We start from the raw sequence: 113587 nt of genomic DNA, 5'->3' as shown, positions 1-113587 counted from the left end.
GCCGCCGCCGCCGTTTCCCCCACCCCCTCGACGCGCTGCAGCGCGACCGGGTCGGCGGTCAGGACGCCGCTTATGTCATGAAATTCGCGCAGCAGCGCCTTGGCGATCGGCTTGGTATCGCGACGGGGAATGGCGGTCGTCAGCAGATATTCGAGCAGTTCATGGTCGAGCAATCCGCCACCGCCCAACAAACGATCGCGCAGCCTTGCGCGGTGGCCGCTATGGTCGTTGCCACGATCCTGCCCCGTATCGCTCATGTCCATTCCCCCTGTCGGGACAGCATAGGAGCGGCGGCGGGAACTGTCGCCGGGCTTCGTGCGATTGCGTGCGGCGCGACCGTGCGGCTATGACGCAAGTCAGGAAAAGGGAGTGGCATCGGGGTGGAGGGCGCGAACGAGGAGGTCGGAACGCCCCTAAGCCCCACACGGCGTTTCCGCCGCCTGCAACATATCCTGATCGCCATCGCGCTTGTGTTGCTCATCGCGCTGATCGCCGGGTGGATCGCGCGCAAGTCGCTCGCCGGGGATGCGATCGACCGCGCGCTGGCCAGGCGCGGCGTGCCCGCCCGCTACGAGATTTCCGATCTGGGTCTGGGTCGGCAAAGGCTGACCAATGTGGTCATCGGCGATCCGGCGCGACCCGATCTGGTGGCCGACTGGCTGGAAACGCGGACCCGCATCGGCCTGTCGGGACCGGTGGTGACCGGGGTGCGCGCCGGTCGGGTACGGCTTCGCGGCCGGCTGGTGAACGGACAGGTCCGGCTGGGTACGCTGGACCGGTTGATGCCGCCATCCTCGGGTAAGCCCTTTGCGCTGCCCGCCCTCGACGTGTCGGTCGAGGATGGCGGAATCCGGCTGGAGACGCCGCAGGGCGTGATCGGGCTCAGCCTGTCGGGCAAGGGCGTGCTGAGCGACGGCTTTACCGGTCGATTGGGGGCCGTCGCGCCGAGCCTGACGCTCGGCAACTGCGTCGCCAGCGGCCTGGCCGCCCCGCTTCGGATTCGGATCGTGCGGGAACGCCCGACGCTGACCGGCCCGGTGACGCTCGGCGGGATGGAGTGCGGCGACGTGTCCGCGCGGTCGCTGGCGGCGCGGATCGATGTCACCCTCACCCCCGCGCTCGACCGATGGCAGGGGCGTGTGACGCTGCGCAGCGGGGCGGTCCGCCATCCCGATCTGGCCGCGAGCGCGATCGACGGGACGATCGACTTTGCCGGCAATGCGGCGGCGACCGGCGGGCATCTGGCGCTGACCGCGCGTGGACTGGCCGCGCGCGCCGGGCGAGCCGAGCGCGGGGTTGTCCAGGGGCAATATCTGGTCGGGCGGGCGACCCGCTTCGACGGGCGGCTGCAATTGGGGGGTGCGCGGCTCGCGCCCGGCGTGCTGGCTCGCGCCCAGGGATGGAGCGCTTCGGCTGCCGCCACGCCGGTCGGGCCGGTGGTCCGCGCGGTGGTAAACGCGGCGGTGCGGAGCGGACGTCGCTTCGCCGCCGATATGCGGTTGGCGCTCGACCAGCAGAGCGGGCCCCGCGCGACGGGGCTGTCGGTGCGTGTGCCGAGCCTTTCGCTCGCGTCGGACAGCGGGGCGCGCATCGCGTTTCGCGGCGCGACGGGCCTGGTCTATGATGCGACCGGGGTCCGGATCGATACCAGCCTGGCGACCGGCGGCGGCGGGCTGCCGGCCATTCGCGCGACCCTGCGGCAGGCGGCACCCGGCGCGCCGATTCGCGGCACCGCGCAGATGGCCCGTTATCAGGCGGATGGGGCGGCCCTGGCGTTCGACCGGATGCAGTTCCGCGCGGCGGCCAATGGGGAGACGGTCGTGACGACGCGGCTGGCGCTGTCCGGACCGATCAGCGGCGGCCGGATCGACGGCCTGACCCTGCCGATCTCCGCGCGATGGGATGGCGGCCGATCGCTTCGCATCAATCCCGACTGCCAGCCTTTGTCCATCGACCGGCTCGCTCTGTCCGGGCTGCGGCTGGAGCGGGTGGCGACGCGCCTCTGCCCGCTGGACGGCGCGCTGGTGCGGATCGACGGCGCTCGGCTGGGCGGCGGGGTACAACTTGGTTCGACGCGGGTGGCGGGGCGGATCGGCGGCAGCCCCCTGGCGGTCTCGGCGGCGACCACCCGTTTCGCGCTGGCCGATCGCAGCTTTGCGCTGACCGGCGTGGAGAGCCGGATCGGCCGCCCGGAATCGCCGACCCGGATCGACGCGAACGACCTGACCGGACGGATCACGCCCGAGGGGATTGTCGGCCGGTTCGAGGGGGGCTCGGGTCAGATCGGACAAATCCCCCTTCTTCTCGGCCAGGCGGCGGGCGATTGGCGGCTGACGGGTGGCAGGCTGTCGCTGAACGGCGATCTGCAAGTCCGCGATGCGCGGACCGACTCGCCTCGCTTCCTGCCCATGGCGGCACGCGGCGTCGCGCTGACGCTGGCGGGCAACCAGATCGACGCCATCGGCCAGTTGTTCGAGCCGACGCGGTCGGTGAAGGTGGCCGACGTCACCATCCGTCACGCGCTGGACCGTGCGGTCGGTTTCGCCGAGTTGAACGTCCCCGGCATCACCTTCACCAAGGAGTTCCAGCCCGACTTGCTGACCCCGGTGACCAAGGGCGTGATCGAGGAGGTTCGCGGCATGATCGCGGGCAAGGGTCGGATCGACTGGGACGGCGCCGGCGTGCGTTCCACCGGGCAGTTCGGAACGGAGGGCGTCGACCTCGCCGCGGCGCTGGGCCCGGTCAGCGGGATCGCGGGCACCATCCGCTTCACCGACCTGCTCGCGCTGGAAAGCGCGCCCGGACAGGTGGCGACGGTCAAGACGATCAATCCGGGCATCCCGGTGACCAACGGCACCATCCGTTACCAGACCCTGTCGGGCGCGCGGGTGAAGGTGGAAAGCGGGCGCTGGCCCTTCGCGGGCGGCACGCTGACCCTCGACCCGACCTTGCTCGACTTTTCGCAGCCGGTGGAGCGGCGCATGACCTTCCATGTCGAGGGGGCCGCCGCCGACCAGTTCCTGCTTCAGTTCGACTTTCAGAATCTGAACGCCACCGGCGTCTTCGACGGGACGTTGCCGATGATCTTCGACGAGCGCGGCGGCCGGATCGAGGGCGGACGACTGGTCGTGCGGCCGGGCGGTGGCAGCATCGCCTATCTGGGGGAGATCAGTCAGAAGAATCTTGGGTTCTGGGGCAACCTGGCCTTCGGGGCGCTGCGCTCGCTCAATTATCGATCGCTTCGGATCGATATGAACGGGCCTCTGGCGGGCGAGATGGTCACCGATGTGCGCTTTGCGGGGATCAGTCAGGGCAAGGGGGCGAAGACCAATTTCCTGATCCGGCGGCTTCAGCGGCTGCCCTTCGTGTTCAACGTGTGGATCAAGGCGCCCTTTCGCGGGCTGCTCGATTCGGCGCAGTCCTTCTACGACCCGCGCCGCCTGATCCAGCGGAACCTGCCCGCCTTGCTCGAAGAGCAGAACAAGCGCGCCGCACCGCCCGCTAGTCGCCCTATTCAGCCTTCCGCAAGCGAGACCGTGCCATGACCGTAACAGGATTGAAAATGCTGGACAGGATGCCGATCTTGGATGGAGCACGATGGATGCCGGTCGCGCTTTTGGCGATGAGCGGGGGATGTGTGAACATCTCCGCGCCCGAAAAGCCGATCGAAATCAATCTGAACATCAATGTGACGCAGGAAGTGGTATATCGCCTGGATGGCGAGGCCAAATCGCTGATCCAGCAGAATCCGGGGATATTCTGAGATGAAGACGAAGACGATGATCCTGGCCCTCGGCGTGGTCTCGCTGATAGGCCTGTCGGGCATGGCGATGGCGCAGCGCGATCCGGCCTATGCCGCCGCGCGCGCGGCGGGGCAGGTCGGCGAGCAGCCCGACGGCTATCTCGGCATCGTCGGCACCGCGACGGCCGAACTGCGCACCCTGGTCAACAGCATCAACATCCAGCGCAAGGCGGCCTATACCCAAAAGGCGCAGGCCAGCGGCGCGACCGTCGAGCAGATGGCGTTCACCAGCGGCTGCAACCTGATCGCGCAGACGGTTTCGGGCGAGAAGTACAAGACGCCCGAGGGTGTGTGGAAGACCCGGACCGGCGCCGCGCCGGAGCGGGCGCCCGCCTGCGTGTAAGGCCGCGTCCTTCTTCTTCTCGAAAGAATCGATGCGGGCTGTTCCCGATCGGCAACAATCCTTAACACATCTGTCACAAGCCCTCCCCCAAGCGGTTGACTTGGGGGGAGGGCCTTTCTAAACGGGCCTCGCCTTGGCGGGGTCGCTCGCCGTTCGCGCGCATTCTCCCCTTCGGTGACGAAAACAGGTGAGGGTGGCTGCGTGGCGGAGATGGAGCCCGGACGGGACTTTGACGATGCGGGCGATCCGCGTCTGGCGGCGCTGGATCAGCGCCTGGCCAAGGCGCGAGCGGACGAGGCATCGCGGCAAGGGGTGAAGGTGGACGCCGACAGGGGGTATTCCCAAGGCAGCCGCGTCATCTCCGCGCTGATCGGAAGTCTTGTCGGCAGTGCGTTGATCGGCTGGCTCTTCGACCGCTGGTTCGGCACCGCACCCTGGGCCCTGATCGTGATGCTGTTCCTGGGGATCGGCGTAGCGTTCAGGCAGATTATTCGGATTTCTGGCGAACGCCCGGAGTAACCGGGCGTTCGTCATATGTGGGAACGAAGCAGCGTGGCGGCAGAATCGGGCGGCAAGATTGATCCGATGCACCAGTTCCTGATCGAGCCGGTGCTCGGTCAGCACTGGGTGGTCGGCGGCTACGACCTTTCCTTCACCAATTCCGCTCTGTGGATGGTGGCGACTTTGGTCGCGTTGTGGGTGTTCATGATCGGCGGCATGAAGCGCGATCTGGTGCCCGGACGCTGGCAGGCGGCGGTCGAGGGCTTCACCGGCTTCGTCAATTCGATGCTGACGTCGAATATCGGGCCGGAGGGCAAGCGCTTCCTTCCTTACGTCTTCTCGCTGTTCATGTTCATCCTGTTCGCGAACGTGCTGGGCCTGCTGCCCTTCGGCGTGGTGCCGGGTGTCCATCCCTTCACCGTGACCAGCCATGTGACCGTGACCGGCGTGCTTGCGCTGATCTCGTTCGCGATCGTGCTGATCGTCGGTTTCGGCCGTCACGGCTTCCACTTCTTCGCGCTGTTCGTGCCGCACGGCACGCCGCCGCTCATGATCCCGCTGATCTTCGTGGTCGAGCTGATGAGCTTCCTGGTGCGCCCCTTCTCGCTGGGTCTGCGACTGTTCGTCGCAATGACCGCGGGGCACATCCTGCTGAAGGTTCTTGCCGCCTTCGTCATCAACGGCATCAACATGGGCCCCGGCTATGCCGCGCTCATCACGCTGCCGAGCTTCCTGCTGATGATCGGCATCACCCTTCTCGAACTGCTGGTCGCCGCGATTCAGGCCTATGTCTTCGCGCTGCTGACCTCGGTCTATCTGAACGACGCGGTCAACCTGCACTGATCCGGGGAGCCGGACCGGGCGGGCGGCCTCGCCGCACGACTTGAATACCCAAACGACCCTTTTTGAACTGGAGTGATTGAAATGGACGCAGAAGCCGCGAAGCTGATCGGTGCCGGTCTGGCCGCTATCGGCATGGGCATCGCCTCGCTCGGCGTGGGCAACGTGTTCGCCAAGTTCCTCGAAGGCGCGCTGCGCAATCCGGGTGCGGCGGACAGCCAGCAGGGCCGCCTCTTCATCGGTTTCGCCGGTGCCGAGCTTCTGGGCCTGCTCGCCTTCGTGACGATGATCATCCTGGTGTTCGTCGCCTAATCATTCGGATCGGCCGGGCGTGTCGGTGACGATGCGCCCGGTTGATATGGCAACGAGGACTCCATGCCCCAGATAGCACAGATCAGTGCGACCTATGCGTCGCAGATCTTCTGGCTCCTGATCACCTTCGGCCTGCTCTATTTCGTGGTCGGTCGTGGGATGGTGCCCAAGATTCAGGCGACCGTCGACGCTCGCGAAGCCCGTATCGCCGGAGATCTGGCGGCGGCGGAGGCCGCGCGTGCCGAGGCCGACCGGGTCGAGGCGGCATGGCGGGCCGAGATGGACGCCGCGCGCACCGCCGCGATGGCGGAAACCAACGCCGCCAAGGCGCGGGCCACCCATGCTTTCGAGGCGCAGGTCAAGGCGGCCGATGCCGACCTGGCCGAGCGGCTGGGTCATCACGACCTGGCGATCGCCAATGCCAAGGCCGAGGCGATGGCCAATCTTCAGTCCGTGGCGGCCGAGGCCGCGCGCGATCTAGTCGCCAAGCTGTCCGGCGTCCATGTGGGCGAGGATGCGGCGGCCGACGCGGTGCGAAAGGTGAGCGCGCATGGCTAATCATTCCGCGAACGGCGCGCTGACCAACGCCGACGCGCTGGTCGCGCAGAACCTGGCCGATGCGGCCTCGGCCGAGGGCATGGCCCCCCAGCCGATCCGCGAGGGCGATGGCCTGACCGCGAACACGGTCGCGCCCGCCGAGACCGAGCATCACGCCGCCAGCCCGACCGCGCTGGGTTTCGATTCGACCGGCTGGGTGGCGCTTGCCGCTCTGGTCGTGTTGATCGGGATGCTGGTCAAGAAGGTGCCCGCGATGATCGGTCGTTCGCTCGACCAGAAGATCGCCGCGATCCGCGCCCAGCTCGACGAAGCGACCAAGCTGCGTCAGGAAGCCGAAGCGCTGAAGGCCGAATATGAGGCCAAGGCCAAGGCGGCGCATGCCGATGCCGAGGCGATGCGCGTCCAGGCGCAGCACGAGGCGGGGCAGCTGCTCAGCAAGGCCAAGGCCGATGCCGAGGCGCTGATGGAGCGTCGCGCCAAGATGGCCGAGGACAAGATCGCGGCCGCCGAGCGCACCGCGCTGGCCGAGGTCCGCGCCCGCGCCGCCGAGGCCGCGGCCAAGGCCGCCGGTCTGCTGATCGCCGAGCATCACTCGGTCGACGCCGACCGGGCGATGATCGACCGCTCGATTGCAGGGCTCGGCCGCCCGAACTGATCGGCGCCAGTGCCAGTGACAGGACCGCGCTTCGGGCGACCGAGGCGCGGTTCGGTCGTTTTTGGCGGTCGAACGACCACCAACTTCGTTCAGGCTGAGCGAAGTCGAAGCCTCAGGGAATCCCTCTCCCCGCATGTGTGCGGAGGGCGGGGGGTGGGAAAGCCCATTTCTCCCCAAGCTCGACTTGGGGAGGGGGACCGCCGGGCCAAGCCCGGTGGTGGAGGGGCCAAGCTCCACATGACATAGTCCCGCACGCACGGGGCCGCATCGCCGTCTCTTCCGGGTTTCCGGCGCCGATGCCCATAGTGCTGAGCCCGTTACCAAGGAGACGCTCCGATGGCATGGGTCATTCTGGGCATTGCCGTGATTACCGAGATTTGCTGGGCGCTCAGCCTGAAATGGGCGGCGACCGTCGCCACTTGGCAGGCGTCGAGCGTGCCGATCCTACTCAGCTTCGTGAACATGGGCCTGCTGGCGCTGGCCATGCGCGGGCTTGCGGCCGGGACCGCCTATGCGGTGTGGACTGGGCTGGGCGCGGTGGGCGTCGTGATCGGTGGCGCGATCGTCTTCGGCGACAGGATTGCGCCGGTCCAGGCGGGCTTCATGGTGCTGACCGTAATTGGCGTGATGGGGACCAAGCTGTTTGCGGAGGGCTGAATTTTGGTTCGCGCGAAGCCGCGAAGACACGAAGAAGATGGTTCGCGCGGAGGCGCAGAGAGCGCGGAGAAAGAAGAAGGTCTTCCGACCGGCACGTTTGGAACGCCTCTGCGTCCTCCGCGCCTCCGCGCGAACAAAAAACCGTCGCGTCTTCGCGTCTTCGCGTGAACCAAAGCCACCTCACAGGGTAGCGATCCGCCCCCCGCGCTCCTAAATCGGCCGTAATGTCCGAGCCTCCCGTCGACCGCTTCAACGAAGAGAAATCCACCTTCACCCTGCGCGGGGCCGATGCGCCCGATCTGAACGCGGGGGTGGCGGCGATCCGCAACGTGCTGGCGACGCTGCCGCTGCGGCCGGGCGTGTACCGGATGCAGGATGCGCGCGGCGACGTGCTGTATATCGGCAAGGCGCGCGCGCTGAAGAACCGCGTTGCCAATTATACCCAGGTCGACCGCCTGCCCAAGCGCCTGCAACGCATGGTAGCGCAGACGCGGTCGATGACGATCGTCACGACGAATAACGAGGCCGAGGCGCTGCTGCTCGAGGCGCAGCTCATCAAGCGTTACCGCCCCGCCTTCAACGTCCTGCTGCGCGACGACAAGAGCTTTCCCTTCATCCTGCTGCGCAACGATCACGACTTTCCGCGCATCCAGAAGCATCGCGGTGCGCGGCGCGCGGTCGGCAATTACTACGGCCCCTTCGCCAGCGCGGGCAGCGTCAACAACACGCTGAACGCGCTGCAAAAGCTGTTCCTGCTCCGCTCCTGCACCGACAGCTTCTTCAAGGGGCGCGACCGGCCGTGCCTGCTCTACCAGATCAAGCGATGCTCGGCGCCGTGCGTCGGCCGGATCGACGAGGCCGCCTATGCCGAGCTGGTCGCGGATGCCAAGAACTTCCTTGGCGGCAAGTCCACCCAGGTCCAGGCCAAGCTCGGCACCCAGATGCAGGCGGCGGCCGAGGCGATGGACTTTGAACTCGCCGCGATCCTGCGCGACCGGCTGAAGGCGCTGACCTTCATCCAGGGGACTCAGGCGATCAATGCCGAGGGCGTGGGCGACGCCGACATCTTCGCGCTGGCGTGTCGCGAGGGGGTGATGGGCATCCAGGCCTTCTTCATCCGCGGCGGCCAGAATTGGGGGCATCGCAGCTTTTTCCCCGCGCACACCACCGACGTGCCCGAAGAGGAGGTGCTGACCAGCTTCCTCAGCCAATTCTATGAGGAGGTACCGCCCGCCAAGACGATCCTGCTCGACCGCGACCTGCCCGAAGGTGAATTGCTGACCGAGGCGCTGGGTGAGCGCGCCGGGTATAAGGTGCAACTCACCGTGCCGCAGCGCGGCGACCGCCGCCGCCTGCTCGACCAGGCGAAGCGCAACGCGGTCGAGGCGCTCGACCGGCGGCTGGCCGAGTCGACCACCCAGGCCAAATTGCTGCGCGAGGTGGCGGACTTCTTCGACCTGGCCGAGCCGCCGCAGCGGATCGAGGTGTACGACAACAGCCATATCCAGGGCACCAATGCGCTGGGCGCGATGGTCGTGGCGGGGCCGGAGGGGTTCCAGAAGGGCCAGTATCGCAAGTTCAACATCAAGGGGAACGAAGCGGCCACCAACGACGATTTCGGCATGATGCGCGAAGTCTTCCGCCGTCGCTTCGCGCGCCAGCTTGAGGAAAATCCCGACCGCGACGACGCGACCTGGCCTGATCTGGTGCTGATCGACGGTGGGCGCGGCCAGCTCAACGCGGCCAAGGCGGTGCTGGAGGATCTGGGCATCGAGGATGTCTGCCTGGTCGGCGTCGCCAAGGGCCCGCATCACGGCCGCGAGGGGCGCGAGGTCTTTCACATGATGGACGGCAGCGAACGGATGCTGCCGGTCAACGCACCGTTGTTGTTCTACCTTCAGCGGCTACGCGACGAGGTCCACCGCTTCGTGATCGGCGCGCACCGCGACAAACGCGCCAAGGCGATGGGCGCGAGCCCGCTGGACGAAGTGCCCGGCATCGGCCCGGCGCGGAAGAAGGCGCTGCTGATGCACTTCGGCACCGGCCGCGCGGTGCGGAATGCGAGCCTGGAGGATCTGCGCAAGGCACCGGGGGTCAGCCAGGCGGTGGCGCAGCAGGTGTATGACTTTTACCATAGCCGGTGAGGGGAGATAGCCTTCGAACTCCTGGTTGAGCGTCGCGGGCCTTTCACTTTCCTCGTTTAGCGGGGCGGTTATGGGAGCGGACCGCGAGGTGCCCGTTGCCTTACACTCGCGCGTGCGCAATCCTTCAACATGGCCTCTCCTGTGATCCGCCCCTTTCAACCAACGGACGTATCCGGCGTCTTCGAACTCATATTGCCGATCCAGCAACAGGAGTTTGGCATTGCGATAGAGCGGGAAGACCAGCCTGATCTGTCCGACATACCATCGTTCTATCAAAAGGGTGCCGGTGGCTTTTGGGTCGCGGAAGACATGGGGCGGATCGTCGGCACGATTGCCCTCAAGGAACTTGGAAGCCGTCGAGCCGCTCTGCGAAAGATGTTCGTCGCCTCGCCATACAGGGGAAGTGCGCATGGCCTAGGCGCCAAGCTTCTCGATACACTTGCCCAGCACGCAAGAAGACAAGGCGTTGGCGATATTTATCTCGGTACGACGGAAGCGTTTTTAGCGGCGCACAGATTCTACGAGAAGAACGGTTTTAAGGAGGTCGCTCGATCCACGCTTCCGACTGATTTCCCCGTGATGGAAGTCGATCGAAAGTTCTACAGGATGGCACTGCCATGAGTTGATTACGGCCTATCGCTATGCACAAATGCGATGCCCTTGTTGGCGCCTGCTCCTAATTCGCCACCGCTTCCAAAAGGAGCAACGTCCAGCTCGTTGGCCATGATGGTAGCCGACACGTCTGGGCACTTCCCCGGACATAGCATCCCATCCCATTCCCCCCTACATCCCTCTCCATGCACCGCGTCGCCCCCGCCATCATCCTGTCGGTCCGGCCGCATGGCGAGCATGGGGCGATCGTGCGGGCCTTGACCCGCGAGGACGGGGTGCAGCCGGGTTATGTCCGGGGCGGGCGGTCGCGAGCGCTCAGGCCGGTGCTGCAACCGGGCAACGGGATCATCGGCGAGTGGCGGGCGCGGACCGTCGAGCAACTCGCCGCGCTGACCATCGAGCCGGGGCATAGCCGCGCGGGGCTTCATGGCGAGCCGCTGGCCGCCGCCGGGATCGAGTGGCTGTGTGCGCTGACCGCCGCCGCGCTGCCCGAGGAACAGCCTTATCCGGTCCTGTACGATGCGCTCGACGCGGTGTTGACCGCGATCGAATCGGCCCCGTCGGCGCGGGGCTGGGCGGGGGCGCTGGTGCGGTATGAATTGCTGTTGCTGGGGCAGTTGGGGTTCGGGCTCGATCTGGAGCGCTGTACCGTGACAGGGAATGCCGAGGATCTCGCCTATGTCAGCCCGAAGAGCGGGGCGGCGGTGTCGGTGGGGGCCGCCTTCGGCTATGAGGCGCGGCTGTTCCCATTGCCGCCCTTTTTGCGCGATGGCGGGGCGGCCGACTGGGCCGAGATTTTCGCAGGTGCACGGATCACCGCACATTTCCTGTCCCGCGACATATTGGCCGGATTGCGCAACGATCCCATGCCCGCCCGCACGCGACTGTTCGACCGTTTCAAAAGGGCGGTTGCGTGATGCCCGCCCGCTAAGGCAAAGGGCGCTCCGAACATAGGTAAGAAGGGGCCAGCCATGGCATTGATCGCGATCCTCGCCGGTGACGGCATCGGGCCGGAAGTGACGACGGAAGCGCGGCGCGTGCTGGAGGGGCTGGACCTGGGTCTGACCTTCGAAGAGGCCAAGGTCGGTGGCGCGGCGTATGAAGCGGCGGGGCATCCGCTGCCGCCCGAGACGCTGGCGGTGGCGGAGCGCGCCGATGCGCTGCTGTTCGGGGCGGTCGGCGATCCGCGCTTCGACACGCTGGAGCGTGCGCATCGGCCCGAACAGGCGATCCTGGGGCTGCGCAAGGCGTTCGGCCTATTCGCCAATCTGCGCCCCGCCCGGCTGTTCGAGGGGCTGGAGGATGCCAGCTCGCTGCGTCCTGACATCGCGCGGCGCATCGACATGGTGATCGTGCGCGAGCTGACCGGCGACGTCTATTTCGGCGCCAAGGGCCGCGGCACCACCGAGGCGGGGCTGCGCGAGGGGCATGACCTGATGCGCTATGACGAGGAAGAGGTCGCGCGGATCGCGCGCGTCGGCTTCGAGACCGCGATGCGCCGCCGCCGTCGCCTGTTGTCGGTGGACAAGGCCAATGTGCTGGAAACCTCGCAGCTTTGGCGCGACGTGGTGGTCGAGGTGGCGAAGGATTACCCGGAGGTCGCGCTAGAGCATATGTATGTCGACAATTGCGCGATGCAGCTGGTGCGCGATCCGGGCCAGTTCGACGTGATCCTGACCGGCAATCTGTTCGGCGACATTCTCTCGGACCAGGCGTCGATGTGTGCGGGCTCGATCGGGATGCTGCCCTCCGCCGCGCTGGGCGCGACGGGCAAGGGGCTGTACGAGCCGATCCATGGCTCGGCGCCCGACATTGCTGGGCAGGGCAAGGCCAATCCGTGCGCGGCGATCCTGTCCTCGGCGATGATGCTGCGCCACTCGCTGGGCTTGGGCGAAGCCGCCGACCGGATCGATGCGGCGGTGGCGGGCGCGATCCGCGATGGTGCGCGGACTGGCGATCTGGGCGGCAGCCTGTCGACCCACGCCATGGCCGACGCGATCCTCGAGCGCCTCTGATACCGGTGAGCGCGCTCCTCGAACTCGCGGTCGTCATCCCGACCTTCAACGAGCGCGCCAATGTGCCCGTGCTCATCGCCAAGCTCGACCAGGCGCTGGCCGGGCGGCGGTGGGAAGCGATCTTCGTCGACGACAACAGCCCCGACGGCACTGCCGATGCCGCCCGCGAACTGGCGCGGGTGGACAGCCGCGTGCGGGTGATCCAGCGGATCGGGCGGCGCGGGCTGTCCTCGGCCTGTATCGAGGGGATGTGCGCCACCGCCGCGCCGATGGTGGCGGTGATCGACGGCGATTTGCAGCATGACGAGACGCTTCTTCCGAAGATGCTCGACCGGTTGCGGGCGGAGCCGGACCTCGACCTCGTGGTCGGGTCGCGCTTCGTCGATGGCGGCGGCACGGGCGACTGGGACCGCGACCGTGTGGCCAAGTCCGCCTTCGCGACCAAGCTGTCGCAGCGGGTGCTGAACGTGAACCTGTCCGACCCGATGAGCGGCTTCTTCATGGTCCGTACGGCCGTGGCGCGCGAGACGGTGCCGCATCTGTCGGGGATCGGCTTCAAGATCCTGCTCGACATCATGAGCGCCTCGCCGCGCCCCTTGCGCGCCGCCGAGATGCCCTATGTCTTCCGCGTTCGGACGGAGGGCGAGTCGAAGCTCGATCACGTCGTCGCGATGGAATATCTGATTGCGCTCTACGACCGTCGTTTCGGCAAGGTCGTGCCCGTACGCTTCGCCATGTTCTCCGCGATCGGGGTGCTCGGCGTGGGCGTCCATATGGCGGTGCTCAGCCTGTTCTTCGTGCTGCTCGGCGTGACCTTCCTGGCCAGCCAGATCGCCGCGGTGGCGGCGGCGATGACGTTCAACTTCTTCCTCAACAACGCGCTGACCTATCGCGATCGGCGGTTGCGGGGATTTCGGCCGCTGCTCGACGGCTGGGTGTCTTTCTGCCTGGTCTGCGCGGTCGGGGCGATCGCCAATGTCGGCGTCGCGGCCTTCCTGCACGATGCACGGGCGAACGAATGGGCGGTGTCGGCGCTCATCGGCGTGCTGGTCGGCGCGGTGTGGAATTATGCGCTGTCGTCGCGGTTCGTCTGGGGGCGGTACTGACTCTGCGGTGAGGGCGGGGCATGGGCTTCGACTTCGCTCACCCTGAACGGAGCTTGGTACGAAACGCCGTTCGCACTGAGCGAAGTCGAAGTGCACGTCCCGCCCTTCACCGCCAATCGGTAAACCACGTCCACCGAAGGAAGGATCGTGGCCCCGCCAAGGCCCCCGCGGTCAGGATCGGATAGAAATAGACGAACAGACACACGGCCGCGACCAGATAGGCCTCGTCCCAGTCGCGCAGCGCCGCCCGCCACCGATCGATCGCCACCGCCAGCGCGACCGACAGCCAGATCGCTGGCAGGAAGTAATAATAATAGAAACCCAGCGACTTGGGGATGATCGCCCACACCGCGAAGCCACCGATCCAAAGCGCCGCCGCGACGCCCAGCCGCATCTCGCGGGTGCGCAGCCAGCCCAGCGCACAGGCCGCCACCGCGACCAGCCCGCCCCACATCACCGCCGGATTGCCGAGCAGGAAGATGCCCCGCTGCGCGCCGTCCGCGACCTCATAGAAATACCAGATCGGCCGCCCGATCACCGGCCAGCTCCACCAGGCCGACTGGTAATGATGCGGCGGCAGGACCTGGGTCTGGCGGGCATACATCTCCCACTGAAAGGGCAGGAGGTGCGCCAGCGTCATCGGCTCGCGCGCATAGAAGAAGGCAGGGGCAAAGGTCGCCAGATAGGCAAGCATCGCCGCCAGCCCCAGCAGCCCCCAGGCCGACCACCAGGACAGGCCGGGCCAGCGCGTCGGATCGCCGCGCTTCATCAGGACGAACCCGATCGCGGCATAGCCCAGATAGGGCACCGCCGCCCATTTGACCCCGACCGCCAGCCCGAGCAGCACCGCGCCCAGCGTCCACCGCCAGCGGCTCTGCGACACCGATCCCCGCATCGCCCAGCCCATGGCCGCCACCGCCAGCACGACGAAGGCCGCCATGAACCCGTCGAGCATCGCGATCCGCGCCTGGATCAGCACCATGAAGTTGACGAGGGTCAGCCCCGCCCCGATCGCCGCCGCGCGGGTTCGACGGGTCATCAGCCAGACGATGGCGAACACGCCCCCGACGATCGCGGTCCCCGCCAGTGTCGACAGTGCCCGCCAGCCGAGGGGATCATCGCCGAAGATCAGGATACCGAGCGCGATCAGCGCCTTGCCGAGCAGCGGATGCTCGATATTCACCGGTCCCTCCAGCGCCAGCAACGTGCGCGCGGCGGGGACGTAATGCACCTCGTCGAAGACAAGCATGTGCGGTGTGGTCAGTCGCCAGCAGAACAGTGCCTGTGCGGCGATGAGAATGGCAAGCAGCGCCGGGACCGGGCGGCTGAAAGGGGCGAGCAGGCGGCGCATGGCAAAGGTCATGACGCTGGAGTGGGGACGGGGCAATGGGGTTGGCGCGGCTGGCCGCGCATCCAATGTCCCTGTTGATATGGAATGGGGGAGCAGAGAGGTGTCTGCCGATCGCGGCGCTGATCGGAAGGTCGGACAGCCTGCCGCCGACGTTATGCGCATCTGCGCCACCGGCGCCAATTCCTCCCCAGCAAGTTGCCCTATGCGCCGCGCGACGCATTCCGAATAATGCGTGTTTAACATTTGCACGCCGTCGCGGTGATCGAGGGCATCGACTTGCAAAGGTCAATGGTCAGACAATTTGACGAACGTGCTTCCGCATGGCACCCATGGCGAAAGGGCAGGGATGGGGCCTATCGTCCGACACATCCCGTCCGGTCCGAATGGCGGGAGAGTGACGTGACGCGAGCGGTTCGATCGATGGTGTTCGGAATTTTGGCGGCGACGGCGCTGTCCCCCCTGTCGGCCCAAATCCCCACCGCCAATGACGGTCCCGCCCGCAGTTTCGAGGTGAAGGGCAAAGGCTTCCTCCGTAACGGCCAGCCGCATCAGGTCATTTCCGGCGAGATGCATTATGTCCGCATCCCGCGTGCCTATTGGCGCGACCGGCTGCGCAAGGCCAAGGCGATGGGGCTGAACACCATCACCACCTATGCCTTCTGGAACGCGCACGAACCGCGCCCCGGAGTCTATGACTTTAGCGGGCAGAACGACATCGTCGCCTTTATCCGCGATGCCCAGGCCGAAGGGCTGGACGTGATCCTGCGTCCCGGTCCCTATGTCTGTGCCGAGTGGGAGTTGGGCGGCTATCCCTCCTGGCTGCTCAAGGATCGCAGCCTCGTTCTGCGTTCGACCGATCCCCAATATACCGCCGCCGTCGATCGCTGGCTGATGCGGTTGGGGCAGGAGGTGAAGCCGCTGTTGATGAAGAATGGCGGGCCGATCGTCGCGCTTCAGCTTGAGAATGAATATGGCGCGTTCGGCGACGATCAGGCCTATTTGCGCGGTCTGGAGGCGACGTACAAGCGCGCCGGGTTCGCGGACGGCGTGCTGTTCACCTCCAACCAGGGCGGCGATCTGGCCAAGGGCTCGTTGCCCAACCTGCCCTCGGTCGTCAATTTCGGGTCGGGCGGGGCGCAGAACGCGATCGCCAAGCTGGAGGCGTTCCGCCCTGACGGCCTGCGCATGGTCGGCGAATATTGGGCGGGCTGGTTCGACAAATGGGGTGAGGAGCATCACGAGACCGACGGCAAGAAAGAGGCCGAGGAAATGGCCTATATGCTCAAGCGGGGCTATTCGATCTCGCTCTACATGGTGCATGGCGGCACCACCTTCGGCTGGATGAACGGGGCGGATTCGCACACCGGCAAGGATTATCACCCCGACACCACCAGCTATGATTATGACGCGCCGATCGATGAGGCGGGCAATCCGCGTTACAAATATGGCTTGATCGCCGCCGCCATCGCCGAGGTCACCGGCAAGCCCGCCGCGCCGACGCCCGCGCCGACGCCCGCGCCGACCGTGGCGCAGAGCTTCCCCGTCTCCGCCATCCGGCGCAGCGCGTCGCTATGGGACAATCTTCCCCAGCCGGTGCGCGCGGCCGAGCCCAAGACGTTCGAGGAGCTCGACCAGAATTATGGTTACGTCCTCTACCGCGTTACCGTGCCAAAGGGCCCGGCGGGGACGCTGATGCTCAAGGGCATGCACAGCTATGCGCAGGTCTATCTCGGTCGCAAGCTGGTCGGCACGCTCGACCGGCGGCTCGATCAGGAAACGGTAGAACTGCCCGCCCGCACCGCGCCCGCCACGCTGGACATCCTGGTCGAGAATACCGGGCGGGTGAATTACAGCCATGCGATCCGGACCGAACAGACCGGGCTTACCGGGGCGGTGACGCTGGCCGGGCAGGCCTTGCGCGACTGGCAGATGTTCCGCCTGCCGATGGACGATGTGTCGGGGTTGAAGCTGTCAGCCAAGCCCTGCTCCGGTCCCTGCTTCTATGAGGCTGAGATGAGGGTGGCGAAACCCGCCGACACCTATCTCGACATGCGCGGCGCGCATAAGGAGCAGTTGTGGTTCAACGGCCATAATCTGGGCCGCTACTGGGGGATCGGGCCAGTCCATACGCTGTTTACGCCCGCGCCGTGGATGAAGCCGGGGGCGAACCGCATCCTGTTCCTCGACCTGACCGGCGATGCCGGCGATCGCCTGACCACGGTCACCAAGCCGATCTATGGCAAGGTGACCAACCATCGCGAGGCGCAATAGTCGCATTCCCTTCCTGTAACGGAGGGAATGCGGCACTGGTGAACGGGGTGTCCGCGCCGATGGTGACACCCCTCGGTCAGTCCTGCGGACTGCCACCGCCCCTTAACAGGGGGGACTTGGCGTCGTTACCGAACCGCCGCGGCCTGGTTTGCGACGATCGCTTCGCGCTGTTCCGGGCTCATCGCGCTGGCGTTGACGTCTGCCGCCTTGATCGCGTCGGCGCGGTCCTCGGCATAGTCGCGGGTCTTTTCGGCCTTCTGGTCGAGCGCCTTGGCCTCGTTGCGCAGCGCGTCGGCCTGGGTCTCCATGGTGTCGGCCCGGTTGTCGGCGGCCTTTTCGACATTCTCCGCCAGCTTGTCGGTGCCCTTGCTGTTGCAGGCCGACAGCGACACTAGGCTTGCGGCCATCAGCAGGCCGATGCGGATCTTCATTTTTCATTCTCCCTGTTGGATCGGATGCGCATAACCGGGACGCGCGCAACTTCGTTCCGCTCGGGTAACGGCGACACTTGCGCGCCTGGCGTCCGAATATCCTTGAACCCCGCCCCCCGGAACGGCAAATGGACGGGCATGAAGCGCAAGACTGGCCAGGACCGTTCGATCACCAACCACTGGCGCCCCGCGACGCAGGCCGTTCGGGGCGGCACCGCGCGGTCCGAATATGGCGAAACCTCCGAGGCGATCTTCCTCACCTCGGGCTATTGCTATGACCGGGCGGGCGATGCCGCGGCGCGGTTCGCGGGCGAGCAGGAGGGGATGACCTATTCCCGCCTCCAGAACCCGACCGTCGAGATGCTCGAACAGCGCATCGCTTTGCTGGAGGGCGCCGAGGCGTGCCGGACCATGGCGTCGGGCATGGCGGCGATGACCGCGGTTCTGCTGTGTCAGTTGCAGGCGGGCGACCATCTGGTCGGCGGCCGCGCGGCGTTCGGGTCGTGCCGCTGGCTGACCGACACGCTGCTCCCCAAGTTCGGTATCGCGACCACCGTCGTCGATGCCCGCGATCCGCAGGCATTCCTCGACGCGGTCCGCCCCGAGACGAAGGTCTTCTTCTTCGAAACGCCCGCCAATCCGACGATGGACGTGGCGGACCTGGAGGCGATCTGCGCCATCGCGCGCGAGCGGGGGATCACCACGGTCGTCGACAATGCGTTTGCGACGCCCGCCCTCCAGCGGCCGATGGATTTCGGCGCGGACGTGACCGCCTATTCCGCCACGAAGATGATGGACGGGCAGGGCCGCGTGCTGGCAGGCGCGGTGTGCGGGACCGAGGATTTCATCACCAACACGCTGCTGCCCTTCACCCGCAACACCGGCCCGACCCTGTCGGCGTTCAACGCCTGGGTGGTGCTCAAGGGGCTGGAGACGCTGGACCTGCGCATCCATCGCCAGTCGGAATCGGCGCTGAAGGTCGCGCGGTTCCTGGAGGGACGCGTGCCGCGCGTCCTGTGCCCGGCGCTGCCCAGCCATCCGCAGCATGAGCTTGCCATGCGCCAGATGAAGGCGGGCGGCAGCATCTTCGCCATCGAACTCGATGGCGGTCGCGAACAGGCGCACGGCCTGCTCGACGCGCTGGAGTTGATCGACATCTCCAACAATATCGGCGACTCGCGCTCGCTGATGACCCATCCCGCTTCGACCACCCATGCGGGCGTCGCCGAGGACAAGCGGGTCGAGATGGGGATCGGCGAGGGGATGCTGCGCCTCAATATCGGGCTGGAGGATGCGGACGACCTGATCGACGATCTCGACCAGGCGCTGCGCGCCGTGGGTCTGTGAAGGCGCTCTTCCCCCACGCACTGACCAGCGGGCCGGTGACGGTCCGCGTGTCGGTCAGCTATCTGCCCGAACAGTCCGAGCCGCAGCGTGGGCGCTGGTTCTGGGCCTATCATGTCCGCATCGAGAATGGCGGGGACCAGCCCGTGCAGTTGCTGACCCGCCGCTGGATCATCACCGACGGACGCGGCGCGCGGCATTCGGTCGAGGGCGAAGGCGTGGTCGGCGAACAGCCGGTGATCCAGCCGGGCGCGTCTTACGACTATGTCTCGGGCTGTCCGCTGGCCACGACCAGTGGCGCGATGCAGGGCAGTTATCGGATGGTCGGCGCGGATGGCGTGACCTTCGACGCGGCCATCCCCCAGTTCGCGCTGGTCGCGCCGGCGGTGGAATCGTGAAGCGGACGCATCTGCCGCTCAACGGCCTGCGCGTGCTCGACGCGGCGGCCCGGCATCTGAGCTTCACGCGCGCTGCCGACGAACTGGCGGTGACCCCGGCGGCGGTGGGACAGCAGATCCGCGCGCTGGAGGACACGCTGGGCGTCGTGCTGTTCCGGCGGACCACGCGCGGGCTGGAACTGACGCCTGAGGCGGAAGCGGGGCTTGCACCGCTTCGCGCGGGCTTCCTGCAATTCGAGGATGCCGTGCGCGCCATGCAGGCGGGCCAGTCGTCCAAGTCGCTGACCATCGCCGCCCCGCGCGACGTGACTGAAAAATGGCTGATGCCGCGCCTGGCCGCCATCGCGGCGGCGGATCCGGACCTTCGCTTCTCGCTGATCGCGTCGGACGAGGGTCTGGACTTTACCGAGGCCAATCTCGATCTCGCCATTCGCTGGGGCGATGGCCCTGGCGGGCTGGAGGGCGAGGCGATCGAGTCGGACGGGATGATTCCCATTGGCCCGGCCGAGGCACCGCTGATCGCCTGGCCGGGCGCGCCCGAAGAGGGGGCGCCGCTGGTCCGCGTGACGGATGCAGGGCTGGCGATCGACGCGGTGGCGGCGGGGCTGGGACGCGCCATCGTCCCGCATCTGCTCGCCGAACGCGATCTGGCCGAGGGACGAGTCGTGGCGACCGGCGAGGCGGTGCCGTCGCGCATGGGCTATTGGCTGGTCGCGCCGTTGCCCCAATGGCGTCAGCAGAAGGTCAAGGCGCTGATCGAGGCGCTGGGCGGTTGAGACTCGCTACATCCATGCCACTACCCCGACGAAGGCCGGGGTTTAGCCGCGACGTAGGTAATGACGCACCAAGGCGTCGGGTTTGAAGCGAAGGCGGGCAATTGGCTTGCCTCTCATGCGTCGTCAGCCTGTAATTGCGAAGTCACCGCAAGCGGACCCCGGCCTTTGCCGAGGATTGCGCCATGGATAGCCCACACCCCATTTGTCTTGACTGTCGAATTGCGCTTTAATCGCGGCATCACGGGGGAAGGAAACAATGTCCGACTTGAATCGCGCCGAAATCGCTCGGTCGCAACTCATGTACGATGCCAGCCGCAAATCGGTGGGAGTCGCCTATCTCCTGCTCATTTTTCTAGGCGGCTTTGGGGCACACCGTTTTTACCTGGGCCGCACGGGGTCTGCGTTCGGCATGTTGTTGCTCAACTTCGTCGGTTGGCTGACGTTGCTGGCAGGTGTCGGTCTGGTCCTGCTCGGCTTTGCCTGGCTTTGGCTGTTCGTAGACCTGTTCCTGGTGCCCGGTATCGCGCGGCGTCATAACATGCGGCTCGCCAACGAACTGACCGGCGGTTACCCCGCAATGATATGAGACGCGTCATCCTCTCCATCACGGATGGGGAGGGGGAACGGCTCGGCGCCAGCCGAATAGTGGGGGCGGGTTCCCGCGCGGACGGTGACACCGCTCTGTCGGGGCTGCACCCTGCCACCTCCCCTTTTCAGGGGAGGAAAGCATGTCACGCTACCGGATCGGCGTCGAATGGCACCGGGAACTTCGTCGCGCAGAAGGCGCAGTCGACATAGATCAGGCCATCGGCATCCGCCATTTCACGCCGTTCCTCGACCGAGAATTTGGTGATGACGCTGGCGATATAGTCCGCCGAGCAACGGCACCCGCGCACGATGGCGGGGGCTTCCTGCACCCGGACATTCTGCTCCTCGTGGAATAGTCGCCAGACCAGAGTCTCCAGCGGCAGACCCGCGTCCGCCAGTTCCTCGACCTGCATCGTCTGGCCCAGAGCCTGGACATGCTCCCATTCGGGATGGTCGAGCTTGACGTGCAGCCGCTCGCGGCCCTCCTCGCCCTCGGGCAGATGCTGGAGGAACAGGCCGCCCGCGATGGTGCGACCGTCCGGCCCCTTGCTGATCCCGACGCGCAGCAGGCTGGGAATCTGCTCCGACTGGGTGAAATAGCTTTCCGCCGCCGCCGACAGCGTCTCGCCATCGATCGGCACGATGCCCTGATAGCGTTCGCCCGTGATCGCCAGGTCGAAGGTAATGGCCAGATAGCCCTGTCCGAACAGCGCGAAGAGCGTCGGTTCGGCGGGCAGCTCGGCCAGCTTGTCGGCGTCGAACTGGATATAGCCGCGCAACTCGCCGCCCCGATAGTCGCAGACCAGCAACTGGATCACGCCGCTGTCGCTGCGCGTCTGGATGGTCAGCTGCCCGCCGGTATCCTTCAACGTGGTGCCGATCAGCGCGGTCAGCGTCAGCGCCTCGGCCAGCAGCCGCTCGATCGCGGGGGGATAGGCATGGGCGGCGAGAATCTCGTCCAGCACCGGGCCGAGCCGTACCAGCCGGCCGCGCGCATGCTGCTCGGGGATGGTGAAACCGATCGCGCGGTCGAGTTCGGGCAGGGTGATGTCGGTCATGCTCGTGCCTTTACGCCCGAAACAGGATTCGAGCGATATGGTGCCGGTGGGGCGGGGGAAAGGAAAAGGCCGACGAAGCCGCCGGCCTTTCCATAAATAGGGTGTGGTGGGCGACGATCAACCGATCTGGCCGAAGCACCAGCGCAGCACCGATTTCTGCGCATGGAGCCGGTTTTCCGCCTCCGGCCAGATCAGCGACTGCGGACCGTCGATCACGTCCGACGTGACTTCCTCCTCGCGGTGGGCGGGGAGGCAGTGGAGGAACTTGGCGTCCGGCTTGGCCAACGTCATCAGCCCGGCATTGACCTGGAACGGCATCATCGCCGCCAGCTTTTCCTCGGCATGGGCCTGGCCCATCGAGATCCAGGTGTCGGTGACGACGATGTCCGCGCCCTCGACCGCCGCACGGGGATCGGTGGTGCAGGTGGCGCGACCCCGACCCAGTTCCAGCGTGCCGGGCTCCGGGTGATAGCCATCGGGGCAAGCCGCCACGACGTCGAAGCCGAGCAGCCCGCCCGCCTCGACGATCGAGTGCAGCACATTGTTGCCGTCGCCCAGCCACGCGACCTTCAGGCCGGACAGGGTCTTGCCCGCCTCAATCACGGTCAGCAGGTCGGCCATGATCTGGCACGGGTGCGACAGGTCGGTCAGCCCGTTGATGACCGGCACGCTGGCATAATGCGCCATTTCCTCGACCTTGGCATGGTCGTCGGTGCGGATCATGATCGCGTCGGTATAGCCCGACAGGATGCGCGCGGTGTCGGCGATCGTCTCGCCGCGACCCAGCTGCATCGTGCCGGCGTCGAGCACGATCGAGGTGCCGCCGAGCTGGCGGATCGCCATGTCGAAGCTGACGCGGGTGCGGGTCGAGTTCTTTTCGAACACCATGGCCAAGGTTTGGCCGGCGAGCGGGGCGTCGGCATCGACGCGGCCCTTGGTGAAACCGGCGCGGGCGGCCTTGCGGGCCTGGGCATCGGTCAGAATGGCGGTCACACCCTCGGGACCGGCGTCGGCGAGGTTCAGGAAGTGGCGGATCGTCATGGTCGGTACTCCGTCCCCCGGCGGTTTCCCGCCGCCGGGGTGGCAGGGATTAATCGTCGGCGGCGGGGACGTAGACGCGCGCGGCGTCCGACAGCTTCGTCGCAAACTCGGTGATATGGCTCTCGTCGATGGTGAGCGGCGGCAGGATGCGGATCACATTCTCGCCCGCCGCGACCAGCAGCAGCCCGTGATGGTCGCGGCAGTGCGCCACGAAGCGGCGGCTGTCGCTCTTCATCTTCAAGCCCTGCATCAGGCCGTGGCCGCGAACCTCTTCGAACAGATGATCGAAATTCGGGATCATCTGCTCCAGCGTCGAGCGCAGCCGCTGGCCCATCGCCTCGACATGGTCGAGGAAGCCCGGCTCCTGGATCACGTCCAGCACCGCTTCGCCCGCCGCCATGGACAGCGGGTTGCCGCCATAGGTCGAACCGTGGGTGCCAATCACCATGCCCTTGGCCGCTTCCTCGGTCGCCAGGCACGCGCCGAGCGGGAAGCCGCCGCCGATGCCCTTGGCCACCGCCATGATGTCCGGCGTCACGCCGTACAGTTCATGCGCGAAGAACTTGCCGGTGCGCCCATAACCGCACTGCACCTCGTCCAGCACCAACAGCAGGCCATGCTCGTCGCATGCCTTGCGCAGGCCCTGGAGGAACTCCATGCTGGCGGGGCGCAGGCCGCCTTCGCCCTGGATCGGCTCGACCAGGAAACCGGCGGTGTTGTCGTCGATCAGCGCCAGCGCCGCTTCCAGATCGTCGAACGGCGCATAGGCGAAGCCCGGCAGCAGCGGTTCGAACCCGTCGCGCATCTTGGGCTGGTTGGTCGCCGAGATCGCGCCCAGCGTCCGGCCATGGAACGCGTTGTTGAACGTGATCAGCGTATGACGCTGCGGATTGCCGTTGGCGAAGTGATAGCGGCGCGCGGTCTTGATCGCGCACTCGACCGCCTCGGCGCCCGAATTGGTGAAGAACACCGTGTCGGCAAAGGTCGAATCGACCAGCCGCTGCGCGAAATGCTCGCCCTGCGGGCTGCCGTACAGGTTCGACACATGCATCAGGGTGGCGGCCTGTTTGGCGATCGCGTCGACGAGTTTGGGATGGCCATGGCCCAGGGCATTCACCGCGATTCCGGCGGCAAAGTCCAGATACTGCTCGCCATTTTCGCCGTACAGATAGACGCCCTCGCCTCGGACCGGACGCACCCCGCACCGTGGGTAAACGGGCATCAGGGCGGTGATGGTCACGGGACGTCTCCTTCAAATAGCAAAGGGCGGCACAGGTGGCCGCCCTTTTCCTTCATACGAGTCATTGGCCGGTCCCGTCAACGCGCCGGCGTGCGCATCGTCCGGGCCGTCATTGCCGCGCGCCGACCGGTGTCACGGCGGCGGTCAGGTCCAATCTGCTGATCTGGCGCGCGGTGGACCGGACCATCATGCGCGACCCGGTGTCGTCGCCCAGCCTGGAGATGAAGGTATAACGCTCCAGCCGCAGCATGCCGTCCGAATTGGTCGGGTGGGGCAGCCGGGTATAACGACGCTCCGCGAGCGCCTTGGTCACCACGTCGATCCAGGCGGGGCGGGTCGAGGTAGTCAGGTTGACCGGCTCGATATCCTTCACATGGCCGTCCGGCATGACCCGGAAGCTGATGTCGACAAAGGCAGGGCCGGCGTCGACCGCCGTCGCGCCTTCCGACAGGTCGCGTGGCAGGATCGAAGGGGAATAGACGGCGACCTGCTGGTCGCCATCGGGCTCCATTTCGGCCAGCACCTTGTCGATCACCGCCGGGCGGTCGCTGTCCGACGCCAGCTGGATGGCGATGGTCCGCACGACGTTGCGATAGGGGCGCATGCCGGGTTCGGTGCGGTTCAGGACCTGATCGATCGATGCCTTGGCGCGTGGCCGCCATTCGGCATGATCGGCGGCGAGCGCGCTGGTGACGAGCGCGGTGCGGACCAGCGCCTGGCCGAGCACGTCGCTCAGCCCAGCCTTCTCGGCCGAGTGCGCGACCCATCCATAATGTTGAAGCGCGCCATAGGCCCGGCCTTCACGCGCCATGGCGTCGCCGACCTCCAGTCGCTGTTGATAGATGGCGGGTGTCCCGGCCGGGAGTCCGGCGCGCAGGGCATAGACCGCGTCGGATGCGTTGGTGATAGGGCTGGAGGGCAGTCCGTTCAGCCGGGTCAGGCGCCCGAGCGCCCGGTGCAGACCCGAAACCTCATGGGGTAGTTCGGCGGCGTATCGGGCATTGCGATAGCGTGATGCGGCTAGGGTCCCGTGGCTGCCGCGATAGTCGCCCGCGATGAACTGCAACTCGGCATAGGTCAGCGAGCGCTTTATGTCCTCCTTGGGCGGGCAATGATCGCGAAGGCAACTGTCCAGATCGGCCTGCGCCGCCTTTAGATTGTCGCCCGTGACGGTGATGGTCGAGCCCGTCTCGGTCGGCAGCGTGACGACATTCTCCACGGCGGGGCGCGAGAGATTCTGGGGCGGCGAAACCGGGGTTTGCGCTTGTATCAGCAATGGTAGCAGGATCATGAAGCCAGTCCCTTCCTTCCAAAAGCGCCGAGCGGTCCCGGCACTTGCCTAAACGCCGAATGGGAGGGCAATATTCTTCATGATCCTGTCATAAAGACAAGTAATCTATTATTTCCAAGGCGTTGAATCAGGCGTCGATCACCTCTTCGTCCAGCCTTGCCGCATTTTCCTGGATGAAGGCGAAGCGGTGCGCGGGGTTGTTGCCCATCAGCCGGTCGACCAGATCCTTCACGCCCGCCCGCTCTTCATATTCCTGGGGCAGGGTGATGCGGATCAGGCTGCGGGTCGCCGGATCCATGGTGGTTTCGCGCAACTGACCGGGATTCATCTCGCCCAGCCCCTTGAAGCGCGCGACATCGACCTTCTTGCCCTTGAACGCGGTGCGCTCCAGTTCGGCGCGGTGGGTGTCGTCACGGGCGTAGAGGGACTTGGCGCCGACCGTCAGGCGGTAGAGCGGCGGCTGCGCGAGATAGAGATGCCCGCGCCGGACGAGATCGGGCATTTCCTGGAAGAAGAAGGTCATCAGCAGCGTGGCGATATGCGCGCCGTCCACGTCTGCGTCGGTCATGATGACGATCTTTTCGTAGCGCAGCTGGGTCGGGTCGCAATCCTTGCGCGTGCCGCAGCCCATCGCCAGCGTAAGGTCAGCAATCTCCTGATTTTGCAGGATCTTGGCCGAGGTGGCGCTGGCGACGTTCAGGATCTTGCCGCGGATCGGCAGGATCGCCTGGGTCTTGCGATCGCGCGCCTGTTTCGCCGAGCCGCCCGCCGAGTCGCCCTCGACGATGAACAGCTCGGTTCCCTCCGGGCTGTCGGCGGCGCAATCGGTCAGCTTGCCGGGCAGGCGCAGCTTGCGCGCGCTGGTCGCGGTCTTGCGCTTGACCTCGCGCTCCGCCTTGCGGCGCAGACGCTCGTCCATCCTGTCGAGCACATAGCCGAGCAGCGCCTTGCCCCGGTCCATATTGGCCGAGAGATAATGGTCGAAATGATCGCGGATCGCCTTTTCCACCAGGCTCGCCGCCTCCGGGCTGGTGAGACGGTCCTTGGTCTGGCTCTGGAACTGCGGTTCGCGGATGAAGACAGACAGCATCAACTCGGAGCCGACCATGACGTCGTCGGCGGTGATGTCCTTGGCCTTTTTCTGGTTCACCAACTCGCCGAACGCCCGAAGGCCCCGGACCAGCGCCTGGCGAAGCCCCTGTTCATGCGTGCCGCCATCGGGGGTCGGGATGGTGTTGCAATACCAGCTATAGCTGCCGTCGCTCCATAGCGGCCAGGCGACCGCCCATTCGACACGGCCCTGCTCGGCCGGGAAATCCTGATTGCCCGAGAAGAAATCGGCGGTGGCGCATTCGCGGCCGCCAATCTGTTCCTTCAGATGGTCGGCCAGGCCGCCGGGGAATTGGAACACCGCATCGGCGGGCGTGTCGTCCGAGATCAATTCGGACGCGCAGTGCCAGCGGATTTCGACGCCCGCGAACAGATAGGCCTTGGACCGCACCAGCTTGTGCAGTCGCGCGGGCTTGAAGGCGAGTTCGGGCCCGAAAATCTCGGTATCCGGGGTGAAGGCGACGCTGGTCCCGCGCCGGTTGGGGGCTGCGCCGACCGTTTCCAGCGGGCCGAGGGTCTGCCCACGGGCAAAACGCTGGCGGTAGAGCACACGGTCGCGCGCGACCTCGACCACCGTGTCCGACGACAGCGCGTTGACCACCGACACGCCGACGCCGTGCAGACCGCCGCTGGTCGCATAGGCCTTGCCCGTGAACTTGCCGCCCGAGTGCAGCGTCGAGAGGATGACCTCCAGCGCCGATTTGTCGGGGAATTTGGGGTGCGGATCGACCGGGATGCCGCGCCCATTGTCGACGATGGTAAGGCGGTTGCCCGGCTCCAGCTTCACCTCGATTCGGGTGGCGTGACCGGCGACGGCCTCGTCCATCGCATTGTCGAGCACCTCGGCGGCCAGGTGATGCAGCGCGCGTTCGTCGGTGCCGCCGATATACATGCCCGGGCGGCGACGAACCGGCTCCAGCCCCTCCAGCACCTCGATCGAGGAGGCATCATAGGCAGGCTGGGGACGGGCTCCGCCCGCGAACAGATCATTGGACATAACGGGAACTATAGGCATTGCGGGGGCGTCGCGCCAGCTTTGGCGTAGGTCCCTTCAATTGCGACAAAAGTTTGCCGGGCGGCTAACATGGGATATTCCGGCCCGCCTGCCCGTTCCGCGAGCACCTATAAGCCAAGGGTACGGGAGTGATCATGACGAAATTCTGGATGGCGGGGGCGATGGCCTCGGTGCTTTTCGCCGCACCGGCGATGGCGCAGGACGGCAGCTATGCGGGCGGGGACGACGCGCCCTTTTCGGGCGTCTATGTCGGCGGCAGCTTCGGCTATGACGTGCAGGGCAACGACATCGGCTCGCGGATGCTGTTCGACCGCAATCTGGATGGCCGGTTCGGCGACGTCGTGACGACCGCGACGGGTGCCAATGCCTTTTCGCCGGGCTTCTGCAACGGCCGCGCGCGCAGCGTGCTGTCGCCCCAGAATGCCGCGACCGGTTGTGACAATGACAAGGACGGCATCGCCTATTATGGGCGCGTCGGTATCGACCATCAGGTCGGCAACATCGTCTATGGCGCGGTCGGCGAGTTCGGCAAGTCGGAGATCACCGACAGCGTGTCGGGCTTCTCGACCACGCCTGCCTGGTACACCTTCACCCGCAGCATCGACTGGGAAGCCTCGGTGCGGGGCCGTGCGGGCTATGCGGCGAACAATACGCTGTTCTACGGTACCTTCGGCGGTGGCTATGCGCGGATCAACCGCAGCTTCACCACCTCGAACGCGGCCAATGCCTTTGCGCTTAGCGGCGACCGCAACCAGTTCGGCTTTCTCGGCGGTGGCGGCATCGAGCAGAAGATCGGGCGCAACTTCTCGATCGGCATGGAATATATGTACCACCAGTATCGCGACGACGACACGCGGGTGCGCGTGACGCAAGGGTCGGCTCCCGCCACCAACCCGTTCGTGCTGGCGCCTAACACGACCGGCACCGACATCCGGCGCTCGGACGACAAGTTTCGTTGGCATTCGCTGCGCGCAACGGCGGCGTTCCGCTTCTAAACGATGGGCGTGCGCCCCGACTTCGTCCAGCGTGAACGGCGTGTTTGGCGTGATGCCAAGCTCCGTTCGGCCTGAGCGAAGTCGAGGGGCAGGGGCATCCGCCAACGAAAAAGCCCGCTGGTCATGACACCGGCGGGCTTTTTTCTATCGACCCCGAATCAGCGGACGCGCGGGCCGCCAAAGGGCAGCGGCGGCGGCGGGCGGCGGTCGCGACGGGGCAGCTGCGCCTGATAGGCATGGCCGCAATGCTCGACGCAATAGGGGAAGCCCGGATTCACCTTCTCGCCGCAAAAGTGGAAGTCCGGCTCGCCCGGATGACCCAGCGGCCATTTGCAGATACGGTCGTTCAGATCGAGCAGCGAGGTCTTGCCCGCCATTTCGGGGCTGGGCTTGGCCGGGACGAGTCGACGCGGCGGCGCGGGCGAGGGCGGGGGCTGCTGCTCGCCGGGGGACTGGCGCACGAAACCGCCCGGGCCGACCGAGCGCAGGATCGGTTGCTGCTCGCGTACCGGTTCGGGCGCGGGCTCGGCGGATACCTCCACCTCCGGCTCGGCGCGCACGGGTTCGGGCTCCGGTTCCGGCGCGGGAGGTGGCGGGGGCGGCGGCGCGGCCACAGGCGACTCGACCACGGGCGCGGCGGCCTCATTGGCCTTTACCGGCGACGGACGCGCCTGAAGCCCCAGGCGGTGCGCCTTGCCGATCACCGCGTTGCGGCTGACCCCGCCCAGTGCTTCGGCGATCTGGCTGGCGGTCTGACCCGCTTCCCACATCGTCCTGAGCGTATCGATCCGCTCATCGGTCCACGACATTCGAAACCTTTCCTCACTTCATCATCGCACCGACCAGTCATCGTACCGGCTTGCGGGCGGCCACGGCAACGGTTACGCGCTATGGCGATGAGCAGCCAGCCCCCAATCGGAGAAATTCCCTCGGCGGTGCGCGCCGCCCCCGGTGAGCCCGTAATCCGGAACATCAACTGGGGCGGCCTCAGAACCCTCTATATCAAGGAGGTGCGCCGGTTCTTCAAGGTGCAGCTCCAGACGATCTGGGCGCCATCGGTCACCACGCTCCTGTATCTCATCATTTTCACCACCGCGTTGGGTGGTCGGCACGCCGTGCCGGTGGCGGGCGCGCAGGTGCCGTTCGCCGATTTCATCGCGCCGGGCCTGATCGTGATGGGCATGATGAACAATGCCTTCGCCAATGCCAGCTTCTCGCTGCTGGTCGGTAAGATTCAGGGGACGATCGTCGATTATCTCATGCCGCCGCTCTCCACCGCCGAGTTGTTGGCGGCGCTGGTCGGCGGCGCGGTGACGCGCGCGGTGCTGGTCGGGCTGACCGTCTGGCTCGCGATGGCGATCTGGCCGGGCGTCCATGTGACGCCGCACGCCTTTTTCGCGGTGTTGTGGTTCGGGTTGCTGGGATCGATCTTCCTCGCGCTGCTGGGCGTGCTGACCTCGATCTGGGCGGAAAAGTTCGACCATGCCGCCGCCGTCACCAATTTCGTCGTCGTGCCGCTGTCGCTGCTGTCGGGCACCTTCTATTCGGTCGATGGCCTGGCCCCCGCCTTTCGCGCGATCAGCCACGCCAACCCGTTTTTCTACGTCATTTCGGGCTTCCGCTATGGCTTCCTCGGGCTGGCCGACTCGCCGGTGACGCTCGGCGGATTCATCGTGCTGGCGATCGATGCCGCGATGGCGGTGCTCTGCTACGTCCTGCTGCGTAAGGGCTGGAAGCTGAAGAATTAAGCCGGGGCCGCTTAACCCGATTTTCACCGACCTGGGTCTATGAAGGGGGCTCTGCAGTAGCGGAGACTCCCTCGTCCGGGTTTCAGCATGCCCGGTTCAAGCCCTTTTCGGGACCGCGACCCTGGGGCCGCCCATCGGGCTGGCTGGCCGTGGTCCCGACCTTTCTCCGAAGCGGTCGCCGTGCGTCGGGTTGCAAGACCGCGACAATCGGCGTAGCGATCCCACCCATCATGACATCTTCTGCTCCCATGGCGGTCGTGCTCGTTTCGGGCGGGCTGGACTCGATGATTTCCGCTGCTTCGGCCAAGGCCGCAGGCTATCGCATCCTCGCTTTGTCGGTGGACTATAACCAGCGCCATAAGGTCGAGCTTGCCGCCGCCGCGCGTGTCGCCGAGTCGTTGGGGGCCGAACGGCATATCGTCCTGCCGCTCGATCTGTCGGCATTCGGCGGATCGGCGCTGACCGCCGATATCGACGTGCCCAAGGACGGGGTGCAGCCGGGCATTCCGGTCACCTATGTCCCCGCGCGCAACACCATCTTCCTCAGCCTGGCGCTGGGCTGGGCCGAGGCGGCGGGCGCGCGCGACCTGTTCATCGGGGTCAATGCGCTCGACTATTCGGGCTATCCCGACTGCCGCCCCGAATTCATCGCCGGCTTCGAAGGGCTGGCGGAGATCGCGACCAAGGCCGGTGTCGAGGGCCAGCCGTTCAAGATCCATGCCCCGCTTCAGCATATGACCAAGGCGGACATCGTGCGCGAAGGCACGAGGCTGGGCGTCGATATGGGGCTGAGCTGGTCCTGCTACGACCCGACGCCCGAGGGACTGCATTGCGGCGAATGCGACAGCTGCCGCCTGCGCTCGCGCGGATTCGAGGAAGCGGGCATTCCCGATCCCACCGCTTACGCGGTCAAGCCGCAGGGCTGACGCCATGAGCTATGCCGTCAAGGAGATGTTCCTGACGCTCCAGGGTGAGGGCGTGCAGGCCGGGCGGCGCGCGGTGTTCGTGCGCTTTGCCGGGTGCAATCTCTGGTCGGGCCGCGAGCAGGACCGGGCCAGCGCCATCTGCCGGTTCTGCGACACCGATTTCGTCGGGGTCGATGGTCTGGGCGGCGGACGCTTTGCCGATGCCGCGGCACTGGTCGCGGCGGTCGAGGGCTTTTGGGGCGCGGAACGGGCCGAACGCTTCGTCGTGCTGACCGGTGGCGAGCCGATGTTGCAGGTCGATGACGCATTGGTCGATGCGCTGCACGACGCCGAATTCTTCATCGCGATCGAGAGCAACGGGACGATTGCGGCGCATCCGCGCCTCGACTGGGTGTGCATCAGCCCCAAGGCGGGGTCCGAGGTCGTCCAGCGTTCGGGGCAGGAATTAAAGCTGGTCTGGCCCCAGGCTGGCATCGACCCTGCGGAGGTCGAGCGCTGGGACTTCACAAGCCATCTGCTCCAGCCGCTCGACGATCCGCGTGCGGAGGCGAATCGCGAGGCGTGCATCGCCATGGTGATGGAACGGCCGCGCTGGCGATTGACGCTTCAGACGCACAAGATGTTGGGGTTGCGTTAGGCTAAAGTCCTCCCCTGCAAGGGGGGGACCTGCGAAGCTGGCGGAGGGGTGACCCCCTTTCGATAGCGCGACACCCCTCCGTCAGGCCTTCGGCCTGCGACCTCCCCTTTGTAGGGGAGGACATATTCCTTAATGAACGAACCGAGCCACCACGTCGCGGTAGCTGCGTGAGACCTTCACCTGCGCGCCCGATTCGAGCAGCAGGAAGCACTCGCCATTGGTGTGCGGCTTGACCTGCTTGACCAGGTCCAGGTTGACGATGGTCGAACGGTGCACCCGCTGGAAACGCCGCGGGTCGAGCCGCTTTTCCAAGTCCTTCATCGTTTCACGCAGGACCAGCGAATTGTCGCCGGTGTTGATGACCATATAATCGCCCGCCGCCTCGATCATTTCGATCGTGTCGACATCGACGCGGAAGATCTGGCCGCGATCCTTGATGTTGATGAGCTTCTCGAAACGGCTGGACGCCACTTCGCCGCCTTCGCTGAGGTCGGTGACCGCGTCCGGCGCATGCTCGGCGAGCACTTCCTTCAGCTTCTCGACCTCGCCCGCGCCGCGCTTCTCGTTCAGCCGCTGGCGCACGCGGTCGAGCGTGTCGGCCAGGCGGGCTTCCTCGACGGGCTTCATCAGATAATCGACCGCCTGCGCCTCGAAGGCGCGCAGGGCGTGGTCGGAATAGGCGGTGACGAAGACGAACAGCGGCGGCTCGACCTCCATCAGGCCCTGGATTACCGAAAAGCCGTCGAAACCCGGCATCTGGATGTCGAGAAAGACGAGGTCGGGCTTGTGCGTCTTGATCGCGCGGATCGCTTCGCGCCCGTTCGAGCAACGCTCGATGATCTCGACGTCGTCGTGCGCCTGGAGCCGAAGCTCCATGCCCTGGATCGCCAGGGGCTCGTCGTCGACGAGGATGGTACGGATGGTCATGCGGCCTCTCTGTTCACATTCTCAAGCTGGAAGGGGATCTCGATCTCGACCGAGAATCCGCCAGCCGGCGCGGAGCGGGATTCGAAACGGTGGTCCGGGCCGTAAGCCTGGGCCAACCGTTCGCGGATATTGGACAGTCCAACGCCTGTCGAAACGCTTGAGGAATGACGCACCTCGTGCAAGCCGGGGCCGGTGTCCGATACGGCGATCCGCACCCGTTGCCCGACCAGTCGCACATCGACACGGATTTCCGCGCCTTCCTCCTGCGGCGTGACGGCGTATTTGATAGCGTTCTCGACCAGCGGTTGCAGCAGCAGCGAGGGCAGGCGTGCGCGTTCAGCCCGGGGGTCGATCTCGAAACTGGGACGCAGGCGATCCTCAAAGCGCATTTTCTCGATTTCGAGATAGAGTTTCAGCGTTTCAACCTCTTGCGCCACGGTCACATGCGCCGTGGGCTCGTTCGCCAGGGTGTAGCGGAGGAAGGCTGACAGCCGGCTTAACATCGCATTGGCCCGCTCGGTCTGTTTCAGCAGCACCAGCGTCGAGATGGAATTCAGCGTGTTGAACAGGAAATGCGGGTTCAACTGATAGCGCAACATCGCCAGCTGCGCGGTCGACGCCTGAAGTTCCAGCGCGCGCATCTCGTCGATCTGGCTCTCGACGATCAGATAATAGTTGATCGCGAAATACAGTGCCGACCAGCCCGCCAGCACGTTGAAGGTGATGAACAAATTGCCGATCAGCAGGCTGACCGTCACCCCCGGCTGGGTCGTGGTGATGAACGAAAAGGAAAAGGCGTTGAGCGCGGCATAGAGAAAGGTCGCCGCCGCCAGCGTCGCCAGCGTCAGGAACACCCCCATGATGCGCGGCAGGCGGCGATAATAGCCGTAAAGCGTCGAGAGCAGCAGGGTGATGCAATAGCCCAGGATCGCCTCGATGATCACCGGGATGATCTTCTCCAGCGAAAAGCCGTTGGAGATGCCGACCACCGAACGCTGGACCAGATAGCCCGACCAGCCGACCGCCTGGAGAATCCAAAAGGCGCGTGCCTTGTTCTCGAAAAACGGCCGCACCGAAAGCTGCCCGGACGCGGCAGGGGAGGCGAGGTAAGGCGGAACGGGCGAATGGGTGGCCATGGCCGGGCGACATCTACACCGCCTGCGACCGAAGGGCAAAACCCGAGGGATAGGGGCAAAAATAAGGGCCGCCCTTCCCGAAGGAGGGGCGGCCCCGATGTCCGACAGCCGGACGCCTCAGCTTAGAAGCTGAAGCGCGCGCCGATGCGGATCTGGTAGAGCGATTCCTGCGACGAGATCGTGTCGGTCGGCGTCGAGTTCGGCGCCAGGTAACGATACTGGGCGCAAGCCTGGCTCGAGGTGGTGGCGACTGCCGAACCGCCCGCCGTGCCGGTCGCGACCGGTGCGGTCAGGCACTGCACCCGCACCGCTGCCTGCGTGTAGGGGAAGCTGTACTGACGCAGCTGGCCCCAATTCTTGTTCAACAGGTTCGCAAAGTTCTCGATGTCCATGAAGACCTGGATGCGCGACGCGCCCAGACCCGTCGGAATCTCCTGCGCCAAGTGCAGGTCGATCTTGGTGAACCACTTCGAGTTGAAGGCATTGCGCGGCGCGATCTGACCCCGATACTTGTCGAGACCGGTCGACTTGATCAGCGCATCGAGCGTCTGCGCCGTCTGGGGGCTGTCATACGACACGCGGGCATCGTCCAGACCCGTCGGTACGTACAGCAGATAACGGCTGGACGAACCGATCGTCCCGAAGACCGGGCTGCGCTGGTTCGAGGCGTCCTGCATCGTCCAGCTATACGGACGGCCGATGCGGGTCTCACCGAACAGCGCGAAGGTGGTCTTGTAATCGCCGAAGAAGGCGCGCTCGAAGGTCAGGTTGTACTTAATGTTGTACTTCACCTGCTCGTTCGAGATGCCATAGGCCGCACCGTTGGGATCGAGGAACGCGCCGTTGCCATAGTTGGAGCTGGCGGTCGACGAGGTGGCCGGGGCCTGGTCCTTGATGTCCTGATAGGTGAAGCTGGCGCCCAGGTTCAGGCCCAGATCGAACGTCTTGTCGACCCGCGCGACCGCGATATAGCTGCGGCCACGGGTCGTGTTGGTCAGGATCAGGTCCGAGTTCGTGTCGCCGAACGAGGTCAGCGCCGCATAGCGCACGCGGCCGTCGGGAGTCCGCAGCGCGGTGGGCACGACCCGCGCGTCGGTGAAGAACACCTGGTTGCGAACCTTCGAGTAGAAGAAGTCGGCACCGAAGTTGAAGCCCGACAACGCCGTCGGCGCATAGTCGAACGACAGGGTCGAGCGCCATTGCGACGGCAGCTTGAACTTGGGGTCCAGCGCATTGGTCGGGGCAGTCGAGGAGATCGTGCCCGCATTCAGATAGTTGTTCACCGCGCCGGGGATCGTCGTGCCGGAAACGCCGGTCAGCGCCGCGGCGCCGACACCTGCGGGCAGGTTGGTGGCCGCGTAGCTGCCATCGTTGTTCTGGCGGATGTCGATCGTGTTCGACAGGAAGCCCGTGTTCGAGAAGCTGTTCGAGACGTAGACGTCCGGCGAGCCGCCCGAGAAGATGCCGACGCCGCCGCGAACCGACAATTCCTTCGACGGACGCAGTTCAAAGCCGATACGCGGCTGAGCGATGCCGCGGCCGCTGATATAGGCGGTGTTGGCGTAGCCCAGGCGGTTGAAGAACGACTGGTTGAATGCCGGACGGCTGTGGCCGCCATACATGTCGTAACGGATGCCGTAATCCAGGCTGAACCAGTCGGTGATCCGCCAATTGTCCTGGATGCCAAAGGCATAGGATTGATAGCGGAAGCGAGCCGCCGCATCGATCGGGTTCAGGCTGGGAACCGCATTGCCGTAACGCAGGCGCTGGGCGTTGCCCGCCTGGAAGTCCGCGATCGAGTCGAAATAATAGTTGCCCGCCGTGCTCTGCACGAACAGGTTCTCGATCTTGGTGTCCTGGAAATCGGCGAAGATGCGCAGGTCATGGTTTTCGCGGTTCAGGCGACCCTGGATCAGGCCGCCATAGGTGCGGCTGGTCAGGGCATTCGACTGACGCGAAACGTCCGGGCCCAGATAGATCGAGGCATAGCCCGGTGCGCAGGTGGTCGATGCATTGGCACCGGCCGAACCGGGGTTGGAGCGGTCCGACGTCGGCGCCGCGCAAACCTGGAACTGTGCGAAGCCGCGACCCAGGACGGGATCCTGGCCGCGCTTGTAATCCTTGTAGAAAGCGCGGACTTCGGTCGAGAATTCGTCCGACCAGTCGCTGTTCAGCTGGAACACGCCGGTGTGGAGGCGGTTGCTGCTGATATAGCCGTTCGATTCCAGGCCCAGGCTGGGCGCGGTGACCGACGCGTTCTGGTTAAGCCGGATCGAGTCCTTGGTGTACAGATAGGTCAACGACGCGCGCTGCGTGTCGGACAGGTTGGCGTCGAGGCGCGCGGTCAGGCGGTCGTCGCTGTCCTGCGAATTGTTCAGGATGCCGCCCGCATTGTAATTGTAACGGGACTTGGCGATCGACGTGATCTGGTTGACGGTCGCGTCGGTCAGCAGGCCACCGGCGTCGCCGGCGTTCGGGATGACCGTGCCGGCATTGTTCTCGACAGTGCCGTCGACGATCGGGGTGCCTGCGCGGATGCGCTCGCCCGCGACCATGAAGAACAGCTTGTCCTTGATGATCGGGCCCGAAAGCTCGGCGCCGAAATTCTGGATCTTGAACGGGGGCAGGGTCACGCGGCCGGTCGGCACGCCCGGACCCGCCTTGGTTTCGTTGCCGGTCAGCTTGTTCGACGAATAGGAATAGAAGCCAGTCCCGTGGAACTGATTGGTGCCCGACTTAAGGATGGCGTTGATCGCGCCGCCCTGGAAATTGCCTTCGCGCACGTCATAAGGCGCGACCTTGGTCTGGAACTGGCCGATGGCGTCCAGCGGCACCGGGCTGCGGCGGGTTGGCAGGCCATCGGGGTTCAGACCGAAATTGTCGGTGATCGGCACGCCGTCGACCGAGAAGCGGTTGAAGCGCGCATTCTGACCGGCGAACGACACGGCGCGGCCCGAGCCGGAGGCATAGTCGAGGCGGGCGAAGGGATCGCGGCGCATCAGGTCGCGCACGTCGCGGTTGACGCTGGCGATATTGGCGATGTCGGCGGCGGTCAGCACGGTGACCGGACCCAGGCTCTTGGTGCCGGCGCCCGCGATGGACGAAGCGGTCACGACGATCTCGCCGCTGCCCTGGCCCTCGGCCGCCAGCTCGACCGGCAGTTCATAGGGAAGGCTGGTGACGGTGAAGATGTCCGTGACACGGGTTTCCTGATAGCCCGGAGCCGAGACGGTGACGGTGAAAGGACCACCGACGCGAAGGCCGGTCGAGGAGAACGAGCCGTCCGCACCCGAGACCGTGGAGGTCGTCGTGCCCGACGGTACGTTGACGATCGTAACAGTCGCGCCTGCGACCGGCGCGCCATTGGCGGAGACGTTGCCGCGGATCGACGAGGTCGTTTCCTGCGCGGCAGCCGCCGCCGGAATGGCGAGCGCGACAATGGCCGCACCCAGGAAAAGCGAATTACGCATAGATAAAAAGTCCCCTTTTCGCGCGCGAAGCGGCACGGTCCGGCCGTGTTTTCCGGCTCGGTTGGGCGTGCCCCTGCGCTTCGAACATTGCCATTATGTTACAAAGCTCGCGCTTGTGACAGGGGGGCTGTCACTCGGTGCGCGGGCGTTGCAGTTTGGCAACGGTATCGCGGGTGGCGACAGTGATAGCGCGCTCTAATTGCTTGGAAATGTCTGGGCTGATTCGGTGGAGCGGCGCAGGCTGGGCCAGCGGTGCGGGCGCAACGATGCCCGATCGGGTGACGCGGGCGTCATGGCCGCGTCACCCTTTGTCGGTGCAGAATCAGCTCCCTGCGACCAGGGCGTTCCAGGCGGCTTCGTCGATCACCGAGATGCCCAGATCCTGCGCCTTTTTCAGCTTCGATCCAGCCCCCGGCCCCGCGATGACCAGATCGGTCTTGGCGGAGACCGATCCCGATACGCGCGCGCCCAGCGCTTCGGCCTGCGCCTTGGCCTCGTCGCGCGACAGGGTTTCGAGCGTGCCGGTGAAGACCAGGGTCTTGCCCGTCACCTCCGAGTCGCGGGTCTGGTGCACGACGTCGAGCGGGGTGACTTCGCTCAGCAGGTCGTCGACCACGGCGCGATTATGGTCCTCCGCGAAGAAATCGAGCAGCGCGTCGGTGACTTCGGGGCCGATTTGTGGCGTATCGATCGCGGCGACGATGGCGCGCTGGCGACGCAGCTCGAACTTGCGCTCCGGCTCGCCCAAGGCGGCGACGGTTTCGGCCCGCACGGTGAGCGCGGCGTCGATCATCGCGCGAAAGCCCCCCATCGAGACGAAGCGACGCGCCAGATCGCGCGCGGTGATCTCCCCGACATGGCGAATACCCAGCGCGAAGAGGAAGCGGTCGAGCGCGATCTCCCGCCGCGAATCGATCGCGGCGAGCAGCTTGTCCACCACCAGTTCGGACATGCGCTCGCGCTGGATCAGCGCGTCACGGTGCCGGTGCAGGCGAAAGATGTCGGCGGGTGAGGCGATCAGGCCGTCGCGGAAGAACTCCTCGATCCGCACCAGCCCCAGGCCCGTAATGTCGAAGGCATGGCGGGAGACGAAGTGGATCAATCGCTCGACCCGCTGCGCCGGACAGATCAGGCCGCCGGTGCAGCGGATGACGACCTCGCCCTCCTCGCGCGTCGCGAGACTCCCGCATTCGGGGCAGTGGTCGGGGAAGACGAAGGGTTCGCGGGCGACGTCGCGGGTCAGGTTCTCGACGATCTGCGGGATGACGTCGCCCGCACGCTGGAGCACCACGCGGTCGCCGGGGCGAACCCCCAGCCGTTCGATCTCATCGGCATTGTGCAGCGTCGCATTGGTCACGACGACACCGCCGACGGTCACCGCCTCCAGCCGGGCGACGGGGGTCAGCGCGCCGGTGCGACCGACCTGAATGTCGATCTTTTCCAGCGTGGTCTGGGCACGTTCGGCGGGAAATTTGTGCGCGATCGCCCAGCGCGGTACCCGCCCGACAATCCCCAGCCGCGCCTGCCAGTCGAGCCGGTCGACCTTGTAGACGACCCCATCGATGTCGAAGGGCAGGTCCGCCCGCTGCGCCTCGATGCTGCGGTAGATCGCCAGGGCGGCGGCGGCATCCGGCACGCGGGCAAAGGCGTCCGCGATGGGAAAGCCCCAGCGGCGCCAGGTCTCGACCATGTCGAACTGGGTTTCGACCGGCACCTCGCTCGCCTCGCCCCAGCCATGGGCCAGGAAGCGGAGCGGGCGGGCGGCGGTGATGGCGGGATTCTTCTGGCGCAGCGAACCGGCGGCGGCATTGCGCGGATTGGCGAACTGGCGCGCCTCCTTGCCCGTTTCCGCGGCGTCCTGTGCCAGCCGGGCGTTGAGCGCGGCGAAGTCCCGCTTGCTCATATAGACCTCGCCCCGCACCTCGAACACGGCGGGGGCGGGATCGGACAGCGTCTTGGGCACATCGGCGATGGTGCGCACATTCTCCGTCACATCCTCGCCGATCGTACCGTCTCCCCGGGTCAGCGCCTGGACGAGCTGGCCGTCGACATAACGAAGCGAACAGGACAGCCCGTCGATCTTGGGCTCGGCGGTCAGGGTGACGGGCTCGCCGTCCGGCAGCTTCAGATAGCGGCGGACGCGGCCGATAAATTCCTCCACCTCTTCATCGGTAAAGGCATTGTCCAGGCTGGTCATCGGCCGGGCATGAGCGACCTTGGCCAGATGGGCGGCGGGCGCGGCGCCGACCTGCTTGCTGGGCGAATCGGCGCGGATTAGATGGGGGAAGGCGGCCTCGATCGCCTTGTTGCGGCGAACCAGCGCGTCATAGTCGGCGTCCGAAATCTCGGGCGCGTCCTCGCTATGATAGAGGCGGTTGTGATGGGCGATCTCGCGGGCGAGCGTGTTCAGCTCGGCGGCGGCTTCGAGATCGGTTTGCGGCAAGGAGGTCTGTGGCGTCACGCCGTCCGTGCTAGTCCAGCCCTTGCGCCAGGATCAAGATGCCGGACCCTCAACAAGATCAAGCGAGCAATGCGCGATCCCGCCGGTTCAGGGTTGCTGGTCGTGATGGGGTTCGCTCGACGGTTTCGATCCCGCCGGGCATTCCAGGCCATGATCGACCAGCCAGGCCCGCGCCTGCTCGACATGAATCGCGACCATGTCCAGATGCAGCTTGTCCGCCAGCGCCAGACAGGACTGAAGACCGGCGGTCAATTGGGCCATATCATGGGCATCATGGGGCGGGGTCGCCGACGGGAATTTCGCGAGCATCCGGTACGTCCGAAGAAGATCGCCTTGGGAATAAGGACTTCCCAATCCTATCAGCTTCATATCGGATATAAAATCGTTTTCGGCTGTGCGTTATTGGGACTCGAGCAACCTGTCGGCCTGCGCACGGGCCTCGTCGGTGATGGTTGCGCCGGACAGCATGCGGGCAATCTCCTCGCGCCGTTCGGCATCGCCCAGCGCGCGGACGCCGGTGCGGGTAACGGTGCCGTCATGGCTCTTGGCGATCAACAGATGCGCGGCCCCGCGCGCCGCCACCTGGGGGCTGTGGGTTACGACCAGCAACTGGGTCCGGCCCGCCAGCCGGTGCAGACGGTCGCCGATCGTGGAGGCGACGGCGCCGCCGACGCCGCGATCGATCTCGTCGAAGATCATCGTCGTCGCGCCGCCTTCCTCGGCCAGCGCGACCTTCAGCGCCAGGATGAAACGCGACAATTCGCCGCCGCTGGCGATCTTCATCAGCGGGGCGAAGGGCGCGCCGGGGTTGGTGGAAATTTCGAACTCCACCCGGTCCTTGCCCGCTGCCGACCAGCCCGACGGCTCGACCGGGGCGACGGTGGTGCGGAAGCGTGCGGCATCTAGCTTGAGCGGTGCCAGCTCGCTCTTAACCGATTTATCGAGCCGCTCGGCGGCGGCGGCGCGCGCCTTCGACACCTGCGCGGCGGCCTTGTCATAGGCGGCGCGCGCGGTCGCGACGGCGGCCTCCAGCCGGCCGATGCCTTCCTCGCCCGCGTCCAGCCGTTCCAGCCGTCCGCGAAGCTGCTCGGTCAGGTCGGCCAGGTCATCGGGCTGAACGCGGTGCTTGCGCGCCATGCCGCGCAGTTCGAACAGCCGTGCTTCGTCCTCTTCCAGCGCGCGGGGGTCATAGGCGAGTTCACGCTGCGCTTCGACCAGCCGTTCCTCGGCCAGCGACGCCTCGATCACCGCGCGGTCGATCGCGGCCAGTGCGTCGGCCAGCGCGGGGTGATCCTCGCCGATCCGCTCCAGCACCCGGGCGGCCTGTCGCAATCCGGCGAGCGCGCCGTCCGATCCCTGCAGATGCTCCTCGATCGCGCCGAGTTCGCCCGCGATCTTCTCCGAGCGCTGCATGGTGCGGCGGCGATCGGCCAGCGCTTCTTCCTCGCCGGGTTCGGGGGCGAGCTTGGTCAGTTCGGCCACCGCATGTTCCAGCCATTCGCGATCCCGCGCCGCCGTCTCGATCTCTTCGCGCGCGCTGGTCAGCGCGGTCTCCGCCTCGCGCAACCGGGTCCAGGCGGCGGCCACCGCCTGGGTGTCGATCCGACCGAAGCTGTCGAGCATCATCCGGTGCCCGCGTGGGTTCAGCAGGCCGCGATCGTCATGCTGGCCGTGGATTTCGACCAGGAAAGGCGCCATTTCACGCAACAACGCGGCGGAGGCGGGCTGGCTGTTGACGAAGCCCCGGCTGCCGCCGTCGGCCTTGACCTGTCGGCGGACGATCAGCGGTTCGCCCGGTTCGATTTCGATGCCCGCTTCGTCCAATATAGCGGACAGGCGGCCGTCGGGGGCGGGGGGCTCGAAGCTGGCGGTGACGATCGCCTGGCCCGCGCCGTGCCGCACCAGTCCGCTGTCGCCGCGTCCACCCAGCGCCAATCCTAGGGCATCGAGCAGGATCGATTTGCCCGCGCCGGTCTCGCCGGTCAGAACGCCCAGGCCTTGGCCGAAATCGAGGTCCAGGGCCTCGATCAGCACGACATCACGAATGGACAGCGCGGTCAGCATGGCGGGCGATATAGAGCGAAACGCCGCGCGATGTTATCCCCCTCACACGAAAATGATCCCGATTTGTTCGGGGCGGGGAGGAGGGGGCACGCGAAGCCTGATCGCGCGCCCTTTCCCGGTTCAGCCGGTCGGCGCGCTGTTGTTGCCGGTCGGGGTCGGTCGGCCGGGGGCGGCCGCGCTGGGGGTCGCGGTGCCCGTGCTGCCCGGCAGGCCGACATTCACCGAACCCGGCGTGCCGCTGGGAACCACGGGCTGGCCCGGCTGGATCGCGGGAATCTGGACGACCGGATATTCGCGCATCAGCTTATAGGCGCGGTCATACCAGTCGCTGCCCGGATAATTGGCGCCGAGCACGGCGGCGGCGCGTTCCGCCTCGGGACGGACGCCCAAGGCGAGATAGGTCTCGGTCAGCCGCAGCAGCGCCTCGGGCGTGTGGCTGGTCGTCTGGTACTTGTCGACCACGGTGCGGAAGCGCATCGACGCGGCCAGCCACTGATGGCGATCCTCGTAGAAGCGGCCAATCTCCATTTCCTTGCCCGCCAAGTGATCGTTGACCAGATCGACCTTCAACCGCGCATCGGCGGCATAGCGGGTGTTGGGATAGCGGCGCATCAATTCCCCCAGCGCGTCGAGCGCCTGGCGGGTGATCTTCTGGTCGCGGGTCACGTCCTGGATCTGCTCATAATAGCCGAGCGCGATCAGATAATAAGCGTAAGGCGCGTCGCGATTGCCGGGGTGGACCGAGATGAAACGCTGAGCCGACTGGATCGACTGGGTATAGTCGCGGCCCAGATAATAGCTGAACGCGCTCATCAACTGCGCACGGCGAGCCCAGATCGAATAGGGGTGCTGGCGCTCCACCTCGTCGAACAGCAAGGCCGCCTCCTTATAGCGGTGCTGGTCCAGCCGGTTCTTGGCGGCCGTGTACAGCGTGCCGACGTCGCGCGCGACATAGGGCAGGTCGGTGCGGGTACGGTTGCGGGCGCAACCCGCGATCGGAAGGGCCAGAGCGGCGATCAGCGCCAGCGACAGCGCACGGGAACGGGGGTTACGCATCGCGCACGTCCTTAGCGCAGCCGAGCGGCGGGGAACAGTCCCTCCGCATACCCGCTTTGCGACAGATGGCTTGCCATCCATGCGATGCGCGCGGCATGGGGCGCATTACGGCCCGGGCGGCGGAACGGCGCGCCCGTCCAGGCGGTTGAACCGCCGTCCGATCGGAAGGAATTACTGACCCATGCCCGCCACGCTTCTCCAAACCCATCGCGTCGAAAAGCCCTGGGGCCGTCACACGCTGTATCCCGGGTTCGAGGATGTCGCGCCCGGCGGCGCACCCATTGGCGAAGTGTGGTTCCAGGAACCCGGCGACACCTCGCCCGACCTGCTGATCAAATATCTGTTCACCAGCGAGAAGCTGTCGGTGCAGGTCCATCCCGATGACGAACAGGCCCATGCGCGTGGCCTGCCGCGCGGCAAGGACGAATGCTGGACCATCCTGACCGCCGAGCCCGATTCGACCATCGCCTTGGGCCCCAAGGCGCCGATGACCAAGGAGCAGCTTCGCGCCGATGCGCGCGACGGTTCGGTCGAGGAGGATCTGGACTGGGTCAGCGTCAGGCAGGGCGACTTTTATTACGCGCCATCGGGCACCATCCATGCGATCGGCGCGGGCCTGACGGTGATCGAGGTTCAGCAGAACAGCGAAACCACCTATCGCCTCTATGATTATGGCAGCGACCGTGAACTGCATCTGGAGGATGGCGTCGATGTCGCGCATCTGACGCCGTACCAGCCGATCGTCTCGCCGGGGCCGGCGGGGGAGGGGCGCGACATTCTGGTCGAAGGGCCGAAATTCGTGCTGGAGCGCTGGGCGGCGGGGGACCATGCCGTCGCGCTGCCCGAGGGGCGCACCGCCTGGTTGATCCCGATCACCGGCACCGGCGAGGTGGCGGGTATCGCATTCAAGGCGGGGCAGTGCCTGACCGTAACGGGTTCGGAAACCGTCAGCCTGTCGGCGGATGGCGATGCCTTGTTCGCCTATGCGGGCACGCAGCGGCTGTAATCCCGTTCCCCCCTGGTAAGGGAGGTGGCGGGCCGCAGCCCGGACGAAAGGGTGTCCTGCTCTCCCTAGCGCGGCACCCCTCCACCATGATGCGCATGGCCCCGCTGCCCCCGCAGGGGGAATCCGGCCACGCGACGGCCCTTAGAACAGGCCCGGCACGTCGCGCTGGGCAGCCGAGGGGCGCTGGGGCTGGACCAGCTTGCGCGGACCGTCACCCAGTGCCTGCGCCGACGCGCTGGCGCTGATCGGTGTGCAGCTCTTGCCTTGCAGGAAGTCGAGCGCGGCGCGGGTCGAGGCTTCCTGCGGATCGCCCATCTTGCGGGTCAGGTCGTCACCGGCGCGGCAGCTGGCGGGCACGACGCCGGCCAGGCCATTATAATAATCGCCCTGCCTGTTGGCGTTCTGGATCGCCAGCGCGATGACGCGCAGCCGGTCGTCGCATTGCGCATTGTCGCGTGCGATCTGGCCCACCGGCTTGCCATAAGTGTTGGCGCCGATCAGCCCTGTATTGCTGCCCATATAGGGCAGGGTGCGGTTGAGGACCAACTCGCTGGCCGATGCCGTTCCACCGGTGCCGATAAAGGCGAGCCGGGTCGGCATGATCGATTCGGCCTGTGGCGCGAAATAGGTCGTCTCGTTGTTCGACGCCTTGCTCGGGCGGAAGGCGACATAGCCCATCACGTCAGAGGTCTGGCGTGCCCCGCCCAGCAGGTTGTTGAACAGATCGGCGATGGCGATGCTGCCGCCACCATTATAGCGCAGGTCGACCACGACCTGGGTGATGCCCTGCTGCTTGAAGGTCGAGAAGGCGGCGCGCAACTGCGGGTCGGCCGTGCTGATGAAGGTGCGCAGGTTGATATAGCCATAGCGCTGGCCATTGTCGGTGATGACCTGCGTACCGTAATTGGGCGAAACCGGCTGCAGCGTATAGGCCGACTTGGTCAGCGTGACGGTGCGCACCGTGCCCGAGGTATCGGCGACGGTAAAGTAACGGATGGTCCCCGCCGTATCCGGCCCCAGCGCGTTGGAGAGGCCGTTATTGGGATCGGCGCGGACGATGTCCTGGATCGATTGAATGTTGGAGGCGGTCGAGCCGATCCCCCGAATCTCGGTCCCGCGATCGACCCCAGCGGCGAACGCCGCGCTGCTCTCGAAGGATTCGGCGACGAGCAGTTTGCTCTGGGTCGAATCGGTGGTCAGGCGAAAGCCGAAGCCCGCATCCGAGCCCGAATTATAATAGGCATCCTCCTCCTTGATGGAGGTGATGTAGGTGAAATACCGATCCTTGCGTTGCGCCCGCGCGGTCGCGGTCAGCGCGTCGATATAATCGCTGACGGTTGTATAGGGCGACGGATCGAGCGAGGCGGGCAGGGTATCGGGGAAAAGATACCATTCGTTCATCTGGGCCGCGACCCAGTTCTGGCGGTTGCGAAGCGAACAGGCGGATTCCACGCTGCCCCCCGACGAGGTTCCGCCGCCGCCGGTCGATACCGACCCGGATGTGCTGCCGCCCCCGTCGCCACAGCCGGCGAGCGTCGCCGTCAGCGCCAGCACCGCACCCCATCGTCCGAATCGACCCATCGAAATCCTCCCCCGAAAGCTATTCACGGGAATAGCCCATGTCCCCAAATCTGTCAGGGACGATCTGTCGCAAACATGAATGGCATTCGTCTTTGTCGTCAGTTTTGCTAAGCTTTCGATCAAACAACAATGCCGCCCTCTTCTGGTGCGGACATCTTTACGTATCGCGTCCGAAAATGGTGTCGATCGATCCGGGCTGTGTCGGCTGGCTGAAGATATGAGGTACCATGTTGAACGTGCTGACCCTGTCGAGTCTGTTCCCCGACGCGACGCGGCCCAATTTCGGCATCTTCGTTCAACGGCAGACCGCGGGACTGGCGATGCGTCCGGGCGTGAGGGTGCGGGTGGTGGCGCCGGTCGGGCTGCCCGTCTGGCCGCTGGCGCGGGCCGAGCGGTTCCGGGCCCAGGCGGCGCTGCCGCTGCGTGAGACATGGGGTGGCCTGGACGTCAGCCGGCCGCGCTTCACCACATGGCCGGGGACGGGGGGACGATTCCATGTTTCGGCGCTGATCCGTGCGCTGATCCCGGTGCTGGATCGGCTATGGGCGGAGCGGCCCTTCGACGTGATCGACGCGTCCTTCTTCTTTCCCGATGGTCCGGCGGCGGTGGCGTTGGGGCGGCGATACGGGGTCCCGATGTCGATCAAGGCGCGGGGGGCGGACATCCATCATTGGGGGCATATGCCCGCGACCCGAAGCCAGGTCGCGCGGGCGGCGGCCGCCGCCGATGGACTGCTGGCCGTCAGCGATGCGATGGCGCGGGACGTGGCGGCGCTCGGCGTTCCGCGCGGGTCTATCCGGGTCCATCATACCGGGGTGGATCAGGCACGGTTCCAGCCGGTCGACCGGGCCGAGGCGAAGGCGAAGCTGGGCATTGCCGGGCCACTGGTCCTGTCGCTGGGCGCGCTGATCCCGCGCAAAGGGCATGGCGTGGTGATCGACGCCGTGGCCCGGCTGCCCGGCGTCACGCTGATGATCGTGGGGGAGGGTGGCGAGCGCGCCGCCTTGCAGGTACGGGCCGAGCGGTTGGGGATCGCGGAGCGGGTGCGTCTGATCGGCGCCGTTCCGCATGACGAATTGCCCGCGCTGCTCGGCGCAGCGGATGTCATGGCGCTGGCTTCCGCATCCGAGGGGCTGGCCAATGCCTGGGTCGAGTCGCTCGCCTGCGGCACGCCGATCGTCATCACTTCGGCGGGCGGGGCGGAGGATGTCGTGACCAGCCGGACCGTCGGACGGATCACCCAGGCCGAGCCGGAGGCCTTTGCCGTGGCGATCCGCGATGTGCTGGATCAGGCGCCGGATCCATGGGCGGTGCGCGCGGCGGTGCGCGACTTTACCTGGCCCGCCAACGCCGCCGCGCTGCATTCGCATCTGTCGGAACTGGTGTCCCGAGCGGGGGCTGCCGCGAAAGCGTGACCGGCTCACCGGCGAACCGGGCGCGGATCGTCGTCGCCAGGTAAAGCGTGCCGCGCGAGACGGATCGGTCCGCCGTTCCATCCCCTCCCCTTGCGGGAAGGGAGGTTTCGGGAAAGGCCTCCGGCCTATGCGGAGGCGATCCGGTCAGGCGTCGAGCGGGTAGAGCGCCGCGCAGATCTTGCGGCCCTCGCTGCGCAACACGCCCCAAGCGCGGGCGGCGGCGCGGCTGTCCATCACCTCGATACCCAGCCCGCGTGCTTCCAACGCGGCGGCGAAGGGAGCGGGCGCGCGACGAAGGTTCGCACCCGTGCCCAGCAACAGAAACTCGGGCGCTTCATCGATGAGCGCCGCCACCGCATCCGCCGTCAGCGACTCGAACGGCGGCGGGTTCCACGGCTCATGCCAGTCGGGTGACAGCAGCAGTGCGGGATAGGCGATCTCGCCGACCCGAAAGCCCGTGGCGGCAAAGCCCCGGACGATCGGGCCGGGCGCGGTGGGATCGCGCGTGATGCGGATCGAGTCGCTCATCCTTCGCGCGGCGTGATCCGCTCGGCGTCGGCGACGCTACGCTTGTCAGTGGTGCCCGGCTTCTCGCGGTTCGGCTCGGCGCGCAGGCCCAGCGTGATGAGCAGCGAGGACGAGACATAGATGGACGAATAGGTGCCGACCACGATGCCCAGGATCATCGCCGCGGTGAAGCCGCGCAGCACATGGCCGCCGAGCAGCAGCAGCGCGATCAGCGCCAGCAGGATCGTGACCGAGGTCATCACCGTGCGCGGCAGCGTCTCGTTCACCGACAGGTTGATGATCTCGCGCATGTCCATCTTGCGATAGCGGCGCATATTCTCGCGGATACGGTCGTCGATGACGATCTTGTCGTTGATCGAATAGCCGATGATCGTCAGGAACGCCGCGATGATCGTCAGGTCCAGCTCGAACTCGGTGATCGCAAAGAAGCCTAGCGTGACGAGAAGGTCGTGGACGATCGCGACGATGGTCGACACGCCGAACTGCCATTCGAAGCGGAAGATGGCGAACAGGCCGATGCCCAGGATCGCCAGGACGACCGCGAGCACGCCGTGCTTGATCAACTCGCCCGAGACCTTGCCCGACACCGTGTCGTAACGGCTGAAGGTCGCGCCGGGGAATTGCTGGCCCAGCGCCGCTTCGACCTTGCGGACGACGGCGTTGGTCGCGCCTTCGTCCTTGGACGCGGGCACGGGCAGGCGGATGCTGATCGTCCGGCCGTCACCGACCGTCTGGATATTGGCTTCGCCCACGCCCAGCCCGTCAACGACCGAGCGGACCCGGTCGGCCGAAGGCGGGGTGGGGAATTTCTCTTCGATCATCAGGCCGCCGACAAAGTCGACGCCCAGATTGAGGCCCTTGGCGAAGGTGACGCCGACCGCGAGCAGGGTGAGCGCGAGCGTCAGCCCGAACGCCCAGCCGCGCAGGCGGACAAAGTCGATGTTCGTATTGTCGGGGACGAGTTTCAGGAGGCGCATGATCTGTTCTCCTGCCTCAAATATTGATGGTCTTGGGCTTTTCGCGGCGCAACCACAGCGCCACGAGCATCCGCGTGAAGGTAACGGCGGTGAACACGCTGGTCACGATGCCGATCAGCAGCACGACCGCGAAGCCCTTGACTGGGCCCGAGCCGAGTACGAGCATGATGATGCCGGAAATGGCGTGGGTCACGTTCGCCTCGAAGATGGTGCGGCTGGCTTCCTTGTAACCCAGCTCGACCGCCTGGACGACGTTTCGCCCGCGCCGCCGTTCCTCGCGGATACGCTCATTGATCAGCACGTTGGCGTCGACCGCGGTACCGATGGTCAGGATGAAGCCCGCGATACCCGGCAGGGTCAGCGTCGCGTTCAGCATCGCCATCACCGCCAGGATGACCAGCACGTTGATGACGACCGCGATGTTCGCATAGATACCGAACCGGCCATAGGTGACGGCCATGAACACGATCACCGCGACCGCTGCGATCGCCGAGGCGAGAATGCCCTTGCGGATCGAGTCGGCGCCCAGATCGGGGCCGACGGTGCGCTCTTCGACGACCTTCAGATCGACCGGCAGCTTGCCCGAGCGCAGCGAAATCGCGAGCTGGTTGGCGGTGTCGACGGTGAAGTTGCCGCTGATCGAGGCGCGACCGCCCAGGATCGGTTCGTTGATATTGGGGGCCGACAGCACTTGGCCATCGAGGATGATGGCGAATGGCTTGCCGGTATTTTCCTGCGTGATCCGCGCGAACTTGCGACCGCCCTGCGCGTCGAAGGTGATCGCCACCTGCGGCGCGTTGGTCTGCTGGTCGAAGGTCTGCTGCGCGTCGATCAACTGGTCGCCGGAGATGATGACCGGCCGCTTGACCGCGATCACCGGCGCGCCCAGCGGATTGCCGGGATAGGGCAGGACCTGGCTGCCGGCGGGCGCATTGCCCTTGGCCACTTCCACCGGATTGGCGGTCGTGTCGACCAGCTTGAATTCCAGCTTGGCGGTCTTGCCGATCAGGTCCTTGAGCTGCTGCGGGTCCTGAAGCCCCGGCACCTGCACGACGATACGGCTGGAACCCTGTTGGAGAATCGTCGGCTCCTTGGTGCCCAGCGCGTCGATACGGCGACGTACGACCTCGGTCGCGGTCTTCATCGCGGTGTCGATCGCCTGGGTGAGACCCGCCTGGGTCGGCTTCAGGACGAAGCGCGACGTATCGACGACCTGGATGTCCCATTCGCGCTGGCCGGTCATGCCCGCCCCGCCGCCGGTGATCGACAGCAGCCGCTCACGCGCCGCATCGACCTGGGTCGGATCGCGCAGCATGAAGCTGAGCTGGCCGCCCCGGACCGAGATGTCACCGATGTCGATACGCGGATTGCCGCGCCGCATTTCGGCCGCGACCTGGTCGCGCATCGTCTCCAGCCGCGTATTGGCGAGGTCGGCGGTGTCCGCCTCCAGCAGCAGATAGCTGCCGCCCGCCAGATCGAGGCCCTTGTTCACACGCGGGTGCGGAATGCTCCCCCATGTGTTGGTGACGCTCTCCGGCAGGAAGCTCGGGATCGCCAGCAGGCACAGGGCCGCCAGCAACGCGACGATGGAAGCGACCTTCCAGCGGGGGAAATCCAGCATCGAAGGCTCAGTCGTTCGCGGGCTTGGCGGTAGGATCGACCACGTCGGTCAGCGTCGCCTTGACCACGCGGACGCGAACGTTCGGGGCGATCTCGACCTCGACCAGCGCGTCCTCGACGCGGGTCACCTTGCCGACGATGCCGCCCGCCGTGGTGACCTGATCGTTCTTCTTGACCCCCTCGACCGCGGCCTGCAGCGTCTTCATGCGGCGCTGTTGCGGACGGATCATCAGGAAATAGAAGACGACGAAGACGAGGAGCAGCGGCGCGAGGCTGAGGAACGAGGCGGCTCCGCTCGATGCGGCGGTGCCGGTTGCGGCAGCCATCACGGCGACTGGGGCGGTGAAGGGAATGAACATTCGGACCCGTCTATGCTGAATGGGCACGGGCACCCGCCGACCGCGAACGATCGACCAGCCCCCATGTCGGATAGCCTGCCCGCTACCATCGCAGGCGGACAGGCGCAATGGAGAGCCCGATGTGGGGTGGCGGCCATTGCAACATCAAGGCTTGCATCCCACGGAAAACCCGCCTAGAGGCCGCCGCTCGGTCGGGGCGTAGCGCAGCCTGGTAGCGCATCACACTGGGGGTGTGGGGGTCGCAGGTTCGAATCCTGTCGCCCCGACCAATCTTCTTCCAAAATTGGCAGATGACGGCGGAGCGGGTGAGAACCTGCTCTTTCGTTATGGGCCATATGCCGATCGCCGCCCCGGCTAAGGCCAGGGGCCGTTGGCGCCCCTTGTCCTGTCGGACGCATAGATCCCAGCCTTCGCCGGGATGACGACATCTACCGCACCGTCATGCCCGCCGCCGCGATCTGCGACAGCAGATTCGCTCGCACCGCATCCGATACCGGCGGCAACGGCCGCGCCGCCTTGCCGTGGCGCAGGCGTTCGCGGTCCTTCTCGTCCGGCTCCACCCGCCGCACCCGTACCGCCGCCTTGCCCACCGCGCGCAGGCCGAGCTGTTCGGCGGCGCCGCGCGACAGGTCGATGATCCGCGACGATCCGGCGAACGGCCCGCGATCATTGACGCGCACGATGATCCGCCGTCCCGTGCCCAGCGCCGTCACCTCAACATAGCTGGGCAGCGGCAGGGTGGTGTGCGCCGCGGTCGCCCAGCCGGGGCGGAAGCGCTCGCCATTCGCGGTGCGCTTGCCCGATTCGCTGCCATACCAACTGGCATAGCCGAGCATGTCATAGGTCGCGTCCTCGGCGGGGACATAGGTGACGCCGCGTACCGAATAGGGTTTGCCGATCCGCACCGGATAATCGCTGACCGGCCGGTAATTGCCGCCCGAGCAGGCCGCGACCAGGCTCGCCGCCGCGGGTGCCCAGCGGCGCCATCTTCTCACATCCACCATGTGATCCGGATTAAGCCGAGCGTCCGGCCCGATAAAGCGGTTTGCGCCTCCATCCGCCGCAGACTATCCCCATGCCGACCGGCAAGGGCTTTCAGCCCGCCGCCGGTCAATCGCGCCGGTGCCCCTAGGGGCTTGAAACGGGAATGGGGTGAAAATCCCTAGCTGTCCCTGCAACTGTAAGCGGTGAGCGAGCGATGCCGGTCCCTGCAATAGGGGACAGCCACTGGAGCCATCCGGGAAGGCCGTGTCGCGTTTGCTTCGACCCGCAAGCCAGGAGACCTGCCGGTGCGAGTCGCTCTTGCTGCGATCCAGGGGATGGTCATGGCTGGGATATATTGTATCATGCGAGCGACGCCCATCGGCCGAGACGAATCGGCCATCTTGCCCGGCGTGCGTCCGTGGGGTGGGATGGTGACCGCGCCAGCGGAGTTCGGCCCTTGTCGCAATGACGCCGGGGGTATCACCCATGTCCTACCATCATGCCGGAGCGCCGCGCGCCCGGTTGCCGCTGAAGAAGCGGGTCGCGCTGCTGATGGCCGCGCTGGTTTTCGTCAATATCGCCGTCTGGGGCTGGGCGCTGAGCGTGTTCGCGGGCAACAGCCTGATGCTCGGCACCGCTTTGCTCGCCTATAGCCTGGGGCTCCGTCACGCGGTCGATGCCGATCACATCGCCGCCATCGACAATGTCACTCGCAAGCTGATGCAGGACGGGCAGCGACCCATTGCGGTCGGCCTGTGGTTCGCGATCGGCCATTCCGCCATCGTGCTGATCGCGGCGACGACGGTCGCGCTCGCCGCCACGACGCTCGCCGATTTCGAGGCCTTTGGGCAGAGCGGCGGGACCATCGCCACGATCGTCTCGGCCAGCTTCCTGTTCGCGATCGCGATCATGAACCTGATCATCCTGCGCGACGTGTGGACCCGGTTCCGCCGGGTCGCGCGCGGCGAGCCGATGGCGGAGGCGGACGCCGCCATGATGTTTTCGGGGCAGGGGCCGCTGTCGCGCCTCTTTCGTCCGCTCTTCCGGCTGATCCGGCGGAGCTGGCACATGGCGCCGCTCGGCTTCCTGTTCGGACTGGGTTTCGACACCGCGACCGAAGTCGCGATTTTGGGCCTTTCGGGCGCGCACGCCGCCGACGGCATATCGCTCGGTACGATCCTGGTCTTCCCCATATTATTCGCGGTGGGCATGGCGCTGATCGACACGGCCGACGGGCTGGTGATGCTGGGCGCGTATGAATGGGCGTTCGTCCATCCGCTTCGCAAGCTCTACTATAATATGACGATCACCCTGGTCTCGGCGCTGGTCGCGCTGGTGATCGGCGGCATCCAGGCGACCGCGCTGCTCGCCGAGCGGTTCGGCTGGACGGCGGGGCCGTTCCGCTATGCCGGGGCGCTGTCGGAGCATTTCAATGTGCTGGGCTTCGCCATCGTCGGGCTGTTCGTCCTCTGCTGGGGTGCCAGCTTCCTCCTCTATCGCTGGCGCGGGTTCGCCGCGATGGAGGCGCGAATTGCAAAGCCCGGCGCGGCGGGATAAATGCCGCTCATCGGGGCCGAAAGGCCCCGAAGATCGCGCCGGTGCCCCTTGGGGCTTTGAAACGGGAATGGGGTGCAAATCCCCGGCTGTCCCTGCAACTGTAAGCGGTGAGCGAGCGATGCTGGTGCCCCATCGGAGGCACGGCCACTGGAGTGATCCGGGAAGGCGCATCCCCTCGCTTTGACCCGCGAGCCAGGAGACCTGCCGGCGTCATGGTCGCTCTTGCCTGGACCCAGGGGGTGGTCGGGGCACGGTTCTCCGTCGGGGAGCGACGAAGCCATGCGGCCGGGGCCGCATCGGTCGCCGACACGCGGGGCGGACGCATTAGACTGCGCCCGTCCGTCACCGCGCCGGCGATCGGTCCCGTGTCCGCGCTCGCTCGTCCGGCGCGTCGGAGAAATAGCATGCGTGACCTTAGCAAGGTCCCCGTCACCATCGTCACCGGCTTTCTGGGCGCCGGGAAAACCACGCTCATCAGCCACCTGATCCGCCATGCGGGCGGTCGCCGCCTGGCGGTGGTCGTCAACGAATTCGGCACGCTGGGCGTCGATGGCGACATCCTGCAATCCTGCGCCATCCCCGATTGCCCGGCGGAGAATATCGTCGAGCTGGCCAATGGCTGCATCTGCTGCACCGTCGCGGACGACTTCATCCCGACGGTCGAAAAGCTGCTGGCGATGGAGCCGCGCCCCGATCACATCCTGATCGAGACCTCAGGGCTCGCGCTGCCCAAGCCGCTGCTGAAGGCGTTCGACTGGCCCGCCATCCGCTCGCGCATCACCGTCGACGGCGTGGTGGCACTGGCCGATGCGGAGGCCGTTGCGGCGGGCCGCTTCGCCCCCGATCTCGACGCGGTGGAGGCGCAGCGCGCCGCCGACCCCAGCCTGGACCATGAAACCCCGCTGTCCGAGGTGTTCGAGGATCAGCTGGCGTGCGCCGACCTCGTCCTTCTGACCAAGGCCGATCTGGCCGGGCCGGAGGGCATCGCCAAGGCACGCGCGATCATCGCCGCCGAGGCCCCGCGCCCGCTGCCCATGGTCGAGGCGGTCGACGGCATCGTCTCCGCCGAGATCGTGCTGGGCCTAGAAGCCGCCGCCGAGGACGACATCGCCGCGCGCCCCTCGCATCATGACGGTGCGGACGATCACGAGCATGACGATTTCGACAGCATCTCGGTGATGCTGGGCGAGGTGGAGAGCCCCGAGGCAATCGCCGCGCGCATCGTGACGCTCGCCGAGCAGCAGGATATCCTGCGGGTAAAGGGTTATGCGGCGGTCGCGGGCAAGCCGATGCGGCTGCTGGTCCAGGCGGTCGGTCGCCGGGTGCGCACCAGCTACGACCGTCCCTGGGGTGCGGGCGAGCCGCGCGGCACCCGTCTGGTCGTCATCGCCGAGCATGATCGGATCGACCGCGCCGCGATCGAGGGTGTGCTGAAGGGCTAACGCGCGTGCATCTCGTCTTTCGCGAGAGCCATGGGCTGGAGGAACAGGCGGTTCCGCAGGATCTGGGGCAACGCCCCGGTGATGTGGTGGTGCTGTCCTTTTCCGACAGCGACCTGAGCGCCTTTGCGGCGGGCTGGCGGGCGGGGGGATTCCCCTGGTCGCTGCGGCTCGCCAATCTGGCGGCGCTGGTCCATCCGCTGTCGGTCGACACCTATGTCGAACAGACGCTGGCGCATGCGAAGGCGATCCTGATCCGGTTGATCGGCGGGGCGGCCTATTGGGAATATGGCCTGCGCGAAGTCGAGCGGCTGGCGCGCGAGCGCGGCATCGCGCTGGCGGTGCTGGCGGCGGACGGGCGCGAGGATCGACGGCTGGCGGCAGCCTCGACGGTGGACGACGCGATGGTGCGAAGGCTGACCGCGCTGTGCGATGCGGGCGGGGCGCAGGCCGCCGCCCTGGCGCTGGCCGAATTGTCCTCGACCCTGATGGTCCGCGGAGGCGGCTTCGCGGTGGCGCCGGTCGGTGGCTGGTCGCCGGAAGGCGTCACCTGTCCGGCCGCGTCCCTGTTGACGATCTGCCGCCCCCGCGTTCTGATCATCTTCTACCGCGCTTATCTGGTCGCCGCCGATCTGGAGCCGATCGCCTCCCTTCACGCCGCCTTGGCGACACGCGGTTTCGATCCCGTCGCGCTGTTCGTCCCTTCGCTGAAAGCCGAGGGGGCGGGGCCTTGGGTTGCGCGCTGGGTGGAGGCGCTGGCTCCGGCGGCGATCGTCAACGCGACCGCCTTCTCGGCCAAGGGCGAGGACGACGCCACGCCATTGGATGGCGCGGGCGTGCCGGTGTTTCAGGTCGCGCTCGCGACCAGCGACCGCGAGGGCTGGGCGGGTTCGACGCGGGGCCTGTCACCCGCCGACCTCGCCATGCATGTCGTCCTGCCCGAAATCGACGGACGGTTGTTCGCGGGGGTCGTCAGCTTCAAGCAACCGGGCGAGCGCGACCCCGATTTCGACGTGGCGTTGCGCCTTCACCGTGCCGAATCGAGCCGCATCGAAGCGGTCGCCGACCGGGTGACGGGCTGGACGACGCTCGCCGCGACCCCGGCGGCGAAGCGGCGGCTCGCCATCCTGCTGTCCACCTATCCGGGCAAGGATTGGCAGGCGGCGCATGCGGTCGGACTGGACGGTTTCGCCTCGGCGCAAGCGATCCTCGGCGATCTGCGCGCGGCCGGTTATGATGTGGAAGCCCCGTCGGATTTACCCGCCGCGTTGCTCGCCAACCGGATCGCATGGCCGGTGGCGGCGTATCACGACGCACTTTCCACATTACCCGAAGCGTTGCGCGCCGATCTGATCGAAAACTGGGGCGCGGTCGAGCAGGACCCGCTGGTCGAGGGCGATGCCTTCCACTTCCCCGCGCTGGCGCTGGGCAAGGCGATCGTCGCGCTCCAGCCCGAACGCGGCCGACCGAGCGCGCGGGGCGAGGATTATCACGACCTGTCGCGCTGTCCGCGTCATTCGTACGTCGCCTTCTACCTCTGGCTGCGTGCGCAAGCGATCGACGCGCTGGTCCATGTCGGCGCGCATGGCACGCTGGAGTGGTTGCCCGGCAAGGCGGTTGCGCTGTCCGACGCCTGCTGGCCCGAGGCGCTGACGCGCGACTGGCCCGTCCTCTATCCCTTCATCGTCAACGATCCGGGCGAGGCGGCGCAGGCCAAGCGGCGGCTGGGTGCGGTGACGGTCGGCCATGTCCCGCCGGCGCTGGTCCAGGCGGAGACGGGCGCGGGGCTCGGACGGCTGGAGGCGCTGCTGGACGAGTACGCCAATGCCGATGGCCTCGACCCCGCGCGCCGCGACCGGCTGCGCGGCCTGATCGCCGAAGAGGCGGACAGCGTCGGGCTGGGCGAGACGCTGGGGCTGGCGGGAGCGGAGGATCCGCTCGCCCGGATCGATGCCTTTGTCTGCGACGTGAAGGACAGCCAATTCGGCGAGGGGCTCCATGTCTTCGGGCGTGGCGAACAGGGCGCGGCCGAGCGGGCCGGGCTGCTGGCGGGGCTGGACGGAAAACGCGTTCCGGCGGGGCCATCGGGTTCGCCCTACCGGGGCCGTGCCGATGTGCTGCCGACCGGGCGCAACCTCTACGCCATCGATCCCCGCGCGGTGCCGAGCCGCGCCGCGCAGACGCAAGGGGTCAAGCTCGCCGAGGAACTGATCCGGCGGCACATGCAGGAGGAGGGCGATCACCTGCGCACCCTGATCGTCGATCTCTGGGGATCGGCAACGATGCGCACCGCGGGCGAGGAATTCGCCATGGCGCTCCACCTGATCGGGGTCGAGCCGCTATGGGACCATCGCTCGGAGCGGGTGACGGGGTTCGAGGTGATGCCGTTGATGCGCTTCGATCGGCCGCGCGTCGATGTGACGCTGCGCGTGTCGGGGTTGTTCCGCGATGCCTTCCCGCATCTGGTTGCCCTTTTCGGGCAGGCGGTGCGCGCGCTGGGGCAGCGCGACGAGGAACCGGAATGGAACCCCTTTGTCGGGCAGGCGACCCCGCGCGTCTATGGCCCCGCACCGGGGCGCTATGGCATCGGGCTCGACCCCGAAGCGAGTTATGACGAGGCCGCGCGGATCGCAGCGGGGCAAAGCTGGCTCGCGGCCTCGGCGACGGCGCTGGACGATGGCGACCGGCGCGATGCCGAGGGGATCGCGGCACGGGTGGCGGGGGCGCAGGCCTTTGTCCACCTCCACGACCTCCCCGAGAGCGACCTGCTGCTGGCGGCGGATTATGCGGCGCATCAGGCGGGTTTCGCGGCGGCGCGGGCGGCGCTGGGAGAGGGGGCGGCGTCGCTCTATCATCTCGACACGCGCGATCCGGCCAGCCCCAGGGCGCGGACGCTGGACGAGGAGATCGCCCGCACCGTCCATGCCCGCGCCGCCCATCCGCGCTGGGTGGCGGGGATGATGGCGCATGGTTTTCGCGGCGCGGCGGAGATCGCGGCGACGCTCGACCATCTAGGCAGCTTCGCGCATCTGGCGGACGTGGTGCCCGCGTCGCTGATCGACCTCTATTGGGATGCGACGCTGGCCCGCGACGAGGTGCGCGACTTCATGGCGCAGGCGAACCCGCAGGCGCTGGCGGCGATGGAGGCGCGGTTTGCGGCGCTTCATGCGGCGGGGCTGTGGCGGACGCGGCGCAACTCGGTGCTGGCGATGCTGGACGGCGCGGCATGAGCGGGTTCGTGGTCAAGGGCTGGTGCCCCGATGCGTGGCGGCCGATGATGGCAGGCGACGGCCTGCTGGTCCGGGTCCGCCCGCCGCTGGCCCGGCTGGCGGCGCATCAGGTCGAGGGGCTTTGCGAGGCCGCGAACGCCCATGGCAATGGCCAGATCGACCTGACGGCGCGAGCGAACCTGCAACTGCGTGGCGCGACCGAGCGGAGCTGGCCTCGGATGGTCGAGGCGCTCCGCGCACTGAGGCTGGTCGATCCCGATCCGGTGCGCGAGGCGCGGGGCGCGATCCTGATCAATCCCGACTGGCGCGAGGACGACGATTCGCATGGCATCGCGACCGAGTTGCGCGCGCGGCTGACCGACTTGCCCGATCTGCCGAGCAAGATCGGTTTTGCGATCGATGCGGGGCCGACCCCGATGCTGATGGAAGCGCCCGCCGATTTCCGGATCGAGCGGGGGGTGGATGGGGGCTTGCTGCTGCGCGCCGATGGCCGGGCGGCGGGCATACGCATTACGCGCCGGACCGCTGCCGATGCGTTGATCCGGCTGGCGCACTGGTTCGTCGAGAGCGAAGGCGCCGCCGCCGGACGGATGGCGCGCCACGCGGCCGATCTGCCCAACTGGGCGAGTGGCGATGCGGTGCCGGGCGAGGGCGGCCCGCCGATGCGGCCCGGCGCCCATCCGATCGGTGCGGTCTATGGATTGCCGTTCGGCCGGATCGGGGCATCGGCGCTGGCCACCTTTGTCCGCAGCCAGGGCTGTGCCGTTCGGCTGACCCCGTGGCGGCTGCTGATCGCGGAGGGCGTCGCTCCCCGGCCGGCCACCGGCATGGTGCTGGACGATGCGCCGATCCTCCACGTTGACGCCTGTGTCGGCGCGCCCGCCTGTCCGCAGGCGAGCGTCGAGACCCGCGATCTGGCCGCGCGCCTCGCGCCGTCGATCGAGGGGCGTCTGCACGTCTCGGGTTGCGCGAAGGGCTGCGCGCGGGCACGGGCGGCGGACTGGGTGCTGACCGGGCGCGAGGGGGCTTTCGATCTGGCCCGCAACGCCCGCGCCGGGGCGGCACCGCTTCACACCGGATTGTCGCCCGAGCGGGCGGTCGCGCTTCTCGGAGCCTCTTGATGCCCTATAGTTACGAAACCGATGGCGCGGCGATCTATCGCCAGTCCTTCGCCATCATCCGCGCCGAGGCGGAGCTGGATCGCTTCGATGCGGAGGAAGAGCCGGTCGCGGTCCGCATGATCCATGCCGCCGGGCTGGTCGAATTGGCGCCGTCGATCCACTTCTCGCGCGGCTTCGCGACGGCGGGGCGGCAGGCGCTGGCGGCGGGCGCGGCGATCCTGTGCGACGCGCATATGGTCAGCGAGGGGGTCACGCGCGCGCGGCTGCCCGCCGACAATCCGGTGATCTGCACCTTGCGCGATCCGTCGGTGCCTGCCCTGGCCAAGGAGATGGGCACGACCCGCTCCGCCGCCGCGCTGGAGCTGTGGCGGCCGCATCTGGCGGGCGCGCTGGTGGCGATCGGCAACGCGCCGACCGCGCTCTTTCACCTGCTGACCATGTTGGAAGACGCCGACTGTCCGCGTCCGGCGGCGATCATCGGCTGTCCGGTCGGCTTTGTCGGCGCGATGGAGTCGAAGGACGCGCTGTGGGAGGCGATGCCCGTCCCTTGCGCCATCGTGAAGGGCCGTCCGGGCGGCAGCGCGATCACCGTCGCGGCGATCAACGCGCTTGCGAGCCGCGCCGAATGACGACGGGCACGATCCACGGCGTCGGCCTCGGCCCCGGCGCGGCGGACCTGATGAGCGTCCGCGCCGACCGGCTGGTGCGCGGGGCCCGGCACGTCGCCTATTTCCGCAAGGCCGGGCGGCGCGGCCATGCGCGCACCATCGTCGAGGGCATGTTGCGGGACGATGTGGTCGAATATCCGATGGACTATCCGGTTACGACCGAGATCGCCTTTACCGACCCGCGCTACAATGAATGCCTGTCCGCCTTCTACGCGACCTGCACCGCGCATATCCTGTCGCTGGTGCAGCGCGGCGAGGATGTGGTGGTGCTGTGCGAGGGCGATCCCTTCTTCTACGGCTCGTTCATGCACCTGCACAGTCGGTTGCTTCCCCACGCCCCCGTCGCGGTGGTGCCCGGCATCACCGGCATGTCGGGCGCCTGGACCGCCAGCGGCGCGCCGATCACCTGGGGCGACGATGTGCTGACCGTCGCGATGGCGACCCTGCCCGAGCCGGAACTGACCCGCCGCATCGCGGAGACCGATGCACTGGTCGTGATGAAGATCGGCCGCCATCTGCCCAAGCTGCGCCGTGCCATCGCGGCGGCGGGGCGGTCGGACCAGGCGTGGTTGATCGAACATGCCGCCCAAGCGGGCGAGCGCGTGCGGCGGCTGGCGGCGGTGGAGGACGCGCCCGCGCCCTATTTCTCGATCGCGCTGATCCATGGGCAGGGGCGGCGGCCATGAGCGGCTGGCTGATCGTCGCGGGGCTGGGGCCGGGGGCGGACGCCATGGTTACGCCCGAGGTGTCGGCGGCGCTGGCGGAGGCGACCGATGTGGTCGGCTATATCCCCTATGTCGCGCGCGTGCCCGAACGCCCCGGCCTGACCCGCCATGCCAGCGACAACCGGGTCGAGCGTGACCGCGCGCTCCATGCGCTGGAAATGGCCGAGGCGGGCGCGCGGGTGGTCGTGGTGTCCTCGGGCGATCCGGGCGTCTTCGCCATGGCGGCGGCGATCTTCGAGCGGGTGGAGGAGGACCCGGCGCGGTGGCACGACCTGGACATCCGCGTCCTGCCCGGCATCACCGCGATGCTGGCGGCCAGCGCGCGGGCGGGCGCGCCGCTGGGGCATGATTTCTGCGCGATCAACCTGTCGGATAATCTTAAGCCGCAGGTGCTGATCGAGCTTCGATTGCAACTTGCGGCGGAGGCGGATTTCGCCATTGCGCTCTACAATCCCCGGTCCAAGGCGCGGCCCGATGCGCTGGACGCGGCCTTTGCGCTGCTCCGCGAGACGTGCGGCGACGACCGCCCGGTGCTGTTCGCCCGCGCCGTCTCGACCCCGGAGGAGCATCTGCGCATCGTGCCCTTGCCCCAGGCGCGGGGCGAGATGGCGGACATGCGCACCGTCGTCATTATCGGGTCCAGCCGCACGCGGATGATCCCACACACGGGCCGCCCGATCCTCTACACCCCCCGGACGACGCCGTGATCGAGCCAGTCGAGCACCGCCGCGACGCTCTCCACCTGAGGCCGGTCGGGGATGAAGGGGCGGTCGATCATCACGACCGGCAGCCCGAGTTCGCGCGCCGCATCCAGCTTGGCCCGCGCGCCCGATCCGCCCGCATTCTTGGCGACGATCACCTGAATCCGGTGTGCGCGGAGCAAGGCCATTTCGCCCTCCAGCGTGAAGGGACCGCGATCCACCACCAGATGATGGTGCGGCAGCGCGGGGACCTCGGCGGCATCGACGAAGCGCAGCAGGTAGAAATGCTGCGCAGCATCGGCGAAGTTTCCGATGGTCTGTCGACCGAGCGCGAGGAAGATTCGTGCCGCCTCGCTGCCCAGCGCAGCCACGGCCTCCGCCGTATCGGCGACGCGAATCCAGCGGTCGCCTGGGCCCGCGTCCCAGGCGGGTCGGGTCAATGCGAGCAGCTTCACACCCGCCAACTCGGCCGCCGCGATCGCATTGGCGCTGATGCGCGCCGCGAAGGGATGGGTGGCATCGACCAGATGCGTCACGCCCTCGCGGGTCATATGATCGGCCAGCCCCTCGATGCCGCCAAAGCCGCCGACCCGCGTCGGGATCGCCTGCGCGCGCGGCGCCTCGGTGCGGCCTGCATAGCTCAGCACCGCGCGTTCGCCGCGCTGCGCCAGCGCGGTGGCCAGCGCGCTCGCTCCGGTCGTGCCGCCGAGCAGAAGGATATGGCGCATGGCTGACTCCGGACCCTGGCTGACGATCGTCGGGATCGGCGAGGATGGCTGGGACGGCCTGACCGCCCCCGCACGCGCCGCGATCGAGGCCGCCGATAGCGTGATGGGCGCGCCGCGTCACCTGTCGCTGCTGCCCCAGAAGGGCGCGGCGGAGCGGATCGTCTGGCCGGTACCCTTTGCCGAGGGGGTGCCGATGCTCCTCGCCAAGCGGGGAGAGCGGGTGGTGATGCTCGCTTCGGGCGATCCCTTTTGGTTCGGCGCGGGATCGGTGGTGACCCGTCATCTGGAGGTGGGGGAGTGGGTCGCCTATCCCGCCCCCTCCACCCTGTCGCTGGCGGCGGCGCGGCTGGGCTGGCCGGTCGAGACGATCCAGAGCATCGGCCTTCACGCCCGCCCGGTCGAGACCCTGCGGCCGCATCTGGCACCGGGGCAGCGGGTGCTGGCGCTGATGCGCGACGGCGCGTCGGTGACGGGCCTCGCAGCGTGGCTGGCCGAGCAGGGATTCGGCGCAAGCACGCTGACCGTGCTGGAGGCGCTGGGCGGGCCGCGCGAGCGGGTGCGCGCCTGCACGGCGGATGCGCTCGACTGGACCGATATCGCGCACCCCGTCGCGGTGGCGATTGAGCCCGCCGGTAACGGCCGCGTGCTTCCCCGTGGGAGTGGGCTGGACGACGACTGGTTCGACCATGACGGACAGATCACCAAGCGTCCCGTCCGCGCGCTGGCGCTGTCGGCGCTGGCCCCGCGTCCGGGCGAGTTGCTGTGGGATATCGGCACCGGATCGGGATCGGTCGCGATCGAATGGCTGCTGAGCGATCCGACCACCCGTGCCCTGGGGTTCGAGCGCGATCCCGCCCGTCTCGTCCGCGCCGCCGACAATGCCGCGCGGCTGGGTGTCACCCGGCTGGACCTGGTCGAGGGGGATGCGGTCGCCCTTCTCGCCGATCGGCCGCACCCCGATGCGGTTTTTGTCGGCGGGGGGCTGACGCGGCCTTTGGTGGAGGCGCTGCGGACCCTTCCGCGCTGTCGGTTGGTGGCGCATGCCGTGACGCTGGAAACGGAGGCCCTGCTGGCGGAGTGCCATGCGCGCTATGGCGGCGATCTACTGCGCATCGAACTGGCGCGCGCGCGACCGCTCGGCACCAAGCGGGGGTGGAAGGCGAGCTACCCCATCGTGCAATGGCGGGTCGCATGGTGATCGCCGGTTTCGGATGCCGGGCGGGGGCGACGCACGAGTCCTTCCGCAGCGCGCTCGCCGTGGCGGGCGTGCGCCCCGACGCGCTGGCCGTGCCCGCCGACCGGGCTGCGGCGATCGCCGGTTTCGCTCTGGCCGAGGGGCTTTCCGTTCGCCCCATCCCCGTCGATAGCTTGCGCGGGATCGACACCCCGACCCGTTCGGCCGCCAGCCTTGCCTATCGCGGCGTCGGTAGCGTCGCCGAAGCTGCGGCGCTCGCCGCCGCCGGACCGGGTGCGCGGATCATCGTGCCCCGCGTGACATCCTCCGACCGAATGGCGACCTGCGCCATCGCCCAAGGACTCGACCAATGACCGTTCACTTTATCGGCGCCGGACCCGGCGCCCCCGATCTCCTGACCTTGCGCGGACGCGACCTGATCGCGGCATGCCCGGTCTGTCTCTATGCCGGGTCGCTGGTGCCCGAAGCGGTGCTGGACCATTGTCCACCGGACGCGCGGATCGTGAACACCGCCCCGATGACGCTGGACGAGATCGTCGCCGAGATCGCCGACGCCCATGCCAGGGGCCAGGACGTCGCGCGGCTCCATTCGGGCGACCTGTCGGTCTGGTCGGCAATGGGCGAGCAGGTGCGGCGACTCCGCGAACTGGGCATTCCCGTTTCGGTCACACCCGGCGTACCGTCCTTCGCGGCGGCGGCGGCGGTGCTGGAAAGCGAGCTGACCCTCCCCGGCATCGCCCAGTCCGTGGTGTTGACCCGCACCCCAGGCCGCGCCAGCGCCATGCCCGAAGGGGAGTCGCTATCCGCCTTCGCGGTGACGGGGTCGACGCTCGCCATCCACCTGTCGATCCATAACCTTGCGAAAGTGGTCGCGGATCTGAGTCCGCATTATGGTGCGGACTGCCCGGTCGCGATCGTCTGGCGCGCGAGCTGGCCCGAGCAACGGATCGTCCGCGCGACGCTTGCGACCATCGAGGCGGCCGCCGCCGATGGCCCGGAGCGGACCGCGCTGATCCTGGTTGGCCGTGTCCTCGACCAGAGCGATTTCGCCGAAAGCCGGCTGTACGCCGAGGGCTATGACCGCCGCTATCGCCCTGGGAACACGATCGAATGACGCCAGGATTGATGATCGCCGCGCCCGCCTCGGGCACCGGCAAGACGACGGTGATGCTGGGCCTGCTCCGCGCATTTCGCGATGCGGGGGTGGCGGTGCAGCCGTTCAAGAGCGGCCCCGACTATATCGACCCCGCCTTTCACCGCGCCGCGTGCGGGCGGGCGTCGTTCAATCTCGACGGCTGGGCGATGCCTGCGCCGCTGCTTGATACGCTGGGGCAACGCGGGGCGGATGCCGAACTGGTGCTGGCGGAGGGCTCGATGGGGCTGTTCGACGGCGTCGCCAGACCCGGTGCGACCGGTATGGGCAGCAGCGCGGAGACGGCGCGGCGGATGGGCTGGCCGGTGGTGCTGGTCATCGACGTATCGGGACAGGCCCAGTCGGCGGCGGCGACCGCGCTGGGCTTTGCGCGCTATGACCCCGACCTGCGGGTGGCCGGCGTGATCCTGAACCGCGTGGCGAGCCCGCGTCATGAGCGGCTGGCGAAGCTGGGGTTCGAGGAGATCGGCCTGCCGGTCTTCGGCGCGCTTCCCCGGCGCGGCGACCTCGTGCTGCCGGAGCGGCATCTGGGGCTGGTGCAGGCGGTCGAGCATCCCGAACTCGACCGGCTGATCGGCGACTATGCGGCCTTCCTGGCGGCGCATGTCGACTTGGAAGCGATCCGCGCGGCGGCCTATGCCAAGATCGCGCCCTCTACCGACGTGATCCTGCCATCGCCACCGGCCCAGCGGATCGCGCTGGCGCAGGATGTGGCCTTCTCCTTCGTCTATCCGCATATGCTGGAGGGCTGGCGGGCGGCGGGTGCCGAAATCCTGCCTTTCTCGCCGCTCGCCGACGAAGCGCCCGATGCGTCGGCGGATCTGGTCTGGCTGCCCGGCGGTTACCCTGAGCTTCACGCCGGGCGGCTGGCGGCGGCGGAGACGTTCCGCGCCGGGCTGGCCAACCACGCCCGGACCAGGCCGGTCCATGGCGAGTGCGGCGGCTATATGGCGCTGGGCGAGGCGCTGATCGATGCCGAGGGCGTCAGCCACCGGATGGCGGGGCTGCTCGGTCTCGTGACCAGCTATGCCAAGCGCAAGATGCATCTGGGTTATCGCCGTGCGACGCTGCTGGGCGAGGTGGCGGGGATGCCCGAGGGCGCGGTATTGGGCGGGCATGAATTCCATTATTCGACCGTCCTCGAACAGCCCGACGCGCCGCTCGCGCATGTCGTGGATGCGCAGGGCGAGGCGGTGCTCGAAACCGGATCGCGGCGGGGCGCGGTGACCGGCACCTTCTTCCATCTGGTGGCGCGCTGGTGGTGAGCGGCTTCGTCCATCTGGTCGGCGCGGGGCCGGGCGACCCCGAATTGCTGACGCTCAAGGCGGTGCGCTGCTTGGGGCAGGCCGATGTCGTGCTGTTCGACGATCTGGCCGCCGGACCGATGCTGACCCATGCGCGGCCCGGCGCCGAACTGATCGCGGTGGGCAAGCGGGCGGGCCGCGCCTCGCCCAAACAGGCGGAGATCGACCGGCTGCTGGTCGATCACGCCTTGGCGGGCAAGCGGGTGGTGCGGCTGAAATCGGGCGACCCCGGCATTTTCGGGCGGCTGGAGGAAGAGATGGTCGCGCTGAAGGCGGCCGGTATCTGCTTCGAGATCGTCCCCGGCGTCAGCGCGGCGAGCGCGGCGGCGGCGGCGGCCGCCATTCCGCTGACCCGGCGGGCCGAGGCGCGGCGGGTGCAGTTCGTGACCGGCCATGACGTGACCGGCACGCTGCCCGCCGACCGCAACATGGCGGCGCTGGCCGATGCGAGCGCGACGACGGTGGTGTTCATGCCCAAGCGGACCTTCCCCGCGCTGGCCGAGGCGCTGATCGCGCATGGCCTGCCGCCCGAAACGCCCGCGCTGATGGCTGAGCATGTCGGCTGTCCCGACCAGCGCCTGACCCGCTCGACCGTGGCCGGACTGGCCGCGCGACTGGCGGAGGGCGTGTCGGACAAGGCGGCGCTGATCCTCTATGGCCCGTTGATGGAGGATCTGTGATCCATCTCGACCTGATCGGCATCGGCACGGGCAATCCCGACCACCTGACCCGCGCCGCCGAGGCCGCGATGCGCGCCGCCGACCTGATCCTGCTGCCGCGTAAAGGCGACAAGGTCGAGCTGATCGACTTGCGCCGCGACATCTGCGCGCAGGTGCTGGTGGGGACGGAGGTGCGCGTGGTCGAGTTCGACCTGCCGGTGCGCGCCGCGGAGGGCGCCTATCTCGATACGGTCGAGCATTGGCATGACGCGATCGCCGAATGCTGGGCGGCGGAGATTGCCGCGCATCTGCCGGATGGCGGGCGGGTGGCACTGCTCGTCTGGGGCGACCCCTCGCTCTATGACAGCACGATCCGAATCGCCCGGCGGCTGGCGGCGGTGGAGCGGGTAACGGTGGTGCCGGGGATCACCAGCCTCCAGGCGCTGTGCGCGGCGCATGCCATCCCGTTCAACGCGGTCGGCGCGCCGGTGATGGTGACGACCGGGCGACGCCTACGCGAAACCGGCTGGCCCGAGGGGGCGGACAGCGTCGCGGTGATGCTGGACGGCGGATGCGCCTTCACCACGCTGGACCAGCCGGATGCGGCCATTTGGTGGGGGGCGTATCTGGGCATGGCGCACCAGGCGATCGAGTCCGGGCGGCTGGCGGACGTCGCCGAGCGGATCGTGGCGCGCCGGGCGGAACTGCGGCGCGCGCATGGCTGGATCATGGATGTGTATCTGCTGCGGCGCGGCGGGGATCTAGTGGGGGAGGGGCTGTGATGGCCCGCCCCATGATCTTCCTCCCCTCGCAGGGGAGGTGGCAGGCCGCAGGCCTGACGGAGGGGTGTCCCGCTCTCGATAAGGCAACACCCCTCCGACGCGCTACGCGCGCCACCTCCCCTTGCAGGGGAGGAATGCGTCTAGAACTCGATGCCCTTCTGCGCCTTCACGCCCTGTTCGCGGAAGGGATGCTTCACCTGCGTCATGTCGGTCACCAGATCGGCCGCCGCGATCAGCGCGTCGGGGGCGTTGCGGCCCGTGATGACGACATGCGTCATCTCCCCCCTGGAGGCGAGTGCCTCCAGCACCTCATCGACCGGCAGATAGTCGTAGCGCAACACGATGTTGAGTTCGTCGGCGACGATCAGGTCATAAGCCGGGTCGGCGATCATCCGCTTGACCTCCTCCCAGGCGGTGCGCGCGGTGGCGATGTCGCGGCTGCGGTCCTGGGTGTTCCAGGTGAAGCCCTCGCCCATCGCGTGGAAGTCCACCTCGGGAAAGCGCGCCAGCACCGCCGCCTCGCCGGTGGTCATCGCGCCCTTGACGAACTGAACCATGCCGACGCGCATCCCATGTCCGACCGCGCGGATCACCATGCCCAGCGCGGCGGTCGTCTTGCCTTTGCCCTTGCCGGTATGGACGATCACCAGCCCCTTTTCGACGTCGCGCGCGGCGACCTTCTGGTCCTGCGCGACCTTCTTCTTGGCCATACGCTCGGCATGTTCGGCGTCGGTTCGCATCATTTCTCTCCTGAAAGACGAAGGGGCAGCCCGGCGACCACCAGGTCGGTCGCGTCGCAGACCCGCGCCAGCCGCTGGTTCAGCGTGCCTTGCGCATCGCGGAAGCGGCGGGCCAGCGCATTGTCGGGGACGATGCCGAAGCCGACCTCGTTGCTGACCAGCACGACGGGGCCGGGGGCATCCGCGATGGCGGCGACCAGCGCATCGCCCGCCGCCGTCAGGTCGGCCTCGCCCAGCAGCAGGTTGGTCAGCCACAAGGTCAGGCAGTCGACCAGCAGCACCCGTTTGGCGCGGCCATGCTCCATAATGGCTTCCGGCAGGGTAAGCGGAGCCTCCACCGTCGTCCATCGCGCGTCGCGATCGGCCTGGTGGCGCGCGATGCGGTCGCGCATCTCCTCGTCCCAGGCTTGCGCGGTGGCGATAAAGCAGCCTTCGGGCGTCATCGCCTCGGCCAGCGCCTGTGCGTGGCGGCTCTTGCCCGACCGGGCACCGCCGAGCACGAGGATGGTACGGGGCTTCGTCATGCCTCTGCGCATTGCGGGAGCCGGGCTGTGACGCAAGCGGAAATGGGTGCGCTGACCCATCATGGCGGGCGGATCGATGCGGCCAGGGCGATGTTTCCGCACGCGCCCGAACCGTGGCTCGATCTGTCGACGGGGATCAATCCGGTGGCGTGGCAGCCGACCGCCGCGCTGGCGGTCGATGCTGGGCCCTTGCCCGACCGCAGTGCGCTCGCCCGGCTGGAGGCATTGGCGGCGGCGCATTTTGGTGTCGCGGCCGAAAGCGTGGCGGCGGTGCCGGGAAGCGAGATGGCGCTGCGTCTCCTGCCGCTGCTGGGCATCGCCCAGTCGATCGTTGCGGTCCGGCCGAGTTACGGCACCCACGATGCGATCGCGACGATGCGGGTCGATCACGCCGCGCTGGAGGATTGGACGGGGCAGTCGGGAAGCCTGCTGATCGCCAATCCCAACAATCCCGACGGCGTCCATCGCTCGTGCGATCAGTTGGCGCGCCTGGCCGAGGCGCAAGCCCGTGCGGGCGGCTGGCTGATCCTGGACGAAGCCTTTGCTGATGCGATGCCGGGACCCGGCTTTGCGGGCGGCGAGCGGATCGTCGTGCTGCGGTCGTTCGGCAAGTTCTTCGGGCTGGCGGGGGTTCGGCTGGGCTTCGTCATCGCCGAGCCGGACATGCTGTCGCGGCTTCGTCTGTTGCTGGGCGACTGGCCGGTATCCAGCCATGCCATCGCCTGGGGCAGCGCGGCCTATGCCGATCGCGCATGGATCGCCGCGACCCGCATCGCGCTGGTCGAGCGGGCGGCGGCGCTGGACGCGGTGCTGGCGCGCCATGGTCTGATCGCAAAAGGAGACTGTCCGCTGTTCCGCATGGTCGAGACGCCGGTGGCGGCCAGTCTGTTCGCCCGACTGGCGGCGGCGGGAATACTGGTTCGGCCCTTCGCCGACGCGCCCGAGCGGTTGCGTTTCGGCGTGCCCGAGGCGGCGGACGATCTCGTCCGGCTGGACGCGGCGTTGCGACATGGCTGATCCCGTCGCGCTGCTCGCGCTGGCGCTCGACGCCGCGATCGGTTGGCCCGACCGGCTTTATGCGCGAGTCGGGCATCCGGTGGGGGCGTTTGCCCGCTTCCTGAATGTCGCGGAGCGGCTCGGCAACCGGCCGGAGTGGCCCGAGGGCGTGCGGCGGGGTCTGGGCGTCCTGACCATCCTGCTTCTAATCGCGCTGACCGGCGCGGCGGCATGGTGGCTCGACCGGGAATCGCATCTGTTGTTCGGACGCTGGGGCTGGATCGCCAGTGCCGTCCTCGCCTGGCCCGCCTTGGCGCAGCGCAGCCTCTATCTTCATGTTCGCCCGGTGGCCGAAGCGCTGATGCGCGGCGACCTGTCCGCCGCCCGCGCCCTGGTCGCGCGGGTGGTGGGGCGCGATACGCAGCGGCTGAATCAGGCGGGCGTCTCGCGCGCCGCGATCGAGACGCTGGCGGAGAGCTTTTGCGACGGCATCGTCGCGCCGCTGTTCTGGTTGCTGCTGCTCGGACTGCCGGGGGTGTGGATGTACAAGGCGATCAACACCGCCGACAGCATGATCGGGCATAAGGAGCCGCGCTGGCGCGCGTTCGGCTGGGCGGCGGCGCGGATCGATGACGGCGCGAACTGGATACCGGCGCGGATCGCCGGGTTGCTGGTCTGCGTGGCGGGCGCAGGCGGCTGGGGCGTGATGAAGCGCGATGCGCGCGCCCATGCCTCGCCCAATGCGGGCTGGCCCGAGGCGGCGATGGCAGGGGCGCTGGGCGTCGCGCTGGCGGGGCCGGTCGCCTATGACGGCGTGACCCAGATCAAGCCGTGGATCGGGCGCGAAGGGCGTATGGCGGCGCCGAACGACATCGTCACCGCGCTGCAAATCTATGCGCGCGCCTGCCTGCTCCTTTGGCTGATCGCGGGGGGTGTTGCGTGGCTGGCGTGATGATTCAGGGCACCGGCTCGGACGTGGGCAAATCGGTGCTGGTGGCGGGGCTGTGCCGGGCCTTCGCCAATCGCGGCCTTCGCGTCCGCCCTTTCAAGCCGCAGAATATGAGCAACAATGCCGCCGCGACCCCCGATGGCGGTGAGATTGGGCGGGCGCAGGCGACCCAGGCCTTCGCGGCGCGGGTCGAGCCGCATGTCGACATGAATCCGGTGCTGCTCAAGCCGCAGGGCGACCGCACCTCGCAACTGATCGTGCGCGGGCAGGTGCGGGGGATGCTGCCCGCGTCGAAATGGCGCGAAGGGCGGATCGGGCTGCTGCCCGAAGTGGTGGAATGCTACCGGCGATTGGAGGCGCAGTGCGACCTCGTCATCGTCGAGGGTGCGGGGTCGCCTGCCGAGGTCAATCTGCGCAGCGGCGACATTGCCAATATGGGCTTTGCGCGCGCGGCCAACGTCCCGGTGGTGCTGGCCGGAGACATCGACCGGGGCGGGGTAATCGCGTCGCTGGTCGGAACCAAGGCGGTGATCGACCCGGCCGATGCCGCGATGATCCGGGGCTTTCTGGTCAACAAGTTTCGCGGCGACCCGGCGCTGTTCGCCGATGGCATGGCCCTGATCGCCGGGCATACCGGCTGGTCTTCGCTGGGGCTGATACCCTGGCTGGCCGACGCGGCACGTCTGCCCAGCGAGGATGCGGTGATCCTGGAACGGGCGAAGGCGGGGGCCGGGGGCGGGTGGTGATCGCCTGTCCGATCACCCCGCGTATCGCCAATTTCGACGATCTCGATCCCCTCCGCCTGGAGCCGATGGTCGATCTGGTGATGGTCCGCCCCGGCCAGCCCCTTCCCGATGCCGCGATGATCGTGCTGGCGGGGTCCAAGGCGACCATCGCCGACCTTGCCTTCATCCGCGAGCAGGGCTGGCATATCGACATCGCCGCGCATCATCGGCGCGGGCGGCCGGTGCTGGGGCTATGCGGCGGATACCAGATGCTGGGCCGATCGGTCGCCGATCCGGATGGAATCGAGGGACCGGCGGGCAGCGTCGAAGGGCTGGGGCTGCTCGATGTCAAGACCGTGTTGACCGGCGAAAAGACGGTACGGCCGGTGACGGGCGAAGCCTTGGGCGTATCCTTTTCCGGTTACGAAATCCACCTCGGCCGGACCAGGGGCCCGGATGCCGCGCGTCCCGTGGGGCACCTCGCCGACGGGCGGCCCGAGGGCGCGATGAGCGCCGATGGCCTCGTCGCGGGAAGCTATATCCACGGCCTGTTGGGGGAGGCGGGGCAGCGGGCGGCATGGCTGTCGCGGATCGGCGGGGCGGGGCAGGGCCCGGATCACCGCGCCGATGTGGACGCTGCGTTGGATGCGATCGCCGCCGTGCTGGAAGCGCATGTCGATTGCGACGCGCTGCTGCGGATCGCTCAGGGAGCGGCGTAGAGCAGCGCGGCGACCAGCAGGCCGGTCTCGGTCAGTTCGATCCCTGCGCCATGGACATCGCCGGTCACGCCACCGACCCGACGCCGGAACCAGGCGGTCAGCACGATGATCGCGATCGGCCCCAAGATGAACGGCGGATAGAGCGGCACGAGCGCTATCGCGACGATGGCCCACAGTCCCAGATCGACCGGGCGCACCGCCCGTGCCACCATCGCGCCCAGGCCACCCGGCCGCAACGGTGGCAGGAGGCGCGCCCAGACCAATGGCCCGATCCGCGCCACCGCCGGAACCAGCGCGATCATCGCCCAGTCCCCCGGTCGCACGCCATTCAGCAGTACCAGCTTGGCGAGCAGTTGCATCACCAGCGCGATGGTGCCGAAGCTGCCGATATGCGGATCGGCCATCACCGACAGCAGCCGCGTGCGATCGCCATGCGCCGCGCCCAGCCCGTCGGCGAGATCGGCCAGCCCATCCAGATGCAGCGCCCCGGTCGCCCAGACCCAAGCCCCCAGCGCGGCCAGCGCCCCGATCCAGGGATCGACCCGCGCGCCCAGCCAGCCCGCGCCCGCCACGATCACGCCGATCATCAGTCCCGCCAGCGGATAAAGCCGGATGGCGCGGGCGAAATCCGCCTCGTCCGCCTCGACACGCGGCATGGGCAGCCGGGTCAGGAAGCCGAGCGCGACGATCAGCGTCTTCATGCTGTGGCCAACCCCGTCACCTGCGCGGTGCGGGGGTCTCCGTCCCACACCTCCAGCGTCACCAGGCTGGCATAGGGCAGGGCGAAGGACCAGACGGTCCTTGCGTCGAACCCGCACAGCAAATGCAGCGCCGCGCGCATCGCCCCGCCATGGGTCACGATCAGCGTGGGTTCGGGGGACAGCGCCATCAGGGCGGCGCGCACCCGCGCGACCAGATCGGACCAGCGCTCGCCGCCCGGCGGGGGGGCTGCATCGGGGTCTTCCCAGAACCGCCCGAGCGCGTCCCCATCGATCGCGTCCGGGGCCAGCCCGTCCCATTTCCCGAAATCCAGCTCCCGCCAACGCGGATCGATCTCGGTCGGGCCCATTGCCTCCGCACAGGCGCGCGCGCGCGACAGGTCCGAACTGATGCGCCGTGCCACCGGCACTTGGGCAGCCCGTGCCAGACAGGCCGCAATGCCGCGTTCCGTCACCGGGCAGTCGGTGCGCCCCAGCATCCGCCCCGTCAGCTCGGGCTCGCCATGCCGGAGCAGATGGAGGCGGAAGGGGGTCACGCGGTGGCGACCCCGGCCTCGGCAAAGGTCGCCATGCCGTCATGCGCCGCGATCGCCGCACGGATGACCTGCACTGCCACCGCCGCACCGCTGCCTTCGCCCAGCCGCATGTTCAGCGACAGAATCGGCTCCAGACCCAGCCGCGACAGCAGCAGGGCGTGGCCCGGCTCGGCCGAGCAATGTCCGGCTAGGCAGTGGTCGGCGATGGCCGGATCGGCCATGGCGAGCGGCGCGATCGCCGCGGTGCCGATGAACCCGTCAATCACCACAGGCACGCGCCGGGCTCGTGCCGCCAGCACCGCACCCGCCATCGCCGCAATCTCCCGCCCGCCCAGACGGCGGAGGATTTCGAACGCGCTGGTCAGATGCGCGCGGTGCAGCGTCAACCCATCGGTCACGGCCGCTGTCTTGCGCGACAGGCCCTCCCCATCGACGCCGGTGCCGGGGCCCACCCAAAGGGCCGCCGCCCCCCCGAAACTGGCGGCTGCCAGAGCGGCGGCGGGGGTGGTATTGCCGATGCCCATCTCCCCCAGCACCAGCAGGTCGGCATCGCCCAGCGCTTCGGCGCCGGCAGACAGGGCGGCGAGGCATTCCGCCTCGCTCATCGCGGGTGCGGTGGTGAAGTCGGCGGTCGGGCGGTCCAGGTCGAGCGGGACCACCGACAATTCCAGCCCGGCCGCGGCGGCCAGCGCATTGATCGCCGCACCCCCGGCGGCGAAATTGGCGACCATCTGCCCCGTCACCTCAGCCGGAAAGGCGCTGACCCCGCGTGCGACGACGCCGTGATTTCCCGCGAAGATCACCGCGCGGCCACGCTCGATCCGGGGGCGCTCGACGCCCTGCCACCCGGCGAGGAAGATGGCGATGTCCTCCAGGCGGCCCAGCGAGCCGGGGGGCTTTGTCAACTGGCCCTGTCGCCGCATGGCGGCCTCGCGCGCGGCGGTATCGGGACGGGACAGATCGGCCAGCGCGGCCTCGAACGCGGCGATCGTGGGGAAGGCGGTCATTCGACGACGAATCCTTCGGGCGGCGTGCGGGTGAGGAAATGGCCCTTCACGCCTTGCGGCCATTGTTTGTACGGCACCTGCCCCCAATCGCTGTCGGCATAAGCCCGCGCATAGTCCAGGATGGCGCGCGCGGCGTCCTCATCGGGGGCGAACTTGCCCATGACATAGCCGACCTTGCCGGGGCAGCGGAGGTGGACGGTGCAGAAGGACTGGCAGGCGAAGAGACAGGGCATCTCCTCCACCGCCACGTCCGCATAAGCGGGGTCCGAGGCTTTGACCGCGCGCAGCGCCTCGACCAGCAGGGCGCCGCCGCGCTTGCCGTCTTCATTTTCGCGTGCGTCCTCGGACAGGCGACAGGTGTTGCAGGCGACCACGGCGGGGCCGTTCGCGGCGGGTTTCAGCACGGGTAAGGCTCGATCATCGGGCATGTCTCCACAAAGGCGCTGTCGTCGCGCGAGGGGATAGCCCCGTCCGTCCGGCACACCCTGACCGGTCGAAAGACGACCGCGACGGGCAGGTCTCCTGGCTCGCGGGTCGGTGCCGGTCCGCCGCCTTCTCGGGGGCGAACCCCAATGGCGTGATGGCGGATGGCTCGCCGCTTACAGTTGCAGGGACAGCCGGGGCCTTACACCCCATTCCCTTTTCATCCCCCGAAGGGGAACCTGTCGCAGGGCGAGCGATAGGCGCGGGGAGGGCGAGAGGCAACACCGCTATTCCCTTCCCAACCCCCGCCGCCCGCCCCGGCGGAGGCCGGGGCCCAATTGCCGTGACGTTCGTGGGGCGCCTGATGGAATGCCGAAACTGGATCCCGGCCTTCGCCGGGGTGGTGCTATTGTGGCTGAGGGAAGGGTGCTATTCCTCGCCGCGCAACGCCTTCAGGAAAAAGGCATATTGCCGCCGCATCGCATAGGCCACCGGGCCGGTGCTGCGCCCGGCGGTATGCTCGCCGCCGGGGATGACCAGCAGGTCGAAATCCTTGTCCGCCTTGATCAGCGCATCGACTACCTGGGTCGTGCTGGCGGGATCGACATTGGAGTCCTGTTCGCCGACGACCAGCATCAGCTTGCCCTGCAACTGCTGCGCATGGACCACGCTCGAGGCGTCGAGATAGCTCTGGTCGACCGGATAGCCGAGCCATTGTTCGTTCCAGTCGATCTTGTCCATCCGGTTGTCGAAACACCCGGCATAGGCGACCCCGGCCTTGTAGAAATCTGGGTGGAACAGCAGTGCGTTCAGCGTGCTCTGCCCGCCCGCCGAGCCGCCATAGATGCCGACACGGGAAATATCGACGGCGGGGTCCCTGGCCGCCAGCGCCTTCATCCAGGCGATCCGGTCGGGAAAACCGCTATCGGCGAGGTTCTTCCATGCGACATCGTGAAAGGCCTTGGAGCGGTTGGCGGTGCCCATGCCGTCGATCATCACGACGATGAAGCCCAGATCGGCGAGCTGCTGCATCCCCATGACCTTGTCGCCGCCCGAGAAGCCGCCGAACGGCCAGAATGCCTTGGGCACAAAGCTGTCATGCGGCCCGGCATAGATGTTCTCGATCACCGGATAATGTTTGGCGGGGTCGTAATCGCGCGGGCGGACGACTAGGCCGTAGATATCGGTGCTGCCGTCGCGGCCCTTGGCGGTGAAGCGCTCCGGCGGGCGGAACCCGGCGGCGGTCAGCGCGGTGATGTCGCCCTTTTCCAGCGTCTGGATCAGGCGGCCGTCGCGCGCGTCGTGCAGTTCCATCGTCTCCGGCAGGTCGGTGCGGGAATAGACGTCCACATAGGTCGTCATGTCGGGGGAGAAGCGGACCTCGTGCGTCGCATTCTCCTGGGTCAGCCGGGTCAGGTTGCGGCCGTCGAAATCGACCCGGAACGATTGCTTGTAATAAGGGTCTTCGCCGGGCACGAAGCCGCTGGCCGAGAACCAGATCTGGCGTTTGTCGTCATCGACCTTGGCGATGTCGCGGACGATCCATTGGCCCTTGGTGATCTGACGGATGACCCGGCCGGTCGTGCCGTCGATCATATAGAGATGCCGCCAGCCGTCCCGCTCCGACGCCCAGAGGATCTCGCGGCCCCTATCCTTTACGTCGTGCGACCAGATGCGGTCGCGAAAGACGAAGGTCTTCGCGGTTTCGGTCACGGCGGCATGGGCCTTGCCGGTATCGGCATCGACCGCGATGATCTTCGCCTCGCCGAAGCCGCGCTTCAGATCGTCGAAGGCGAAGCTCTTGCCATCGGCCCGCCAGGCCGGGGCCGACAGGGTATAGGCGTTCGCGAACAGCGACGGGTCGATCTCGGTCCGCTTGCCGTCGGCGACGCGGAACAGGACGGGTGCCTCTTGATCCACCGCATCGCCGGGCTTGGGATAGAGTTGCTGCACGACCTCGGGCTGGACCTTGCCCGGCGGGGCGGCGAGGACACGGGTGACCATGCGGGGATAGCCGGGACGGACGCGCTGGAGCGCGATATGCCGGCCGTCCGGGCTCCAGGCGATCGTCTCGGGATCGTAGAAATTGGCGGGGCTGCCGTCTTGGGACCGCCACAATTCCTTGCCGCCCCCGGCCTCGCGCACGACCAGATTGTCGTCGAGGACCAACGCCTCCAGCCTGCCATCGGGAGAGAGGCGGGGATGGTTGTCGGCGGGCACGCGCAGGTCGCGCACCACGCCGAAGCCGCGCGGGCGGCCGGGGTTTTCCGGCGGGACGACGGTGCAGGCGGGCCGGGCGAGGACGCAGCGATAGATGACGCCGTCCTCATAGCCGATGCTGAAGGTGATCGCCGAACGGTCGGGCGTATAGGAGAAATGATCGAAGGGCAGGCGGAGCGGCGCGATCGGCTTGCCCATGACCTTGGCCAATGCGGGGGCGAGCGCAGCAGCGTCGAAGGCGGGGGCCTTGGCGTGGCTGGTCGCGTCCACATCGACGAAGGCGAAACCGTCCGCCACCGTCTTGCGATAATGGAAATGCCGTCCGTCCGCGTCCCACTCGGCGGGGGAGGGGATGTCGCGGGTCAGCCATTGCCATTGCTCGCGAAGAGCCAGCGACTTGGCGATACGGTCGGGCACGCCCTGCGCGGCGACCGGACCGGCGGCGAGCAACAGCGAAAGGGTCAGCAGGGTCTTCAACGGGCCGCTCCGATGGTGAAGCTGTAGGTCAGGGGCTGGAGCGGAATGCGGTACGGCATGTGCGCACGGCCATCGAGGTTCCAGCCGGTATCGCCGCCCACCCCCGCCTGCGCGGCGTCGATCAGCAGCGTGCCGTCGCCATGCGGGCGGATGTCCGAGCTGTGCGCCTGGGACGGCGGCTTCATCGCCAGGTCGGCATAGGGGAAGGGTAGGGCATTGACCGAAAGCGGCTGCGCCCCCGTCACGCGGAGCCCGACCCCAGTGCCGGTGAGCTGCAGCCAGCGCACATCGGTCTTGTTGCCGCTCTCCTGCGGCCGGGCATAGTCGTGATACTGGTCGGCCAGCGCCCCGCTCCAGCGGGCGATCATCGCACCGGTCTTGCGGTCGGCATAGCTTTCCCACGGGCCGCGCCCGAACCAGCTGACCTGGGTGAATTGCTGCCCCGGCGTCGCGAAGGCGAGGCCGACGCGCAAGGGATCGGGCAGCGTCGCGCGCAGCGGCGTGAAGCGGACGGTCGCCGTCGCATTGCCGTCCGGCGCCATGGTCCAGCGGGTCTGCATCTTGACCGATCCGACGCCCATGTCGTGATCCACGACGATGGCATCGCCCTCGCGCCGGATCGCGTCGAGGCGGCGATGGTCGGAGAAATATTGCCACATCGCATGGCTCTTGGGCACGCCCGCGCCCACGTCATTGTCGGTCGGCGCGCGGGTGAAATCGGGGGTGCCGCCGGTCAGCAGCGTCTTGCCGCCCCGCGCATAACGGCGGACGAGCCCGGTCGTCCGGTCGATCTCCAGCACGGCATCGCCCGCCGCCAGCGTTATCGCATCGGCGCTTTCCTGCGGCGGGACCGACCCGGCGGGTATGGCGGCGAAGACCGGGCCGGTCAGCGCGAACTGGTCCCAGCCGACGACATGGCCCGCGGGCAGCGGCGGGATCGCCCCCGCTTTGGTCCGGGCGCGCAGGATCAGCGAACGCTCGGCCGAGGCGTCCCTGGGCGCGGGCAGGGTGAAGGACAGGGGCGCGCTGACCCCCGCCGCCACGGACGGGGTGGTGATGCTGCCGCGGGCCGTCTCGACGCCATTCTCCAGCACCGTCCAGTCCAGCGTAAAGCGCGACAGGTCGATATGGTCGTGGCGGTTGACCACCTGCCACCCGCCGTCCTTGTGGGTGAAGCTGATCGGCGACTGGACATGCGCCATCTCGTAATATTCGGGGTCGGGGGTCCGGTCCGACTGGATCACCCCGTCGCCGACCGGGCTGTCGTCGCCGTGCAGCCCGGCATCCGTGGGATCGGAATCATAGTCCAGGCCCTGCCCCCAATAGGGGCGGCCGTCCTTGTCCTTCAGGATCATCGTCTGGTCGACCCAGTCCCAGACGAAGCCGCCCTGAAGCTTGGGATATTTGCGGAAAACGTCCCAATAGCCCTGGAAGTCACCCAGGCTGTTGCCCATCGCATGGGCATATTCGCACAGGATCAGCGGCTGGGTGAATTCGGGGCGCTGGGCATAGTCGGCCAGCTTCTCGACATCGTCGTACATGGGCGCGAAGATGTCGACATAGGCATTGGTCGGATGCCGCCAGCCGCTCATGCTGTAACCCAGGAAGTTGATCAGCCGGGTCTTGTCGTGCTGGCGGATCCATTGCGCCGCCGCCTCGAAATTGGGGCCGACGCCGCTTTCATTGCCCAGCGACCAGAAGATGATCGAGGGGTGGTTGCGATCGCGCTCGACCATGCGCCGCACCCGGTCGAGATGCGCCGCCGCCCATTCGGGCTTGTGGCCCAGGTTCAGCGTCGGATCGCCCTTTTCCTGGGTGAGGCTCAAGTAGCCATGGCTCTCGATATTGGCCTCGTCCATCACGTAGAGGCCATATTCGTCGGCCAGGTCGTACCAGCGCGGATCATTGGGATAGTGCGAGGTGCGGACCGCGTTGATATTGGCGGCCTTCATCAGCTCGATATCCTTGCGCATCGTCTCTTCGGATACGACGCGGAAGGTGTGCGGGTCATGCTCGTGGCGATTGACGCCGCGGATCATGATCCGCTTGCCGTTGACCCGCACCTCGCCGCCCGCGACCTCGACGGCGCGGAAGCCGATGCGGCGGCTGGTCGCCTCAATCAGCTTGCCCTTCGCGTCGAGCAGTTCGACCAGCAACGTGTAGAGGTTGGGGTCTTCGGCGCTCCACGTCTTCACGCCCGGAACCTCGGCGGCGATCGTCGCGGTCGTGCCGGTCGGTGTCGCGGTCCGGGTCAGCACGACCCGCTTGCCGTCGAGCAGCGTGGCGCGCACCGAGGTCGCCTGCCCCGCGCCCGCCAGGTCGATCGCGGCCGACAGCGTCCCGTCGCGATAGTCATGGCTCAGCCCGGCCTCGATCGCCTGATCGCGGATATGCGTCTGCGGCGCGGCATAGAGGGTGATCGAGCGCTCGATCCCGTTGACCCGCCAGAAATCCTGATCCTCGAGGTAGCTGCCGTCCGAATGGCGATAGAGCTCGATCGCGATGGTGTTCTTGCCCGGCTTCGCGGCCCGGCTGATGTCGAATTCGGTGGGGAGCTTCGAGTCTTCGGAATAGCCAATTTTCTCGCCATTGACCCAGAGATAATAGGCTGCCCCCGCCGCGCCGATGTTGAGGAGCAGGCGGCGTCCGGCGAAATGCGCCGGAACGGTGAAGTCGCGGCGATAGGAGGCGACCTCGTTCAGCCGATGCTCGATAAGGGGTTCGTTGCGCGGAAAGGGATAGCCGCTGCCGACAAAGACCGGGCGGCTCAGCCCCTGGGCCTGAAGGATGCCGGGCACCGCCACGTCGCGCCATTTCGACACGTCGCGGGCGGGATCCTCGAAGCCGACGGGTCGCGCCTCGGGATTGGGCGACATCTGCACCTTCCACGTCCCGTCGAGCGACAGGTGATAGCGCGACCGGGTGACGTCGCCCGCCAGAGCGGCCGCGCGCGTTTCGAACCCGGCGAAGCTCGTGTGCATCGGTTCCGCACCGATCCGGTCGATGGCGGGATTTTCCCACTCAAGGCGCGGCGACGGCGTTTGTGCCAGCGCGGTGCTGGCCATCACGGCCGAAAGGCTGGTCCACAAAGCCCATCGCGTCATTGCCATATCACGTCACTCCTCAGCCCGTCCGGCCATGCTAGATTATACGGAATACAATTTAAAGTCGGACGCCGTCGATTTGCCCTTGAGATTTATGATATAGAGTATCATTTGCGAAAAGGGGCGTGACGAAAGGCGATATGATGGTTGAGCAGAATGACGGCGATCTGCCGACACTGGGCCTGGCGCCTTATGCCGCGCCGTCCCATGCCGGCGGGGCGGGTCTGGATCGACTGGCCATTTCCGCTTCGTCCCTGTGCCTGGTCCATTGCCTGCTGTTCCCGATCCTGATCGCGTTCCTTCCCTCGATCGCGGCATGGGCCGATCTGGGGGAGACGTTCCACATCGTCATGCTGGCGATCGCGATACCGCTGAGCGGGACCGCGCTGCTGCGGGGGGTGCGACGTCATGGGCATCGCGGTCCCATGACGTGGGGGCTTATCGGCTTGGGCCTGTTGATGCTGGGTGTCGTGTTCGAGACCAGTATGGCGGGCACCGCCCTGACCGTTACGGGCGGGATCGTGCTCGCGGTCGCGCATGTCCTGAATCTGCGGGCCGATCGGCTGGCCGCGCTGAGCGCCTTGTAAGGAATCGACACACCCGCCAGTCGCGCTTTTTATATCCCCGCTCTTGACCCGGACGCGCGGTTTCGCGCAGGCGCAGCCATCCAAAGCGCAACAATATCTGGCGGGAGAATGGAATGACCGAGGCACATGATCGGATCGTCGCGGGTGTCGAACTGGGCGGTACGAAATCGATTGTGCTGATCGGGCGCGGGCGGGACATTCTGGTGTCCGAACGCCTGCCCACCACGACCCCCGCCGTCACCCTGGCCGCGCTGGCGCAGCGTCTGGGCGAATGGCGCGAGCAGTATAAGCCCGAGGCGCTGGGCATCGGCAGCTTCGGTCCGATCGCGCTCGACAAGAGCGGCATGGATTATGGCCATATGCTCGCCACGCCCAAGCCCGGCTGGGCGGGCGCGGACGTGGTCGGCGCGTTGGCCGAGGGCTTTGGTGAGCGGGTCGCCATCCATACCGACGTGACCGGCGCGGCGCTGGCCGAGGGGCAGTGGGGCGCGGCGCGTGGGCTGGCCGACCATATCTATGTCACGGTCGGCACCGGGGTCGGCATGGGCATCATCGTCAATGGCCAGCCGGTGTCGGGCCGGATGCACCCGGAGGCGGGGCATGTCCGCGTCCGCCGTGTCGCGGGCGATGATTTCGCCGGGGCCTGCCCCTTTCATGGCGATTGCCTGGAAGGCCTGGTCGCGGGTCCCGCGATTGCGGCGCGCGCGGGCCGTCCAGCGCAGGAGCTGGATGCCGATCACCCCGCCTGGGCCTTTGTCGCCGATGCGCTGGCGGAGAGCTTTGCCGGACTGTTCCTGACGCTCGCTTGTGGGCGCATCGTGATCGGCGGCGGCGTGGGTGTGGGCCAGCCGCACCTGCTCGACATGGTCCGCCGGGCGACGGTCGAGAAGCTGTCGGGCTATCTGCCCTTCGTCGACGCAGCGCAGGTCGCCAACCGGATCGTGCACGCGCAACTGGGCGATCAGGCGGGGCCGCTCGGCACGCTGGCGCTCGCCCGCAGCGTGCTGGCCTAAGCCGCCTTCGCGAAATCGCTGTCCTACAGCGAACCGATATGGTTCATCCTCTCCGGCAATGGGGAGGATGGACATGGGGGCATGGACGGATGCGGCGGGGGTCGAGGCGCTGATCGCGCAGGTGATCGCGCGCGAGGGGGATTATAGCGACCATCCCGCCGATCGCGGCGGCGCGACCCGCTTCGGCATTACCCAGGTGATGGCGCGGGCGGACGGCTATGACGGGCCGATGCGCCGCCTGCCGCTGTCGCGGGCGGAGTCGATCTATCGCCGGCTCTACTGGATCGCGCCGGGCTTCGACCAGGTGGCCGAACGCGCCCCGCGTCTGGCGGAGGAGCTGTTCGATACCGGCGTCAATATGGGCCCGGCGGTGGCGACCGGCTTCCTGCAACGCGCGCTGAACGCGCTCAATCGCGGCGGTCGCGATTATAGCGACCTGACGCCGGACGGGCGGATCGGCCCTGCCACGCTGGCGGCGCTGGAGGCGTTCCTGCGGCATCGCGGACCGCCGGGCGAAGTGGTGTTGCTGAAAGCCGTGGAGGCCTTGCAGGGCGAACGCTATCTCACGCTGGCGGAGCGGCGGCCAGCCAACGAGGCGTTCCTCTATGGCTGGCTGGCGGATCGCCTGTCGTGACGGCGGAGGAAAGTGCCGATGCCTGGACGCGGCGGGCCCGCCCGACCTTTCTCTATGTCATGTATGCGCTGCTGCTCTGGAGCATCCCGATGGGCGTGCTCGCCGGGTTTCGCCCGTCCATGGCGGCGGCGATGATCCGGGGCATGGCGCAATATCTCGCCGCCATTCCGGAGCCGCTCTACGCGCTCTTCGGGACCGGCTATCTCGGCTATACCGTCGCGCGCGAATGGGGGAAGCGGCGTCAGTAGAAGCGGGCGAGGGTCAGCTTTCGGTCCTGCCCGTCGCAGGTGCGCAAGGTGACCATGGTGCCCGGCTTGCCCACGGTCCAGCGGGCCATCGGGCTGCTGACATAGTCATGGGGGATGGGCTGTCCGTCGATGGCGCAGATCGTATCGCCTTCGCGCCAGCCGCCCTTGTCGGCGGGGCCGCCGCGCATGACGTGCAGGACGCGCAACCGGTCGCTCGCCACGCCCAGCAACAGCCCGACCGTCGAGCGAAGCGCCGGGTCGTCGGCATGCGGCCCCGGAGACAGGATCATCCGCCCCGCGCCCGGGTCTAGCAGCACGCGATAGCGCTGGAGAAAGCCGGACCCGATCCGTCCGGCCGCGCCGACCGACTCGCTGAAACCCTGGGCCGGTTCGATCCGCACCTCGACCTCGTGCGCGGTCAGCGTGCCCAGCCTGACGCTCGGCACGATCGCCAGATCGTTGACCGACGGCCCCGCCAGGCCGAAGCCGATGGCGGTGGTGGTGGGCAGCGAGCTGAGCTTCGCGGCACGCCATCCGGCCTGCGTCACCGTCAGTGCGGAGCCGTCCCCTGTATCGACGATGACCGGCGACAGCCGCGCCGCGCCCAGCCCGACCACGCTTTCATAGACGCGCCGTTCTGGCGAGATGACCAGCGGCGCGGTCGCACCGGTGAACGGCATCCGGCCCGACGCGATCAGGCGGAAACGCTTGGCCGCATAGTCGATGTCGAGCGCGTGGTCGGCCAGCAGGTCGCGCCCGACCAGCAGGTCCACCGCCGTCGCGTCGCCGGTCGCCAGCGCGGGCAGGGGGGCGACCGCGACGCCGCCACCCTTTCGGCTGAGCCCGCCAAGCGCCACGGTACGGGTCGGCATCCACCCGATCGCCACCGCTCCGCCGATCGCGCTCGCCTGTCCGCCCGGGCGAACCCGGCCCTTCGCCGCAATCGGCGAGCTTTGCGACAGCAAGGTGAAGCTGACCCCGGTATCGAGGATGGCGGTGACGCTTTGCCCGTCGATGGTCATGGCGAACCGGATCTGGTTGCCCGGGGTCAACTGGAACGGGATCCAGCGATCCTCGGCATCGGGGGCGAGCGTCATCACGCCGGGATCGCGCGCGGCGGCGGTGACGACGTCTTCCTCGGGCGCGGTGGCGGGCTTGGGCCTATGCGACGCCAGCGGGGCCATCACCGCGGCGGCCAGCAACAGGGGAATGGGGAGCAGATAGATCGGACGACGCATCACGACCGAACGCCTAGCCGAAGCGGAAGCTGCGCGCGCGGCAAATCGGCGGTGCCGGGGGGGGGCATCCAGGCCATGTCCGCGATGCGCAGCCCGCCCCGCCGCGAAGCGATGCTATCGCGTCAGGGCATTGAAGTCGCTGCCGGGATTTAGAGGCAGGCCTCCAGCAGCGCCTTGTCGAATCCGAACTGCTTGGCCTTGTCCAACGTATAAGGCCGCAGGCCCGCCGAGCGATATTCGCCGATGATCTTGCCGTCGGTGCCTTCGTCCAGATATTCGAAGCTGAACAGCTCCTGCGTGATGATCACCGGTCCTTCCATGCCGATGACCTCGGTGATGTTGGTCACGCGGCGGCTGCCGTCGCGAAGGCGTTTGACCTGGATGACCATGTCCACCGAATCGGCGATCTGGCGGCTGATCGCCTCCTTGGGCACCTTGATGTCCGACATCATCACCATATTCTCCATGCGGGCCAGCGCCTCGCGCGGGGAGTTGGAGTGGAGCGTGCACATCGATCCGTCATGGCCGGTGTTCATCGCCGCCAGCATGTCGAAACATTCCGAACCACGGATTTCGCCCAGGATGATCCGGTCGGGCCGCATACGCAGCGCGTTCTTCACCAGATCGCGGATGCTGATCTCGCCCTGACCCTCCAGATTGGCAGGTCGGGTTTCCAGCGGAAGCCAGTGCGGCTGTTGCAGGCGAAGCTCGGCGGCGTCCTCGATGGTCAGCACACGCTCGCCCGGGTCGATCATCTTGGACAGAGCGTTGAGCATCGTCGTCTTGCCCGAGCCGGTGCCCCCCGAAATGACGATGTTGAACCGCGACGCGCCTGCGATCTTCAGCAGCGTCGCCATGTCCTGGCTCATCGATCCGCCCGTCGCCATCATGTCGAGCGTGATCGGCTTGGCGGAGAATTTGCGGATCGAGATGGCGGTGCCGCGCAAGCTCAGCGGCGGCACGATCACGTTGACGCGGCTGCCGTCCTTCAGCCGTGCGTCGGCCAGCGGCGTGGTCTGGTCGACGCGGCGGCCGACCGAATTGACGATACGCTGCGCGACCTGGAACAGATGCTCCTCGTCGCGGAACCGGATATTGGCGAGTTCGAGCCGGCCCTTTCGCTCGACATAGGTCTGCTCGGGGCCGTTGACCATGATGTCGGTGACGTCGGTATCGGCGAGCAGTTCCTCCAGCGGACCCAGGCCCAGCAACTCGTCGACCAGCACCTTTTCCAGCGCGAACTGCTCGCGCCGGTTGAGCGTCAGCTTCAGTTCGGCCAGCACCTCGCCGATGATCGGGCGGAATTCCTCGGCCAGTTCGTCCTTGCCCAGCGTCGCGGCCGCTTCGGGATCGACTCGTTCGAGCAGGCGGGGAAGCACCTGTTCCTTGATCCGGTGGATCGACGCCTCGAAACCCTCGCCGCGGGCCGGCGTCGCCTCGACGGCGGCGGCCTGGCGGTCGGCCAGCCGTTGCATCGCATCGGCGGCGGTGACGGGCGCCGCGATTTCCGCGCCGGCCAGCGCGCTGAGTGGTGGGAATTGCTGACCGCCCGGACCGGGCGCCTCGCTTTCGGGGCGGGGAGCGGGGCCGGGACCATGCATCGGCCGCGCGACGCCAAAGGCCGGACGGCTTCCCGGCGTGGCACCCAAACCCTGACGACGACCAAAGGCACTCATCGCGCAATTTCCCATGACATGCGGCCATTCCGTAAATGCCAAGATTTACCATAAGCCTAACCGATCGCGGTTGCGGGGAATGGAAAGGGCGGGATATGGCGCTGTCCGATGCTGCATCGGTTCGTCCTTTCCCTGGTCCTGACGCTGGTCGGGCTGCTGCCGGTCGCCGCCGGGGCCGATGACATCGCCGCCACCGCGCGCGGAGTCGTGCGGGTCGTGACGATCGCGATGGTCGATGACGAGGTGGCGGGGTTCGGCCATGGGTCGGGTTTCGCCGTGGCGCCCAACCGCATCGTCACCAACGCCCATGTCGTCGAACTGGCCGAACGCTATCCCGACAATGTCGTGATCGGTGTCGTCCCCTCGGAGGGCAGCAAATCCTATCAGGGGCGGGTCATCGCCTATGATGCGCGCCGCGACCTGGCATTGATCGAGGTCAGCGAGGCCAAGCTGCCGCCCGCCGCGCTGTTCACCGGCCCGGTGACCGAAGGCGACCAGGTGATCGCGCTCGGCTATCCGGGCAATGTCGATTTGGCGACGGCGCAGTCGGCGGCGGACTATATCCGCCCGCTCTCGCCGGTCCGGTCGCAGGGTGTGGCCTCGGGACGCCGCGCGCTGACCGGGATCGAGGTGCTGCTCCACACCGCCAGCATCGCGCGGGGCAATTCGGGCGGGCCGCTGCTCGATCCGTGCGGGCGGGTGATCGGGGTCAATTCGGCGCTGACGCGCGCGGATGACGGCGATTCAACCTTTGGTTTCGCGATCGCCGATACCGAGCTGATGGCGTTCCTGCGCGCCGCCAAACAACCCTATATCTCGGTCGCGGTGCCCTGTACCTCGATCGAGGAGCGGTTGCGCGAGGATAGTGCGGCGGATGCGCGGGCGATCGCCGATGCCGCCGCCGCCAAGCGCGAGGCGATCAACGCCGCCGCAATTCGCCGCGAGGAAGCGCTCGATGCCGCGCGTGCCGCCGCCGAACGAACGCGCGAGAATGTCATGGCGATCGCTGCGCTGCTGCTGGTCGGCGGGGCGCTGGCACTGGGCGGTGCCGGGCTGCTCGAATCGCGCGGGTCCCGGCGCGCGGCGATCCGGACCGGCGGTATCGGCGGCGTAGCGATCGTCGCGGCGGTGGTCGTCTTCCTCCTGCGTCCCTCCGGCGAGATCGACCTGCCCCGCGAAGCCTCCGCCTTGCCCAGTGCCACTCCCCCCGGAAAGGCGCTGGGGCCGATGATCTGCACCCTGCAACCCGACCGCAGCCGAATCACCGTCTCCTCGACGGCGGAGACCCGGATCGATTGGGGTGCGAAGGGCTGCGCCGACGGCAATATCCAGTTCCTGGAGGGCGAGGGCGGCTGGCAGAGGATCATCGTTCCCGACGAAGAGCCGACGGTGACGGTGGCGCGCTTCGATCCCGTTACGCGCAGCTATACCCAGACACGCTATCTTCTGCCCTCCGCGACGATGGACGCGATCCGCAAGCTGCATCAGCCGACTACCCCGCGCGGCTGTGTGAAGACCGACACGGCGCTTCAGAATCTGGAAGGCGAGCAGGCGCAAATCCGCCAGCAACTGCCGCCGCTTCCCAATGAGAAGCTGGTCTATAGCTGTCGTTCGGCGCGCTGATCCCGGGCGGCAAGCCCTTGGATCACGGCCTCGATAAAGGCGATGCGGCGCGCCGTTTCGGGCAGGTGCGGGTCGGGTAGGGGAAGTGCGGCGACCAGGCGCGTGATCGCTTCGGCCTCCACGTCGCCCAGCTTTGCAATCCGGGCGGCGGCGAAATGCTCGACCAGCGTGGTTTCATCCTCATCGAACGCCAGCCGAGCGAGCCCGCGTTCGGTTATCGCCACCAGCATCGGCCCCAGCGGAGTCGCGATCATCGCCCAGTCGATCGTCACGCCGTCCCCGCCACGCCGCCACTGGCCCGGCGCCATGCCGCGCCGCATCTCGCTGTCCGCATAGAAGCGACTGGGCGCGGCATAGCCCGCCTCATAGACGGCCGCCGTCACGCTATTCTGTTCCTTCAGAGCCAAGTCCGCACGCCGGTTGCGTAGGCCGCGCGCGTATGCGGCAGGGGTCACGCCGGTTGCGCGCTTGAACAGCCGGTGAAAATGATGCGGCGCATAGCCGACCGCCTGTGCCAACGCCGTCAGGGGAGGGATGCCGTCGCTTTCCTCGAGAAGCGCGAGCGCGCTCGCCACAGCCTGTCGGTCGCGGGCGACCTGATCGGGCAGACAGCGCATACAGGCTCGGAAGCCCGCCGCCTGCGCGGCCTGCGGTGTCGGGTGAAAGCGGACATGCTCGCGGCGGGGGCGCCGGGCCGGGCAACTGGGGCGGCAATAGATGCCGGTCGACATGACCGCGACGACGAACCGTCCGTCCGCCGACCGGTCGCGCTGGAAGAACGCGTCCCAGGCGGCATCCTCATCCGAAACGGACAGGCTATCATATGGTATGAGGTCGGGCATGAGGGGACGATCCAAGACCCCGAACCATCGGGGCCGGGAGAGCTTAGCAAAGAGGCTGTGGCATTCATCCCACGGCTTGCGGCCAAAGCTGTTAAACTTGCGTCACCATCCTGTCACAAGATGCGCCACGCACCTTGCATCAATGGGTTCCCGATGCTAACCGCCCGCCAACCCATCGGAGGCGCGTTTTTCGCGCCCCGTTCCCCATGGGGCCAACCCGTTCGTTGTTCGAGGAATTCGCATCCGTGGAGATGTCCGGCGGTACTATAAGCGGCACAGGCGGCATCCAGGCGAGCCTGGGTGGACGTTATGCGCTCGCGCTTTTCGAAACGGCCGCTGAGCGCCGTTCGATCGACACGATCGAGGCGAGCCTCGTGACCCTTCGCGATGCGCTGGCCGCCGACAAGGACCTGGCTGCGCTGACCAAGAGCCCGGTCGTGGCGCGCGGGGCCGCCGTCAAGGCGATCCTGGCGGTCGCCGACACGCTGGGCCTTGACGGCGTGACCAAGAATTTCCTCGGCGTGCTCGCCGAGAATCGGCGCCTCTCGGCGCTGCCGCAGATCATCCGCGCGTACCGCCAGCTGGCCAGCCGCCATCGCGGCGAGGTCGCCGCCGAGGTGACGAGCGCCCACCCGCTGACCGAGGGCCAGGTCGCAGAGCTGAAGCAGCAGCTGCGCACCCGCGTCGGCCGCGAGGTGTCGGTCGACCTGTCGGTCGATCCCGACCTGCTCGGTGGGCTCGTCATCCGCATCGGTTCCCAGATGATCGATAGCTCGATCCGCACCCGTTTGAATGCGCTCGCCAGCGCGATGAAAGGCTGACGTTCCCATGGATATCCGCGCCGCAGAAATCTCCAAGGTCATCAAGGACCAGATCGCCAATTTTGGCACCGAGGCCCAGGTCAGCGAGACCGGCCAGGTGCTGAGCGTCGGTGACGGCATCGCGCGCATTTACGGCCTCGACAATGTCCAGGCGGGCGAGATGGTCGAGTTCGCCAATGGCGTGCAGGGCATGGCCCTCAACCTCGAAGCCGACAATGTCGGCGTCGTGATCTTCGGCTCGGACGCCGAGATCAAGGAAGGCGACACTGTCAAGCGCACCGGCACCATCGTCGACGTGCCGGTCGGCCGTGGCCTGCTGGGCCGCGTCGTGGACGGCCTGGGCAACCCGATCGACGGCAAGGGCCCGATCGAGGCGACCGAGCGCCGCCGCGTCGAGGTGAAGGCACCGGGCATCATCCCGCGCAAGGGCGTGCACGAGCCGGTGCAGACCGGCCTCAAGGCGATCGACGCGCTCGTTCCCGTCGGCCGTGGCCAGCGCGAGCTGATTATCGGCGACCGCCAGACCGGCAAGTCGGCCGTCGCGATCGACGCCTTCATCAACCAGAAGACGGTCAACGCTGGCACCGACGAGTCGAAGAAGCTCTACTGCATCTACGTCGCCGTGGGTCAGAAGCGCTCGACCGTGGCGCAGCTGGTCAAGACGCTCGAAGAGAATGGCGCGATGGAATATTCCATCGTCGTCGCCGCGACCGCGTCGGAGCCCGCCCCGCTCCAGTTCCTGGCGCCCTACACCGGCACCGCGATGGGCGAATATTTCCGCGACAACGCGATGCACGCGCTGATCGTGTTCGACGATCTGTCGAAGCAGGCCGTTGCGTACCGCCAGATGTCGCTGCTGCTGCGCCGTCCGCCGGGCCGTGAAGCCTATCCGGGCGACGTCTTCTATCTGCACAGCCGTCTGCTCGAGCGTGCGGCCAAGATGAACGACGCCAACGGCGCCGGCTCGCTTACCGCGCTGCCGATCATCGAGACCCAGGCGGGCGACGTGTCGGCCTACATCCCGACCAACGTGATCTCGATCACCGACGGCCAGATCTTCCTCGAAACCGACCTGTTCTTCGCGGGCATCCGGCCGGCGATCAACGTCGGCCTGTCGGTCAGCCGCGTCGGCTCGGCCGCGCAGACCAAGGCGATGAAGAAGGTGTCGGGCTCGATCAAGCTGGAGCTCGCCCAGTATCGCGAAATGGCCGCCTTCGCGCAGTTCGGCTCGGACCTCGACGCATCGACGCAGAAGCTACTCAACCGCGGCGCGCGCCTGACCGAGCTGCTCAAGCAGCCGCAGTTCAACCCGCTGCCCTTCGAGGAGCAGACGGCGTCGATCTTCGCAGGCACCAACGGTTACATCGACAACGTGCCGGTGGCGCAGGTCGTCCGCTACGAAGCGGCGATGCTCGCGTACCTGCGCAACGATCATGCCGATGTGCTGGCGATGATCCGCGACACCAAGGATCTGGGCGACGAGGCCAAGGGCAAGCTCAAGGCCGCGCTCGACCAGTTCGCGAAGATCTTCGCGTAAAGCAGACATAAGCCCTCTCCCCGCTGGGGAGAGGGTTGGGTGAGGGGCCGCCCCAAGCGACCTCGCCCGTGGCAACCCCTCACCCCGACCCTCTCCCCCGAGGGGAGAGGGAGGCAGAAGGACGAAGATGGCGAGCCTCAAGGCCCTCAAAATCCGGATCAACTCGGTCAAGTCGACCCAGAAGATCACCAAGGCGATGAAGATGGTCGCCGCCGCCAAGCTGCGCCGGGCGCAGGACGCGGCGCAGAACGGCCGTCCCTATGCCGAGCGGCTGGAAACGGTGATGGCCGGCATGGCCGCGCGCGTGGGCGGCGTCGGTGCGTCGCCGCTGCTGGCGGGCACCGGCAAGGACGATGTCCAACTGCTGGTCGTCGCGACCTCCGAGCGTGGCCTGGCGGGTGCGTTCAACACCAACATCGTCCGCGCCGCGCGCCGCAAGGCCGAAGAGCTGACCGCGCAGGGCAAGACGGTGAAGTTCTACATCGCGGGCAAGAAGGGGCGCGTGCTGAAGCGCTTCTTCCCGGGCGCGATCCTCGCCGATCATGACATGAGCGCGATCAAGGCGCCCAAGTTCGACGACGCGCGCGTCATCGCCGACGATCTGATCGCCCGCTTCGAGCGCGGCGAGTTCGACGTGGCGCATCTGTTCTACTCCAAGTTCGTCTCGGCGCTGGTGCAGGACCCGGTCGCGCAGCAGCTGATCCCGGTGCCGATGCCCGCAGCCACCAAGGCCGAAACCTCGGTCGAGGCGGTCGCCGAGTTCGAGCCGAGCGAAGAGGACATCCTCGACGCGCTGCTGCCGCGCAACGTCGCGGTGCAGATCTTCCGCGCGCTGCTGGAGAACCAGGCCGGTTTCTACGGTTCGCAGATGAACGCGATGGACAATGCCACGCGCAATGCGGGCGACATGATCCGCCGCCTGTCGATCCAGTATAACCGCACGCGTCAGGCCGCGATCACCACCGAGCTGGTCGAGATCATCTCGGGCGCCGAGGCGCTCTGATGCGGGCAGCGCTCCTTCTGGGCCTGACGGTCGCTCTGGCCGGATGCGGCCAGGCGTCCGATCAGCCGAAGGACGCGCCCAAGGCTTCGCCGACGCCGTTCGTGAAGGGCGGATGGGCGACGGTGTTCGGCAATGCGCCGGAGACGGTTAGCCTGCTCGACCGGATGGGCTTTCGCATGAGCGGCTACGCGCCCGTCCAGGGCCAGTATCGCGCGATCGCGCAGGCGACGCCGATGGCCGATCCGTCGGTGACGCCGGTCAACATGGCCAATCTGATCGTCGAGGGCGATGCGAAGACGCTGAACACGCTTCGCTTCACGCTCGATCTCGTCCATCTCGACTCCAGCCCGTTCGCCAAGACCCAGTTCATCCGCTGGGTGACCAAGCCGATGGATCAGCTGGGTTTGGACGGCAAGGATGCGGTTGCGGCCGCGATCCAGACCGAAAGCGCCACCACCGGCCACCTGACCGGCGCCGATTACCATGTTACCCGTGACAAGATCGACGGTGGCCGCCGTCTGGTCGTGACCTTTACCCGCCCCGAAGCTATGTCGGGCTCTACCGAACCAAGGAAGCAATGATGGCAACCGCCGCTGAGGACATCCGGCCGACCACGGCCACCAACAATGTCGGCACGATCGCCCAGGTCATCGGCGCGGTCGTCGACGTTCACTTCTCCGATCACCTGCCCGCGATCCTGTCGGCGCTGGAGACGGACAACAACGGCACCCGTCTGGTGCTCGAAGTCGCGCAGCATCTGGGCGAGAACATCGTCCGCACGATCGCGATGGACACGACCGAGGGCCTGACCCGCGGGCAGAGCGTGACCGACACCGGCAACCAGATCCAGGTTCCGGTCGGCCCCGCGACGCTCGGCCGCATCCTGAACGTCGTCGGCGAGCCGATCGACGAGCGTGGCCCGGTCGCCACCGATCTGCGCGCGCCGATCCACGCCAAGGCGCCCGAGTTCGTCGAGCAGTCGACCGAGAGCGCGATCCTGGTCACCGGCATCAAGGTCATCGACCTGCTCGCGCCTTATGCGAAGGGCGGCAAGATCGGCCTGTTCGGCGGCGCCGGCGTCGGCAAGACGGTTCTGATTCAGGAACTGATCAACAACATCGCCAAGGGCCATGGCGGCACCTCGGTCTTCGCGGGCGTCGGTGAGCGGACCCGCGAGGGCAACGACCTGTACCACGAATTCCTCGACGCGGGCGTTATCGCCAAGGATGCCGAGGGCAATGCGATCAGCGAGGGCTCGAAGGTCGCGCTGGTTTATGGCCAGATGAACGAGCCGCCGGGCGCCCGTGCCCGCGTCGCGCTGTCGGGCCTGGCCATCGCGGAATATTTCCGCGATCAGGAAGGCCAGGACGTGCTGTTTTTCGTCGACAACATCTTCCGCTTCACCCAGGCGGGTGCGGAAGTGTCGGCGCTGCTCGGCCGTATTCCGTCGGCCGTGGGCTATCAGCCGACCCTGTCGACCGACATGGGCGCGCTGCAGGAGCGCATCACCTCGACCAACAAGGGTTCGATCACCTCGGTGCAGGCCGTGTACGTGCCCGCCGACGACTTGACCGACCCGGCGCCGGCCACCTCGTTCGCCCACTTGGACGCGACGACCGTGCTCAACCGCGCCATCTCGGAGCTGGGCATCTACCCGGCCGTCGACCCGCTCGACTCGACCAGCCGCGTGCTGGAGCCGCGCATCGTCGGCCAGGAGCATTATGAGACGGCCCGTGCGGTCCAGTCGCTGCTCCAGCGCTACAAGGCGCTGCAGGACATCATCGCGATCCTGGGCATGGACGAGCTGTCGGAAGAGGACAAGCTGACCGTCCAGCGCGCCCGCAAGATCCAGCGCTTCCTGTCGCAGCCCTTCCACGTCGCGGAAGTCTTCACCGGCATCTCGGGCAAGTTCGTCCAGATCGAAGACACGATCCGTTCGTTCAAGGCGGTGGTCGACGGCGAGTATGACCATCTGCCGGAAGCGGCCTTCTACATGGTCGGCGGCATCGACGAAGCCGTCGCCAAGGCCGAGAAGCTGGCTCAGGAAGCCTGATGACAGGGGGGACGGCCCGGTCCGTCCCCCTCTTTCCTCTCCCCGGCGGGGAGAGCGATGCGAGATACTAGACCATGCTGCACTTCGAACTCGTCACGCCCGAAAAGCTCCTCCGCTCGGAGGAGGTGCATATGGTGGTCGTTCCCGGCACCGAGGGCGATTTCGGCGTGCTGGAGGGCCATGCGCCCTTCATGTCGACCATCCGCGACGGCGCGATCCAGGTGTACCGCACCGACAAGGGCGAGCCGGAATCGATCCAGATCCGCGGCGGCTTCGCCGAGGTGGGGCCGAAGGGCCTGACCGTGCTGGCGGAGCATGCGGGGTAAGGTTTTCCTTACCGGGGTTTTGAAACGGTCGTGGCGAGAGCTGCGGCCGTTTTCGTTTGTGGTGAGGGGCGGGGCGTGGCCTTCGACTTCGCTCAGGCGGAACGGAGCCTGGGGCATGACGGCCAATCCCAACCCCCGTTCAGCCTGAGCGAAGTCGAAGGCCACGGGAAAAGCTTTGTTTCAAACAGAAATACAAAGAAGATTCTGGTTCGCGCGGAGGCGCGGAGAGCGCGGAGGTGTCTCGCCCATTGCATCTACGGCCCGCCACAATCGGCCAGCGATGACAGGGCGGCAGTGCCGCCAGTACGACACCTCTGCGTCCTCTGCGCCTCCGCGCGAACAAACCTTCTTAAATCGTCGGGTCAGAGAAAGCTGTACGGGTCCACATCGACCGCGACGCGAACCTTGGCGGACCATTCCAGCCCGCCCAGCCACTCGCGGATCACATCCTGCACCGCCAGCGCGCGCCGGGCGTGGACCAGCAACCGATACCGATGCCGCCCGCGCAGCATCGCCAACGGCGCGGGGGCGGGGCCGAAGACATGCATCCCCTCAACCTTGGGAGCAGCGCGTGCGATCATCCCGGCGGCCGATTGTGCCGCGCCTTGATCCTCCGACGAGACGATGATCGCGGCATAGCGCCCGAAGGGCGGGGCATCGGCGTCCCGCCGGGCCTCGGTCTCTGCTGTGTAAAAGGCCTCGGCATCGCCCGTCACCAGCGCCTGCATCACCTGCGCCTTCGGGCTGTGAGTCTGGATGAAGACGTGGCCCGGCTTGGCGCCGCGTCCCGCGCGACCCGATACCTGGCGGATCTGCTGGAAGGTGCGTTCCGCCGCGCGCAGGTCGCCGCCGTCGAGGCCCAGATCAGCGTCGATCACGCCCACCAGGGTCAGATTGGGGAAGTGATAGCCCTTGGTGATCAACTGCGTGCCGACGACGATGTCGATATCGCCCGCCTCCATCCGCCCGACAAACTCCGCCGCCTTGGCGGGGGACCAGATGGTGTCGGAGGTGACGACCGCGATCTTGGCCTCCGGGAACAGTGCGGTCGCCTCGTCCGCGATCCGCTCGACGCCGGGGCCGCAGGCGACCAGCGAATCCTCGCCGCCGCATTCGGGACAGGCGCGGGGAGTGGGCATGACATGGCCGCAATGATGGCAGGCGAGCCGCCGGACCAGCCGATGCTCGACCATCCAGGCGGTGCAGTTGGGGCATTGGAACCGGTGCCCGCAGGTCCGGCACAGGGTCAGCGGGGCATAGCCGCGCCGGTTGAGATAGAGCAGTGACTGTTCGCGCTTCTCCAGCACCTCCTTCATCGCGGCGACCAGCTTGGGTGCGATCCAGCGGCCGCGCTCGGGCGGGTCCTGGATCAGGTCGATCGCCTCGATCGTCGGCATCTGCGCCGGGCCGAAGCGACCGGGCAGTTTCACTTCAGTATAGCGGCCCAGCGCGACCTGTTGCCGCGTCTCGATCGCGGGAGTGGCGGAGGCGAGGATGACCGGGCAGGGCTCGAACTTGCCGCGCATTACCGCCACGTCGCGCGCATGGTAATGGACGCCGTCTTCCTGCTTGAAGCTGGTTTCGTGTGCCTCGTCGACGACGATCAGGCCGAGATTGCGATAGGGCAGGAACAGCGCCGAGCGCGCGCCGACCGTGACCAGGCCCTGTCCACTGGCGATGGCCCGCCACGCCCGCCGCCGCTGTGACGAACGCAGTCCCGAATGCCACGCCACCGGCTCGCAGCCGAAGCGGTCGTGGAATCGCTTGAGGAACGGCTCGGTCAGCGCAATTTCGGGGAGGAGGACCAGAACCTGCCGCCCTTCGGCAACCGCTTGCGCCACCGCCTCGAAATAGACCTCGGTCTTGCCCGAACCGGTGACGCCGTCGAGCAGTACCGGCTGGAACGCATGCGCCGCCACGCCCGCGACGAGCGTGTCGGCCGCCGCGCGCTGGTCCTCCGAAAGCTCGGGGCGGTGATGGTCGGGATCGGGCAGCGGGAAGGGGCTGTCGATATCGACCTCCACCCCCTCGATGGCGCCGTTCTTGACGAGGCCCCGGATCACCGCGTCGGAGACGTCCGCCATCGTTGCCAGTTCGCGGATCAGGCCCTGCCGATCACCGATCCGCTCCAGCGCCTGGGCACGCTGCGGGGTCAGGCGGTCGGGGACATGGCCGGTGACGCGGTACTCGGTGACGGTCCGCGCGCCCTCCAGTGCGGAGGTGGAGGACAGCGCCATTCGCACGACCGCAGCGGGCGGGGCGAGATAATAATCCGCCGTCCACTCGATCAGTCGGCGCAGCGGATCGGGCAGGGGCGGCGCGTCCGCCACACCCAGCAGCGGGCGCAGGCGATTGTCGCCGACCTCGGCATCCGACGGCATCCGTTCCGGCTCCCAGACCACGCCCAGCAGCTGGCGGGGCCCGAGCGGTGCGACGACGATCGACCCCGGCTCGACCGTCATGCCTTGCGGCACGCGATAGTCGAGAGGGCCGAGCGCGGAGTTCAGGACGAGGACGCGGGCGCGCGAAGACATGCACCCGCTATATGGGGCCATGGGCGGGTGAGGGAAGGGCCGAGCCTCGTTGACTCGCCTTGCTATCCGGCGCGGCGCCGGTCGCCCTGCCGCCGGTCGCCCCGCCGCCGCTCGCCCACCCGGTCGCGCTTGGCGGCGTATAGGCGCGTGTCGGCATGGTGCATGAAGTCGCGGATCGTCCGGCAATCCTCGGGGCGCAGCGTGACGCATACCGTGCCCGCGCAACTCATGGTCAGGTCGTTCGCCGTGATAGAGATGGTCAGCAGCGTCTCTAGCCGAGCGCGCAGCGATTCGGGTTGGGCGAGCAAGACGGGATCACGGACAATCACCCCGAACTCGTCGCCGCCCAACCGCGCGACGAAACAGGCGTGCAGCCAGTCGGTGCGCAGCCGCGTGCCGACCATGCGCAACACCTCGTCCCCGGCGGGGTGACCCAGCGTGTCGTTGATCAGCTTGAACCCGTCCAGGTCGATCAGCACCAGCCCGAGCGGCTGATCCGTGGCACTGGCCTCCCTGATGGCGGCTTCCAGCGTCCGGTCGAACGCGGCGCGATTGGCCAGCAGGGTCAGCGCGTCGGTATCCGCATTACGGCGTAGCTGGACCTCAAGAGCGTGGCGCTCGGTCACGTCCTGGAACATGCCGACCAGGCCGTGGGGCCGTCCGTTCTGCATCTCGCGCTCGCCCATCACCCGGACACGGCGCTGGCGACCCAGTGCGGTGACGAAGTCCAGTTCGATGTCGAACGGATCGCCCAGACGGGCGGTGGCCTCGATCGTCGAGCGCAATATGTCGCGCGATGTGGGGGGGTAATAGCTCAGTCCCTGCTCGACCGTCACCGGCCGCCCCGGGGGGAGTTCGTGGATGCGATAGACGCCGTCGGACCATGTCGCCTGACCGTCGGACAGCCGGATGCGCCACGATCCGATCAGGGCCAGCCGCTCGACCTGTCGCACGGTCCGTTCCTTGCCGCGCAGGTCCTCGGCCTGGCGTTCGCTCAGTTCGGCCATGGCGGTGGCGCGCCTGGCGACGGCGCGCGCGGCGATCAGCGCTTCGGCCAACCGGGCAAGATGGCGCAGCGTTCGCTCGCCCGCAGGGCTCAGCGAGCGGGGGGTGGCATCCATGACGCAGAGCGAACCGATGGCCTGGGGCGACCCATCCAGTGCCGGCACGCGGATCGGCATGCCCGCATAGAAGCGCGTCCCGGCCTCGCCGGTGACGAAGGGATTGACGGCGAAGCGCGGATCGCTGGTCAGGTCGGGCACGATCATCAGGTCGGGCGACCGGATCGTCTGGTCGCAAAAGGCGACGCTGCGCGGCATCTGGCTGGGCAGCGGACCGACCGACGACTTCACCCAGAAACGATCGCGATCGGCCAGCGTCAGCGCGGCGACCGGGCAATCCAGCATGTCCGCCGCCAGCGATACCAGCGCATCGAACTCCGCCTCCGGCTCGCTGTCGAGCAGGGCATGCGCTTGAAGCGTGGCGAGACGCCGCTCCTCGGCGGACGAAGCATCGAGGGGGATGGGGGCGGTCAACATGATGGCGGGATCATAAATTAAAGGATTATCAAAGGTTTAAACATGATTGAGGTTTTGGTGCGGAATTCGGTCCGGTTGCGGATGTGCGGCACGCCGCCCTTGCTCCGCCGATGCCGCGAATGACGCATTTGTCACATTATGGTCACGCCGGGGTATCCCGATCCGATGTAGCGAAAAGCCAAGCAGTTCAACGAGCTCGGCGCCCGACACTCCCGGGGGTGCCGTCGGGGCCGGCGGAGAGCGCACTTTCCGCCGGCCTTTCCCTGAACCGATATCGGGCCTAGTCATCCGCGGGCGGACGGCGTGGACGGGATCGGGACGATGGGCTCGAACATGCCGAACGACGTCGTTGGAGCGAAGATCGCCCTATGCCGGAGCAGACGAACCGATGAGCCGCAAGATCCTGATCGTCGAAGACGATGCGTCCACCGCCGCCTATGTCGCCAAGGGACTGGCCGAGGCGGGCTATGCCGTCGAACAGTGCGGGGACGGGCGCGACGGGCTGTTCCTAGCGAGCGAGGGCATATTCGACCTGATCATCGCCGACCGGATGCTGCCGCGCCTGGACGGGCTGGCGATGGTCAGCGCGATCCGCGCGGCGGGGATCGCCACGCCCGTGCTGATCCTGTCGGCTCTTGCCACGGTCGATGACCGGGTCGATGGTTTGAAGGCGGGTGCGGACGATTATCTGTGCAAGCCCTTCTCGTTTGCCGAATTGTCGGCACGGATCGAGGCGCTGGTGCGCCGGTCTGACCGCGCGGCGTCGGAGCCGACGCGGACCAAGCTGCATGTCGGCGATCTGGAGATCGACCTGCTGGCCCGCACCGTCACCCGGGCGGGCAAGATCATCCCGGTCGGCGCGCGCGAATTCAATCTGCTGGAGTTCCTGGCGCGTCATGCGGGGCAGGTCGTCACCCGCACCATGATGCTGGAGAAGATCTGGAACTATCATTTCGACCCCGGCTCCAACGTGGTCGACGTCCATATCGGGCGGCTCCGGCGCAAGCTTGAGGAAGGATTCGGCACGCCGATCCTGCACACCGTGCGCGGCGCAGGTTACAGGCTGGCCGTGGAAGGGTGAAGTTGCGGCTGACGATCTCGGCGCGGATCGCGCTGCTGTCGATCATATTGGCGCTGGTGTCCAATCTGGCACTGGTCGGGTTCATCTGGAAACAGACCAGCGCCGATGCGGTGGCGGCGCTCCACCGCGAGATCGTCGAACAGGCCGACGCCCTTCGCGCCGTGTGGCGGACGGGCGCCTTGCCCGCGCTGGCCGATGCGATCACCCAGGCGCGCGAGCCGGGAGACGTCTCGCTGGTGCTCGCCATCTTCGATACCCAGGGGCATCGGATCGCGGGCTATGCGCCGCGTCACCTGGCCGTGCCGTTGGCCGATACGCCGTTCCGCATCGCCGTGCTGGGGCGCGACGGCGTGTGGGCGTCGCGCGAGGCGGGCTATACGCTTCACCCCATCGGCAATGACTGGCTGCTGGTCGGCCGCCCGCTCGATCTGATCGAGGCGCAGCAGGTCGCGATCGAGCGCGCCCTGGCGCTGGCGGTCTTCCTGTCGCTGATGCTGGGGGTGGGGACAGGGTTGGTCCTGGCGCGCTATGTGTCGGGGCGGCTCAATGCCATCGTGTCGGTCATGGATGCGGCGGGCGAGGGCGACCTGTCGCGGCGGGTGTCGCTGGTCCGGGGCGGCAACAGCGATGGCGATGCGTTCGACCGACTGGCGCTGCGGCTGAATGCGATGCTGGGCAAGATCGAGCAGTTGATGGCCGAACTCCGCGTCGTCACCGACAGCCTGGCGCACGACTTGCGCTCGCCCCTGGCGCGGTTGCGGACCAAGACCGAACAGGCGGTGCTGATCGCCGACCCGGCGCAGCGCGAGGCGGCGCTGGGCGGATTGCTGGTCGAAACCGACCTCATCATGCGGATGCTGACCATGGTGATCGAGATCAGCCGGTCGGAGTCGGTGACACGCGACCGCTTCACCATGGCCGCCCCCGCCGAGATGGTCGAGGAAATCGGCGAACTCTATGCCCCCGTGATCGAGGATGCGGGCCTGCGCTTCCTGATCGCGGTCGAGGATCGCCCCGCGCCGCTGCCCCTGCATCGCGAACTGATGAGCCAGGCGCTATCCAACCTGATCGACAATGCCCTGAAGCATGGCGCGTCAGGCGGGCAGGTCGGGTTGCGGCTCTATCAGGGCCATGACGGCATCGTCTTTCAGGTCGAGGATCATGGTCCGGGCATTGCCGAGGCGGACCGGGCACAGGCGCTCAAGCGGTTCGGCCGACTCGATACCGCGCGCACCACGCCCGGCGCGGGACTGGGCATGGCGCTGATCGAAGCGGTGGCGCGGCTGCATGGCGGGCGATTCGAACTGGCGGACAACGCACCGGGCCTGATTGCCCGGTTGATCATTCCGTAACGCGTTCTTTTCCCCTTTGCAGGGGCGGAGGGGCACAGGGGTTGCCCCCTTGTCCTGGCGCACTAAACCCAGGCGATGGATTCGCTGTCGCTGTTCGGCCTTGCCGCCGTGTCGTTCACGCTCCTCTGCTATGCGATGGAGGCGGGATCGCATTGGTGGACCTTCGGCTTCGTGCTGGGATGCATTGCGGGCTCCGCTTATGGTTTTCTCCAGGGCGCCTGGCCGTTCGGCGTGGTGGAGATCGTCTGGGCGATCGTGTCGTTCCGCCGCTGGCTGACACTGCGCCGGGTTCAATCGACGCAGTTTCGGGAACCGATCGCTTGACAGAGGGTTGCGCGGGGCCTAACTGACCGTCCTTCCACCACTCCCGGTTGAACGACGCGCGATTTGCGGGCGTCGCGCTTCCGCGTGGCGGAACCATCGCGTTGAGATGGAGCATGTGCGGCCATGCCATGCTTCGTGGAGCTAGGAGAACAAGTTTCATGGCACGTATCGCGGGTGTCAACCTCCCGACCAACAAGCGCGTTCTGATCGCGCTGACCTATATCCATGGCATCGGTCCGGCCAAGGCGAAGCAGATCGCCGAAAAGCTGAACATCGCCGCCGATCGTCGCGTCCAGGACCTGTCGGATCAGGAAGTGCTCCAGATCCGCGAGACCATCGACGCCGATCACACGGTGGAAGGCGACCTGCGTCGCGAGACCGCGATGAACATCAAGCGCCTGATGGACCTGGCCTGCTATCGCGGCCTGCGTCACCGCAAGGGCCTGCCGGTCCGCGGCCAGCGCACGCACACCAATGCGCGCACCCGCAAGGGCAAGGCGAAGCCGATCGCAGGCAAGAAGAAGTAATTCGTCCCTAGGGCGAATTACTCCGCCGGAGGCAGGCTTGTGGCTGACCGCCCGCCGCTCTCCGCATCAGGATACTAGGTCAGGACTTTCATTCAATGGCACGTGAACCGCAGCGCATTCGCCGTCGCGAGCGCAAGAACATCACCGCCGGCGTCGCTCATGTGAACGCCAGCTTCAACAACACCATGATCACCATCACCGACGCGCAGGGCAACGCCATTTCGTGGTCGTCGGCCGGCATGATGGGCTTCAAGGGCTCGCGCAAGTCGACCCCGTATGCGGCGCAGGTCGCAGCGGAAGACGCGGGCAAGAAGGCCGCCGAGCATGGCGTCCGCACCCTGGAAGTCGAAGTGAAGGGCCCGGGTTCGGGCCGCGAGTCGGCGCTGCGCGCGCTGCAGGCGGTCGGTTTCCAGATCACCTCGATCCGTGACGTGACCTCGATCCCGCACAACGGCGTGCGGCCTTCCAAGCGTCGCCGCGTCTGATGCTTCCCATGGCCGGCTGACGAGTCGGCCATGCCTCTCTCCACGGCTGGAACCGTCCCCGTTCCGGCCCATAACTCAGGGGAACCACGTGTCTGTCAACGCAAAGAACTGGCAGGAACTGAAGAAGCCCAACGCGCTCGAAAAGAAGGGCGGCGATGGCAAGCGGAAGGCGACGTTCGTTGCCGAACCGCTGGAGCGTGGCTTCGGCCTGACGCTGGGCAACGCGCTTCGCCGCGTTCTCCTGTCGTCGCTCCAGGGCGCGGCGGTCACCTCGATCAAGATCGAGAACGTGCTGCATGAGTTCTCGTCGCTGGCCGGTGTGCGTGAAGACGTCACCGACATCGTCCTGAACGTCAAGCAGCTCGCCATCCGCATGCAGGGCGAAGGTCCCAAGCGGCTCCAGCTGTCGGCGACCGGTCCCACCACCGTCAAGGCGGGCGACATCGCCGTGTCGGGCGACATCGAGGTCATGAACAAGGACCTGGTGATCTGCCATCTCGACGAAGGCGCGACGTTCAACATGGAACTGACCGCCGACATCGGGAAGGGCTATGTCCCCGCCGCGTCCAACCGTCCGGCCGATGCGCCGATCGGTCTGATCCCGGTCGATGCGCTGTATTCGCCGGTTCGCCAGGTGTCGTACAAGGTCGACCCGACCCGCGTCGGTCAGGATCTGGACTATGACAAGCTGACGCTTTCGGTCGAAACCGACGGCACCGTCACCCCGGAAGACGCCGTGGCCTATGCCGCGCGCATCCTCCAGGATCAGCTGGCGCTGTTCGTGCACTTCGACGACTCGGCGCTCACTCGCGCGGCCGCCGTGGGCCAGGCGGCGATCCCCGCCGCCGGTGGCGAGCCGCAGAGCGACGCGCAGCAGATCAACCGTTACCTTCTCAAGAAGGTCGACGAGCTGGAACTGTCGGTGCGTTCGGCGAACTGCCTCAAGAACGACAACATCATCTATATCGGCGATCTGGTCGGCAAGACCGAAGCCGAGATGCTGCGCACTCCGAATTTTGGCCGCAAGTCGCTGAACGAGATCAAGGAAGTGCTGTCGTCCATGGGTCTGCGCCTGGGCATGGAAATCCCCGGCTGGCCGCCCGAGAATATCGAGGAAATGGCCAAGAAGCTGGAACAGGAGATCATGGGCTAAGCCGCACGCGGATAGCGTCGCTATCCGCGAGACGGCGAAAGCCCGGCCGGCGGGTCGCCCCTTGGGCGACCCGTTCGACGTCAGGATCGCGGCTTCGCCGTGATCCTCCCCGGCCTCTCCAGCAGCTTTGCTGACCCGCTTTCCGGTGAAGGCCGGAGAGTTACAAGATAGGCGAAGGTGACGGCCTCAATGGTCACCAGGTCTGGGGTACCGTGAAACGGCCCCTTAACGAACGAAGGAATACCCCATGCGTCATCGCGTCGGCGGCCGTAAGCTGCAGCGTACCTCGGCTCATCGTATCGCGCTCTTCCGCAACATGGCGGCAGCGCTGATCAAGCACGAGCAGATCACCACCACCGTCGCCAAGGCGAAGGAACTGCGTCCCTATGTCGAAAAGCTGGTGACGCTGGCCAAGAAGGGCGGTCTCTCGAACCGTCGTCTGGCCCATGCCCGTCTGCTCGACGATGCGCAGCTGGTGAAGCTGTTCGACGTTCTGGCGTCGCGCTATGCGGACCGCAACGGTGGCTATACCCGCATCATCAAGGCCGGCATCCGCGCGTCGGACGCTTCGCCGATGGCGATCATCGAGTTCGTCGACCGCGACGTCTCGGCGAAGGGCCAGGATTCGGGTCCGGTCATGACCGAGGAAGATTTCGACGAAGCCGCGTAATCCGCAGCCTCGAAGACCTTCGAAAAGAGGGCCGTCCCAGCGATGGGGCGGCCCTTTTTCGTGTCCGCGATTTCACCTATGTTCCGCTTGGCGAAAGCCGGAACGAATGACGTTACGGAAGCGAACCAAGGGAGGTGGGGAATGCATCGCATGACGGTCGGCTGGATCCTGACGGTTTCGATGCTCCCTCTGCCGCTTGCGGCGCAGACCGAGCCGTCCGCGCCCGCCACGTCTACGCAGGTCGTGCCGGCCGTGCCGTTCATTCCCTCCGATCGCGAACGGCAATGGCAGAGCCCGGAGCAACGCAAGCAGGCGAACGCCATCGCCGGAGGTTTCGTTGCGGGCGCGCTGCTGACCACGGCCGTGACGCTGATCGCAGGCAAGACGTCGACGCCCGATCATGATTCCGGCGTCATAGATGTCTCCCGCCCGGTTCGTGCCGTCGAAACGCCGTCGCCCTATCGCGCGGAAACGGACGATGAAGCGGCGGTCCATGCGTGCGCCAAGGCGGCCGAGGGCGAAGGGCGCCGCAGCTTCGCGTTGGCCCAGGTCGGGCAGGTCCGCTCGGCCCTTCCGCTGGGCAATGGCTATGACGTGCAGGGTGATGTTTTGCTGCGCACCAGTTACCGCGAGGCGGGCGAGAGCCGCCCCTTCCGCTGCCGTGTCGATGCTCAGGCGGTGCGGATGGTCGCGATCGATGGGATTCAAACCGTCCCGACCCGGTAGCATTTTCCGAAAGACATCGCTATCGGACCGCCATGGAGCACCCCGACAGCATCCTCATCGTCGATTTCGGCAGCCAAGTCACCCAGCTCATCGCGCGGCGCGTGCGCGAAGCGGGGGTTTATAGCGAAGTCGTTCCCTTCCAATCGGCCGAAGCGGCGTTCGCCCGGATCAAGCCCGCCGGCATCATCCTGTCCGGTGGCCCCGCCTCCGTGGTCGATGCCGAGTCTCCCCGCATCCCGCAGGCGATCCTAGACAGCGGCCTGCCGATGCTCGGCATCTGCTATGGCCAGCAGGCGCTGACCCAGCAGCTCGGCGGCAAGGTCGAGAAGGGCGACAGCGGCGAGTTCGGCGAGGCGTTCATCACCATCGAGGGCGAATGCGCGCTGTTCGACGGGCTGTGGAGCCAGGGCGAGCGCCATCAGGTGTGGATGAGCCATGGCGACAAGGTGACGGCACTGGCGCCGGGCTTCCGTGTCGTCGCGACCAGCCCGGGCGCTCCCAATGCCATCATCGCCGACGATGCCCGCCGCATCTATGCGATGCAGTTCCATCCGGAGGTCGTCCACACTCCCGATGGCGCGAAGCTGATCGCCAATTTCGCGCGGCACGTCGTCGGCCTGTCGGGCGACTGGACGATGGCCGAATTCCGTTCGGCCAAGATCGCCGAAATTCGTGAACAGGTGGGCAGCGGTCGGGTGATTTGCGGCCTGTCGGGCGGAGTCGACTCGTCGGTCGCGGCGCTGTTGATCCACGAGGCGATCGGCGATCAGCTGACCTGCGTCTTCGTCGATGGCGGCATTCTGCGCCAGGGCGAGGCCGAGCAGGTCGTCAGCCTGTTCCGGGGCCATTACAACATTCCGCTGGTCCATGTGGATGCGCAGGACCTGTTCATGGACGGGCTGGCGGGCGTCACCGATCCGGAAGCCAAGCGAAAGTTCATCGGCAAGACCTTCATCGACGTGTTCGAGGCGGAGGCCAAGAAGATCGGCGGTGCCGAATTCCTGGCGCAGGGCACGCTGTACCCGGACGTGATCGAGAGCGTCAGCTTCACCGGCGGCCCGTCCGTTACGATCAAGAGCCACCATAATGTCGGTGGCCTGCCCGAACGCATGAACATGAAGCTGGTCGAACCGCTTCGCGAGCTGTTCAAGGACGAGGTCCGCGTGCTAGGTCGCGAATTGGGGCTTCCGGACGTATTCGTCGGTCGCCATCCATTCCCCGGACCCGGCCTCGCCATCCGTATCCCCGGCGAAGTGACGCGCGAACGCTGCGACATCCTGCGCAAGGCGGATGCGATCTATCTCGAGGAAATCCGCAACGCAGGGCTGTACGACGCCATTTGGCAGGCCTTCGCGGTGCTGCTGCCGGTTCGGTCGGTCGGCGTGATGGGCGACGGGCGGACCTACGACTCGGTGCTGGCGCTGCGCGCGGTGACGTCGGTCGACGGCATGACCGCGCAGGCGTTCGACTTTCCCGGCGACTTCCTGCCGCGCGTAACGACCCGGATCATCAATGAGGTGAAGGGCATCAACCGCGTCGTCTATGACTATACCAGCAAGCCGCCCGGCACGATCGAATGGGAGTGACGGGATAGGCTTGCCGGTCCGAACGGTAAGACGGGCAGGGGTCTGTGGCGCATGCGTGCCACAGACCCTTTTCCTTTAGATCAGCAGGTGGATGTCGTCGAACGACAATGACGGCAGGCCCTGAAAGGTGCCGTAGACGTCTTCCACGGTATAGGTCAGGCTATCGATCTTCCCGAAGCTTGAAAGGGAGACATGTTGCTGGCCAGAGATGCTCGCGACGTCGATCACGACCGTTTTCTGGCCGACAATGCGTCCGTCATTATGTCCGGTAAACGTTACGCGCGCGACGGCATCCGGTGAATCGCCAGTCGCAACAATCATGTCGGACACGATGAAATCGACATTATGGTCCGACGAGAAGCCGAGGCCCCAGGGGTCGGCCTGCCAATAGCGATTGCCGCTCTCCGACCCGATCATCATCGTGTCGCCGTCATAAACGGTGTTGAAGTGAATGACGTCCAGGCTGGGGCGGTGGTCGAAATCATAGACGACCTCGCGGGTCTGACTGCCGACATTCCCAAACCCGACGTCCATCGTCAGATAGGCGAAGTCGGTCTTCCCCGCCTTGTCGGAGATTTTGTACGGAATGGATTCCGTCAGCACCGTGCCCTGGGGCGTGGAGGCCTTCACACCGGCATCGAGGTCATAGGTGAAGCGACCATCCGCCCAAATATGGAAGGTGCCATATGTCCCCTGAACATCGGTGACCGGCGGCCCCTTCTTTTCTCCAATCCTTACCCCGCCGAAAAAGCGGAGCGCCAATCCCCCTTCGTCTCCGCTTCGGTCGTTGCCCAGAAGATTACCCGAAATGGAGCCATTCGATCCGAACTTGAAGTAATCGTCCTTGGCAAAAAGATCATCGCCATATTGATCGTCGTGACGCGTCATGATTGGCATACTCCCCTGTATTGATCGAAATCATCATATGGCAGGGGTAAGGGTAATCAACGGACGATCGTACCAACCTATGTATTGTTCATCGTCGAATAGACGTTTCTCGGCCCTCAAAACCGTCCTTCGAAGCTCAGGCCCAGAATACGGGGATCGGACAGCGTGCCGCGTATGCGACCGTCAAAGTCCGTGAAGAAGGACGTCGGCTGCTGGCGGTCGAAGATGTTGCTGGCGATCAGGAAGGCGCCGAAATGCTCGCCTTGCCAACCCAGCTTGGCATTGACCAGCGTCAGGGGGCGGACGTCGCGAACACTCTGTCTGACCGTATCCTGGAAGAAGGCATCGCGATAGGTTGCGTTGACATTGGCCACCAGGCCCGCCTTGTCATGCCAGGTCGCGCCTACGGAAGCGGTCCAGTGCGGCGCATTGGCGAACTCATTGCCACCCGCCGATCGCGCTTCGGTACCGAAGGGCAGGGTGAATTCGAGGAATTTGGACCGGCTGTGGCCGACCCCCGCATAGACGTCCAGCGACGGCGTCGGCCGCCCGCGCAATTCCACCTCGAAGCCATAGAGGCGGGACTTGCCGGCATTGACGACCTGCGTGTCGAATACCGCGCCTGGGGTCAGCTGTACGCCCACCTGCTGGTCCCGCCAGTCGATATAATAGGCATTGGCGTTGAAGATCAGCTTGCGATCCAGCCATTCGGACCGCAGCGCCAGTTCGTAATTCCAGGTATATTCGGGCGAATAGGTGAAGGCCTGCGCCCGCTGCTGGTTGATCCCGGCACCGCCCGCGCGGTAGCCGCGCTGTACCGTCGCGCTCAGCCCGACATTGGGCGCGAGGTCCCAGGTCAGGCCCAGCTTGGGCAGCCACGCGTCATAGGTGATGGCGCGCGTCGGCTCGACGCTGTTGGCACCGGCGGCCGTCGCCAACAGCAAGGCGTTCAGCCGGGTCACGATCGGGGCCAGCGCCGCCACGGGCAGCCTGGCGGGATCGGGCAGGCTGCCGTTCAGCGTCACCGACTGGGTCGCGCCGCGCAACTGCCGCTCATTGTCGTAGCGCAGCCCCGCACGCAGGCTGAGCCGCCCGGTCAGGGGGAAGGTCAGGTCGGTGAAGGCGGCCAGATTGCGGGTAAGGCGCGGTTGGGTGAGGCGGTTTTTGATCGGAACGACGCCGCCATAAAGCCCCAGCACCGTATCGACCATGGGCTGCGACAGGCCCAGCGCCAGCAACTGGCGATCGACGCCCAGTCGTGTCAGATTCAGGGTCTGCGTGGCTTCGAACAGATAGTCGCGATTGTCCTCGCGCAGATAATAGGCACCGATCAGGCCGCGAACCCAGGGCAGGTCGATGCCGAGCCGAATTTCCTGCTGCACCGTCCTGGCGGGATCGCGGGTCAGGCTGAGCTGACCCGGTGTGGCATTGCGGTCGGGGTCGGCGATATAGTCGGCGCGGATATCGGAGACGTTGGTGACGGAGCTCAGGTCGAACCCGCCGCCCAGCGTGTAATGGGCCTCCAGCGTCGCGATGTCGCTGACGATCTGGGTGTCGGTCGCCACATCCTCGGTCACGATTCGATCGGTTGGCGAATAGGGGGCGTCGAATTCATAGGCATAGACGCCGCGTTCGTGCCGGTCATGGACATAGGTCGCGATGACCCGCAGGCCCGGCACGGCGTCCGGGGTGAAGAGCAGCTTGCCCCGCAGCGTTTCCGACCGGCGCGGATCGGCGTCGCGGTGGAGCGTGCGGTTGTAGACCAGTCCGTCGGAACGCGCGATCTCACCCGCGATGCGAAAGGCGATCTGATCGCCGAGCAGGGGGCCGCCGATGGCCGCCGCCGCCCGGCGCTGGCCATCCGGGCCGGTCAGCATCACCCGCGCCTTGCCGCTCCAGTCATAGCCGGGATCGGTCGTCCGCACGATCACCGCCCCCGCCAGGGCATTGCGGCCCTGTACGGTCGATTGCGGGCCGCGAAACACCTCTACCTGGGCGATGTCGTACAGATCGAGCGGCCCGGTATTGAGCGCCGCGCGGGGCAGGACCGCGCCATCGACATAGACGCTGGCCAGCGCGCCGTCGCCCGCACCCGATACGTTGAACGCATCGATACCCCGGATGGTGAAGCTGGTCCGGTTCGCTGCGATCGAGACATTGGGCGTGCGCTGGAGCACATCATAGACATCCAGCAGATTCTGGTTGGCGATCGTCTCCGCGGTGGTGATCGCGACGCTGGCAGGGGTATCCCGAAGGCTTCGGTTGGCCTTCTCGCCCAGAACGAGGATGTCGTTGCTCACATCGTCGGTCGACTGCGCTGCCTGGCCGGGCGGCGTGCCCTGCGCCACCAAAGGCGACGACACAGTGCAAAGCAATATTGCAAGACTCGATCGAAACAGGCGCATTTTTCCCCCCAATGCTCGTTACGAGCGCGCGCCTAATGAAGGTGAATATGCGAGTCAAACGCATTAGCGTTCTGGCCGTGGGATGATGCTGGCCAGTTGGCGGCCCGATGATCGCGGCGTTGAATGCCACCGATCATACGGGCCGATCAACAACCATCGGGCATCGCGCCGATCTTCGCCAGGATCGGATCGTCATCGTCCCGCGAACGGCGATGACGCGCGACGTCAGTCGCGCCGCGCCGCTGCGATGAGGGTGGGGGCGTCAATGGTGAACTTGAGCCCGAAGACGAGGGCGTTTCCGATGTTGGTCCGGCGGAAGGGCAGGCCGGTCTGGTCGGGGTGAAGGATATATTGGATGTTGGGCGACAGGCGGATGGCGGGCCCGACCTGAGCACCATAGGCCAGTTCCATCATATATTGGTCGCGGCGGATATTGGCGTCGCCGCCCGCCGAGACACGCGCCGCGCGCATCCGCGCCATGGCTAGGTCGGAAAAGCTCTGCTGGTTGATGACGAAGCCGATCGTATCCTGGTCGCGACCCGCAAAGGTGCCGGTCTGGAGCAGACCCAGCTCCAGGAAGTGCCGTTCCTCGACCCGCCCCGACAGGTTGGTCATGGCGACACCGAACACCCCCAGCCCGCGATGCGAGTTCATATCGGGTCGGGTCAGCATCTGGTCGAAACGGGCATAGATGCCGCTGCGCCCCTTCAGCGTGGCGGCGGGCCGTCCGCTGAGGATCGAAATACCGCCGCGGTCGTCGCGCAACGGATCGGCAAAGTCGCCCCGGTCGATCCAGCCGCCCAGGATATAGTGGCGCGGCAGCCGGTCGGTCTTGAAGTCGGACGCATAGCCCAGTTCGTACGGCACGATGAAGCCGCTGCCACCCTTGAAGCTCAGGCTGAAACCATTGTCATCTGGGCGTTTCCGATTGGGATTGACCTCGTAGATGCCCGCATGGGCGAACCAGTTGTCGGCGACGGTCAGCTTGACCCTGGCCATCCAGCTCGACGCCGGGAAATAGGTGAAGTTACTGTTCTTGAAGACGAAGGTCGGATTGCCACAGGCCGAATTGGTCTGGAAATGGCAGTAATAGGGCGAGTTCAGGAAATGGATGTTCGCCTGGCTCTTGCCCGCCTCGATGTCGAGCGCGCCGCCCATCAGCTTCTGTTCCCAGGTCAGGATGGCGAGGTGGGTGTTCTGGGTGCCCCAGACCTCCTGCACCGAGGTATTGTTGCCGATCGCGATCTGCGACAGGCTCTGGCCGTGGCGGTTGGTGATCGCGAGGTGCAGGCCGCCGCCGGTGATACCGGCGATCTTCTCGAAATCGAGGTCGGCCCCGACATAGATCTGCCCGGTATAGGCCGACTTGCGTGCAAAGCCGCCGGTCGCGTTCGCCGCGGCCTCGCCGGTGTAGTTCAGCGCCAGGGTGATGCCGTCATCGGCCAGCGGCTGGAACGTCTCGACGCCCTTCTTCTTCTGGCCCAGCACCAACGGCACCGTCTTGGTCGCCTGTTGCGAGACCTGCGGCACGACGGGGCCGGAGGGCGTCGTCGGCCCATCCTCGGCCCGGGCGACGGATGCAGCCATCCCCATGCCCAGCGCGGCGATCGCCGCGAAGCCCTTCAATCCAGCCATGAACCTGTACCTCTTGAAATACGCCCAGTCCCCCCGGCGGGGCGTGGCGATCAGCCTTGCGCCACCGGGCGCTTCACAAATCCGACGAGCACCGCACTCACCGCCACTCCGGCCGCCAGCGCGGCGACATAGGCGACCAGATGGGTGACCGCGCCGGGGATCGGCAGCACGAAGATGCCGCCATGCGGCACCCGGAGCTCGACGCCCGCGACCATCGAGATCGCCCCCGTGATCGCCGAACCCGCCATCAGCGAGGGGATGACCCGGAGCGGATCGCGCGCCGCGAACGGGATCGCGCCTTCGCTGATGAAGGCGAGGCCGAGCACGGCGGCGGCCGCCCCGGCTTCGCGCTCATCTGCGGTGAACCGGTTGGGGAAGAGTCGGGTGGCCAGCGCGATGGCGAGCGGCGGGGTCATGCCCGCCGCCATGGTTGCGGCCATCGGCGTATAGACCTGCGACGCGACCAGCCCGACCGAGAAGGCATAGGCGGCCTTGTTGACCGGGCCGCCCATGTCGAAGGCCATCATGCCGCCCAGGATCAGGCCCAGCAGGACCGCGTTCGACCCCTGCATCCCGCGCAGCCATTCGGTCAGGAAGGACAGCACCGCCGCGACGGGCGTGCCCACGGCATAGATCATCAAGAGACCGGTCAGCAGCGTGCCGAGCAGCGGCAGGATCAGGACGGGTTTCAGGCCCTGGAGGTTCTTGGGCAAACGGATGACACGGTTGAGGGCGTCGACGCCATATCCCGCGATGAAGCCCGCAACGATGCCGCCCAGAAAACCCGCACCCAGGTTGCTCGCAAGCATCCCGCCGATCATGCCGGGTGCGATGCCGGGCCGGTCGGCGACCGAATAGGCGATATATCCGGCCAGCGCAGGCACCATCAGCGCGAAGCCCCCCTTCGCGCCGATGCTGAACAGCGCATATGCCAGGGTGCCGGCATTCGCCTCGTCATTGGCGTGGATGCCGCCCAGTGCGAAGGCGAGCGCGATCAGCAGGCCACCCGCCACCACGAAGGGCAGCATGAACGACACGCCGGTCATCAGATGCTTGTACGGCCCCGCGCGCTCGGTCGTCGCGGCGGCGGAGGAGGCGGCGGCCCCACCCTGGACCTTGGCCTCGGCCAGCGCCTTTTCGATCAGCGCCGCGCCGCCGGTGATGGCGGGCTTGGTGTTGCTGACCAGCACCCGCTTGCCCGCGAAGCGCGCGCGATCGACTTCGCGATCGGCGGCGATCAGGACCACATCGGCCTCGGCGATCTGCTCGGGCGTCAGCGGGTTGCCCGCGCCGACCGAGCCTTGCGTCTCGACATGGATGTCATAGCCGAGCTGGCGCGCGCCCTCCTGCAATCCCTCGGCCGCCATGAAGGTATGGGCGATGCCGGTGGGGCAGGAGGTGATCGCGACGATCTTCTTGGTCGCGGCGGGCGCCTTGCTGCCGATCTTCAGCGCGGCGGCCGGATCGGCGAGCACCGCCTCCAGCGTCAACAGCCGGTCGGCGCGCGCGCGGGTGTCGGCATCGGCGCTGTCTTCGGCGCCGACGAACAGCAGCATGTCGTCATTTCCGGCGGCGACCGGATTGACCACGCCCTGGGCGGTGCGCAATTCGATCTCGATCGCCTGGCCCGCATCGCGGGCCGCGCGGCGCAGTGCCTCGCCCGCCAGGACGCCGGTGACGCCCGCCTCTCCGGCGTCGACGATCGCCAACAGCCTCTTCATGAATCCTCTCCCACCATGGACGGGCCGGTAACCCCGGCTCCGCTGATCGTGACCTGTGCGGCCAATGCGTCGATAGTCGCGAGGTCCGGCAGGTGCGGGCCCGGCCGCCCCAGCTTGGCGACGGCGAAGGCGGTGGACAGGCGCGCGATCCGCTCCAGTCCAGCGCCTTCGGCGATCCCGGCGGCCAGCCCCGCGACCATGGCGTCGCCCGCGCCCACCGTGCTGGCGAGCGGCCCGGCGGCCAGATGCGCGACCAGCGCGCCTTCGTCCGATACGAACAGCGCACCGTCTTCGCCCATCGACACGACCACCAGCGCCACGCCGCGCCGGTGCAGCGCCGTCGCGCACGCGGCGACCTCGGCGATGGTGTCGAGCGAGGTGTCGGCCCAGGCGGCCAGTTCCCGGCGATTGGGCTTGACGATGTGCGGCAACACATCGGCGCGCAGCGCCTGGGTGAGCGGCGCGCCGCTGGTATCGAGCAGCACCCGCGCGCCGCGCGCGGTCAGCGTGGCCACCATCCCGGCATAGAGGATCGTGTCGCATCCCGGCGGCAGGCTGCCCGACAGGACGATCAGCGCGTCCTCACCCGCGAAATCCGTCACCGCCTGCTCGACCCGAGCGACATCGGCCTCGCCGACGACAGGGCCGCTCATGTTGATGTCGGTGGTGTCCGTGTCGTCGACGATCTTCATGTTGACGCGCGTGTCACCGCCCAAGCGCACGAAGCGGTCGTCGATCGCCTTCTGCTCGAACAGCGTTTCGAACAGGGTCGCATTGTCCTGTCCCAGCAGCCCGAACACGCTGACCGGTGCACCCCAATCGGCGAGGCAACTCGCGACATTGACGCCCTTGCCGCCCGCATCCTGGCGGATCGAGCGCGCGCGATGGACTTCGCCGGGGACCAGCCGGTCGACCATGATCGTCTGGTCGATCGCGGGATTGAAGGTGACGGTGGCGATACGCATCACGCGGCACTCCTTTCGCGCAACTCCGCAACCGGTGCGACGTCGAGCGCGCGCACATCGGCGGCGCTCTCCATCGTCAGCGCGCGGGCGGCCAATGCCTGAAGCGCGGGCAGCTCACTGCTGCGCAGCCGCGCCTTGACCGCGGGCAGGTCGCGCGGGGTCATCGACAATTCGGTGACGCCCAGGCCGGTCAGCAGCGCCGCGCCGAACGGATCGCCCGCCAGACCGCCGCACACCCCGACCCAGCGATCATGCTGCCGCGCTCCCTCCACCGTCATCGCGATCAGACGCAATACGGCCGGGTGCATCGAGTCCGCTTCGCTCGCCAGTTCGGGATTCTGCCGGTCGATGGCGAGCGCATATTGGGTCAGGTCGTTGGTGCCGACCGAGAAGAAATCGGCATGCTTCGCCAGCGCATGGGCCTGAACGGCGGCGGCGGGCACCTCGATCATGATGCCGATCGGCACCACCGGCGCGTCGAGCGACCCGCGTACCGCCTCGCACCGTTCCCGCAACGTCACGAGTTCGGCGACCGAGGTGATCATCGGGAACATGATCGACAGGTCGCCGCCATCCTTGGCGGCGCGGTAGAGCGCGCGCAACTGTGGCTCCAGCAGGTCGGGGCGGCGCAGCAACAGCCGCGCGC

Annotated in this window: 102 protein-coding genes, 1 tRNA gene, 1 pseudogene and 3 riboswitches (2 of these 107 running past the window's edge); of the genes and pseudogenes, 62 read left to right on the top strand and 42 right to left on the bottom strand. The window is 67.1% G+C overall.

All coding sequences use genetic code 11. From position 1 onward, the window contains the following. Positions 1–257: the 5' end (the start) of a RadC family protein gene (radC, locus tag ACWPWT_RS01845; RefSeq protein WP_454278325.1), read on the bottom strand. The gene continues 433 nt to the left of window position 1, outside the view; only the first 257 of its 690 coding nucleotides appear in the window; it begins with the start codon at positions 255–257; its stop codon lies beyond the left edge, outside the window. Positions 258–380: 123 nt separating this feature from the next. Here radC and ACWPWT_RS01840 point away from each other — a divergent pair, with 123 nt between their 5' ends. From ACWPWT_RS01840 to ACWPWT_RS01775, 14 genes are all read left to right on the top strand, one after another. Beyond that, positions 381–3545 carry an intermembrane phospholipid transport protein YdbH family protein gene (locus tag ACWPWT_RS01840; RefSeq protein ID WP_454278324.1) on the top strand — a complete coding sequence of 1055 codons (3165 nt, stop codon included), beginning with the start codon at positions 381–383 and terminating at the stop codon, positions 3543–3545. Positions 3546–3601: 56 nt separating this feature from the next. Beyond that, positions 3602–3763, top strand: coding sequence for a YnbE family lipoprotein (locus ACWPWT_RS01835; RefSeq protein ID WP_261269963.1), 162 nt, complete (start codon positions 3602–3604; stop codon positions 3761–3763). Position 3764: 1 nt separating this feature from the next. After that, complete coding sequence (locus ACWPWT_RS01830) at positions 3765–4145, top strand: YdbL family protein (protein ID WP_454278323.1); 381 nt, start codon at positions 3765–3767, stop codon at positions 4143–4145. 210 nt (positions 4146–4355) lie between these two features. Beyond that, positions 4356–4664 (top strand): AtpZ/AtpI family protein, encoded by a 309-nt coding sequence (locus ACWPWT_RS01825; RefSeq protein ID WP_405051371.1) that lies wholly within the window; start codon positions 4356–4358, stop codon positions 4662–4664. A gap of 33 nt (positions 4665–4697) precedes the next feature. After that, a complete protein-coding gene (locus ACWPWT_RS01820; protein ID WP_454278322.1) occupies positions 4698–5489 on the top strand; it encodes a F0F1 ATP synthase subunit A in 792 nt (263 codons plus the stop codon). An 81-nt stretch (positions 5490–5570) separates the two neighbouring features. Then, positions 5571–5798, top strand: coding sequence for a F0F1 ATP synthase subunit C (locus tag ACWPWT_RS01815; protein ID WP_007406947.1), 228 nt, complete (start codon positions 5571–5573; stop codon positions 5796–5798). A gap of 63 nt (positions 5799–5861) precedes the next feature. Next, entirely contained in the window at positions 5862–6356 is a 495-nt protein-coding gene (locus tag ACWPWT_RS01810) for a F0F1 ATP synthase subunit B family protein (RefSeq protein WP_261269959.1), read from the top strand. Beyond that, the gene (locus ACWPWT_RS01805) at positions 6349–7011 is read left to right on the top strand and encodes a F0F1 ATP synthase subunit B family protein (protein WP_454278321.1); all 663 of its coding nucleotides are present in this window, start codon (positions 6349–6351) and stop codon (positions 7009–7011) included. The genes ACWPWT_RS01810 and ACWPWT_RS01805 overlap by 8 nt, the downstream gene beginning before the upstream one ends. A gap of 336 nt (positions 7012–7347) precedes the next feature. Next, positions 7348–7668 (top strand): DMT family transporter, encoded by a 321-nt coding sequence (locus tag ACWPWT_RS01800; protein WP_454278320.1) that lies wholly within the window; start codon positions 7348–7350, stop codon positions 7666–7668. Between the two features lie 224 nt (positions 7669–7892). After that, positions 7893–9812: an excinuclease ABC subunit UvrC gene (gene uvrC / locus ACWPWT_RS01795; protein ID WP_454278319.1), complete on the top strand. Its 1920-nt coding sequence runs from the start codon at positions 7893–7895 to the stop codon at positions 9810–9812. Between the two features lie 141 nt (positions 9813–9953). Further along, entirely contained in the window at positions 9954–10433 is a 480-nt protein-coding gene (locus ACWPWT_RS01790; protein ID WP_454278318.1) for a GNAT family N-acetyltransferase, read from the top strand. 176 nt (positions 10434–10609) lie between these two features. Continuing rightward, positions 10610–11341 (top strand): DNA repair protein RecO, encoded by a 732-nt coding sequence (recO, locus tag ACWPWT_RS01785; protein ID WP_454278317.1) that lies wholly within the window; start codon positions 10610–10612, stop codon positions 11339–11341. A 54-nt stretch (positions 11342–11395) separates the two neighbouring features. Next, positions 11396–12439: a 3-isopropylmalate dehydrogenase gene (gene leuB, locus ACWPWT_RS01780; RefSeq protein WP_454278316.1), complete on the top strand. Its 1044-nt coding sequence runs from the start codon at positions 11396–11398 to the stop codon at positions 12437–12439. Between the two features lie 5 nt (positions 12440–12444). Further along, on the top strand, positions 12445–13545 hold the full coding sequence (locus ACWPWT_RS01775) for a glycosyltransferase family 2 protein (RefSeq protein ID WP_454278315.1): 1101 nt from the start codon (positions 12445–12447) through the stop codon (positions 13543–13545). 106 nt (positions 13546–13651) lie between these two features. Here the strand turns inward: ACWPWT_RS01775 and ACWPWT_RS01770 are convergent, their stop codons facing one another. Beyond that, on the bottom strand, positions 13652–14896 hold the full coding sequence (locus ACWPWT_RS01770) for a phospholipid carrier-dependent glycosyltransferase (RefSeq protein ID WP_454278314.1): 1245 nt from the start codon (positions 14894–14896) through the stop codon (positions 13652–13654). 420 nt (positions 14897–15316) lie between these two features. Between ACWPWT_RS01770 and ACWPWT_RS01765 the strand changes: the two genes are divergently transcribed. Continuing rightward, on the top strand, positions 15317–17167 hold the full coding sequence (locus tag ACWPWT_RS01765; protein ID WP_454278313.1) for a glycoside hydrolase family 35 protein: 1851 nt from the start codon (positions 15317–15319) through the stop codon (positions 17165–17167). A 125-nt stretch (positions 17168–17292) separates the two neighbouring features. Here ACWPWT_RS01765 and ACWPWT_RS01760 read toward each other — a convergent pair whose 3' ends face one another. Continuing rightward, positions 17293–17598, bottom strand: a complete 306-nt coding sequence (locus ACWPWT_RS01760; RefSeq protein ID WP_261269949.1) for a hypothetical protein — start codon at positions 17596–17598, stop codon at positions 17293–17295. A 138-nt stretch (positions 17599–17736) separates the two neighbouring features. Here ACWPWT_RS01760 and ACWPWT_RS01755 point away from each other — a divergent pair, with 138 nt between their 5' ends. The 4 genes from ACWPWT_RS01755 to ACWPWT_RS01740 all read left to right on the top strand — a co-directional run bounded on the left by ACWPWT_RS01755 (position 17737) and on the right by ACWPWT_RS01740 (position 20702). Then, complete coding sequence (locus ACWPWT_RS01755) at positions 17737–18945, top strand: trans-sulfuration enzyme family protein (RefSeq protein WP_454278312.1); 1209 nt, start codon at positions 17737–17739, stop codon at positions 18943–18945. Next, positions 18942–19340, top strand: coding sequence for a Co2+/Mg2+ efflux protein ApaG (gene apaG, locus ACWPWT_RS01750; RefSeq protein WP_261269947.1), 399 nt, complete (start codon positions 18942–18944; stop codon positions 19338–19340). The genes ACWPWT_RS01755 and apaG overlap by 4 nt, the downstream gene beginning before the upstream one ends. Further along, entirely contained in the window at positions 19337–20116 is a 780-nt protein-coding gene (locus ACWPWT_RS01745) for a LysR family transcriptional regulator (RefSeq protein WP_454278311.1), read from the top strand. Before apaG ends, ACWPWT_RS01745 begins: the two co-directional genes overlap by 4 nt. A gap of 256 nt (positions 20117–20372) precedes the next feature. Next, the gene (locus tag ACWPWT_RS01740; RefSeq protein WP_454278310.1) at positions 20373–20702 is read left to right on the top strand and encodes a TM2 domain-containing protein; all 330 of its coding nucleotides are present in this window, start codon (positions 20373–20375) and stop codon (positions 20700–20702) included. A 145-nt stretch (positions 20703–20847) separates the two neighbouring features. On the opposite strand, the gene hslO is transcribed toward ACWPWT_RS01740, so the two are convergent. The 5 genes from hslO to parE form a co-directional block, all read right to left on the bottom strand. Next, the gene (gene hslO, locus ACWPWT_RS01735) at positions 20848–21762 is read right to left on the bottom strand and encodes an Hsp33 family molecular chaperone HslO (RefSeq protein WP_454278309.1); all 915 of its coding nucleotides are present in this window, start codon (positions 21760–21762) and stop codon (positions 20848–20850) included. Positions 21763–21879: 117 nt separating this feature from the next. Then, on the bottom strand, positions 21880–22803 hold the full coding sequence (gene argF, locus ACWPWT_RS01730; RefSeq protein WP_454278308.1) for an ornithine carbamoyltransferase: 924 nt from the start codon (positions 22801–22803) through the stop codon (positions 21880–21882). A gap of 49 nt (positions 22804–22852) precedes the next feature. Next, positions 22853–24043 (bottom strand): acetylornithine transaminase, encoded by a 1191-nt coding sequence (locus tag ACWPWT_RS01725; RefSeq protein WP_454278307.1) that lies wholly within the window; start codon positions 24041–24043, stop codon positions 22853–22855. A gap of 109 nt (positions 24044–24152) precedes the next feature. Continuing rightward, complete coding sequence (locus ACWPWT_RS01720) at positions 24153–25334, bottom strand: hypothetical protein (RefSeq protein WP_454278306.1); 1182 nt, start codon at positions 25332–25334, stop codon at positions 24153–24155. 127 nt (positions 25335–25461) lie between these two features. Then, on the bottom strand, positions 25462–27441 hold the full coding sequence (parE, locus tag ACWPWT_RS01715) for a DNA topoisomerase IV subunit B (RefSeq protein WP_454278305.1): 1980 nt from the start codon (positions 27439–27441) through the stop codon (positions 25462–25464). A gap of 152 nt (positions 27442–27593) precedes the next feature. Here parE and ACWPWT_RS01710 point away from each other — a divergent pair, with 152 nt between their 5' ends. Next, a complete protein-coding gene (locus ACWPWT_RS01710) occupies positions 27594–28454 on the top strand; it encodes an outer membrane protein (protein ID WP_454278304.1) in 861 nt (286 codons plus the stop codon). Between the two features lie 158 nt (positions 28455–28612). Here ACWPWT_RS01710 and ACWPWT_RS01705 read toward each other — a convergent pair whose 3' ends face one another. After that, entirely contained in the window at positions 28613–29263 is a 651-nt protein-coding gene (locus ACWPWT_RS01705) for a GcrA family cell cycle regulator (RefSeq protein WP_454278303.1), read from the bottom strand. 87 nt (positions 29264–29350) lie between these two features. Here ACWPWT_RS01705 and ACWPWT_RS01700 point away from each other — a divergent pair, with 87 nt between their 5' ends. The 3 genes from ACWPWT_RS01700 (at position 29351) to queE (ending at position 31765) form a co-directional block, all read left to right on the top strand. Continuing rightward, positions 29351–30202 (top strand): ABC transporter permease, encoded by an 852-nt coding sequence (locus tag ACWPWT_RS01700; protein WP_454278302.1) that lies wholly within the window; start codon positions 29351–29353, stop codon positions 30200–30202. Between the two features lie 230 nt (positions 30203–30432). Next, entirely contained in the window at positions 30433–31128 is a 696-nt protein-coding gene (gene queC / locus ACWPWT_RS01695; protein ID WP_454278301.1) for a 7-cyano-7-deazaguanine synthase QueC, read from the top strand. A 4-nt stretch (positions 31129–31132) separates the two neighbouring features. After that, positions 31133–31765, top strand: a complete 633-nt coding sequence (queE, locus tag ACWPWT_RS01690; protein WP_454278300.1) for a 7-carboxy-7-deazaguanine synthase — start codon at positions 31133–31135, stop codon at positions 31763–31765. 129 nt (positions 31766–31894) lie between these two features. Here the strand turns inward: queE and ACWPWT_RS01685 are convergent, their stop codons facing one another. The 7 genes from ACWPWT_RS01685 to ACWPWT_RS01655 form a co-directional block, all read right to left on the bottom strand. Continuing rightward, a complete protein-coding gene (locus ACWPWT_RS01685; RefSeq protein WP_261269935.1) occupies positions 31895–32692 on the bottom strand; it encodes a LytR/AlgR family response regulator transcription factor in 798 nt (265 codons plus the stop codon). Then, positions 32689–33828, bottom strand: coding sequence for a sensor histidine kinase (locus ACWPWT_RS01680; protein WP_261269934.1), 1140 nt, complete (start codon positions 33826–33828; stop codon positions 32689–32691). Before ACWPWT_RS01680 ends, ACWPWT_RS01685 begins: the two co-directional genes overlap by 4 nt. 122 nt (positions 33829–33950) lie before the next feature. After that, positions 33951–37298, bottom strand: a complete 3348-nt coding sequence (locus tag ACWPWT_RS01675) for a TonB-dependent receptor (RefSeq protein WP_454278299.1) — start codon at positions 37296–37298, stop codon at positions 33951–33953. 322 nt (positions 37299–37620) lie between these two features. Next, entirely contained in the window at positions 37621–39759 is a 2139-nt protein-coding gene (gene ligA / locus ACWPWT_RS01670; RefSeq protein ID WP_454278298.1) for an NAD-dependent DNA ligase LigA, read from the bottom strand. Positions 39760–39846: 87 nt separating this feature from the next. Then, positions 39847–40020, bottom strand: coding sequence for a hypothetical protein (locus ACWPWT_RS01665; RefSeq protein WP_454278297.1), 174 nt, complete (start codon positions 40018–40020; stop codon positions 39847–39849). 138 nt (positions 40021–40158) lie between these two features. Further along, positions 40159–41823 (bottom strand): DNA repair protein RecN, encoded by a 1665-nt coding sequence (gene recN / locus ACWPWT_RS01660; protein WP_454278296.1) that lies wholly within the window; start codon positions 41821–41823, stop codon positions 40159–40161. A 120-nt stretch (positions 41824–41943) separates the two neighbouring features. After that, positions 41944–42879, bottom strand: coding sequence for an outer membrane protein assembly factor BamD (locus ACWPWT_RS01655; RefSeq protein ID WP_454278295.1), 936 nt, complete (start codon positions 42877–42879; stop codon positions 41944–41946). 181 nt (positions 42880–43060) lie between these two features. On the opposite strand from ACWPWT_RS01655, the gene ACWPWT_RS01650 reads away from it, so the two are divergent. Further along, complete coding sequence (locus ACWPWT_RS01650; protein ID WP_454278294.1) at positions 43061–43885, top strand: phosphoheptose isomerase; 825 nt, start codon at positions 43061–43063, stop codon at positions 43883–43885. Positions 43886–44026: 141 nt separating this feature from the next. Here ACWPWT_RS01650 and ACWPWT_RS01645 read toward each other — a convergent pair whose 3' ends face one another. Beyond that, positions 44027–45466 carry a S41 family peptidase gene (locus ACWPWT_RS01645; RefSeq protein ID WP_454278293.1) on the bottom strand — a complete coding sequence of 480 codons (1440 nt, stop codon included), beginning with the start codon at positions 45464–45466 and terminating at the stop codon, positions 44027–44029. A gap of 227 nt (positions 45467–45693) precedes the next feature. On the opposite strand from ACWPWT_RS01645, the gene ACWPWT_RS01640 reads away from it, so the two are divergent. Then, positions 45694–46881, top strand: a complete 1188-nt coding sequence (locus ACWPWT_RS01640) for a glycosyltransferase (protein WP_454278292.1) — start codon at positions 45694–45696, stop codon at positions 46879–46881. 144 nt (positions 46882–47025) lie between these two features. Here the strand turns inward: ACWPWT_RS01640 and ACWPWT_RS01635 are convergent, their stop codons facing one another. The 4 genes from ACWPWT_RS01635 to yajC are packed head-to-tail and all read right to left on the bottom strand — an operon-like array spanning position 47026 to position 50365. Continuing rightward, on the bottom strand, positions 47026–47409 hold the full coding sequence (locus ACWPWT_RS01635) for an MTH938/NDUFAF3 family protein (RefSeq protein WP_454278291.1): 384 nt from the start codon (positions 47407–47409) through the stop codon (positions 47026–47028). Further along, entirely contained in the window at positions 47406–48386 is a 981-nt protein-coding gene (gene secF / locus ACWPWT_RS01630) for a protein translocase subunit SecF (protein WP_454278290.1), read from the bottom strand. The genes ACWPWT_RS01635 and secF overlap by 4 nt, the downstream gene beginning before the upstream one ends. A gap of 16 nt (positions 48387–48402) precedes the next feature. Then, complete coding sequence (secD, locus tag ACWPWT_RS01625; RefSeq protein ID WP_454278289.1) at positions 48403–50007, bottom strand: protein translocase subunit SecD; 1605 nt, start codon at positions 50005–50007, stop codon at positions 48403–48405. A 7-nt stretch (positions 50008–50014) separates the two neighbouring features. Beyond that, a complete protein-coding gene (gene yajC, locus ACWPWT_RS01620) occupies positions 50015–50365 on the bottom strand; it encodes a preprotein translocase subunit YajC (protein WP_454278288.1) in 351 nt (116 codons plus the stop codon). 192 nt (positions 50366–50557) lie between these two features. Here yajC and ACWPWT_RS01615 point away from each other — a divergent pair. Beyond that, positions 50558–50634, top strand: a tRNA-Pro gene (locus ACWPWT_RS01615). Positions 50635–50793: 159 nt separating this feature from the next. Here ACWPWT_RS01615 and ACWPWT_RS01610 read toward each other — a convergent pair. Next, positions 50794–51360, bottom strand: coding sequence for a septal ring lytic transglycosylase RlpA family protein (locus ACWPWT_RS01610; RefSeq protein ID WP_454278287.1), 567 nt, complete (start codon positions 51358–51360; stop codon positions 50794–50796). Between the two features lie 108 nt (positions 51361–51468). Then, positions 51469–51670: riboswitch (cobalamin riboswitch) on the top strand. Positions 51671–51835: 165 nt separating this feature from the next. Between ACWPWT_RS01610 and ACWPWT_RS01605 the strand changes: the two genes are divergently transcribed. The 7 genes from ACWPWT_RS01605 (at position 51836) to cobJ (ending at position 60796) form a co-directional block, all read left to right on the top strand. Then, positions 51836–52906: a HoxN/HupN/NixA family nickel/cobalt transporter gene (locus ACWPWT_RS01605; protein ID WP_261269920.1), complete on the top strand. Its 1071-nt coding sequence runs from the start codon at positions 51836–51838 to the stop codon at positions 52904–52906. Positions 52907–52928: 22 nt separating this feature from the next. Continuing rightward, a riboswitch (cobalamin riboswitch) is annotated at positions 52929–53129 on the top strand. Positions 53130–53310: 181 nt separating this feature from the next. After that, positions 53311–54348, top strand: a complete 1038-nt coding sequence (gene cobW, locus ACWPWT_RS01600; protein ID WP_454278286.1) for a cobalamin biosynthesis protein CobW — start codon at positions 53311–53313, stop codon at positions 54346–54348. Between the two features lie 5 nt (positions 54349–54353). After that, a complete protein-coding gene (cobN, locus tag ACWPWT_RS01595; RefSeq protein WP_454278285.1) occupies positions 54354–57575 on the top strand; it encodes a cobaltochelatase subunit CobN in 3222 nt (1073 codons plus the stop codon). Further along, the gene (locus tag ACWPWT_RS01590) at positions 57572–58696 is read left to right on the top strand and encodes a cobalamin biosynthesis protein CobG (RefSeq protein ID WP_454278284.1); all 1125 of its coding nucleotides are present in this window, start codon (positions 57572–57574) and stop codon (positions 58694–58696) included. The genes cobN and ACWPWT_RS01590 overlap by 4 nt, the downstream gene beginning before the upstream one ends. After that, complete coding sequence (locus ACWPWT_RS01585) at positions 58696–59325, top strand: precorrin-8X methylmutase (RefSeq protein WP_454278283.1); 630 nt, start codon at positions 58696–58698, stop codon at positions 59323–59325. Before ACWPWT_RS01590 ends, ACWPWT_RS01585 begins: the two co-directional genes overlap by 1 nt. After that, the gene (gene cobI / locus ACWPWT_RS01580) at positions 59322–60050 is read left to right on the top strand and encodes a precorrin-2 C(20)-methyltransferase (protein ID WP_454278282.1); all 729 of its coding nucleotides are present in this window, start codon (positions 59322–59324) and stop codon (positions 60048–60050) included. The genes ACWPWT_RS01585 and cobI overlap by 4 nt, the downstream gene beginning before the upstream one ends. Continuing rightward, complete coding sequence (gene cobJ / locus ACWPWT_RS01575; protein ID WP_261269914.1) at positions 60047–60796, top strand: precorrin-3B C(17)-methyltransferase; 750 nt, start codon at positions 60047–60049, stop codon at positions 60794–60796. Before cobI ends, cobJ begins: the two co-directional genes overlap by 4 nt. On the opposite strand, the gene ACWPWT_RS01570 is transcribed toward cobJ, so the two are convergent. Continuing rightward, the gene (locus tag ACWPWT_RS01570) at positions 60772–61518 is read right to left on the bottom strand and encodes a cobalt-precorrin-6A reductase (RefSeq protein WP_454278281.1); all 747 of its coding nucleotides are present in this window, start codon (positions 61516–61518) and stop codon (positions 60772–60774) included. The two genes, cobJ and ACWPWT_RS01570, sit on opposite strands and share 25 nt — an antisense overlap. Between ACWPWT_RS01570 and cbiE the strand changes: the two genes are divergently transcribed. Genes cbiE through cobF form a run of 6 tightly spaced genes read left to right on the top strand, consistent with a single transcriptional unit; the run spans position 61517 to position 66611 of the window. Continuing rightward, positions 61517–62716, top strand: a complete 1200-nt coding sequence (cbiE, locus tag ACWPWT_RS01565; RefSeq protein WP_454278280.1) for a precorrin-6y C5,15-methyltransferase (decarboxylating) subunit CbiE — start codon at positions 61517–61519, stop codon at positions 62714–62716. The two genes, ACWPWT_RS01570 and cbiE, sit on opposite strands and share 2 nt — an antisense overlap. Continuing rightward, positions 62710–63066 carry a cobalamin biosynthesis protein gene (locus ACWPWT_RS01560; protein ID WP_454278279.1) on the top strand — a complete coding sequence of 119 codons (357 nt, stop codon included), beginning with the start codon at positions 62710–62712 and terminating at the stop codon, positions 63064–63066. The genes cbiE and ACWPWT_RS01560 overlap by 7 nt, the downstream gene beginning before the upstream one ends. Then, positions 63063–63827: a precorrin-4 C(11)-methyltransferase gene (gene cobM, locus ACWPWT_RS01555; RefSeq protein ID WP_454278278.1), complete on the top strand. Its 765-nt coding sequence runs from the start codon at positions 63063–63065 to the stop codon at positions 63825–63827. Before ACWPWT_RS01560 ends, cobM begins: the two co-directional genes overlap by 4 nt. Beyond that, the gene (locus ACWPWT_RS01550; protein ID WP_454278277.1) at positions 63824–65131 is read left to right on the top strand and encodes a cobyrinate a,c-diamide synthase; all 1308 of its coding nucleotides are present in this window, start codon (positions 63824–63826) and stop codon (positions 65129–65131) included. Before cobM ends, ACWPWT_RS01550 begins: the two co-directional genes overlap by 4 nt. Beyond that, entirely contained in the window at positions 65128–65850 is a 723-nt protein-coding gene (gene cobA / locus ACWPWT_RS01545) for a uroporphyrinogen-III C-methyltransferase (RefSeq protein WP_454278276.1), read from the top strand. Before ACWPWT_RS01550 ends, cobA begins: the two co-directional genes overlap by 4 nt. Next, positions 65847–66611 (top strand): precorrin-6A synthase (deacetylating), encoded by a 765-nt coding sequence (gene cobF, locus ACWPWT_RS01540; RefSeq protein ID WP_454278275.1) that lies wholly within the window; start codon positions 65847–65849, stop codon positions 66609–66611. The genes cobA and cobF overlap by 4 nt, the downstream gene beginning before the upstream one ends. 140 nt (positions 66612–66751) lie before the next feature. Here the strand turns inward: cobF and cobO are convergent, their stop codons facing one another. Then, the gene (gene cobO / locus ACWPWT_RS01535; protein WP_454278274.1) at positions 66752–67351 is read right to left on the bottom strand and encodes a cob(I)yrinic acid a,c-diamide adenosyltransferase; all 600 of its coding nucleotides are present in this window, start codon (positions 67349–67351) and stop codon (positions 66752–66754) included. After that, positions 67351–67875, bottom strand: a complete 525-nt coding sequence (cobU, locus tag ACWPWT_RS01530) for a bifunctional adenosylcobinamide kinase/adenosylcobinamide-phosphate guanylyltransferase (RefSeq protein WP_454278273.1) — start codon at positions 67873–67875, stop codon at positions 67351–67353. Before cobU ends, cobO begins: the two co-directional genes overlap by 1 nt. Before the next feature lie 27 nt (positions 67876–67902). Between cobU and ACWPWT_RS01525 the strand changes: the two genes are divergently transcribed. The 3 genes and pseudogenes from ACWPWT_RS01525 (at position 67903) to ACWPWT_RS01515 (ending at position 71264) form a co-directional block, all read left to right on the top strand. Beyond that, on the top strand, positions 67903–68892 hold the full coding sequence (locus ACWPWT_RS01525) for an aminotransferase class I/II-fold pyridoxal phosphate-dependent enzyme (protein WP_454278272.1): 990 nt from the start codon (positions 67903–67905) through the stop codon (positions 68890–68892). Continuing rightward, positions 68885–69823 carry an adenosylcobinamide-phosphate synthase CbiB gene (gene cbiB, locus ACWPWT_RS01520; protein WP_454278271.1) on the top strand — a complete coding sequence of 313 codons (939 nt, stop codon included), beginning with the start codon at positions 68885–68887 and terminating at the stop codon, positions 69821–69823. The genes ACWPWT_RS01525 and cbiB overlap by 8 nt, the downstream gene beginning before the upstream one ends. Continuing rightward, positions 69811–71264: pseudogene (locus tag ACWPWT_RS01515) on the top strand (cobyric acid synthase). The gene cbiB and the pseudogene ACWPWT_RS01515 overlap by 13 nt, the downstream one beginning before the upstream one ends. Here ACWPWT_RS01515 and cobS read toward each other — a convergent pair. The 6 genes from cobS to ACWPWT_RS01485 all read right to left on the bottom strand — a co-directional run bounded on the left by cobS (position 71249) and on the right by ACWPWT_RS01485 (position 79756). After that, positions 71249–71965: an adenosylcobinamide-GDP ribazoletransferase gene (gene cobS, locus ACWPWT_RS01510; protein WP_454278270.1), complete on the bottom strand. Its 717-nt coding sequence runs from the start codon at positions 71963–71965 to the stop codon at positions 71249–71251. The pseudogene ACWPWT_RS01515 and the gene cobS overlap by 16 nt on opposite strands. Further along, complete coding sequence (locus tag ACWPWT_RS01505; protein ID WP_454278269.1) at positions 71962–72519, bottom strand: histidine phosphatase family protein; 558 nt, start codon at positions 72517–72519, stop codon at positions 71962–71964. The genes cobS and ACWPWT_RS01505 overlap by 4 nt, the downstream gene beginning before the upstream one ends. Beyond that, on the bottom strand, positions 72516–73526 hold the full coding sequence (cobT, locus tag ACWPWT_RS01500) for a nicotinate-nucleotide--dimethylbenzimidazole phosphoribosyltransferase (RefSeq protein WP_454278268.1): 1011 nt from the start codon (positions 73524–73526) through the stop codon (positions 72516–72518). The genes ACWPWT_RS01505 and cobT overlap by 4 nt, the downstream gene beginning before the upstream one ends. After that, on the bottom strand, positions 73523–73954 hold the full coding sequence (locus tag ACWPWT_RS01495; RefSeq protein WP_454278267.1) for a DUF1636 domain-containing protein: 432 nt from the start codon (positions 73952–73954) through the stop codon (positions 73523–73525). The genes cobT and ACWPWT_RS01495 overlap by 4 nt, the downstream gene beginning before the upstream one ends. A 67-nt stretch (positions 73955–74021) precedes the next feature. Further along, positions 74022–74207: riboswitch (cobalamin riboswitch) on the bottom strand. Between the two features lie 171 nt (positions 74208–74378). Beyond that, positions 74379–76646 carry a DPP IV N-terminal domain-containing protein gene (locus ACWPWT_RS01490; protein WP_454278266.1) on the bottom strand — a complete coding sequence of 756 codons (2268 nt, stop codon included), beginning with the start codon at positions 76644–76646 and terminating at the stop codon, positions 74379–74381. Further along, positions 76643–79756 (bottom strand): glycoside hydrolase family 2 TIM barrel-domain containing protein, encoded by a 3114-nt coding sequence (locus ACWPWT_RS01485; protein WP_454278265.1) that lies wholly within the window; start codon positions 79754–79756, stop codon positions 76643–76645. The genes ACWPWT_RS01490 and ACWPWT_RS01485 overlap by 4 nt, the downstream gene beginning before the upstream one ends. Positions 79757–79890: 134 nt before the next feature. Here ACWPWT_RS01485 and ACWPWT_RS01480 point away from each other — a divergent pair, with 134 nt between their 5' ends. From ACWPWT_RS01480 to ACWPWT_RS01465, 4 genes are all read left to right on the top strand, one after another. After that, entirely contained in the window at positions 79891–80337 is a 447-nt protein-coding gene (locus ACWPWT_RS01480; protein ID WP_454278264.1) for a MerC domain-containing protein, read from the top strand. Between the two features lie 113 nt (positions 80338–80450). After that, positions 80451–81350, top strand: a complete 900-nt coding sequence (locus tag ACWPWT_RS01475; RefSeq protein ID WP_261269895.1) for an ROK family protein — start codon at positions 80451–80453, stop codon at positions 81348–81350. Positions 81351–81423: 73 nt separating this feature from the next. Next, the gene (locus tag ACWPWT_RS01470) at positions 81424–81984 is read left to right on the top strand and encodes a glycoside hydrolase family 108 protein (RefSeq protein ID WP_454278263.1); all 561 of its coding nucleotides are present in this window, start codon (positions 81424–81426) and stop codon (positions 81982–81984) included. After that, the gene (locus tag ACWPWT_RS01465) at positions 81981–82232 is read left to right on the top strand and encodes a 3TM-type holin (protein ID WP_454278262.1); all 252 of its coding nucleotides are present in this window, start codon (positions 81981–81983) and stop codon (positions 82230–82232) included. The genes ACWPWT_RS01470 and ACWPWT_RS01465 overlap by 4 nt, the downstream gene beginning before the upstream one ends. Here the strand turns inward: ACWPWT_RS01465 and ACWPWT_RS01460 are convergent. After that, the gene (locus ACWPWT_RS01460) at positions 82226–83470 is read right to left on the bottom strand and encodes an aspartyl protease family protein (protein WP_454279868.1); all 1245 of its coding nucleotides are present in this window, start codon (positions 83468–83470) and stop codon (positions 82226–82228) included. The two genes, ACWPWT_RS01465 and ACWPWT_RS01460, sit on opposite strands and share 7 nt — an antisense overlap. Before the next feature lie 149 nt (positions 83471–83619). Next, positions 83620–85146 carry an ATPase, T2SS/T4P/T4SS family gene (locus ACWPWT_RS01455; RefSeq protein WP_454278261.1) on the bottom strand — a complete coding sequence of 509 codons (1527 nt, stop codon included), beginning with the start codon at positions 85144–85146 and terminating at the stop codon, positions 83620–83622. 108 nt (positions 85147–85254) lie between these two features. On the opposite strand from ACWPWT_RS01455, the gene ACWPWT_RS01450 reads away from it, so the two are divergent. Next, positions 85255–86769 (top strand): S1C family serine protease, encoded by a 1515-nt coding sequence (locus ACWPWT_RS01450; RefSeq protein WP_454278260.1) that lies wholly within the window; start codon positions 85255–85257, stop codon positions 86767–86769. Here the strand turns inward: ACWPWT_RS01450 and ACWPWT_RS01445 are convergent. Further along, the gene (locus ACWPWT_RS01445; RefSeq protein WP_454278259.1) at positions 86745–87611 is read right to left on the bottom strand and encodes a bifunctional transcriptional activator/DNA repair enzyme AdaA; all 867 of its coding nucleotides are present in this window, start codon (positions 87609–87611) and stop codon (positions 86745–86747) included. The two genes, ACWPWT_RS01450 and ACWPWT_RS01445, sit on opposite strands and share 25 nt — an antisense overlap. A gap of 251 nt (positions 87612–87862) precedes the next feature. Here ACWPWT_RS01445 and ACWPWT_RS01440 point away from each other — a divergent pair, with 251 nt between their 5' ends. The 6 genes from ACWPWT_RS01440 to ACWPWT_RS01415 all read left to right on the top strand — a co-directional run bounded on the left by ACWPWT_RS01440 (position 87863) and on the right by ACWPWT_RS01415 (position 93351). Beyond that, complete coding sequence (locus ACWPWT_RS01440) at positions 87863–88432, top strand: F0F1 ATP synthase subunit delta (RefSeq protein WP_454279867.1); 570 nt, start codon at positions 87863–87865, stop codon at positions 88430–88432. Between the two features lie 7 nt (positions 88433–88439). Continuing rightward, positions 88440–89969: a F0F1 ATP synthase subunit alpha gene (gene atpA, locus ACWPWT_RS01435; protein ID WP_007406897.1), complete on the top strand. Its 1530-nt coding sequence runs from the start codon at positions 88440–88442 to the stop codon at positions 89967–89969. Positions 89970–90096: 127 nt separating this feature from the next. After that, on the top strand, positions 90097–90972 hold the full coding sequence (locus ACWPWT_RS01430; protein WP_309696963.1) for a F0F1 ATP synthase subunit gamma: 876 nt from the start codon (positions 90097–90099) through the stop codon (positions 90970–90972). After that, a complete protein-coding gene (locus tag ACWPWT_RS01425) occupies positions 90972–91553 on the top strand; it encodes a hypothetical protein (protein ID WP_454278258.1) in 582 nt (193 codons plus the stop codon). Before ACWPWT_RS01430 ends, ACWPWT_RS01425 begins: the two co-directional genes overlap by 1 nt. Continuing rightward, on the top strand, positions 91553–93025 hold the full coding sequence (gene atpD / locus ACWPWT_RS01420; RefSeq protein WP_454278257.1) for a F0F1 ATP synthase subunit beta: 1473 nt from the start codon (positions 91553–91555) through the stop codon (positions 93023–93025). The genes ACWPWT_RS01425 and atpD overlap by 1 nt, the downstream gene beginning before the upstream one ends. A gap of 74 nt (positions 93026–93099) precedes the next feature. After that, positions 93100–93351, top strand: a complete 252-nt coding sequence (locus tag ACWPWT_RS01415) for an ATP synthase F1 subunit epsilon (protein ID WP_007405041.1) — start codon at positions 93100–93102, stop codon at positions 93349–93351. A gap of 362 nt (positions 93352–93713) precedes the next feature. Here ACWPWT_RS01415 and ACWPWT_RS01410 read toward each other — a convergent pair whose 3' ends face one another. Beyond that, on the bottom strand, positions 93714–95885 hold the full coding sequence (locus ACWPWT_RS01410; RefSeq protein WP_454278256.1) for a primosomal protein N': 2172 nt from the start codon (positions 95883–95885) through the stop codon (positions 93714–93716). 62 nt (positions 95886–95947) lie between these two features. Then, a complete protein-coding gene (locus ACWPWT_RS01405; RefSeq protein WP_454278255.1) occupies positions 95948–97423 on the bottom strand; it encodes a diguanylate cyclase domain-containing protein in 1476 nt (491 codons plus the stop codon). Between the two features lie 388 nt (positions 97424–97811). Here ACWPWT_RS01405 and ACWPWT_RS01400 point away from each other — a divergent pair, with 388 nt between their 5' ends. The 9 genes from ACWPWT_RS01400 to guaA all read left to right on the top strand — a co-directional run bounded on the left by ACWPWT_RS01400 (position 97812) and on the right by guaA (position 105327). Then, positions 97812–98504 (top strand): response regulator transcription factor, encoded by a 693-nt coding sequence (locus ACWPWT_RS01400; protein ID WP_261269884.1) that lies wholly within the window; start codon positions 97812–97814, stop codon positions 98502–98504. Beyond that, positions 98501–99856, top strand: a complete 1356-nt coding sequence (locus ACWPWT_RS01395) for a sensor histidine kinase (RefSeq protein WP_261269883.1) — start codon at positions 98501–98503, stop codon at positions 99854–99856. The genes ACWPWT_RS01400 and ACWPWT_RS01395 overlap by 4 nt, the downstream gene beginning before the upstream one ends. 75 nt (positions 99857–99931) lie before the next feature. Further along, positions 99932–100180, top strand: coding sequence for a hypothetical protein (locus tag ACWPWT_RS01390; RefSeq protein ID WP_454278254.1), 249 nt, complete (start codon positions 99932–99934; stop codon positions 100178–100180). A gap of 158 nt (positions 100181–100338) precedes the next feature. Further along, positions 100339–100707, top strand: a complete 369-nt coding sequence (gene rpsM, locus ACWPWT_RS01385) for a 30S ribosomal protein S13 (RefSeq protein WP_261269881.1) — start codon at positions 100339–100341, stop codon at positions 100705–100707. A gap of 95 nt (positions 100708–100802) precedes the next feature. After that, positions 100803–101192 (top strand): 30S ribosomal protein S11, encoded by a 390-nt coding sequence (rpsK, locus tag ACWPWT_RS01380; RefSeq protein ID WP_007405180.1) that lies wholly within the window; start codon positions 100803–100805, stop codon positions 101190–101192. Between the two features lie 88 nt (positions 101193–101280). Continuing rightward, a complete protein-coding gene (locus tag ACWPWT_RS01375) occupies positions 101281–102345 on the top strand; it encodes a DNA-directed RNA polymerase subunit alpha (protein ID WP_454278253.1) in 1065 nt (354 codons plus the stop codon). Between the two features lie 247 nt (positions 102346–102592). Further along, positions 102593–103015, top strand: coding sequence for a 50S ribosomal protein L17 (gene rplQ / locus ACWPWT_RS01370; protein WP_007405047.1), 423 nt, complete (start codon positions 102593–102595; stop codon positions 103013–103015). Positions 103016–103156: 141 nt separating this feature from the next. Continuing rightward, on the top strand, positions 103157–103741 hold the full coding sequence (locus tag ACWPWT_RS01365) for a hypothetical protein (RefSeq protein WP_454278252.1): 585 nt from the start codon (positions 103157–103159) through the stop codon (positions 103739–103741). Positions 103742–103773: 32 nt separating this feature from the next. Continuing rightward, the gene (guaA, locus tag ACWPWT_RS01360) at positions 103774–105327 is read left to right on the top strand and encodes a glutamine-hydrolyzing GMP synthase (RefSeq protein ID WP_261269878.1); all 1554 of its coding nucleotides are present in this window, start codon (positions 103774–103776) and stop codon (positions 105325–105327) included. 75 nt (positions 105328–105402) lie between these two features. Here the strand turns inward: guaA and ACWPWT_RS01355 are convergent, their stop codons facing one another. The 6 genes from ACWPWT_RS01355 to ptsP all read right to left on the bottom strand — a co-directional run. Beyond that, positions 105403–106215 carry an Ig-like domain-containing protein gene (locus ACWPWT_RS01355; protein ID WP_454278251.1) on the bottom strand — a complete coding sequence of 271 codons (813 nt, stop codon included), beginning with the start codon at positions 106213–106215 and terminating at the stop codon, positions 105403–105405. Between the two features lie 116 nt (positions 106216–106331). Continuing rightward, entirely contained in the window at positions 106332–108578 is a 2247-nt protein-coding gene (locus ACWPWT_RS01350; protein ID WP_454278250.1) for a TonB-dependent receptor, read from the bottom strand. 267 nt (positions 108579–108845) lie between these two features. Further along, positions 108846–110255, bottom strand: coding sequence for a carbohydrate porin (locus ACWPWT_RS01345; RefSeq protein ID WP_454278249.1), 1410 nt, complete (start codon positions 110253–110255; stop codon positions 108846–108848). Between the two features lie 50 nt (positions 110256–110305). Next, entirely contained in the window at positions 110306–111976 is a 1671-nt protein-coding gene (locus ACWPWT_RS01340; protein ID WP_454278248.1) for a fructose-specific PTS transporter subunit EIIC, read from the bottom strand. Then, entirely contained in the window at positions 111973–112941 is a 969-nt protein-coding gene (pfkB, locus tag ACWPWT_RS01335; RefSeq protein WP_261269873.1) for a 1-phosphofructokinase, read from the bottom strand. The genes ACWPWT_RS01340 and pfkB overlap by 4 nt, the downstream gene beginning before the upstream one ends. Beyond that, on the bottom strand, positions 112941–113587 hold the end of the coding sequence (gene ptsP, locus ACWPWT_RS01330) for a phosphoenolpyruvate--protein phosphotransferase (RefSeq protein ID WP_454278247.1). It continues 1897 nt past the right edge of the window; the window shows 647 of its 2544 coding nt (coding positions 1898–2544); its start codon lies beyond the right edge, outside the window — the gene reads right to left on this strand; it ends in the stop codon at positions 112941–112943. The genes pfkB and ptsP overlap by 1 nt, the downstream gene beginning before the upstream one ends.

The organism is Sphingomonas sp. Marseille-Q8236 (genome assembly GCF_965112005.1).
Note: the sequence above shows the minus strand (reverse complement) of the source record. Positions and strands in the feature narration are given on the sequence as shown.

Bases quoted from the DNA above. Each gene is read 5' to 3' on its own strand.
- ACWPWT_RS01835 (WP_261269963.1), top strand. From the start codon at position 3,602: ATGCCGGTCGCGCTTTTGGCGATGAGCGGGGGATGTGTGAACATCTCC.
- ACWPWT_RS01830 (WP_454278323.1), top strand. From the start codon at position 3,765: ATGAAGACGAAGACGATGATCCTGGCCCTCGGCGTGGTCTCGCTGATA.
- ACWPWT_RS01825 (WP_405051371.1), top strand. From the start codon at position 4,356: ATGGAGCCCGGACGGGACTTTGACGATGCGGGCGATCCGCGTCTGGCG.
- ACWPWT_RS01815 (WP_007406947.1), top strand. From the start codon at position 5,571: ATGGACGCAGAAGCCGCGAAGCTGATCGGTGCCGGTCTGGCCGCTATC.
- ACWPWT_RS01810 (WP_261269959.1), top strand. From the start codon at position 5,862: ATGCCCCAGATAGCACAGATCAGTGCGACCTATGCGTCGCAGATCTTC.
- ACWPWT_RS01805 (WP_454278321.1), top strand. From the start codon at position 6,349: ATGGCTAATCATTCCGCGAACGGCGCGCTGACCAACGCCGACGCGCTG.
- ACWPWT_RS01800 (WP_454278320.1), top strand. From the start codon at position 7,348: ATGGCATGGGTCATTCTGGGCATTGCCGTGATTACCGAGATTTGCTGG.
- uvrC (WP_454278319.1), top strand. From the start codon at position 7,893: ATGTCCGAGCCTCCCGTCGACCGCTTCAACGAAGAGAAATCCACCTTC.
- recO (WP_454278317.1), top strand. From the start codon at position 10,610: ATGCACCGCGTCGCCCCCGCCATCATCCTGTCGGTCCGGCCGCATGGC.
- leuB (WP_454278316.1), top strand. From the start codon at position 11,396: ATGGCATTGATCGCGATCCTCGCCGGTGACGGCATCGGGCCGGAAGTG.
- ACWPWT_RS01770 (WP_454278314.1), bottom strand. From the start codon at position 14,896: ATGCGCCGCCTGCTCGCCCCTTTCAGCCGCCCGGTCCCGGCGCTGCTT.
- ACWPWT_RS01765 (WP_454278313.1), top strand. From the start codon at position 15,317: ATGGTGTTCGGAATTTTGGCGGCGACGGCGCTGTCCCCCCTGTCGGCC.
- ACWPWT_RS01760 (WP_261269949.1), bottom strand. From the start codon at position 17,598: ATGAAGATCCGCATCGGCCTGCTGATGGCCGCAAGCCTAGTGTCGCTG.
- ACWPWT_RS01755 (WP_454278312.1), top strand. From the start codon at position 17,737: ATGAAGCGCAAGACTGGCCAGGACCGTTCGATCACCAACCACTGGCGC.
- ACWPWT_RS01740 (WP_454278310.1), top strand. From the start codon at position 20,373: ATGTCCGACTTGAATCGCGCCGAAATCGCTCGGTCGCAACTCATGTAC.
- hslO (WP_454278309.1), bottom strand. From the start codon at position 21,762: ATGACCGACATCACCCTGCCCGAACTCGACCGCGCGATCGGTTTCACC.
- argF (WP_454278308.1), bottom strand. From the start codon at position 22,803: ATGACGATCCGCCACTTCCTGAACCTCGCCGACGCCGGTCCCGAGGGT.
- ACWPWT_RS01720 (WP_454278306.1), bottom strand. From the start codon at position 25,334: ATGATCCTGCTACCATTGCTGATACAAGCGCAAACCCCGGTTTCGCCG.
- parE (WP_454278305.1), bottom strand. From the start codon at position 27,441: ATGTCCAATGATCTGTTCGCGGGCGGAGCCCGTCCCCAGCCTGCCTAT.
- ACWPWT_RS01710 (WP_454278304.1), top strand. From the start codon at position 27,594: ATGACGAAATTCTGGATGGCGGGGGCGATGGCCTCGGTGCTTTTCGCC.
- ACWPWT_RS01705 (WP_454278303.1), bottom strand. From the start codon at position 29,263: ATGTCGTGGACCGATGAGCGGATCGATACGCTCAGGACGATGTGGGAA.
- ACWPWT_RS01700 (WP_454278302.1), top strand. From the start codon at position 29,351: ATGAGCAGCCAGCCCCCAATCGGAGAAATTCCCTCGGCGGTGCGCGCC.
- queC (WP_454278301.1), top strand. From the start codon at position 30,433: ATGACATCTTCTGCTCCCATGGCGGTCGTGCTCGTTTCGGGCGGGCTG.
- queE (WP_454278300.1), top strand. From the start codon at position 31,133: ATGAGCTATGCCGTCAAGGAGATGTTCCTGACGCTCCAGGGTGAGGGC.
- ACWPWT_RS01685 (WP_261269935.1), bottom strand. From the start codon at position 32,692: ATGACCATCCGTACCATCCTCGTCGACGACGAGCCCCTGGCGATCCAG.
- ACWPWT_RS01680 (WP_261269934.1), bottom strand. From the start codon at position 33,828: ATGGCCACCCATTCGCCCGTTCCGCCTTACCTCGCCTCCCCTGCCGCG.
- ACWPWT_RS01675 (WP_454278299.1), bottom strand. From the start codon at position 37,298: ATGCGTAATTCGCTTTTCCTGGGTGCGGCCATTGTCGCGCTCGCCATT.
- ACWPWT_RS01665 (WP_454278297.1), bottom strand. From the start codon at position 40,020: ATGGCCCAATTGACCGCCGGTCTTCAGTCCTGTCTGGCGCTGGCGGAC.
- recN (WP_454278296.1), bottom strand. From the start codon at position 41,823: ATGCTGACCGCGCTGTCCATTCGTGATGTCGTGCTGATCGAGGCCCTG.
- ACWPWT_RS01655 (WP_454278295.1), bottom strand. From the start codon at position 42,879: ATGCGTAACCCCCGTTCCCGTGCGCTGTCGCTGGCGCTGATCGCCGCT.
- ACWPWT_RS01650 (WP_454278294.1), top strand. From the start codon at position 43,061: ATGCCCGCCACGCTTCTCCAAACCCATCGCGTCGAAAAGCCCTGGGGC.
- ACWPWT_RS01645 (WP_454278293.1), bottom strand. From the start codon at position 45,466: ATGGGTCGATTCGGACGATGGGGTGCGGTGCTGGCGCTGACGGCGACG.
- ACWPWT_RS01640 (WP_454278292.1), top strand. From the start codon at position 45,694: ATGTTGAACGTGCTGACCCTGTCGAGTCTGTTCCCCGACGCGACGCGG.
- ACWPWT_RS01635 (WP_454278291.1), bottom strand. From the start codon at position 47,409: ATGAGCGACTCGATCCGCATCACGCGCGATCCCACCGCGCCCGGCCCG.
- secF (WP_454278290.1), bottom strand. From the start codon at position 48,386: ATGCGCCTCCTGAAACTCGTCCCCGACAATACGAACATCGACTTTGTC.
- secD (WP_454278289.1), bottom strand. From the start codon at position 50,007: ATGCTGGATTTCCCCCGCTGGAAGGTCGCTTCCATCGTCGCGTTGCTG.
- yajC (WP_454278288.1), bottom strand. From the start codon at position 50,365: ATGTTCATTCCCTTCACCGCCCCAGTCGCCGTGATGGCTGCCGCAACC.
- ACWPWT_RS01605 (WP_261269920.1), top strand. From the start codon at position 51,836: ATGTCCTACCATCATGCCGGAGCGCCGCGCGCCCGGTTGCCGCTGAAG.
- cobW (WP_454278286.1), top strand. From the start codon at position 53,311: ATGCGTGACCTTAGCAAGGTCCCCGTCACCATCGTCACCGGCTTTCTG.
- ACWPWT_RS01590 (WP_454278284.1), top strand. From the start codon at position 57,572: ATGAGCGGGTTCGTGGTCAAGGGCTGGTGCCCCGATGCGTGGCGGCCG.
- ACWPWT_RS01585 (WP_454278283.1), top strand. From the start codon at position 58,696: ATGCCCTATAGTTACGAAACCGATGGCGCGGCGATCTATCGCCAGTCC.
- cobI (WP_454278282.1), top strand. From the start codon at position 59,322: ATGACGACGGGCACGATCCACGGCGTCGGCCTCGGCCCCGGCGCGGCG.
- cobJ (WP_261269914.1), top strand. From the start codon at position 60,047: ATGAGCGGCTGGCTGATCGTCGCGGGGCTGGGGCCGGGGGCGGACGCC.
- cbiE (WP_454278280.1), top strand. From the start codon at position 61,517: ATGGCTGACTCCGGACCCTGGCTGACGATCGTCGGGATCGGCGAGGAT.
- ACWPWT_RS01570 (WP_454278281.1), bottom strand. From the start codon at position 61,518: ATGCGCCATATCCTTCTGCTCGGCGGCACGACCGGAGCGAGCGCGCTG.
- ACWPWT_RS01560 (WP_454278279.1), top strand. From the start codon at position 62,710: ATGGTGATCGCCGGTTTCGGATGCCGGGCGGGGGCGACGCACGAGTCC.
- cobM (WP_454278278.1), top strand. From the start codon at position 63,063: ATGACCGTTCACTTTATCGGCGCCGGACCCGGCGCCCCCGATCTCCTG.
- ACWPWT_RS01550 (WP_454278277.1), top strand. From the start codon at position 63,824: ATGACGCCAGGATTGATGATCGCCGCGCCCGCCTCGGGCACCGGCAAG.
- cobO (WP_454278274.1), bottom strand. From the start codon at position 67,351: ATGCGAACCGACGCCGAACATGCCGAGCGTATGGCCAAGAAGAAGGTC.
- cobU (WP_454278273.1), bottom strand. From the start codon at position 67,875: ATGACGAAGCCCCGTACCATCCTCGTGCTCGGCGGTGCCCGGTCGGGC.
- cbiB (WP_454278271.1), top strand. From the start codon at position 68,885: ATGGCTGATCCCGTCGCGCTGCTCGCGCTGGCGCTCGACGCCGCGATC.
- cobS (WP_454278270.1), bottom strand. From the start codon at position 71,965: ATGAAGACGCTGATCGTCGCGCTCGGCTTCCTGACCCGGCTGCCCATG.
- cobT (WP_454278268.1), bottom strand. From the start codon at position 73,526: ATGACCGCCTTCCCCACGATCGCCGCGTTCGAGGCCGCGCTGGCCGAT.
- ACWPWT_RS01495 (WP_454278267.1), bottom strand. From the start codon at position 73,954: ATGCCCGATGATCGAGCCTTACCCGTGCTGAAACCCGCCGCGAACGGC.
- ACWPWT_RS01485 (WP_454278265.1), bottom strand. From the start codon at position 79,756: ATGGCAATGACGCGATGGGCTTTGTGGACCAGCCTTTCGGCCGTGATG.
- ACWPWT_RS01480 (WP_454278264.1), top strand. From the start codon at position 79,891: ATGATGGTTGAGCAGAATGACGGCGATCTGCCGACACTGGGCCTGGCG.
- ACWPWT_RS01475 (WP_261269895.1), top strand. From the start codon at position 80,451: ATGACCGAGGCACATGATCGGATCGTCGCGGGTGTCGAACTGGGCGGT.
- ACWPWT_RS01470 (WP_454278263.1), top strand. From the start codon at position 81,424: ATGGGGGCATGGACGGATGCGGCGGGGGTCGAGGCGCTGATCGCGCAG.
- ACWPWT_RS01460 (WP_454279868.1), bottom strand. From the start codon at position 83,470: ATGCGTCGTCCGATCTATCTGCTCCCCATTCCCCTGTTGCTGGCCGCC.
- ACWPWT_RS01455 (WP_454278261.1), bottom strand. From the start codon at position 85,146: ATGAGTGCCTTTGGTCGTCGTCAGGGTTTGGGTGCCACGCCGGGAAGC.
- ACWPWT_RS01450 (WP_454278260.1), top strand. From the start codon at position 85,255: ATGCTGCATCGGTTCGTCCTTTCCCTGGTCCTGACGCTGGTCGGGCTG.
- ACWPWT_RS01445 (WP_454278259.1), bottom strand. From the start codon at position 87,611: ATGCCCGACCTCATACCATATGATAGCCTGTCCGTTTCGGATGAGGAT.
- ACWPWT_RS01440 (WP_454279867.1), top strand. From the start codon at position 87,863: ATGTCCGGCGGTACTATAAGCGGCACAGGCGGCATCCAGGCGAGCCTG.
- atpA (WP_007406897.1), top strand. From the start codon at position 88,440: ATGGATATCCGCGCCGCAGAAATCTCCAAGGTCATCAAGGACCAGATC.
- ACWPWT_RS01430 (WP_309696963.1), top strand. From the start codon at position 90,097: ATGGCGAGCCTCAAGGCCCTCAAAATCCGGATCAACTCGGTCAAGTCG.
- ACWPWT_RS01425 (WP_454278258.1), top strand. From the start codon at position 90,972: ATGCGGGCAGCGCTCCTTCTGGGCCTGACGGTCGCTCTGGCCGGATGC.
- atpD (WP_454278257.1), top strand. From the start codon at position 91,553: ATGGCAACCGCCGCTGAGGACATCCGGCCGACCACGGCCACCAACAAT.
- ACWPWT_RS01415 (WP_007405041.1), top strand. From the start codon at position 93,100: ATGCTGCACTTCGAACTCGTCACGCCCGAAAAGCTCCTCCGCTCGGAG.
- ACWPWT_RS01410 (WP_454278256.1), bottom strand. From the start codon at position 95,885: ATGTCTTCGCGCGCCCGCGTCCTCGTCCTGAACTCCGCGCTCGGCCCT.
- ACWPWT_RS01405 (WP_454278255.1), bottom strand. From the start codon at position 97,423: ATGTTGACCGCCCCCATCCCCCTCGATGCTTCGTCCGCCGAGGAGCGG.
- ACWPWT_RS01400 (WP_261269884.1), top strand. From the start codon at position 97,812: ATGAGCCGCAAGATCCTGATCGTCGAAGACGATGCGTCCACCGCCGCC.
- ACWPWT_RS01390 (WP_454278254.1), top strand. From the start codon at position 99,932: ATGGATTCGCTGTCGCTGTTCGGCCTTGCCGCCGTGTCGTTCACGCTC.
- rpsM (WP_261269881.1), top strand. From the start codon at position 100,339: ATGGCACGTATCGCGGGTGTCAACCTCCCGACCAACAAGCGCGTTCTG.
- rpsK (WP_007405180.1), top strand. From the start codon at position 100,803: ATGGCACGTGAACCGCAGCGCATTCGCCGTCGCGAGCGCAAGAACATC.
- rplQ (WP_007405047.1), top strand. From the start codon at position 102,593: ATGCGTCATCGCGTCGGCGGCCGTAAGCTGCAGCGTACCTCGGCTCAT.
- ACWPWT_RS01365 (WP_454278252.1), top strand. From the start codon at position 103,157: ATGCATCGCATGACGGTCGGCTGGATCCTGACGGTTTCGATGCTCCCT.
- guaA (WP_261269878.1), top strand. From the start codon at position 103,774: ATGGAGCACCCCGACAGCATCCTCATCGTCGATTTCGGCAGCCAAGTC.
- ACWPWT_RS01355 (WP_454278251.1), bottom strand. From the start codon at position 106,215: ATGACGCGTCACGACGATCAATATGGCGATGATCTTTTTGCCAAGGAC.
- ACWPWT_RS01345 (WP_454278249.1), bottom strand. From the start codon at position 110,255: ATGGCTGGATTGAAGGGCTTCGCGGCGATCGCCGCGCTGGGCATGGGG.
- ACWPWT_RS01340 (WP_454278248.1), bottom strand. From the start codon at position 111,976: ATGAAGAGGCTGTTGGCGATCGTCGACGCCGGAGAGGCGGGCGTCACC.
- pfkB (WP_261269873.1), bottom strand. From the start codon at position 112,941: ATGCGTATCGCCACCGTCACCTTCAATCCCGCGATCGACCAGACGATC.